This is a genomic window from Microbacterium sp. A93 (genome assembly GCF_051842835.1).
Genome location: NZ_JBPXMT010000008.1, coordinates 113258 through 228600 on the forward strand (window position 1 = coordinate 113258; position 115343 = coordinate 228600).

88 protein-coding genes, 1 tRNA gene and 1 pseudogene (1 of these 90 cut by a window edge) are annotated in these 115343 nt (G+C 69.8%); 38 read left to right on the top strand and 52 right to left on the bottom strand.

Going from position 1 to position 115343, the window contains the following annotated elements:
• Positions 1 to 233 precede the first annotated feature (233 nt).
• A pseudogene (gene ctaD / locus ACSU1G_RS19990) lies at positions 234 to 1945 on the top strand (aa3-type cytochrome oxidase subunit I).
• Positions 1946 to 2001: 56 nt separating this feature from the next.
• Here the strand turns inward: ctaD and mfd are convergent.
• On the bottom strand, positions 2002 to 5745 hold the full coding sequence (mfd, locus tag ACSU1G_RS19995; RefSeq protein WP_439281748.1) for a transcription-repair coupling factor: 3744 nt from the start codon (positions 5743 to 5745) through the stop codon (positions 2002 to 2004).
• A gap of 122 nt (positions 5746 to 5867) precedes the next feature.
• Here mfd and ACSU1G_RS20000 point away from each other — a divergent pair, with 122 nt between their 5' ends.
• Positions 5868 to 6377: a DUF2505 domain-containing protein gene (locus tag ACSU1G_RS20000; RefSeq protein WP_439281749.1), complete on the top strand. Its 510-nt coding sequence runs from the start codon at positions 5868 to 5870 to the stop codon at positions 6375 to 6377.
• A 66-nt stretch (positions 6378 to 6443) separates the two neighbouring features.
• Here the strand turns inward: ACSU1G_RS20000 and ACSU1G_RS20005 are convergent, their stop codons facing one another.
• Together ACSU1G_RS20005 and glmU are read right to left on the bottom strand one after the other, a co-directional pair.
• Complete coding sequence (locus tag ACSU1G_RS20005; protein WP_439281750.1) at positions 6444 to 7424, bottom strand: ribose-phosphate diphosphokinase; 981 nt, start codon at positions 7422 to 7424, stop codon at positions 6444 to 6446.
• A 72-nt stretch (positions 7425 to 7496) separates the two neighbouring features.
• A complete protein-coding gene (gene glmU, locus ACSU1G_RS20010; RefSeq protein ID WP_439281751.1) occupies positions 7497 to 9035 on the bottom strand; it encodes a bifunctional UDP-N-acetylglucosamine diphosphorylase/glucosamine-1-phosphate N-acetyltransferase GlmU in 1539 nt (512 codons plus the stop codon).
• Positions 9036 to 9273: 238 nt separating this feature from the next.
• Here glmU and ACSU1G_RS20015 point away from each other — a divergent pair, with 238 nt between their 5' ends.
• The gene (locus ACSU1G_RS20015; RefSeq protein WP_439281752.1) at positions 9274 to 13206 is read left to right on the top strand and encodes a N,N-dimethylformamidase beta subunit family domain-containing protein; all 3933 of its coding nucleotides are present in this window, start codon (positions 9274 to 9276) and stop codon (positions 13204 to 13206) included.
• A 751-nt stretch (positions 13207 to 13957) separates the two neighbouring features.
• On the opposite strand, the gene ACSU1G_RS20020 is transcribed toward ACSU1G_RS20015, so the two are convergent.
• From ACSU1G_RS20020 to ACSU1G_RS20030, 3 genes are all read right to left on the bottom strand, one after another.
• Positions 13958 to 14989 (bottom strand): hypothetical protein, encoded by a 1032-nt coding sequence (locus ACSU1G_RS20020; RefSeq protein ID WP_439281753.1) that lies wholly within the window; start codon positions 14987 to 14989, stop codon positions 13958 to 13960.
• Positions 14986 to 16338, bottom strand: a complete 1353-nt coding sequence (locus ACSU1G_RS20025) for an MFS transporter (protein WP_439281754.1) — start codon at positions 16336 to 16338, stop codon at positions 14986 to 14988. The genes ACSU1G_RS20020 and ACSU1G_RS20025 overlap by 4 nt, the downstream gene beginning before the upstream one ends.
• Positions 16339 to 16447: 109 nt before the next feature.
• On the bottom strand, positions 16448 to 17248 hold the full coding sequence (locus ACSU1G_RS20030) for a hypothetical protein (protein ID WP_439281756.1): 801 nt from the start codon (positions 17246 to 17248) through the stop codon (positions 16448 to 16450).
• Between the two features lie 549 nt (positions 17249 to 17797).
• Here ACSU1G_RS20030 and ACSU1G_RS20035 point away from each other — a divergent pair.
• The 3 genes from ACSU1G_RS20035 to ACSU1G_RS20045 all read left to right on the top strand — a co-directional run bounded on the left by ACSU1G_RS20035 (position 17798) and on the right by ACSU1G_RS20045 (position 21868).
• A complete protein-coding gene (locus tag ACSU1G_RS20035) occupies positions 17798 to 18313 on the top strand; it encodes a VanZ family protein (RefSeq protein WP_439281757.1) in 516 nt (171 codons plus the stop codon).
• Complete coding sequence (locus tag ACSU1G_RS20040) at positions 18310 to 21096, top strand: WecB/TagA/CpsF family glycosyltransferase (RefSeq protein WP_439281758.1); 2787 nt, start codon at positions 18310 to 18312, stop codon at positions 21094 to 21096. Before ACSU1G_RS20035 ends, ACSU1G_RS20040 begins: the two co-directional genes overlap by 4 nt.
• Positions 21097 to 21217: 121 nt before the next feature.
• A complete protein-coding gene (locus tag ACSU1G_RS20045) occupies positions 21218 to 21868 on the top strand; it encodes a hypothetical protein (RefSeq protein WP_439281759.1) in 651 nt (216 codons plus the stop codon).
• Positions 21869 to 21970: 102 nt separating this feature from the next.
• Here ACSU1G_RS20045 and ACSU1G_RS20050 read toward each other — a convergent pair whose 3' ends face one another.
• The 18 genes from ACSU1G_RS20050 to ACSU1G_RS20135 form a co-directional block, all read right to left on the bottom strand.
• On the bottom strand, positions 21971 to 23353 hold the full coding sequence (locus ACSU1G_RS20050) for a hypothetical protein (RefSeq protein WP_439281760.1): 1383 nt from the start codon (positions 23351 to 23353) through the stop codon (positions 21971 to 21973).
• Entirely contained in the window at positions 23319 to 24245 is a 927-nt protein-coding gene (locus tag ACSU1G_RS20055; protein ID WP_439281761.1) for a hypothetical protein, read from the bottom strand. The genes ACSU1G_RS20050 and ACSU1G_RS20055 overlap by 35 nt, the downstream gene beginning before the upstream one ends.
• 3 nt (positions 24246 to 24248) lie before the next feature.
• Positions 24249 to 25688 carry an O-antigen ligase family protein gene (locus ACSU1G_RS20060; RefSeq protein ID WP_439281762.1) on the bottom strand — a complete coding sequence of 480 codons (1440 nt, stop codon included), beginning with the start codon at positions 25686 to 25688 and terminating at the stop codon, positions 24249 to 24251.
• Positions 25685 to 26608, bottom strand: a complete 924-nt coding sequence (locus ACSU1G_RS20065; RefSeq protein ID WP_439281763.1) for a DUF6492 family protein — start codon at positions 26606 to 26608, stop codon at positions 25685 to 25687. Before ACSU1G_RS20065 ends, ACSU1G_RS20060 begins: the two co-directional genes overlap by 4 nt.
• Complete coding sequence (locus ACSU1G_RS20070; protein ID WP_439281764.1) at positions 26605 to 27951, bottom strand: glycosyltransferase family 1 protein; 1347 nt, start codon at positions 27949 to 27951, stop codon at positions 26605 to 26607. The genes ACSU1G_RS20065 and ACSU1G_RS20070 overlap by 4 nt, the downstream gene beginning before the upstream one ends.
• A gap of 1 nt (position 27952) precedes the next feature.
• Entirely contained in the window at positions 27953 to 29113 is a 1161-nt protein-coding gene (locus ACSU1G_RS20075) for a glycosyltransferase family 2 protein (protein ID WP_439281765.1), read from the bottom strand.
• Entirely contained in the window at positions 29110 to 30675 is a 1566-nt protein-coding gene (locus ACSU1G_RS20080; RefSeq protein WP_439281766.1) for an oligosaccharide flippase family protein, read from the bottom strand. Before ACSU1G_RS20080 ends, ACSU1G_RS20075 begins: the two co-directional genes overlap by 4 nt.
• Positions 30672 to 31841 carry a glycosyltransferase gene (locus ACSU1G_RS20085; RefSeq protein ID WP_439281767.1) on the bottom strand — a complete coding sequence of 390 codons (1170 nt, stop codon included), beginning with the start codon at positions 31839 to 31841 and terminating at the stop codon, positions 30672 to 30674. The genes ACSU1G_RS20080 and ACSU1G_RS20085 overlap by 4 nt, the downstream gene beginning before the upstream one ends.
• Positions 31838 to 33028, bottom strand: a complete 1191-nt coding sequence (locus ACSU1G_RS20090) for a DegT/DnrJ/EryC1/StrS family aminotransferase (protein ID WP_439281768.1) — start codon at positions 33026 to 33028, stop codon at positions 31838 to 31840. Before ACSU1G_RS20090 ends, ACSU1G_RS20085 begins: the two co-directional genes overlap by 4 nt.
• Positions 33025 to 34230 (bottom strand): glycosyltransferase family 4 protein, encoded by a 1206-nt coding sequence (locus tag ACSU1G_RS20095; protein WP_439281769.1) that lies wholly within the window; start codon positions 34228 to 34230, stop codon positions 33025 to 33027. The genes ACSU1G_RS20090 and ACSU1G_RS20095 overlap by 4 nt, the downstream gene beginning before the upstream one ends.
• Positions 34227 to 34967, bottom strand: coding sequence for an acetyltransferase (locus ACSU1G_RS20100; protein ID WP_439281770.1), 741 nt, complete (start codon positions 34965 to 34967; stop codon positions 34227 to 34229). The genes ACSU1G_RS20095 and ACSU1G_RS20100 overlap by 4 nt, the downstream gene beginning before the upstream one ends.
• Positions 34964 to 36145, bottom strand: coding sequence for a DegT/DnrJ/EryC1/StrS family aminotransferase (locus tag ACSU1G_RS20105; protein ID WP_439281771.1), 1182 nt, complete (start codon positions 36143 to 36145; stop codon positions 34964 to 34966). Before ACSU1G_RS20105 ends, ACSU1G_RS20100 begins: the two co-directional genes overlap by 4 nt.
• A gap of 31 nt (positions 36146 to 36176) precedes the next feature.
• On the bottom strand, positions 36177 to 37229 hold the full coding sequence (locus ACSU1G_RS20110; RefSeq protein ID WP_439281997.1) for an SDR family NAD(P)-dependent oxidoreductase: 1053 nt from the start codon (positions 37227 to 37229) through the stop codon (positions 36177 to 36179).
• Positions 37230 to 37258: 29 nt separating this feature from the next.
• Positions 37259 to 38383 (bottom strand): Gfo/Idh/MocA family protein, encoded by a 1125-nt coding sequence (locus tag ACSU1G_RS20115; protein ID WP_439281772.1) that lies wholly within the window; start codon positions 38381 to 38383, stop codon positions 37259 to 37261.
• Entirely contained in the window at positions 38383 to 39981 is a 1599-nt protein-coding gene (locus ACSU1G_RS20120; protein WP_439281773.1) for a sugar transferase, read from the bottom strand. Before ACSU1G_RS20120 ends, ACSU1G_RS20115 begins: the two co-directional genes overlap by 1 nt.
• 429 nt (positions 39982 to 40410) lie before the next feature.
• The gene (locus ACSU1G_RS20125; RefSeq protein ID WP_439281774.1) at positions 40411 to 43068 is read right to left on the bottom strand and encodes a helix-turn-helix transcriptional regulator; all 2658 of its coding nucleotides are present in this window, start codon (positions 43066 to 43068) and stop codon (positions 40411 to 40413) included.
• Positions 43065 to 45641, bottom strand: coding sequence for a helix-turn-helix transcriptional regulator (locus ACSU1G_RS20130; protein ID WP_439281775.1), 2577 nt, complete (start codon positions 45639 to 45641; stop codon positions 43065 to 43067). Before ACSU1G_RS20130 ends, ACSU1G_RS20125 begins: the two co-directional genes overlap by 4 nt.
• Before the next feature lie 327 nt (positions 45642 to 45968).
• Positions 45969 to 46040 (bottom strand) — tRNA-Gln (locus tag ACSU1G_RS20135).
• 204 nt (positions 46041 to 46244) lie between these two features.
• Between ACSU1G_RS20135 and ACSU1G_RS20140 the strand changes: the two genes are divergently transcribed.
• From ACSU1G_RS20140 to ACSU1G_RS20175, 8 genes are all read left to right on the top strand, one after another.
• A complete protein-coding gene (locus tag ACSU1G_RS20140; protein WP_439281776.1) occupies positions 46245 to 46862 on the top strand; it encodes a UGSC family (seleno)protein in 618 nt (205 codons plus the stop codon).
• Entirely contained in the window at positions 46859 to 47938 is a 1080-nt protein-coding gene (locus ACSU1G_RS20145; protein WP_439281777.1) for a hypothetical protein, read from the top strand. Before ACSU1G_RS20140 ends, ACSU1G_RS20145 begins: the two co-directional genes overlap by 4 nt.
• A 138-nt stretch (positions 47939 to 48076) precedes the next feature.
• Entirely contained in the window at positions 48077 to 48937 is an 861-nt protein-coding gene (locus ACSU1G_RS20150) for an IclR family transcriptional regulator (RefSeq protein ID WP_439281778.1), read from the top strand.
• Positions 48938 to 49071: 134 nt separating this feature from the next.
• A complete protein-coding gene (locus ACSU1G_RS20155; RefSeq protein WP_439281779.1) occupies positions 49072 to 50055 on the top strand; it encodes an ABC transporter permease in 984 nt (327 codons plus the stop codon).
• Positions 50052 to 51029, top strand: coding sequence for an ABC transporter permease (locus ACSU1G_RS20160; protein ID WP_439281780.1), 978 nt, complete (start codon positions 50052 to 50054; stop codon positions 51027 to 51029). Before ACSU1G_RS20155 ends, ACSU1G_RS20160 begins: the two co-directional genes overlap by 4 nt.
• The gene (locus ACSU1G_RS20165) at positions 51026 to 51973 is read left to right on the top strand and encodes an ABC transporter ATP-binding protein (protein ID WP_439281782.1); all 948 of its coding nucleotides are present in this window, start codon (positions 51026 to 51028) and stop codon (positions 51971 to 51973) included. Before ACSU1G_RS20160 ends, ACSU1G_RS20165 begins: the two co-directional genes overlap by 4 nt.
• Positions 51963 to 52739, top strand: a complete 777-nt coding sequence (locus tag ACSU1G_RS20170) for an ATP-binding cassette domain-containing protein (protein WP_439281783.1) — start codon at positions 51963 to 51965, stop codon at positions 52737 to 52739. Before ACSU1G_RS20165 ends, ACSU1G_RS20170 begins: the two co-directional genes overlap by 11 nt.
• A 77-nt stretch (positions 52740 to 52816) precedes the next feature.
• Positions 52817 to 54424 (top strand): ABC transporter substrate-binding protein, encoded by a 1608-nt coding sequence (locus ACSU1G_RS20175; protein WP_439281784.1) that lies wholly within the window; start codon positions 52817 to 52819, stop codon positions 54422 to 54424.
• Between the two features lie 6 nt (positions 54425 to 54430).
• Here the strand turns inward: ACSU1G_RS20175 and ACSU1G_RS20180 are convergent, their stop codons facing one another.
• The 5 genes from ACSU1G_RS20180 to ACSU1G_RS20200 form a co-directional block, all read right to left on the bottom strand.
• Positions 54431 to 56269: an ABC-F family ATP-binding cassette domain-containing protein gene (locus ACSU1G_RS20180; RefSeq protein WP_439281785.1), complete on the bottom strand. Its 1839-nt coding sequence runs from the start codon at positions 56267 to 56269 to the stop codon at positions 54431 to 54433.
• Positions 56270 to 57238, bottom strand: coding sequence for a 4-(cytidine 5'-diphospho)-2-C-methyl-D-erythritol kinase (locus tag ACSU1G_RS20185; RefSeq protein WP_439281786.1), 969 nt, complete (start codon positions 57236 to 57238; stop codon positions 56270 to 56272).
• Positions 57239 to 58147, bottom strand: a complete 909-nt coding sequence (gene rsmA, locus ACSU1G_RS20190; protein WP_439281787.1) for a 16S rRNA (adenine(1518)-N(6)/adenine(1519)-N(6))-dimethyltransferase RsmA — start codon at positions 58145 to 58147, stop codon at positions 57239 to 57241.
• Between the two features lie 101 nt (positions 58148 to 58248).
• The gene (locus tag ACSU1G_RS20195) at positions 58249 to 59271 is read right to left on the bottom strand and encodes a transglycosylase family protein (RefSeq protein ID WP_439281788.1); all 1023 of its coding nucleotides are present in this window, start codon (positions 59269 to 59271) and stop codon (positions 58249 to 58251) included.
• 195 nt (positions 59272 to 59466) lie between these two features.
• Positions 59467 to 60492, bottom strand: coding sequence for a TatD family hydrolase (locus tag ACSU1G_RS20200; RefSeq protein ID WP_439281789.1), 1026 nt, complete (start codon positions 60490 to 60492; stop codon positions 59467 to 59469).
• A 601-nt stretch (positions 60493 to 61093) separates the two neighbouring features.
• On the opposite strand from ACSU1G_RS20200, the gene ACSU1G_RS20205 reads away from it, so the two are divergent.
• Both ACSU1G_RS20205 and ACSU1G_RS20210 read left to right on the top strand, forming a co-directional pair.
• Positions 61094 to 61885, top strand: coding sequence for a hypothetical protein (locus ACSU1G_RS20205; protein ID WP_439281790.1), 792 nt, complete (start codon positions 61094 to 61096; stop codon positions 61883 to 61885).
• Between the two features lie 479 nt (positions 61886 to 62364).
• A complete protein-coding gene (locus ACSU1G_RS20210; protein ID WP_439281792.1) occupies positions 62365 to 62937 on the top strand; it encodes a hypothetical protein in 573 nt (190 codons plus the stop codon).
• A 592-nt stretch (positions 62938 to 63529) separates the two neighbouring features.
• Here the strand turns inward: ACSU1G_RS20210 and ACSU1G_RS20215 are convergent.
• Positions 63530 to 64267 (bottom strand): pentapeptide repeat-containing protein, encoded by a 738-nt coding sequence (locus ACSU1G_RS20215; protein ID WP_439281793.1) that lies wholly within the window; start codon positions 64265 to 64267, stop codon positions 63530 to 63532.
• 324 nt (positions 64268 to 64591) lie between these two features.
• Here ACSU1G_RS20215 and ACSU1G_RS20220 point away from each other — a divergent pair, with 324 nt between their 5' ends.
• The gene (locus tag ACSU1G_RS20220) at positions 64592 to 65668 is read left to right on the top strand and encodes a hypothetical protein (protein WP_439281794.1); all 1077 of its coding nucleotides are present in this window, start codon (positions 64592 to 64594) and stop codon (positions 65666 to 65668) included.
• A 514-nt stretch (positions 65669 to 66182) separates the two neighbouring features.
• Positions 66183 to 66800 (top strand): hypothetical protein, encoded by a 618-nt coding sequence (locus ACSU1G_RS20225; protein ID WP_439281795.1) that lies wholly within the window; start codon positions 66183 to 66185, stop codon positions 66798 to 66800.
• Between the two features lie 16 nt (positions 66801 to 66816).
• On the opposite strand, the gene pth is transcribed toward ACSU1G_RS20225, so the two are convergent.
• Both pth and ACSU1G_RS20235 read right to left on the bottom strand, forming a co-directional pair.
• On the bottom strand, positions 66817 to 67410 hold the full coding sequence (pth, locus tag ACSU1G_RS20230) for an aminoacyl-tRNA hydrolase (RefSeq protein ID WP_439281796.1): 594 nt from the start codon (positions 67408 to 67410) through the stop codon (positions 66817 to 66819).
• A gap of 8 nt (positions 67411 to 67418) precedes the next feature.
• Positions 67419 to 68048 carry a 50S ribosomal protein L25/general stress protein Ctc gene (locus tag ACSU1G_RS20235; RefSeq protein ID WP_439281797.1) on the bottom strand — a complete coding sequence of 210 codons (630 nt, stop codon included), beginning with the start codon at positions 68046 to 68048 and terminating at the stop codon, positions 67419 to 67421.
• A 227-nt stretch (positions 68049 to 68275) separates the two neighbouring features.
• Here ACSU1G_RS20235 and ACSU1G_RS20240 point away from each other — a divergent pair, with 227 nt between their 5' ends.
• The 3 genes from ACSU1G_RS20240 to ACSU1G_RS20250 all read left to right on the top strand — a co-directional run bounded on the left by ACSU1G_RS20240 (position 68276) and on the right by ACSU1G_RS20250 (position 72900).
• A complete protein-coding gene (locus ACSU1G_RS20240; protein WP_439281798.1) occupies positions 68276 to 69307 on the top strand; it encodes an AAA family ATPase in 1032 nt (343 codons plus the stop codon).
• Positions 69308 to 69313: 6 nt separating this feature from the next.
• Positions 69314 to 70507, top strand: a complete 1194-nt coding sequence (locus ACSU1G_RS20245) for a DUF58 domain-containing protein (RefSeq protein WP_439281799.1) — start codon at positions 69314 to 69316, stop codon at positions 70505 to 70507.
• Between the two features lie 83 nt (positions 70508 to 70590).
• Positions 70591 to 72900 (top strand): transglutaminase-like domain-containing protein, encoded by a 2310-nt coding sequence (locus ACSU1G_RS20250; RefSeq protein ID WP_439281800.1) that lies wholly within the window; start codon positions 70591 to 70593, stop codon positions 72898 to 72900.
• A 99-nt stretch (positions 72901 to 72999) separates the two neighbouring features.
• Here ACSU1G_RS20250 and ACSU1G_RS20255 read toward each other — a convergent pair whose 3' ends face one another.
• The 4 genes from ACSU1G_RS20255 to ACSU1G_RS20270 all read right to left on the bottom strand — a co-directional run bounded on the left by ACSU1G_RS20255 (position 73000) and on the right by ACSU1G_RS20270 (position 76625).
• Positions 73000 to 74493 (bottom strand): NAD-dependent succinate-semialdehyde dehydrogenase, encoded by a 1494-nt coding sequence (locus ACSU1G_RS20255; protein ID WP_439281801.1) that lies wholly within the window; start codon positions 74491 to 74493, stop codon positions 73000 to 73002.
• 141 nt (positions 74494 to 74634) lie between these two features.
• Positions 74635 to 75036, bottom strand: coding sequence for a VOC family protein (locus tag ACSU1G_RS20260; protein ID WP_439281802.1), 402 nt, complete (start codon positions 75034 to 75036; stop codon positions 74635 to 74637).
• A 46-nt stretch (positions 75037 to 75082) separates the two neighbouring features.
• Positions 75083 to 75937: a 16S rRNA (cytidine(1402)-2'-O)-methyltransferase gene (rsmI, locus tag ACSU1G_RS20265; RefSeq protein WP_439281804.1), complete on the bottom strand. Its 855-nt coding sequence runs from the start codon at positions 75935 to 75937 to the stop codon at positions 75083 to 75085.
• A 25-nt stretch (positions 75938 to 75962) separates the two neighbouring features.
• The gene (locus ACSU1G_RS20270) at positions 75963 to 76625 is read right to left on the bottom strand and encodes a histidine phosphatase family protein (protein WP_439281805.1); all 663 of its coding nucleotides are present in this window, start codon (positions 76623 to 76625) and stop codon (positions 75963 to 75965) included.
• Between the two features lie 93 nt (positions 76626 to 76718).
• Here ACSU1G_RS20270 and ACSU1G_RS20275 point away from each other — a divergent pair, with 93 nt between their 5' ends.
• Both ACSU1G_RS20275 and ACSU1G_RS20280 read left to right on the top strand, forming a co-directional pair.
• Positions 76719 to 78344, top strand: a complete 1626-nt coding sequence (locus ACSU1G_RS20275) for a dolichyl-phosphate-mannose--protein mannosyltransferase (protein ID WP_439281998.1) — start codon at positions 76719 to 76721, stop codon at positions 78342 to 78344.
• A 44-nt stretch (positions 78345 to 78388) separates the two neighbouring features.
• On the top strand, positions 78389 to 80203 hold the full coding sequence (locus ACSU1G_RS20280) for an AMP-dependent synthetase/ligase (protein WP_439281999.1): 1815 nt from the start codon (positions 78389 to 78391) through the stop codon (positions 80201 to 80203).
• A 130-nt stretch (positions 80204 to 80333) separates the two neighbouring features.
• On the opposite strand, the gene ACSU1G_RS20285 is transcribed toward ACSU1G_RS20280, so the two are convergent.
• Positions 80334 to 81863: a TIGR01906 family membrane protein gene (locus tag ACSU1G_RS20285; protein WP_439281807.1), complete on the bottom strand. Its 1530-nt coding sequence runs from the start codon at positions 81861 to 81863 to the stop codon at positions 80334 to 80336.
• A gap of 200 nt (positions 81864 to 82063) precedes the next feature.
• On the opposite strand from ACSU1G_RS20285, the gene ACSU1G_RS20290 reads away from it, so the two are divergent.
• Positions 82064 to 83662 (top strand): peptide chain release factor 3, encoded by a 1599-nt coding sequence (locus ACSU1G_RS20290; RefSeq protein ID WP_439281808.1) that lies wholly within the window; start codon positions 82064 to 82066, stop codon positions 83660 to 83662.
• Between the two features lie 51 nt (positions 83663 to 83713).
• Here ACSU1G_RS20290 and ACSU1G_RS20295 read toward each other — a convergent pair whose 3' ends face one another.
• Positions 83714 to 84706 carry a stage II sporulation protein M gene (locus ACSU1G_RS20295; RefSeq protein WP_439281810.1) on the bottom strand — a complete coding sequence of 331 codons (993 nt, stop codon included), beginning with the start codon at positions 84704 to 84706 and terminating at the stop codon, positions 83714 to 83716.
• Positions 84707 to 84736: 30 nt separating this feature from the next.
• Between ACSU1G_RS20295 and ACSU1G_RS20300 the strand changes: the two genes are divergently transcribed.
• Positions 84737 to 85540 (top strand): RDD family protein, encoded by an 804-nt coding sequence (locus tag ACSU1G_RS20300; protein WP_439281811.1) that lies wholly within the window; start codon positions 84737 to 84739, stop codon positions 85538 to 85540.
• Between the two features lie 118 nt (positions 85541 to 85658).
• On the opposite strand, the gene ahcY is transcribed toward ACSU1G_RS20300, so the two are convergent.
• Both ahcY and ACSU1G_RS20310 read right to left on the bottom strand, forming a co-directional pair.
• Positions 85659 to 87212 (bottom strand): adenosylhomocysteinase, encoded by a 1554-nt coding sequence (gene ahcY / locus ACSU1G_RS20305; RefSeq protein ID WP_439281812.1) that lies wholly within the window; start codon positions 87210 to 87212, stop codon positions 85659 to 85661.
• A 61-nt stretch (positions 87213 to 87273) separates the two neighbouring features.
• Positions 87274 to 87690, bottom strand: coding sequence for a DUF3499 family protein (locus ACSU1G_RS20310; protein WP_439281813.1), 417 nt, complete (start codon positions 87688 to 87690; stop codon positions 87274 to 87276).
• A gap of 151 nt (positions 87691 to 87841) precedes the next feature.
• On the opposite strand from ACSU1G_RS20310, the gene ACSU1G_RS20315 reads away from it, so the two are divergent.
• Positions 87842 to 88429: a metallopeptidase family protein gene (locus ACSU1G_RS20315; protein ID WP_439281814.1), complete on the top strand. Its 588-nt coding sequence runs from the start codon at positions 87842 to 87844 to the stop codon at positions 88427 to 88429.
• 90 nt (positions 88430 to 88519) lie between these two features.
• Here ACSU1G_RS20315 and ACSU1G_RS20320 read toward each other — a convergent pair whose 3' ends face one another.
• The 3 genes from ACSU1G_RS20320 to ACSU1G_RS20330 form a co-directional block, all read right to left on the bottom strand.
• Complete coding sequence (locus ACSU1G_RS20320; protein WP_439281815.1) at positions 88520 to 90274, bottom strand: DUF5719 family protein; 1755 nt, start codon at positions 90272 to 90274, stop codon at positions 88520 to 88522.
• Positions 90271 to 93747, bottom strand: coding sequence for a glycosyltransferase (locus tag ACSU1G_RS20325; RefSeq protein WP_439281817.1), 3477 nt, complete (start codon positions 93745 to 93747; stop codon positions 90271 to 90273). The genes ACSU1G_RS20320 and ACSU1G_RS20325 overlap by 4 nt, the downstream gene beginning before the upstream one ends.
• 74 nt (positions 93748 to 93821) lie before the next feature.
• Positions 93822 to 94421, bottom strand: a complete 600-nt coding sequence (locus ACSU1G_RS20330; protein ID WP_439281818.1) for a WhiB family transcriptional regulator — start codon at positions 94419 to 94421, stop codon at positions 93822 to 93824.
• A 375-nt stretch (positions 94422 to 94796) separates the two neighbouring features.
• Between ACSU1G_RS20330 and ACSU1G_RS20335 the strand changes: the two genes are divergently transcribed.
• Positions 94797 to 95630 carry a TIGR03089 family protein gene (locus tag ACSU1G_RS20335; protein WP_439281819.1) on the top strand — a complete coding sequence of 278 codons (834 nt, stop codon included), beginning with the start codon at positions 94797 to 94799 and terminating at the stop codon, positions 95628 to 95630.
• Here the strand turns inward: ACSU1G_RS20335 and ACSU1G_RS20340 are convergent.
• Positions 95627 to 96274 (bottom strand): GtrA family protein, encoded by a 648-nt coding sequence (locus ACSU1G_RS20340; protein ID WP_439281820.1) that lies wholly within the window; start codon positions 96272 to 96274, stop codon positions 95627 to 95629. The two genes, ACSU1G_RS20335 and ACSU1G_RS20340, sit on opposite strands and share 4 nt — an antisense overlap.
• Before the next feature lie 178 nt (positions 96275 to 96452).
• Between ACSU1G_RS20340 and ACSU1G_RS20345 the strand changes: the two genes are divergently transcribed.
• The 3 genes from ACSU1G_RS20345 (at position 96453) to ACSU1G_RS20355 (ending at position 99954) form a co-directional block, all read left to right on the top strand.
• Positions 96453 to 97655 (top strand): 5-(carboxyamino)imidazole ribonucleotide synthase, encoded by a 1203-nt coding sequence (locus ACSU1G_RS20345; RefSeq protein ID WP_439281821.1) that lies wholly within the window; start codon positions 96453 to 96455, stop codon positions 97653 to 97655.
• A gap of 158 nt (positions 97656 to 97813) precedes the next feature.
• Positions 97814 to 98317 carry a 5-(carboxyamino)imidazole ribonucleotide mutase gene (gene purE / locus ACSU1G_RS20350; RefSeq protein WP_439282000.1) on the top strand — a complete coding sequence of 168 codons (504 nt, stop codon included), beginning with the start codon at positions 97814 to 97816 and terminating at the stop codon, positions 98315 to 98317.
• On the top strand, positions 98317 to 99954 hold the full coding sequence (locus ACSU1G_RS20355; RefSeq protein WP_439282001.1) for an LCP family protein: 1638 nt from the start codon (positions 98317 to 98319) through the stop codon (positions 99952 to 99954). The genes purE and ACSU1G_RS20355 overlap by 1 nt, the downstream gene beginning before the upstream one ends.
• 63 nt (positions 99955 to 100017) lie before the next feature.
• Here the strand turns inward: ACSU1G_RS20355 and lhgO are convergent, their stop codons facing one another.
• The gene (lhgO, locus tag ACSU1G_RS20360; protein WP_439281822.1) at positions 100018 to 101244 is read right to left on the bottom strand and encodes an L-2-hydroxyglutarate oxidase; all 1227 of its coding nucleotides are present in this window, start codon (positions 101242 to 101244) and stop codon (positions 100018 to 100020) included.
• Between the two features lie 143 nt (positions 101245 to 101387).
• On the opposite strand from lhgO, the gene manA reads away from it, so the two are divergent.
• A complete protein-coding gene (manA, locus tag ACSU1G_RS20365; protein ID WP_439281823.1) occupies positions 101388 to 102722 on the top strand; it encodes a mannose-6-phosphate isomerase, class I in 1335 nt (444 codons plus the stop codon).
• A gap of 108 nt (positions 102723 to 102830) precedes the next feature.
• On the opposite strand, the gene glpX is transcribed toward manA, so the two are convergent.
• Complete coding sequence (gene glpX / locus ACSU1G_RS20370) at positions 102831 to 103796, bottom strand: class II fructose-bisphosphatase (RefSeq protein WP_439282002.1); 966 nt, start codon at positions 103794 to 103796, stop codon at positions 102831 to 102833.
• A gap of 198 nt (positions 103797 to 103994) precedes the next feature.
• Here glpX and ACSU1G_RS20375 point away from each other — a divergent pair, with 198 nt between their 5' ends.
• The 3 genes from ACSU1G_RS20375 to ACSU1G_RS20385 all read left to right on the top strand — a co-directional run bounded on the left by ACSU1G_RS20375 (position 103995) and on the right by ACSU1G_RS20385 (position 105537).
• Positions 103995 to 104597 (top strand): DUF4245 domain-containing protein, encoded by a 603-nt coding sequence (locus ACSU1G_RS20375; protein WP_439281824.1) that lies wholly within the window; start codon positions 103995 to 103997, stop codon positions 104595 to 104597.
• A 4-nt stretch (positions 104598 to 104601) separates the two neighbouring features.
• On the top strand, positions 104602 to 105273 hold the full coding sequence (locus ACSU1G_RS20380) for a carbonic anhydrase (RefSeq protein ID WP_439281825.1): 672 nt from the start codon (positions 104602 to 104604) through the stop codon (positions 105271 to 105273).
• Between the two features lie 198 nt (positions 105274 to 105471).
• Positions 105472 to 105537 carry a hypothetical protein gene (locus ACSU1G_RS20385; RefSeq protein ID WP_439282003.1) on the top strand — a complete coding sequence of 22 codons (66 nt, stop codon included), beginning with the start codon at positions 105472 to 105474 and terminating at the stop codon, positions 105535 to 105537.
• A gap of 44 nt (positions 105538 to 105581) precedes the next feature.
• On the opposite strand, the gene ACSU1G_RS20390 is transcribed toward ACSU1G_RS20385, so the two are convergent.
• Positions 105582 to 106232 carry a response regulator gene (locus tag ACSU1G_RS20390; RefSeq protein ID WP_439281826.1) on the bottom strand — a complete coding sequence of 217 codons (651 nt, stop codon included), beginning with the start codon at positions 106230 to 106232 and terminating at the stop codon, positions 105582 to 105584.
• Complete coding sequence (locus ACSU1G_RS20395) at positions 106225 to 107805, bottom strand: sensor histidine kinase (protein WP_439281827.1); 1581 nt, start codon at positions 107803 to 107805, stop codon at positions 106225 to 106227. Before ACSU1G_RS20395 ends, ACSU1G_RS20390 begins: the two co-directional genes overlap by 8 nt.
• A gap of 183 nt (positions 107806 to 107988) precedes the next feature.
• Here ACSU1G_RS20395 and ACSU1G_RS20400 point away from each other — a divergent pair, with 183 nt between their 5' ends.
• The 3 genes from ACSU1G_RS20400 to ACSU1G_RS20410 all read left to right on the top strand — a co-directional run bounded on the left by ACSU1G_RS20400 (position 107989) and on the right by ACSU1G_RS20410 (position 111357).
• A complete protein-coding gene (locus ACSU1G_RS20400) occupies positions 107989 to 109119 on the top strand; it encodes an ABC transporter permease (protein WP_439281828.1) in 1131 nt (376 codons plus the stop codon).
• Between the two features lie 104 nt (positions 109120 to 109223).
• Positions 109224 to 109904: an ABC transporter ATP-binding protein gene (locus tag ACSU1G_RS20405; protein WP_439281829.1), complete on the top strand. Its 681-nt coding sequence runs from the start codon at positions 109224 to 109226 to the stop codon at positions 109902 to 109904.
• A gap of 10 nt (positions 109905 to 109914) precedes the next feature.
• The gene (locus ACSU1G_RS20410) at positions 109915 to 111357 is read left to right on the top strand and encodes a class II fumarate hydratase (protein WP_439281830.1); all 1443 of its coding nucleotides are present in this window, start codon (positions 109915 to 109917) and stop codon (positions 111355 to 111357) included.
• Between the two features lie 82 nt (positions 111358 to 111439).
• On the opposite strand, the gene ACSU1G_RS20415 is transcribed toward ACSU1G_RS20410, so the two are convergent.
• Positions 111440 to 111934: an NUDIX hydrolase gene (locus ACSU1G_RS20415; protein ID WP_439281831.1), complete on the bottom strand. Its 495-nt coding sequence runs from the start codon at positions 111932 to 111934 to the stop codon at positions 111440 to 111442.
• A 23-nt stretch (positions 111935 to 111957) separates the two neighbouring features.
• Positions 111958 to 112464, bottom strand: coding sequence for a prepilin peptidase (locus ACSU1G_RS20420; protein ID WP_439281832.1), 507 nt, complete (start codon positions 112462 to 112464; stop codon positions 111958 to 111960).
• A 57-nt stretch (positions 112465 to 112521) separates the two neighbouring features.
• Here ACSU1G_RS20420 and ACSU1G_RS20425 point away from each other — a divergent pair, with 57 nt between their 5' ends.
• Positions 112522 to 113166 carry a rhomboid family intramembrane serine protease gene (locus ACSU1G_RS20425; RefSeq protein WP_439281834.1) on the top strand — a complete coding sequence of 215 codons (645 nt, stop codon included), beginning with the start codon at positions 112522 to 112524 and terminating at the stop codon, positions 113164 to 113166.
• 363 nt (positions 113167 to 113529) lie between these two features.
• On the opposite strand, the gene ACSU1G_RS20430 is transcribed toward ACSU1G_RS20425, so the two are convergent.
• Together ACSU1G_RS20430 and ACSU1G_RS20435 are read right to left on the bottom strand one after the other, a co-directional pair.
• Entirely contained in the window at positions 113530 to 114879 is a 1350-nt protein-coding gene (locus ACSU1G_RS20430; protein ID WP_439282004.1) for a PhoH family protein, read from the bottom strand.
• A gap of 366 nt (positions 114880 to 115245) precedes the next feature.
• Positions 115246 to 115343: the 3' end of an isoprenyl transferase gene (locus ACSU1G_RS20435; protein ID WP_439281835.1), read on the bottom strand. The gene runs 676 nt beyond the window's last position; only the last 98 of its 774 coding nucleotides appear in the window; its start codon lies beyond the right edge, outside the window; its stop codon occupies positions 115246 to 115248.

Sequence of the window (115343 nt, forward strand, 5' to 3'; positions counted from 1 at the left end):
TCACCCCGGTCGCCTACGATCCGTTGACATGCCCCCGCCTTCCTGCGCACGCTGGATGTCATCCCGCGCAAGACCTCCGGGTCCCGCGGAAGAACAGTCAGGACCAACCACCAACACTGTGAACCTGACGCCCCAGGGGTTGGCCTTCTTCATGGGCAGCCGCGCCGAGCTGTCTGGCGAGGATCCAGCAGAGCTGCTTTCACCGTTCATGTCGTGCCCGAGGGAGACGACGAATGACCACCTACGAATACGCCACGGATGACCCAGCCTCGGCCCAGCCACGGGTGGTGCCGGTCTCCAAGGGCAGGATCATCGTCAACTGGTTGACGAGTACGGACCACAAGACGATCGGGTACATGTACCTGATCGCCTCCTTCGTCTTCTTCTGTCTGGGCGGCGTCATGGCGCTGCTGATCCGCGCGGAGCTGTTCGAGCCCGGGATGCAGCTGCTGCAGACCAAGGAGCAGTACAACCAGCTGTTCACCATGCACGGCACCATCATGTTGCTGATGTTCGCCACCCCGCTGTTCATCGGGTTCGCCAACGTCATCATGCCGTTGCAGATCGGGGCACCGGATGTGTCCTTCCCGCGGCTGAACCTGCTGGCCTTCTGGTTCTTCCTGTTCGGCTCCATCATCGTGGTGTCCGGCTTCCTCACCCCCCCCAGGGTGCGGCCTCCTTCGGCTGGTTCGCCTACGCGCCGTTGTCCAACACCACGTACTCCCCGGGGGTGGGCGGGGACCTGTGGGTGTTCGGCCTGTTCCTGCAGGGCTTCGGCACCATCCTGGGCGCCGTCAACTTCATCACCACCATCCTCACGATGCGTGCACCGGGGATGACCATGTGGCGCATGCCGATCTTCACGTGGAACACGCTGATCACCGCCATCCTGATCCTGATGGCCTTCCCGCCGCTGGCCTCGGCCCTGGCGGCCCTGGGCCTGGACCGACGGTTCGGCGGACACGTGTTCGACCCCGAGAACGGTGGCGCCATCCTCTGGCATCACCTGTTCTGGTTCTTCGGTCACCCCGAGGTCTACATCATCGCCCTGCCGTTCTTCGGCATCGTCTCGGAGATCATCCCGGTCTTCAGCCGCAAGCCCATCTTCGGGTACAAGACGTTGGTCTTCGCCACCACCTCCATCGCCGCACTGTCTGCGAGCGTGTGGGCCCACCACATGTATGTCACCGGCTCCGTGCTGCTGCCGTTCTTCTCGCTGATGAGCATGTTGATCGCGGTCCCCACGGGCGTGAAGTTCGTCAACTGGATCGGCACCATGTGGCGGGGCTCCATCACCTTCGAGACCCCGATGCTGTGGAGCCTGGGCTTCATGGTCACCTTCCTGTTCGGTGGTCTGACCGGCGTCATCCTCGCCGCCCCGCCACTGGACTTCCACGTCTCCGACACCTACTTCGTGGTGGCGCACTTCCACTACGTGGTCTTCGGCACCGTGGTGTTCGCGATGTTCGCCGGCTTCTATTTCTGGTGGCCCAAGTTCACCGGCAAGATGCTCAACGAGCGGCTGGGCAAGATCCAGTTCTGGATGCTGTTCATCGGCTTCCACGGCACGTTCCTGATCCAGCACTGGCTGGGCGTGATGGGCATGCCCCGGCGCTACGCCGACTACATGGTGGAGGACGGCTTCACCCTGATGAACCAGTTCTCCACGCTCTTCTCACTCGTGCTGGGTGCCTCCGTGATCCCGTTCTTCTGGAACGTGTACATCACGGCGCGCAACGGCAGGAAGATCACCGTGGACGATCCCTGGGGCTTCGGTGGGTCCCTGGAGTGGGCGACCTCCTGCCCGCCGCCGCGCCACAACTTCCATTCCCTGCCGCGGATCCGCTCGGAACGTCCTGCCCTGGACCTGCACCACCCCGAGCTGATGCCCGCCTCCCCGCAGCATGAAGCCGAGGTCTTCGGAGAACAGGCGGCCGCCACCTGAGGACCACCGGGCCTGAGCGCTGAACTCCGTGTCAGGTCGGGGGTCAGGTCGGCGGGTCAGGCGGGCGGGTCCGGCAGGAAGATCGTCCTGAGCACCTGGGCCGCCCAGTCCAGCAGGGGCAGGTCCACCAGGTCCTTGCCGCCCACCGGCGCCGTCTTGGGCCGCGGGATCATCGCGGCCTTCAGCGCCGGCTTCACGGAGGCCCCCTTGTACATGCGCTTGAGCCGCATCTCCCGCGACTCGGGCAGATCCGCCGGTCCGAACTTCACGTTCGGACCCATCACCATCACCTCGGTGACACCGGCGGCACGGGCCGCGTTGCGGAACCGGGCCACGGCCACGAGGTTCGCGGCCGGTTCCGGCAGCTCACCGTAGCGGTCCTTGAGCTCCTCCACCACGGCGTCCACGGCCGCGTCGTCATTGGCCTGGGCCAGGTTCCGGTAGGCCTCCAGGCGTAGCCGCTCCCCCGGCACGTAGTCGTGCGGCAGGTGGGCGTTCACGGGCAGCTCCACCTTGACCTCGGCGGGCGCCGTGTCCGGATCGCCCTTGAAGTCCGCCACGGCCTCCCCCACCATGCGCAGGTACAGGTCGAAGCCCACACCCGCGATGTGCCCGGACTGTTCGCCGCCGAGCAGGTTACCGGCGCCGCGGATCTCCAGGTCCTTCATGGCCAGCTGCATCCCCGAGCCGAGCTCGTTGTGCGCGGCCACGGCCTTGAGCCGCTCCAGGGCGGTCTCGTTCAGCGACTTCTCCGGGTCGTACAGGAAGTAGGCGTAGGCCCGGTCCCGGCCACGGCCCACCCGCCCGCGCAGTTGGTGCAGCTGGCTCAGCCCGTAGGCATCGGCACGGTCGATGATCAGGGTGTTCGCGTTGGCGATGTCCAAGCCGGTCTCGATGATGGTGGTGGAGACCAGGACGTCGAACTTCCGCTCCCAGAAGTCCACCATGACCTGCTCCAGACGGGCCTCGCCCATCTTGCCGTGGGCCACCACCACGCGGGCCTCCGGCACGAGGTCACGGATCTCGGCCGCCACCTTGTCGATCGAGGAGACCCGGTTGTGCACGAAGAACACCTGGCCCTCACGCATCAGCTCGCGGCGCACAGCGGCGGTGATCTGCTGATTCGTCTTCGGCCCGACATAGGTCAGCACCGGATGCCGTTCCTCCGGCGCGGTGGCCAGGGTGGAGGTCTCGCGGATGCCGGTCAGGGACATCTCCAGGGTGCGCGGGATCGGGGTGGCGGACATGGAGAGCACGTCCACATTGGTACGCATGGTCTTCAGTACCTCCTTGTGCTCCACGCCGAAACGCTGCTCCTCATCCACGATCACCAGCCCGAGGTCCTTGAACTGGATCTCCTTGGACAGCAACCGGTGCGTGCCGATCACCACGTCCACGGAGCCGTCCGCCATGCCGTCCAGCGTCTCCTTGGACTCCTTGGGCTTCTGGAACCGGGACAGCGGCTTGACCCTCACGGGGAAGCCCGCGAACCGCTCGATGAAGGTCTCGGTGTGCTGGCGGGCCAGCAGCGTGGTGGGGACCAGGACGGCCACCTGCTTGCCGTCCTGCACGGCCTTGAACGCGGCCCGGACGGCCACCTCGGTCTTGCCGAAGCCCACATCCCCGGAGATCAGCCGGTCCATGGGCACGGCCGCCTCCATGTCCTGCTTGACCTCGTTGATGGTGGTCAGCTGGTCCGGCGTCTCGATGAACGGGAAGGATTCCTCCAGCTCACGCTGCCACGGGGTGTCCGGGGGGAAGGTGTGCCCGCGGGAGGCCATCCGCGCCGAGTACAGGCGGATCAGCTCACCGGCGATCTGTTTCGTGGCCTTCTTCGCCTTGGACTTGGTGGCGGACCAGTCCGAACCACCCATCTTGGACAGGCTCGGCGTCTCCCCGCCCACGTAGCGGGAGATCTGGTCCAACTGGTCCGTGGGCACGAACAGCCGGTCCCCCGGGGCGCCGCGCTTGGACGGGGCGTACTCCAGCACGAGGTACTCGCGGTAGGAGTCCGTTGCTGTGCCGCCCGCTCCGCCACCCGTGACGGATCCGGAGGCCACCTTGCGGCGCTGCAGCTCCACGAACCGCGCGATGCCGTGCTGGGTGTGGACCACGTGATCGCCCTCGGTCAGGGCCAGCGGATCCACGGCGTTGCGGCGCTTGCGCGCGAGCGTCTTGGTGGCGCCGCGGGCCCCGGCCGCCCGGTTGCGGCCGAACAGGTCCTGTTCGGTCAGCAGCGCCATCTTCGCGGCGGGCACGGTGAAACCGGAACCGGCGACGGCGGTCGTGATGGTCACCTGCCCGGGCTGCGGTTCGGCGCCCACGGAGTCCACCACGACGGCGGGTAGTCCGGCCTCCCCGAACAGCTCGGCCAGGCGGCGGGCCGGCCCCGCACCGTCGGTGGCGACGACGGCCTGCCAGCCGTCCCGGCACCGGCTGACGACATGGGCGGTCATGGCCTCCACGTCCCCGGCGAAGCCCTGGGGCTCGGCCAGGGCCGTGCGCAGGGCGCTGGCCTCCGGCAGCAGTTCGACGTCCGTGCCGAGACTGGTCAGCTGCCACCACCCCTGGAAGTGGCGTTGTGCGGCGGTGCGGGTCTCGGCAAGGGTGGCGAAGCCGCCGGCGCCGGCCTGGCCCTCCAGGCCGGTGGCCGACGCTGTCCCCGTGGCCGAGGCCAGGTCCACCGGGGCGGTACCCCCCATGGAGGCCGTGGCCCAGGCGGCCTGCAGGAACTCCTCGTTGGTGTTCAGCAGGTCGTCCGCGCGGTGGCGGATCTTCTCCGGCTCCACCAGCACGGTCAACGAACCGGCGGGCAGCAGGTCCACGAGGGGCACCATGCCGTCCGCCAGGACCGGGGCGAGGGACTCCATGCCCTCCACGGCCATGCCCTCGCTGACCCGTTCCAGCATGTCCACGGCGCCGGGCAGCGTGGGCATCAGCTCCTTGGCGCGGCGGCGCACGGAGTCGGTGAGCAGCAGTTCGCGGCACGGCGGGGCGTACAGGGTTCCCGGATGACCGGAACCGTCCGCCGAGGTGTCCTCCAAGGAGCGTTGGTCCGCCACCGAGAAGTAGCGCATCTGCTCCACCTCGTCCCCGAAGAACTCGATGCGCAGGGGATGGGACTCGGTGGGTGGGAAGACGTCCAGCAGGCCACCGCGCACGGCGTACTCACCGCGGCGGGAGACCATGTCTACGCGCGAGTAGGCGGCCTCGGACAGGGAGTGGACCACCGCGTCGAAGTCGTGTTCCTCCCCCACGGAGATCCGCACCGGCTCCAGGTCCCCGAGCCCGGCGACCATCGGCTGCAGCACGGACCGGACCGGTGCGGTCACCACCGCCAGTGGTGGCAGCCCGTCCTCACCCGGGTGGGTGAGCCGGCGCAGGATCGCCAGCCGGGTGCCCACGGTGTCCGAGCGGGGCGAGAGGCGCTCGTGCGGCAGGGTCTCCCAGGACGGGAAGTGGGCCACGGCCCCGGGGTCCATCCAGGCGGCCAGATCGGCGGCGAGGTCCTCGGACTCACGCGAGGTCGCAGTGACCACCAGCAGGGTGGCCGGACGGGTGAGGCCGGGGGCCGGCGTCGTGCCTTGGTCTTGTCCTTGGTCCGGTCCTTGGCCCCGGAGGTCCGCACCGGCCCCGGCGAGCAGGGCCACCAGGGGTGCCCTGGCGCCGTCCGGCAGGGAGATCTCCAGGTCTTCGGTGCGGTCCGCGCCGGTGCGCGCGGCAGAGGTGGTGGCGGCCGCGACGGCCTGGTCCTGGAGCAGGGCGCCGAACATTCCGGCCAGCGGGTGGGGACTCGTCATTCACCCCAGCATAGTTGCCCGTTATAGGCTCTTCGCGTGGTGTCCGCCACCGGCGGAGGCCACACCCGACCGACTGAACCACCCACCGAACCACAGGCGCAGCCTTGAAGGAGAATCCCACCATGGCGTTCAAGGAATCCACCACCATCGCCCATCCGCCGGCCGACGTGTTCGCGGCCCTCGTGGACGAGGCCTTCAACCGCAAGGTCACCGAAGGCCTCGGCGGCACGCTGGTCGCCTTCGAGCGTCAGGGTGAGCTGACCGGCCCCGTGTCCGTCACCATGGTGCGCTCCGTGCCCGTGGACCGGTTGCCGGAGGCCGTGCAGAAGTTCGCCGGCAAGTTCCTCGGAGACAAGCTGAGCCTGGAGCAGCAGGAGACCTGGTCCGCCCCGGGCGCGGACGGCTCCCGCACCGGCCAGCTGGTGATCACCGTGGCCGCCGCCAAGACCAACGCGACCGCGGAGCAGCTGCTGCTGCCCGTGGACGGCGGCAGCTCCGAGGTGCGCGTGACCGGAGCCGTGGAATGCAGGATCCCGATCGTGGGCAACAAGATCGCCCAGGCCGCCGAGCCCAGGGTCAGCAAGGTGCTGGGGCGACAGGCCCGCGAGGTGGCCGCCTGGCTGGCCCAGTAGACGTCACCGCCTGGTCCCGCCTGGTCCCGCCGGCCGGTCAGGGCCGGCGGGATCAGAGGTCAGCCGTCAGGCGTCGCCGTCGAACAGGCTGGTGACGGAGCCGTCCTCGAAGACCTCACGGATGGCGCGGGCCAGCAGCGGCGCGATGGACAGCACGGTCAGGCAGTCGAACTGCTTCTCCGGCGGGATCGGCAGGGTGTTGGTCACCACCACCTCACGCGCACCGGACTCGGCCAGACGCTGGGAGGCCGGGTCGGAGAGCACGGCGTGGGTGGCGGCGATGATGACGTCCTTGGCGCCGGCCTCCTTGAGCACGCGCACGGCTCCAGCGATGGTGCCGCCGGTGTCGATCATGTCATCGATCAGCACGCAGGTGCGGCCCTCGACCTCGCCGACGACCTGCTTGGACACGGCCTGGTTCGGCATGGTCAGGTCGCGGGACTTGTGCACGAAGGCCAGCGGGGCGCCGCCCAGACGCTCGGCCCACTGCTCGGCCACCCGCACGCGGCCGGTGTCCGGGGAGACCACCGTGAGGTCCTCCCCCTCGGTCTTGATGCGGATGTAGTCACTCAGCAGCGGCACGGCGAACAGGTGGTCCACCGGGCCGTCGAAGAAGCCCTGGATCTGGGCGGTGTGCAGGTCCACGCTCATGATGCGGTCGGCACCGGCGGTCCGGTACATATCCGCCACCAGACGGGCGGAGATGGGCTCACGGCCCCGGCCCTTCTTGTCCTGGCGGGCGTAGGGGTAGAACGGCGAGACCGCGGTGATCCGTTTGGCGGAGGCCCGCTTGAACGAGTCCAGCATGAGCATCTGCTCCATGAGGTGGTTGTTCAGCGGTGCCGGGTGGGACTGCAGCACGAAGATGTCCTTGCCGCGCACCGACTCGGCCGAGCGGACGTAGATCTCCCCATTCGCGAAGTCATAGGCGCTCATCGGCAGCAGCTCGGTGCCGAGCTCCTCGGCCACCTGTGCCGCCAGCTCGGGGTGGGCCCGGCCGGCGGCCAGAACAAGCTTCTTCTCGCTGTGCTGGGTGATCTCGTTCATGTGTACTTCCTGATTCTTCGTGGGGTGGCCGGCCGGGGGTGGGGAGAGCGACAGGTGAGGCGGGCGCCGGGCTCAGGCGCCGGCGTCGGGCTGGGGGGTGTTGGACAGGCGCGCCTGGGCGGCGGCCTCGGCTGCGGGGGAACCGGGGCGGCGCTCCTCGACCCAGCCCTCGGCGTTGCGCTGCGGCGCCACGGTGAGGGCCAGCGCGCCGGCCGGGACGTCCTTGCGGACCACGGCACCCGCGCCGGTGTAGGCCCCGTCCCCCACGCTGACCGGGGCGATGAACACGGTGTTGGAGGAGGTGCGCACGTGACTGCCGATCACGGTGCGGTGCTTGGCCACGCCGTCATAGTTGGCGGTGATGTTGCCGCAGCCGATGTTCGTGTACTCGCCGATCTCCGCGTCCCCGGCGTAGCCGAGGTGGGAGAGCTTGGAGCCGCGGCCGATCTGGACGTTCTTGGTCTCGTAGAACGCGCCGATCTTGCCCTGCTCGCCCAGTACGGTGCCCGGGCGGAGGTAGGTGAAGGGCCCGACGCCGGCCCGGTCGCCGATCACGGCCCCGCTGGCCTGGGTGCGGGTCACGGTGGCGCCGATGCCCACGCGCGTGTCCACCAGCGTGGTGTCCGGGCCGATCACGGCGTCCTCGCTGATGTGCGTGGAGCCCTGCAGGTGGGTGTTGGGCAGGATGGTGGTGTCCGGCTCCAAGGTCACGGTGGAGTCGATCCACGTGGTGGCCGGGTCCTGGATGGAGGTGCCCGCGCGCATGTGGCGCTGCAGGGTGCGGCGGTTCATCTCCGCGCCGAGCGCCTGCAACTGGACGCGGTCATTGGCGCCCTCCACCTGCCACTGGTCCGTGGTGGTGACGGCCGCGACGCGGCCACCGGCGGCACGGGCGATCTGCAGGACGTCGGTGAGGTACATCTCCCCCTGCGCGTTGTCCGTGGTGACCTGGGCCAGGGCGGTGCTCAGCACGGCGCCGTCGAAGGCGTAGATACCGGAGTTGACCTCGTTGACCTGCTTCTGGGCGTCCGTGGCGTCCTTGTGCTCCACGATCCCGGCCACGGAGCCGTCCGTGTCCCGCAGGATGCGGCCGTAGCCGGTGGGGTCCTCCAGCAGGGCGGTCAGCACGGTGACCGCGTTGGAGCCGGCCTCATGGGTCTGCACGAGTTCGGTCAGCAAGTCGGTGGTCAGTAGGGGGACGTCCCCGTAGGTGACCACCACGGTGCCGGACGGCGCGGCAGCTGCGGCGGGGCCGGCGTCGGGGGCTGCGGGGTGTGACAGGGCCTCGAGGCCGCACTGCACGGCCCGGCCGGTGCCCGGTACCTCGTCCTGGTCCGCGATGACCGGGGTGGTGCCGAGCCTCTCGGACAGGGACAGGATGTGGTCCGCCACCAGGTCCCGCTGGTGCCGGACCACGGCCACCAGCTCCCGCGGGTTCAGCCCCGCCGCGGCCGCGAGCGCGTGGCCGATCATGGACGCCCCGCCGATCGGGTGCAGGATCTTGGGGGTCTTGGACTTCATCCGGGTTCCCGCGCCTGCCGCCAGGACGATGACCGCTGCCGGCGCAGCCGGCCCTGCCGGCTGTGCGGGTGTCACGGGGGATTCGGTCAAGGATCTGCGCTCCTGCTTCGATAGTCCAGTGCTGGTTGACTGCCGCCGGTCAGTCTAGACCTTCGAGTGGGAGGGGTCCGAACCGGGGTGATCGCCTGGAGCGGAGCCCGGTGCTCAGCACGTGGGCTACTCGATTCTCCCGGGGTCCGGTTCCCTACTACGGAGGGCCATACCCGTTCACCGCGTGCTCGGTTCGGTCCCCATGTGCTGGGGGGCAGGGGGATCCTAGTCTGGGCCAATGCACCCAGTCTCGTCCGCATCCCCGCCACCGGTCACTGCCCACCGCCGCTACGCGCCACTGCGCCGTTGGTGGCCTGCCTTTGCCATCGTGTTCGTCGCCACGGTGTCCCTCATCCTGCCCTTCGGATGGGCGCCGATCGTGTCTGCCGCAGAGAACTGCGGGCCGGACGCCAACCGCATCGTCTGTGAGAACTCCAAGCCGGGCTCGTCGTACACCGAATGGGAGATCGAGGGCGCGGGCGACGAATCCATCCAGGGCTTCGCCACGGACATCAGCGTCAACGCGGGAAACCGGATCGATTTCAAGGTCGACACCGATGCCGCCGACTATGACATCGACATCTACCGGACCGGGTACTACCAGGGGCTGGGTGCACGCAAGGTGGCCTCCGTGGATCCGGGCGCCGCCCTGCCGCAGAAGCAGCCCGAGTGCCTCTGGGACGCCTCCACGGAAATGACCGACTGCGGTACCTGGGCCGTGTCCGCCGCCTGGGACGTGCCGGCCGATGCCGTCTCTGGCGTCTACCTGGCCAAGCTGACCCGCAAGGACACCGGCGGCGCCAGCCACATCACCTTCGTGGTGCGCAACGATGGCGTGAAGTCCGACGTCCTGTTCCAGACCTCCGACACCACGTGGCACGCCTACAACAACTACGGCGGCTCGAACTTCTATCAGGGCGGGGCCAATACCCGCGCCTACAAGATCAGCTACAACCGTCCGTTCGCCACCCGCGGCGGGATCGAGGCCCGGGACTTCTACTTCGGTGCCGAGTACCCGATGGTGCGCTTCATGGAGCGCAACGGCTACGACGTCACCTACTTCTCCAACATCGACACCGACCGCCACGGTGACCAGCTGACCGACCACAAGACCTTCCTCTCCGTCGGCCACGACGAATACTGGTCCGGCCAGCAGCGCGAGAATGTCGAAAAGGCACGCGACGCCGGCGTGAACCTCCAGTTCCTCACCGGCAACGAAGCCTATTGGCGCGTCCGTTACGAGAAGTCCCCGGCGGATCCCGCCGGCAACGACTACCGCACCCTGGTCAGCTACAAGGAGACCTGGTCCGACGGGAAGATCGACCCGGCCCCCGAGTGGACGGGCACGTGGCGTGACCCTCGCTTCGCCTCCCCGGCCGACGGCGGCGGCAAGCCGGAGAACGCACTGTCCGGAACCGCCTACGTGGTGAACTTCGGCGACCTTCCGGTGACGGTCAACGACCGTGAGGGCGATCTGAGGCTCTGGCGCGGCACCAACCTCACCAACCTGGCCGCCGGGGCCGATGAGCCCCTGGCCCCACACACGGTCGGCTACGAATCGAATGAGGACCTGGACAACGGCTTCCGCCCCGCGGGCCTGATCCACCTCTCCACCACCACGGGACAGGTGCCCGAATACCTGCAGGACTTCGGCAACGTGGTGACCCCGGGCGAGACGACCCACCATCTCACCCTGTACAAGGCCGCCAGTGGTGCGCTCGTGTTCTCCGCGGGCAGCATCCAGTGGACGTGGGGCCTCGATGACTGGCACGACGGTGACGGCGCAGCCCCGGACCCGCGCATGCAACAGGCCCAGGTCAACCTCTTCGCGGACATGGGCGTGCAGCCCGGCACGCTCCAGCCAGACCTGGTGGCCGCCCAAGCGTCTCAGGACTCCACCCCGCCCACCGTGAATATCACCTCCAAGCCCTCCGCTGCGGTCGCCCACGGCCAGAAGGTGACCATCAAGGGCACCGCCTCGGACGGTTCCGGTGCAACTGCCGGCAAGGTGGCCGGGGTCGAGTACTCCCTCGATGCCGGTGCGACCTGGAACCTGGCCGAGGGGACCACGAGCTGGTCCTTCACCTACGTCCAACAGGGCATGGGGCAGAACACCGTGCTGGTCCGGGGCATTGACGACAGCGCCAACTACCCCGCCTCCGGTACACCCATCACCGTGGACGTGACCGGTCCCTACAGCGTCTTCGGCACCAATACGCCGGGGACCGCCGACGCCGGGGACCCGGAATCGGTCGAACTGGGACTGCGGTTCACTCCCACCACGGACGGCCTGGTGACCGGCGCACGGTTCTACCTCGGCGGCGCCAACTCCGGCCCGCACACCGGATCCCTGTGGTCTTCGGACGGCACGCGACTGGCCACGGCTAGCTTCCCCAGCGGCGGCTCCGACGGCTGGCAGACCACGGAGTTCAATGAGCCCGTGGCGGTGGAGGCCGGCAACACCTACGTGGTGTCCTACTCCGCCCCGAACGGTCATTATGCCGCCGACCCGTACTACTTCTCCTACCGTGGCATCGCGGCTGCCCCGCTCACCGTCGCCGGTGGCTTCGGAGTCTCGCAGGGCGGTGTCTACGACACGAACGGCGGCTTCCCCGCCTCCAGTTACAACAGCACGAACTACTACGTGGATGCCGTGTTCGAGAGCGGTGGCGAGGCACCGTTGTCGGCAGGGACCCCCCGGCCGGCTCACACGGCCAACTCCGTGCCGGTCAACACCGCCGTCAGCGCGGTGTTGACCCGGGACGTCGTTCCCGACAGCGTCGCCATCACCGTCAAGGCCGGAACCGGCGACCGCGATCCGGGCGCACCGGCGGCTGGCACAGCCGTGCAGGGCACCACGTCCTACGATGTGGCCACACGGACGGCCACGTTCACCCCGGGCAAGCCTCTGGCGAACGGGACCCCCTACACCGTGACGCTGGCCGCCCGCGATGCGGCCGGCGAGGTGGTCACCCGTGGCAACACCTGGAACTTCAGGACGGTGTCCGCTGCATCGGAGAACGGCCCCTTCGGGTTGATCGCCGAAACCGTGGTCCCCACGACGGCCCTGGTGGACGATGGCGAGCCCGTGACCCTGGGCACGGCCTTCAGCACCACGGAGCCGGGCACGGTCACCGGACTCGAGTTCTACAAGGCCGCCGGAAACCCCGGTCCGCACGTCGGCGCCCTCCATACCTCGGACGGCACCCTGCTGGCCGAGGTCACCTTCGGCACCGCATCCGCCTCCGGGTGGCAGCACGCACCCCTGGGCACCCCGGTGAAACTGGAGACGGGCAAGGAGTATGTGGTGTCCTACCGGACCATCGAGTACTCGGCCGAGCTCGGCCAATGGGCGGAGCCAACGGCGTCTGGACCGCTGCGGACCCCGGCTGACGCGGGGCGGTTCGTCTACGGCGGGTCGTTCCCTGATGAGACGAGCACCACCAACTACCTGGTGGATGTCCGGTTCACCCCTGATGCGGTCGCGCCGGAGCCAACGCCGACCCCGGAGCCGACTCCCACCCCCGAGCCGACGCCCACCCCCGAGCCGACGCCGACGCCCACCCCCGAGCCGACGCCGACCCCCACCCCCGAGCCAACGCCGACCCCCACCCCCGAGCCAACGCCGACGACGTGTGACGCACGCGATTTCACGGACAACGCCATCGGGTCGCGCCTCTACGAACACGTCCGCTGGCTGCAGTGTGAGGCCATCACGAAGGGCTATGGGAACAACTACTACGGCAAGAACAAGGACATCTCCCGTGGTGAGTCCGTGGCCTTCATCTACCGGTACCTGGATGAGCCCTCCGCCGGAACCGATGAGGCGTTCCCTGACGTTCCGAGGAGTCACACGCACTTCGCCCCGATTTCCTGGGCCGTGAAGAGCGGGGTCACGACGGGTTACGCCGACAAATTGTTCAAGCCGGTCAAGGAAGTGACCCGTGGCGAGTTCGCGTCGTTCCTCTACCGGGCCATGAAACCCGCCCAGGAAGGGACGGTGACGTTCTCGGACGTGAAGGAGTCCAGCGCCCACTACCAGGCCATCTCGTGGATGGCTTCCGAGGAGATCTCCATCGGTTACAAGGACGACACCTTCAGGCCCGGCCGGCCCATCAGCCGTGGTGAGGTGGCCGCGTTCCTGCACCGCTACGACCTGACCTTGGATTGAACGGACAGCACGTCGCAGTAAAAGGGCGGCCGCCCCGATCCCCGTGGAATTCCACGGGGGCCGGGGCGGTTCCGTTGTTGTTCTGAACCGGTCATGGCCATGTCCGCGTCCTCACGCAAGGCCTACGTCGCCTGGGCGACACACAGCCAGGCTTCTCCACAGTCCGCCCAGGGTGGAACCGGCGTCGATGAAGGTCGCCGACCAGTCCCAGGCCGCAGCCTGGCGCGGGGCCCACGTACGAAGAGTCGTGGACTGGCTGTTGGACTCCCGCCCCGGATCACGGAGGACCCCCCGGCCGTTTACGACAACGCCTTCAGCTGGGCCGAGGAAACGGCATCCAGCAAGGCTGGGGCGGCCGAAACCGACCCTGACACACCCAGCCCGGACACACATTTCTTCCTGTGGCCCGATCAAGGGAACCGTGCTGCTCATTAAGCACCTGAGAGGCGGTGGCCTAGGCCACCGCCTCTCAGCAGATATTGGATTGGTGGGCCCGTATCCCCACGGGCTAGTTCCACCGTTCGATCCGTGTGCACCGTCTCATGGGGCCCTTCAAGGATAGGTTGTTGTCGACAGCGGCCGGTAGTGGACCTTTGTCCATACTTTCCTTCGCGGGGCGATCGAGGACATGACGCCGGGCAGTGGCGGTGACCAGTTTGCGGAGCAGGATCGTGGCCCTTCCACCGGCTGGTTCTCATCAGCCTCAGCGTGCCACACCCGGGTTGATTGATGGTTGGCAACGACCACGGGCTCAGTCGTCCACGACGGACGGCGACCAGGCGTGCTCGATGAACAGCTCGGGTTCGGCCGTGGCCTCGGCCTCCAACCGGAAGACGTCTGCATCCCAGTTGGCGTCCTCACGGGGCAGGCCGTACAGGAGCGTGTCCTCGTCCAACCATTCCAGTTGGTCGTCGATGCCCCGGTCGAGCTCGATGACGGTCCGCTCGCCGCTGGCCACGTCCATGAAGGCGACATCCCAGTGCACGCTGCTGGAACCGACCATGTCCCCGTCGTTCCCCCGGCGGACCTTGAAGGCCACTGTGCGCCCGTCCGGGGAGACTGAGGGGCACTCAGCGTTGATCGCCAACGACTCCATGGTCCGCTTCTCGAGGTCGCCCTCCACGAGCCACGTAGTCCCGCTCGAGGCCACGGTGGCGTAGAAGCGGTTGCCACCGGCGAAGGTCACGCCCCAGACATTGCGGTCGACGGCCACCAGCGCTCTACCGTCCACGGAGACGTCGAAATCCTGGAGGTTGCCGTAGTCCCGGCCGTCCGGGCCCTTGACGGTGGTCTCGGTGGAAAAGGAATCGGCCGCGTAGGAGTGCCCGGTGACGAACGCGGTCGTGGCGACCAGTCCGTCGTCGGAGACCCGGGTCCGGCTGGGGATTCCGGCGAGCGGCCACGTGGTGACCGGGTTGCCGTCCACGTCATAGACCTGCGTCTCGAAGGTGGTCGGGATGCCCCGCAGAGTGCGCAGGCAGGATAGGTAGTCTTCCGAGACGTCCACCCGATCGCAGGGCTGGCCGCTGACCTGGCGTGCCCCGTCCGGCTCGGCCAAGGCCACGGAGGACACCATGCCGTAACCCTCACCCGACGCGGTATTGCGGAAGACGATGTGCGGGCCGCTGGGCAGGTCGACCGAGATCTCGGCCGCCGAGGAACCGGTGGTCCGGTGCTCGTAATCCTGCAGGGCCCGGATCCCGTAGATGCCAGCCACTCCGATGGACACCGTGGCCACACCCGCCAGGACGAGCCACTTGGACCGAGAGGACAGTGCGCTCACCTCCGGACCACCAGCCACCAGGTCAACGGCAGAACCATGACGAGCACGACTGCGGCGCCCACCATGGTGGGAACGGCACCAAACAGCACCCACAGGCCGCCGAACGCTGTCGAGGCCACCAGCCGCGTCACCGCGACCACCGTCTGGGCCGCCCCGATGCCCGTGGCGGTGCGGCCCTGCGGGGATAGTTGGCCGGCAAGAGCGGCCAGGACGCCGTCCGTGGCGGCATAGAAGATGCCGAGCAGGAGCAGGCTCAGACCGAGGGCGGCCCAGTTCCCGCCCATGGCCGCGGCCAGGTAGGCCCCGGCCAGGAACAGGTGCCCGATGATCAGGACCGCGGCCCGGGACGTCCGGTCGGCGATCTTGCCCACGGGGATGGCCAGCAGCAGGAAGACGGCGTTGGTGCCGACGAAGAGCAGGGGGAACCACAGTGGATCGAGATGCCCGTGGGACATGATGGCCAGGTAGATGAACCCATCGCCCACGGTGAGCAGACCCAGGGCACCTGCGGCCAGCAGGAGCCGTTTGAGGGGGCCGTTGAATGAGCGCCAGTTCCGGCGCCGACCGGTGGTCTTCGATGCGGCACCGGCCGGCACCGTGGCAGGGTCGGCCGGCGCCGTGGCAGGGGCCTTGCCGAACCGGACGTCGGGGACGAACAGCAGGAGCACGGCCACGCCGACCAGTGCGGCCGCCAGGGACACAGCGAAGACAACGCGGTATCCTTCGGGCACGAGCAACAGGACGACGAAGGCCAGCAGCGGGCCGATGGTGGCCCCGACGGTATCCAGCATCCGGTGGACCCCGAACGACCGGGCGAGGTGCTCGGGTTGGGAGACCTCCTGGATCATGGCGTCACGCGGTGCCGTACGGATGCCTTTGCCGATCCGGTCAAGGCCGACCAGGACGGCGATCCCGAGGAATCCCTGCACGAACAGCAGGCCCACTCTCGTCAACATGGACAGCCCATAACCGGCGACCGCGATGGCCTTGGGCTTGTCCGTCCGGTCGGCCGCGTAACCCGCCGCGATGCGCACCACCGCGCTGACGCCCTGGTGCAGTCCCTCGAGGAAGCCGTAGGCCACCATGGACAGCCCGAGAGCACCCGTGACATAGAGGGGCAGGACTGCTGCCACGGACTCGGAGGAGACGTCGGTCAGCAGGCTGACCATGCCGAGGGCCACGACGGTGGGTGCGACCCGGAAGGCCACCTTTCGGCGGGTGGCGGGGTCCGACTGTCCGGTGCCCGATTCCGGCGGCAACGGTTCTTCGCTCGTGGCGCTCCCGGCGGCATCGACCCGGTCTGCCGGAGGCTGGTCGGGACCCCGGAATCCGGCCAGAGAAATGTACATTCCGTCCCCTCAGTTTCTGGTTCGTGGCGTTGTGGTGAGTGTCAGCGCCGGTGCTGGTGGACTTTGCGTGGGGTGGCCTGAGTCGGGTGGCCAGGTGGAAGCCACCCGACTATCGGACTTCGAAGGAGCCGGATACCGACAGGTCCACCCGGCCGGTTGACGACAACGATGCGGTGACGGTCAGCTCATCCGGGCCGAAGCCACATTGCACCTGAGGTGTTCCGTCATCCAACGTGGGACGGCTGGTCGGCCACGCGAGCGATTCGCAGTGCCGGACGTAGTAGTCGAGCAGAGCGTCCGGGTTGACGTCGCTGAGGGCGTTCACACCGACGAAGACGCGCTGGCCTTGGGTGGCCACGGAGGAAGACTGGATGTCGATGTCGTCGGGGACTGGAACTACGTGCTCGGGGAATCCTGCCACGAGTTCGTGTTCGGCCGCCGCGGCATCTGGGACCTCCGTCAGTGCCGGTTCCCGTTTCGCGGAATCCGGTAGCCGGTAGGGCTCGACCCCGAGGCCGTTGGGCACCTTGGGTTCCTGGTCCGCGCCCTCCGGGGCATCGGCCGCAGGGTTCCACGTGGGGCGGTCGCCAGGAGCGGCAGAATCCTCGGCCGCAGCATCCTGGGAGGCACTGGAGGAGGAATCTCCGGGGGCCGCGCTCCGGCCCGTGCCGGCTTCCGCCTCACCGTGGCCAGCCAATGCGTCCGCGCCGGTGCCGGTACTACCTGCGGCGCCGTCGGTTCCGGGGAGTGCCGTCGAGGTCTGCGTCGTCGGCGTCGACGACGCCGAATGTCCCTTGTAGTCGTCCGCCGCCACCGGTTGGGATGGACTGGCGACGTGGACGATCAGGACGGCCAGCATGGCCAGGACGACCAGGACGGCGGCGCCGGTGGCCCATCGGCGGACATTCATGGGGGCTCCTGGACGGTTGAGACGGACGGTTAAGCAGTGCCGTCCAGCCGGGATACTGTCACGTACCGGGGCTCGGAAGGCTTGGGGTTCCTGCTCTGATGCCAGACTAAGACGGGCCACCAAGCCTTCCCAGAGTGACGCGCCCCTACTGTGGCCTAGGGGCTGACCGGCAATCACGTGATCCGCACAACCCCCTACTCATGCCCCCACGTATGCGGTGTGCAGCGGTACTCGTTTTCCGCGCGGATCACCGTATCCGTGGTCCCACCCCGTTGCCTTCGTCCACCCGCCGTCCTACGTTGAGGTTCGCGGTCTACCCCGTTGACCCCCCTTCGAGGCATCCTGCCGCCTTCCTCATGTGCATGTCACCGTCGAAAGAACCATGACCACCATGAACCTGAAGCCACCTCCGTCGTCGGTTGTCCCCGCCCGCCGGGTGGGCTGGGTCGGTGAGGCCGGCCGTCCCCTGGAGGCTCACGGCCAGGACTGGCGTTGCCCGGCCACAGGACAGGTGTACCGGGAAACCGGATCCTGTTTGGAGTCGGCACCATGACCCTAGCAACACGGCAACCGGTCGATGCCCCGACCCGGACCCACTTGACCGGCAGGCAATGGTCGGGGTGGCTGCTCTTGGTCTACCTTCTCCCCCTGGCCATCCTGGTGCTGTCCGCACGCCTCGGGGACAACGGAATCCCGCAGGCCTTTCATGCGATCCAGCCGTGGCTCGGCGACGGCGGACAGATGCCCGGCCTGCGATACGGTCACCTGGAGGCAGCCGCCAACATCCTCCTGTTCGCCCCCATCGGATTCCTGGTCGCGGGGTCGGTCGCCCGCCGTGCCGGATCCCTCCGTGCCCTGCGGTATGGGATGCCCGACTGGGCTGTGTGGCTGCTGGCCACCTCGCTGTCAGCAGCCGTCGAGCTCGCCCAACTGTTCCTGCTCACGGAACGCTCCGGAACCCTCCGGGACTTGATCTGCAACTCCACCGGCGCACTGGCCGGGGTCCTCGCTTTCCGCATCGTCCAGTCCGCCCGTCACCGGGCCACCCGAAGGAAGATACCGTGAACGATTCGCATCCCCGTGTCGACTTGGCCGGCATCGTCGTCGACCTGATGGACGAGCCGACGGCGATCAACGCCCTGACCACGCGGTCACCCCGACAACCCCCGGTGGCCGTCATCTCGGCCAATCTGGACCACATCGTCCAGTTCGGACGAGAGGGCCGCTGGCGCCGGACCTTGGGGGACTCGCTCCGGCCCACCCACACCGCGGTGGACGGGCGGTCCCGCCAGCTGGAGTGGCTCACCCTGCTGGACGGTGCCCCCGTAGTGGCCCAGGCGGACCGCTTGACAGGCCGGTCTTGGCCGCGACTGGCCGGCAGCGACCTGATCGGCCCCCTATTGGACGCCGCCGAGAAGGCCGGACTCACGGTGGGTTTCCTGGGTGGTTCCTACCTGGTCCAACGGCTCCTGTCCCGCCAGCTGATCCGCACCCGTCCGGGGCTGGTCGTGGCCGGGATGTGGTCCCCGGATCGGTCCGAGCTCGCCCAGGAGGAGGCCTCCCTGCAACTGGCGGCCACCATCGCCGCCGCCGGCCCGGACCTCCTGATCGTGTGCCTGGGCAAGCCACGGCAGGAACTCTGGATCTCCACCTACGGGCCCGCCACCGGTGCCTCTGTCCTGCTGGCTTTCGGTGCCGTCGTCGACTTCCTGGCGGACGCCGTCCAACGCGCACCGGCCGTGGCCAGCGCCCACGGCCTCGAATGGGCCTGGCGGTTGGCCCGTGAACCCCGCCGCCTCGCCAAGCGATACTTGCTGGACGATCCGCCAGGGCTGGTCCAGATGCGGCGCCACAGCGCCCTGCTGCCGGCCGATCCGACCGAGGCGGCCGCCGTGTTCGCCCCGGACCGGACCTTCACGGCCGGAAGGCCGGCCGGGGTGCCCGCCGCCCCACCGTCATCCTCCGACCGTTCGAGAGTCGCCGGACAGTTCGTCCCCCCGGGTCGGCATGCCGATGTTGCGGTCCTGGTCGTCACCTTCAACAACGAGGACCATCTCGGTCGGCTGCTGGCCAGCCTGCGCCGAGAGGCAGAAGGGCTGCATATCCGGGTGGTGGTGGCGGACAACGACTCCACGGACGGTACGGTGGCTGAGCTCAACAGGTACCCTGATGTGGTCCAGGTCCAGACAGGTGGAAACCTCGGCTATGCGGCCGGTATCAATGCGGCCCGCCGCAAGTCCGGTGACGCTGAGGCCGTCCTGGTCCTCAACCCGGATCTGGAGGTGGTCCCCGGAGCGATCAACGAAATGCTCGCCGTGCTGCGGGCCGGGACGGCCCACGTGGTCGTGCCGCGCATCCTCGACACGAACGGGAACCTCACCACGTCCCTGCGCAGGGAACCGAGTCTGGCATCCGTCTTCGGCGACGCCCTGTTCGGAGGCCACTGGCCACAGCGGCCGTCGTTCTTGGCCGAGACCGATGCCGCCCCGGAGAGCTACCAGTTCGGCCACGAAGTCGACTGGGCCACGGGTGCGGCCGTCATGGTACGGTCCGACACCGAGCGGCTGGTCGGCGACTGGGATGAACGCTTCTTCCTGTATTCCGAGGAAACCGACTACTTTCGCCGTGCCCGGGACCTGGGTGCCCGGGTCTGGTTCGAACCGAACGCCACCATGGTGCATGCCGAGGGTGGATCCGGCAACTCCGTTCGGTTGCAGGCGCTGATGACCGTCAACCGCGTCCGCTACATCCGCAAGCACCACACCGAGACCGTCGCCGAGGCCTTCCGGGCCGGCGTGATCCTCCACGAGGCCTTGCGTTCCTACCAACGCCCCCATCGCCGCACACTGGCTATCGTGGCGGACGAGGCCCGGTGGGAAACGCTGCCCGGCCCCACGGCCACCCGCTATCCGGCCAAGGTCCTGGCCGGATTCCCTCGGGGCGCGGTCATCATCCCGGCACACAACGAGGCAGCCGTCATCACTCTCACGCTCCGGGCCCTGGAGCCGGTACTACGCACCGGCAGGGTAGAGGTCATCGTGGTGTGCAATGGTTGTACGGACAACACCGCCGAGCTGGCCGCCGCCGTGCCCGGAGTGCAGGTCTTGGACTGTCCACAGCCTTCCAAGACCGCCGCCATGAACCTCGGCGACGCCCACGCCACCCAGTGGCCGCGGGTGTACCTCGATGCGGACACCGTGATCACACCCATCACCCTGCGCCTCCTGCTGGAGAGGCTGCAGTCCACTGACAACCCGGTCCTGGCGGCTCGGCCGTCCTTCCGCTATGACGACGCCGGAGCGAACAGGGCCGTCCGCGCCTACTACCGGGCCCGGCGCCGGCTGCCGAGCACCAAGGAGCGCCTGTGGGGTGCGGGAGTGTTCGGGATGACCCGTGAGGGCCACGAGCGGTTCGGTGCCTTTCCGGACGTCACCGCAGACGACTACTACGTGGACCAGCAGTTCTTGGACCATGAGAAGGCCATCGTGCCCGCTCCCCCGGTCCCGGTGCGCACCCCGCAGGACATCCGTTCCCTGGCGAAGGTGCTCCGCCGCGGTCACCGTGGACCAGCCGAGCTGCGGGAGGCTCCGGCCGCAGCCGGCGTCCTGGTCTCGGGTCCCGACGTCGGCCAGTCCGCCCCGGCACCGATGACCAGCACCGCCTCCAGCACCACGTGGGAGCTGGTCCGCTCCGTGCGCGGTCCGTTCAGCATGGTCGACGCCCTGTCCTACTCATCGTTCGCGGCTGCTCCGCGGCTGTCCCGGCTCCGGCCGAACAGCACCACGGCGCGCGTCACGTGGGAGCGTGACGACAGCAGCCGCAACGGTGACCCGCTGCCGGGGCCCTGAACCTGAATCCACCGGTCCAGATGGGTGAGTCCTCGGCGGGCTAACCGGGAGATGCCGTCTGATCAGGGAAAACGATGTTTGTCGAGAACATCATCTCCGCTGCCAGAGGGGCACACCGTAGATGCAGGTTCTCCATACCCGGTCGGCGGTCTCCAGCGCCTTCGGTGGTCCGGATCTCGTGGCGGCGACCGGGCTGGTCCCGGCCATGGCCCTGGCGGCCGAGACCGTGCTGGTCAGGCTGGTCAGGCTGGTCAGGCTGGTCAGCGAACATCTACGGCTGCCGGGGTACTTCGGGGCGAATGCCGGAGCCAAGGTCTCCCTCACGGTTCGGATGGACCCGGCCGGCGAGGCCGCCATCGCCATCGTTGGCGACAACGCGTGGGAGACGGTCAAGTACACCAATGCCGTCTTCGATGTGGAGTCCAGCATCTGGCTCTCGGATGCCGAGGTTGGCGAGGTGCCCTTCCCCGCCTCCAGGTCCCGACAGAAGGGCGAGCGCATCACCGGACGGCTGGTGGCCCGCCGCATCCACGAGCTGAGCCCCAAGGACCTGGAGCAGCCGACCCCATTCGACACCCGCCGGGCGTTCTTCACCACCGTGGACGCCGCAGTGATGGCCCTCAACCTCACCCGGGCCGGGGGAACCCTTGCCGGCGGGACCTTCGCCAAGGCCGAGAGTGCGACCTTCCGCGCCAAACTGATCAACGTCCCGGCCCGGTCCAGCCGATATCGGCGCCATCAGGAACCCAGCAGTGGAACACCCGGGCAATGAGGTCCGTCAACCGTCCATGCCCCAACAGCGAGACCCCGCCGAACCCGAAACCACCTACACCTTCTGAACCGGGCTTCAGGCTGAAGGGCCGCACCGCCTCGCTCAGAGACCGCAGTCGTTGCCCTCCAGCCGGTACAGGTGCACCGAGGTGGAGGCCTCGAAGTCATCCGTGAACGCCCCGCCACTGACGGGGACGGTCCGGCCTTCCCCCAGCACCTCCGCGTCACCATCCCGCGCACAGTCGAGGCGGAAATCGATGCGGCCGGGGCGGGTGGCCGAGGCGGTGCTGAGCACATAGAGGTCTCCGTCATGGACTTTGACCGCAGCGTCCGCCGCCCCGGAGATCTCGAGTGCGTCGTCCAGCCACGGAGCATTGAGCACCGGTGCCAACCCGGCCACCTCCTGGTTGATCGCAGTGATGCCCGCGGCCAGGTCTGGACCACAGTCCCGCAGCACGTGGAACGTGGGGCAGGGGCCAGCGAAGCTGTGGCCGAAGTACACGACGCCGCGGGCGCCGTGCACGAGGCTGCTCCAGATCCCAGCACGGATCTCGGGCATCGTGGGCGGGTCCTCCGTGCCAACATCGAAGGGCTGGCCGACCTCCATGAAGGCCCAGACGGGCATGGCCCCGGACGGCTCGATCAGGGACCGGACCCGATCGATCGTCCACCCGTAGTTCGCCGGTAGCCGGCATTCCTCCTCGGTCAGCTCACGCGCTTCGTCCAGCAGCAGTCCGCCCTCGGTGGGCCCGCAGATGTATGGGTCGGTGAACCAATAGTTGTCAACGGAAACCACGTCCTGGGGTCCGCTGACAAACCGGGAGGCCTCGGCGTCGGTATTCCAAAAGGTGACACCCTTGCCGTAGTTCGCGTAGGTTAACCGGTCCGAGTCAACGGTCGCATGCAACCGTTCCTGCACGGTGTGCCCGCACCCGACATCGGGATCGGCACAGATCTCACCCTGCCCGGGGAAGTTTCCGGTCCAGTCGCCGGTCCCCGGACCAGCCCACATGTCCACCTCGTCACCCAGCACCGACCCTCGTGACCTGGGGTCGGCCCAAGAGGTCAGGGCGAACTGTTCCCCTTCGGCCAGGAAGTCCAGCCGCGAATCCGGCGTGAGGTCGACGTAGAGGTTCAGACCCAGGTCCAGCTCATGCGCGGCCTGAGATGGCTCCACGACAGAGCCGATCCACAGGCCCATCGGGAAGAACTCCTCGCTGGCCGGCAGGCCGTCCCGGAAGCGCCCGTAGTAGTCCGCGCCGCCGTCAGGTGCCCGGAGGGACCAGCCGGTCGGCTCGGCGGCCCCGGGGTCCTCCGGTGCCTGAAGAACTCCCGGCCGGCCGGTGGACGGCGTGTCGGCCGCTGGCTGGCCGGCCGGAACGCAGCCCGCGGTCGCCAGCAGGACGGCCCCGAGAAGGCCGGCCACAGCTGCCCGACGGCCGGCCCGCGACTCAGCGGTTCGCCGAGGCGTGAACGCGACGCGCATCCTGGGCACCCTGGTCGGCTCCGACCAGCGGGGCAGCGTCAGCGTTGGCACCCACAGACGCGCGGTTCACGTCTGTGGCACGAACGCCTCGCCCGTCACCGTCCGCCCCCACCTCAAAGTCAGCGGGGCCGTGGATCGGGAGCGGTTGCTTCGCCGTGACGCTTCCTTGGCTGGACGGCGTGCCGTTGTTGTCCAGCGTTCCGGCGTGCGCCGCCGAACGGGCGTCCCCCCGCTGTGTCCCCTTGGAGGGCTGGGACCGGCGCCGGACCCGGTCGATCGACTGGGCCAGGGATACCGCGCCCAGCAGCAGCACGACGCCGCCGGCCCCGAGGACGGCCGTGGACCTCAGTCGGCTGGAGAATACCTCTTCCGGCGGGGTGGGACCGCTCACCGGGATGGATTCGATCAGGTACGAGTCATCTGCGCCGTTGATCTTCTGCACGTCGTTCATGATCCGATCGAATTCCTCGCTGAGGATGACCGCGGCCATCGAGGCGGTTTCGGGACTCTCGGCCGTCACGGTCAGGTTCATCATCCCGGAACCCGTGCCGTCCGGGGGGACCAGGTCGTAGTCCGCGTCCAGCCCCTCCGCTTCGAGGCGGTCGGCGACCTCGACGGAGTGGACCCGGGCAATCACCACCTGGGCCAGCAGTGACGTGTCCCGCCACCGCAGATAGGGATTGTCTTGGTTGACGTCGGCCAGGTCCGGATCTGCCTCGATCTCCAGGTCCGTGGGGACTTTAGGCATGGCCAGCGCGAAGGTGGCCTTGGACTCATAGGTCCCGGGGGCCCAGAGCAGGCCGTAGGCGCAAGCCAGGACGGTCACGAGGACCATGGGAACGGAGACCCACTTGTAGCGCCACATCGTCTTGAGTACTGAAAGCGGATCCATCGTCTACCCCTGTGTCTGTGAGTTGGTCTGTGAGTCGGTCTGTGAGTCGGTCTGTGAGTCGGCCGGGACCGGTCGGGCCGGTGCTGGTCCGGTCTTCGGTGAGACCGTTTGCTTGATGAGCAGCCATGAGGTTCCGCCCAGCCCCACAAAGAAGGGCACCAACAGGGCGAACGTCTGGAACGAGAAGGAGTCGAAGGTGCCGGAGGCCACCACGGCCACGAACATCGCGGCAGCGCAGCTGGCGGCCAGCAACCGAAGCTCCGGGTCCTTGGCGTGCCGGGCGGCCAGTAGTGAGGTGAACGCGGGCACGAGAAGGTAGACGAGCAGGGCCAGGAGTCCGACCACGCCCATGGTGACGGCCGAGAACAGGTACTGGTTGTCGAAGATGTCGAAAGCGCTCCTTGGCATCCACGTCCCGGGTCCGTGTCCCAGCCATGGCCGTTGCACCAGAACGGTCCAGGCCAATGGGTAGTCATCGGTCCTCGCCGAGATCGACGGGTCGGCGTTGCCCGCCGTGGCCGCACCGAGGAGTGTCGAAACCATGCCGGGGATCGCCACGAACAGCCCCACCACGAAGACTGGGGCGATGACCAGCGCCCACCGTCGGGCCAGGACCGGCAGGTAGGGGATCATCACGATCGCCGCTACCACCAGCCCGATCATGGCCGAGCGAGAGACGGTGAACACGCTGCTGAACAGCAGCAGCATTGTCGGGGTCCACCGCAGCCACCTCCTGGACTGGGTGGAGAACAAGGCCCACCACACGGAGAGGGGCAGCAGCATGGATGACACGATCCCGAGCTCGATGGGGTGCATGGTGGTGCCGGCCACCCGAGGGAAGGCGCCCCGTTCCATGAACGGGGTGCCGGACCCGTTGTCCTCGAAGCCGGCCATGAAGGGTTCAAGTGTCTCCACCGGATTGGCCAGGGTCGTGAACTGGATCGTGGCGACGATCCCGCATACGGAAGCGCCAGCCAGGAGCCACCCCACGGCCCGGCGGACGTCCTCCTTGGTGAGCAGGCACTGGGTCACCGCGAGAGTGATCCCCACCCCGGCCAAGACGAGCAGCATCCAACGGTCGGCGGCCGACCGGTCTGCGACGGTGGAGGCCCCACTGAGGCCGGCGAAGAGTGCGGCGTAGCTCAGGCACGCTGCAACCACCCAGACCAACATGGCCACCCGGCCCGGGTGCCGGAACTGCCAGGCGTCGAACCGGCCGAACAGTGCGGCGGTCACCCACATCCCCAGGACGGCCAGTGCCAACAGTTGCGGCACTGCGCCCGAGGCCCCGGCAGGGACCAGCACCAGGTAGGAGGGGCAGGCCACCAGGGTGAACAGCTGCAGGCGCAGCAGGACGGGCACGCCGGGTGACCGACGGAGATCCTGGAGCGTCGGGCCGGGCACCGAGGTGGGTGCCGAGGTGACGGCCATGCGGGCGGTCATCGGAGCGCGTGCTTCTGAAGGCGGTCCAGGACCTCGTTGACCACCGCGTCGTCGGTGTCCGAGTTCGACTGGATGTGCACGGCGATGTGCTCATTTCCGAACGCACCGATGAATTCCTCGGCCTCCTCCGGTCCCATCGGGGTCGGTGACCAGTAGCTGTGGCACCGGGTGGTGCCACGTTGGAAGCTACGGTCCAGATCGGAGCCGAAGTGGCGGACGAAGGTTCCGTACAGGATGTCCTCGCTGAAGTGCAGGTGGTCCGCCACGGCCGCGGCCCAGGGCATTCCCGCAACCTCCTCGACGCGGGCCAGACACTGGCGCAACAGCTCGCCGTCCCAGGAGACGATCCCCGCCACGTGGTCCGGGTAGCTGTGTTGGCCCTGCCAGGGCAGCCCCAGCAGTTGGTGGGCCGTCTGGTGCCACCGGTAGTGGCGTTTCATGGTCCGGGGCACTGCGTCCTCCGCCGTGTAGAGGCGGATGGCACCGGCCCGGCGGCAGGATGCGGCCGTGAGGGGCCGCACCAGGACCACATCGGAGTCGATGTTCACGAAGATGTCCGCTTCGACGTGGTGCGCCATGCCCATCTTGACGATCTGCTGCAGGACCCAGCCACGGACGGGCTTCCACGGTCGACGCCAGCTCAGGGCGGCGCAGTTCAGCGACGATGGCAGTCCAGGGATCCTGCTCATGCGGGCCGCTGTGCGGTCGGTGGCGATCAGCCCTTGGGGAATGGCCTGCTGGTAAGTCCATACCCGCAGCCGGGGTGAGTCGATGGACCGGAACAGTTCCGCGTCGAGACCGGGGACGATCACGTGGTGCACGACGTCCTCCTCGGTGAAGCGCAGGACCGATTCATGGAGCCTGCGGAATCCCGGCAGGTCGGGTCGGTACGAGGGAGTCAGAATGGCGAGTGCGGTCATGGGTGTTCATCCTCCGCGGCGATGTGCGAGATGAGGTGCGGAGCGTTCGAGGTGGTGGGCGGACTGGTCCAGGGTGAGGTGTAGGACGCGCTTCCTGCACGGCGGTCCCGGGACACGGTTCCCCTCCGGACCCGGGCCTCGATGAAATCGGCTGTCATGGCCTGGGTTGCCGCCCAGGACGGCCGAGGGGCCGCCGCGATCCTCTGGGCACGCTCGGCGGCGGCGACGTCGCTGACCCCGACGACGTCGGCCAGTGCCGCTGCGAGCCCATCCGGGGTGCCCGGGGCCCACACGGCGTGCAGCGAGTCCAGGTCCAGCCGGGGGCCAGCCGCGTCGTTGAGGACGGGAACGTTCCCTGAGGCCAACAGTTCACCGGGCACGAGGGACACGTTGGTGAAGGACATCGCCAGGCCCGCTATGGTCCGGTTATAGAGCACGTTGAGCTGATCCGGGGGGACTGAGCCGTGCTGGACCACGGGGATAGTCCAGCCGTGCACGGTATCGCCGACGACGTGGACCGGCTGGTCGGGGCACAGCTCGTGGAAGCGCTCCAGTGCGGCCTTGGCCAAGAGATACCCGCGGCGGTCGACGGTCCTCTTGGCGTAGTAGACCACCCCCCGGCGCGGTGCCGACTGTCCCGCTGGTGCGGGGAGCAGACGGTAGGTCTCGGTGTCGCAGCCGAAGGGGACAACCAGGTCGGGGACCACCCCCACCTGCCGTGCCAACTCCGTTGCGACCATCCCGCCGAGGGCGATGTTCTGGAGCCCAGCGGAGTACGTCGACTCGGCCAGCCCGTAGAGATAACCCCGGGGGTAGAAGAACGGTTCGTAGTCCTGGATGAAATAGAAGGGCACCGCTGTGGTGTTCCGGGCGGCCACGACCTGGGCCGTGGGCCAGCTGCTGGCCACCACGGCGTCATAGCCACCGAACCCGTCGGCCGCGCTGGCCACCCTCGCCGTCAGCCCCGGCCAGGCGCGGCGGATGACCGGCTCGTGGCGGGACACGTCGTCACCATTGCGATCGTAGAGCACAAGGGTGCAGTCGTGCCCGCGGTCCGCCATCGCCTGCACCATCCGGAACAGTGTCGTGTGGCCGCCAGAGCCGGCGCTGGGCGGGAAGCACACCCATCCGATCCGCAACCGGCCCCGGTCGCGCCCCGGTATCGGCGGCAAGGCGGCCCCGGCACGGACGTCCTCCGATCGTAACGGCAGGGACGGTTCATCCCAGGCGCGGGCCTCGCCGAGGCGCTCGACTCCGCGCCGGGTCAGGTCCCGCATGGCGCCGCTCCAGCCAACACGCCTGATCCGGCCGGCCACGGCCAACACCTTGCTGGTCATCGACATCTCAGAACTCTCCGTTTCTATGCCAGTTCCGCCAGGCGGCGTTGTTCTTGAACCGTCCCCGAATGCGGCGGGCCAGTGAGGCGGATTTGTCCACCGGCCCTCGGGCGTCTTGTGCCCGCCGGAGGATCTTGTCCCGGCGCACGAGGTTCACCCGGGTCGGTTCCAGGTCTAGTTCCCGCAGTCGCCCGAACAGTGGCGACCGGCCCCCGTCCACGTCCACCTCGTGCTCGAGCAGGTCCAGGACTTCTCGGTCCAAGGCCCGGCGGACCCGGTCGCGGGCCGAGCGCGTCCATTCCAGGTCTCCGACCGGGCCGGAGAACAGGGTGTCAAAGGCCAACCGACGCTCCTCCAGGTCGACAACAACGTCCACCTTCCGGGCGGACAAGCTGGCGGGGTGGTCCCGGTGCCAGGCCTGGTCGGCCCCGTGGACATAGCCGACGTCGCTGAAGGACGCGAGCCGGAGCCACATCTCCATGTCGTGCGTGTGGGTGAGGTCCCGCTGCCCGCCCACGCGGTCCACCACAGAGCTGCGCATGACGACTTCGGCAGAGGTGATCACGTTGCGGGCGTCCATGCAGCGGGCCTGCACCCAGTCCGCGCCGGGCCACAGCGTCCATGCGGTGGCCTGCTCGCGGGCCGGCGGCAGTGCCTGGCCGTCAGTGAAATGGATGGGGTGCCCGTACACGAGACCCACGGAGGGGAACTCCTGCGCCAACTGCACGGCCCGCGCCAGGGAACCGGTTGTCAGGAGGTCGTCGGCATCCAGACGTACGAGGAACTCCCCCGTGGCTGCTTTGAGGCCCCGGTTGAAGGCCTCCACTGGCCCTCGGTTCACTTCATGACGGATCAGCTGGACCCGGGGATCGGCGGCGGCCAATCGGGAGGCGACCTCGGCGCTGTCATCGGTGGAGCAGTCGTCCACAATGACCACGTCGACATCAACGCCGGCCTGCTCTGTGGCGCTGGCCACCGCTCCCGGCAGGAACCGGCCGTAGTTGTAGCAGAGAATGACCACGGTGGCCGTGGCACCGGTTTCCGATCCAGTGCTCTGGCGCCCGCGGCCCTGTGAGGCGGCCACACCCGCAGCCGACGTGGCGTGGTCCGCGTGCGGTCTCATCAGAGGGATGCGCCGCCGATGGTTCAGGACGATCTCGAGACTCATGCCATGCCCTCCAGTGGTCCCGGGGACGGCCCGCCGGGCGCGGACCACGCCCCTGGGCCGTGGTCCGACGGGGTGTCGATCGGTTCGTCCGCCCCCAGTTGCCGCGCGGCCGCAAGGCGTGCGGACATCCAGTGCCAAATCGTTGCGGCATAGACCGTCGCCCCGGTCGCGCCACCGAGGAACAGGTCCACGAGTGGCTGTTCGCTCAGCTGGATGACCAGCCAGGTGGTTGCGGCTGCCGGGACGGCGGCGGCAAGCGGCGGCCAGAAAGCGGACCACGCCGCCCGGATATCCGCACCGACACGGTGCAGCGTGTGCGCATAGCACAGGAGCAGCACGATGCTCGTGACCAGTTGGACCAGGGCCGCGCCGTGACTGCCCATGTGACCGATGGCCCACACCAGCGCTGGCAGCAGCAGGATCATCCAGGCGATCTGGAGCCAGAAGACGCGGGCCGATTCACCGCGGGCCAGCAGGTAGGAGGTGGACAGGTCCAGAACGGTCCGGAGGGCGCCAAATCCGCCGAGCAGCATCAGCAGCGGGGCGGCGGCAAGCCAGCGTGATCCGTAGACGAGCTCGATGGTCGGCGCGGCCAGCAGGACGAGCATGAGCCCGGCCAGCACGGCCACCGCCCACACGGGTGCGAGGGCAGTGGCCAGCGAACGGTCGCGCGCTCCGACGGCCACCCGGGAGAAGGCCGGCAGGGAGACCGAACGGACCACTTGGCCCAGCGCGCTCATCGGCCAGTTGGAGATATTGAATGCCAGGAAGTAGAAGCCCAAGGCCGTGGCCCCGACCAACCCGGACACCAGAACCTTGTCCGCTCCCAGCAGTGCCCAGGACAGCAGGTTCGCTCCGGCCACCGGAAGCCCGAAGGCGATCGCCCCGCGCGCCACGGTCCGGTCCATCCCGAACCGGAGGCGTTCTCCCGCGAGAATGAACTGCAGGACCACAGCGACGAACTGGGCCACGACGCGGGACACGGCCAGCGCCATGACGCCCCATCCGGCCATGACAAGGACCACAACCAACACGGTGCCCACCACGAAGTCGGCCAATGCGATCAGGAACACCTGTTTCTGGTGGAAGCCGCGCTGCAACGCCGCATACGGTACGACACCAATGCCGGCGATGAGTAGCGTGACGGACATGACCGCCAGCACCGGCCCGGCCTCCGAGGCTCCCAGCAGGTCGGCGATGGTCTGCGACCCACCCATCATCAACAGGGTGAGGACGGCGGAAATCACCAGGGCAAAAGTTGCCACGGTGGGTGCCTTGTGGCGGTGGTCTGCGGACCGGATCAGGTCGGCGCTGAGCCCGAAGTCGGCCAAGGTCATCATGACCGTCTGCACCGTCAGCACCACGGCGAACAGTCCAAACTGCTCCGGCGTGAACATCCGGGCCAGGAAGATGCCAACGGCGAAAGTCCCGAGCCGTAGCAAGAGGCTGCTGATTCCGCTCCAAGCCAGTCCTCGGCGGATGCCGCCATTCACGCTGGCGTCATCCCGCGCCGCAGCATGGCGCGGGCGGGTGCCCATGGGACGTACGGATCGGATGGTCATGCCACGGCCGCCGGGTTCAGATACTGGCCGGCCACGTATGAGCTCAGTCCGGCGGCGGACCGAGCGAGCGAGACGGTCCGGCGGCCGAGTCCCCTTTGGCTCTCGTGGGCATTGCCGTAGATGTTGTCGAGCAGCAGAGCGGCACGGCGAAGGCTGTAATTCTCCTCCACGAGCTGACGGGACCACTCGCCCCGCCGGCGCCGCTCGGCGGGGTCCGCGGCGAGCTCCTCCAGCAGCGGCAGCAGGGGGTACTCCCCACCGTCGCCGGTACCGTAGAAACCCTGCCAGCTGAAGGTATCCATGGCCTGCGGGGTGGCCGGCGCGCAGAAGCCATCCGCACCGAGCACGATGCCCGGCTTGGCGTGGGCCATGCCGCGCAGCATCGAACTCCCCATGCCCAGCACCACGTCTGCCGCGGCATAGGCCGGGTTCGGGTCCTGAAGGTTGCCCGGCACGAGCACCACACGACGGCCGTGGCGGGCATTGACTCGTTTGGCAGCCGCCTGGATCCGGACGAACTCCGGTCCGCTGCCCACGGCCAACAGAACGACCGGCATCCTCCCCGCCAGACGATCCACGGAGGCAATGGCTGCCATGACGCCGGCGGCCTTGTCCAGGTCTCCAGTCATCCGGCCGACCACGGAGATCACCAGTTCTTCCGGGCCGATCCCGAAGGACCGGCGTGCGGGACCGGGGTCGGTGGGCGCGTTGGCCACCGTGTCGATGGGCGGCTCCATCAGGTGCCGGTAGGGGTGCGCGTCGGCCGCGGACCAGAGCTCGCGCGTGCCGACGATCAGGTCCAGGTGGCGCGGTAGGAACCGCGGGACCTCCATGGAGAGCACCGTCATGACCTGGGGAATCCCGAGCAGGCCGTGTGCACCGAAGGACGCGCCCATGGCCGGCGCCCATTCGTAGGTGTGGACGAGGTCCGCCCGCCACGACCGCACCAGCCGCATGAGGCCGGTTGCCCAGCCCGCTGAGAGGCGCAGCCCCGTGTTGGACAGGGTCAAGTCCAGGCCCAGCTCGTGGGCACGGTCCATCAGCGGGCCAGATGTGGCATAGAGCATGACCTGGTGGCCGCGGTTCTTGACCGCGGCCGCCAGGTCCAGGGCGTTGAGCTGGCTACCGCCTATACCCATATCGTGCGGGCACACGATGATCCTCATCGCCGGGCGACCTGGGGTCCGGGGGCGGTCAGCAGGCCCGTGAGTACGTCAACCACGCGATCCTGCTGCTCCGCCGTGATGTGCGGGAAGATCGGCAGGGACAGCAGACGGTCTGCCGCGGCCTCGGTCACGGGGAAGGAACCGCGTTCCAGCCCCAGGTGCTCGTAGGCCCCGGTCAGGTGTACGGGCACGGGGTAGTGCACCCCGGCCCCGATCCCGGCCGCATGGAGCTCTGACAGCACCCGATCCCGGTCGTCCACCTGGATCGTGTACAGGTGCCACACGTGGTAGTTGCCCTCCGCTTCCGACGGGAGCCAGACAGCCCCGGTCTCGGCCAGCGGTCCCAGCAGCTCGGCATAGCGGTCCGCAGCCGCTCGCCGCAGCCCGTTCCACTGCTCCAGCCGGGCCAGCTTGGCCCGCAGCACAACGGCCTGGACGGTGTCCAGCCGAGAGTTCATGCCCACCGTGCTGTGCCGGTACTTCGTCGGGCTGCCGTGCTCGCCGAGCACGCGCACCCGAGCCGCCAGGCCGGCGTCGTTGGTCACCACTGCACCCGCGTCCCCGGCCGCGCCGAGGTTCTTGCCCGGATAGAAGCTGGTCCCGGCGGCCAGGCCCAGGCTGCCGGCCATGCGGCCGTGCCGGAAGGCACCCTGGGACTGGGCCGCGTCCTCGATGATCACCACACCGGCGCGATCGGCCTCCGGACGGATCTGCTCCACGAAGGCGGTCTGACCGTAGAGGTGGACCGGCATGATGGCCTGCGTCCTCTCGGTGATGGCAGCGGCCGCGGCCTCCGGGTCAATCAGCAGGTACTGCGGATCCACGTCCACCAGGACCGGGACGGCACCGATCCTGCTGACCGCCTCGGCCGTGGCGATGAAGGTGTTCGCCGGCAGGATGACCTCTCCCCCGGCCCTCACGCCCGCGGCCCGCAGAGCCAGCTCAAGAGCATCCGTGCCGTTGCCGACGCCCACACAGTCCGAGACCTCGACGAACGAGGCGAACTCGCTCTCGAAGGCCTGCACATCCGGTCCACCGATGAAGGCGGTGGTCTCGAAGACGCGGCGCAGGCCGGCCTGGACCTCCTCATCGATCTCGCGTTGCTGCGCCCCGAGATCCACGAAGGGGATCGGGGTGGTGTCCACAGCTGGGTCGCTGATCGAATCGTTGATCTTGGTGAGTGTCATGCGATGGCTCCTTCTCGGGCCCATTGCTCCCGGGCCACCACGGACCCGAAGCGCATGGAGGTGAAGTATCTGGCGCTTCCTGCGGCGGACCGGGCCAGGGAGCGGACCATGGTGCTGCGGTCCACACGTTCCAGGGCGGTGTCCACGTAGATGGAGGCCAGCTGTTCGGCTGCGGTGTCCAGACCGTAGCGGCCGGTCACCAGGCGTTGTCCGTAGGCACCCAGGCGGCGACGCACGGCAGGGTCTGCGGCCAGGTGTTCCAGCGAACGGGCCAGATCGCCGATGCCTGCTCCCCCGCGGCCGTACCAGCCGGCGTCGAGGAATTCGGGCGCGGAGTCCTCATCCATGGTCTTCCAGAAGCCGGCCTCGCCGTGGACCACCAGCGGCTTGCCGTGGGCCATGCCCTTCAGTGCGGAGGAGCCCATGCCGAGCACGATGTCCGCGGCCTGGTAGACGGAGGAGGTGTCCAGCTGGAACCCCACGGGCTGCACCACGGTCCAGCCGTGGTGGGCGTTGACGGCCGCAGCCCGGCGCTGCACCGCCTCACTGCCTTCGCCGTCTCCGGCGATCAGCAGCCGGACAGGCCGGGTGGCCGCCATCCGGTCCGCCACGCGGATGGCCTCCAGGACCCCCTGCAGCTTCTCCAGCGCGGTGGTCAGCATCGTCACCGCGGAGATCACCAGGGCCCCGTCGGGGATGCCCCAGCGTTCCCGCGCCGCAGCCGTGGCGGCCGCCCCCGTGGACTGGTGCAGCCCGAGGTCCACCGGCGGCTCCACCAAATGGGCGTGACGGCCCTGAGCGAGCATCCTGCGTTGGAGCTCGGGGGTGCCCACCACGAGCGGCAGGTGGGTGGGCAGGAAGGGCGGCACGTCCATGGCCATCACGGACATCAGGGTGGGCAGGCGCCGCACCGAGCTGAAGGCCGCCTGCAGGCTGGGGCGCCACTCGTAGACGTGCAGCAGGTCCGCCCGCAGGTCCCGGGCGGTCTGTGCCAGCCCGCGGGACCAGGCCAGGGCGGGAGCATCCGGGGCCGGTGCCTGGACCCACTCGAGGTCCGTGTCCCGCAGGATCTCGGTCAACACTCCCGGGGCGGAGTACACCACCGGGTCGTGGCCGTATTTGCGGATGGCCGAGGCCATCTCGATGGCGTTGAGTTGACTGCCACCCATCCCCAGCTGGTGGGGGCACACAAGGACTCTCATGCTCGGCTACCTTTCATGGCGATCAGGCGGGTCAGGGCGCCCTCGGATGACGGCCCGACGTCGGCCGGTTCCGTCCCGCGCAGCGGTGCGGCGGGGGTGCCGGCCCAGGTCTGCCCGGTCGGCACGTCGTGCAGGACCACGGCGCCCATTCCGAGGACGGCGTCCGCTCCCACGTTCAGGTCCTGGCGCACGGAGCTCTGCTGGCCCAGATAGGCCCGTTCCCCCACGCTCACGCGCCCGGCGAGGGTGGTGCCGGCCGCGCAGGTCGTGTAGTCCCCCAGGACATCGTCATGGGTGAGCACGGTCCGGGGCATCAGGACCACGTGGCGGCCCAGCGTGACGTCACAGGTCAGCACGGAGCCGGCCAGGACGATGGAGCCCGGACCCAGGCTCGAGCCGTCACCGATCACCGCGGAGGGATGGATGTGGGTGGTGTATCGTCCCGCGTCCACGCCGAGTCCCGCCAGCCGCTCAACGATCGCCTGGCGTGCCCGGCCCGAGCCCGCGCACACCAACAGCTGCTCGGGGCGGGCGGCTGCGAGCTCGAGACCGCCGAGCACGGGCAGCCCGGCCACCGCGGTGCCGTGCAGCGAGATGTCATCGTCGAGGAAGCCCACCACCTCATCGGCTGCATCGGCTGCGGCGTGACGACCCACGGGGCCGGCGGAACGGATGGAGGCCAGGGTTTCCCGGGCCAGCCCGCTGGCCGCCAGGAGCAGGATCCGGGTCATGGTCATCCCCTCCCTGTGGCCGCGTGGTGTTCCCGCGTGTTGCGGGGGGACTCGGCGGCTGCGCGCAGGCTGTCCGTCACGCGCCGGTGCTCGTCCTCGGTCATGGTGTGGAAGATCGGCAGGATCAGGGTGTGGTCCGTGAGCCGTTCGGTCATGGGCAGGGGACGCACCAGGCCCGAGTGCCCCGAGTAGGCCCCCTGCCGGTGGGCGGCCATGATCCCGCGCCGGGCGGAGATCCCGTCCGTGGCCAGCCATTCGAGCAGCTCCTCGCGGTTCAGCGGGAAGTCCGGCAGGACCTCCACCCAGAAGGACTGGAAGTTGGAGGTGCCGTGCTCGGGGTCCACCGCGTAGCGCAGTCCCGGCAGGGTGGCGAGGACGGCCTGGTAGTCGTCCGCGAGCGCCCGGCGACGGCGGACCATCTCCGGCAGCTTGCCCAACTGGACCAGGCCCATGGCGGCCTGCAGGTCGGTCATCCGGTAGTTGTAGCCCACCTCGGGGTAGCCCTCCTGGACCGGCAGGACGGAGGTATGCCGTTCTGCGGCCGAGACGTCCATGGAGTGCTCCCGGAGCCGGCGCGCGCGGGCCGCCCACTCGGGGTTGTCCGTGGTGAGCATCCCGCCCTCGCCGGTGGTGAGCAGCTTGCGGGGATGGAAGGACCAGGCCGTGACGTCAGCGCCGGTTCCCACGGGCCGGTCCCGATACGTGGACCCGGCGCCGCAGGCGGCGTCCTCGATCAAGGCCAGGGAGTGGCGGTCGCAGAGCTCTCGGATGGGTTCCAGGTCCAGCGGCATGCCCCCTTGGTCCACGGCGATCACGGCCGTGGTCCGGGGCGTCAGGACGGCGTCCAGGGTCTCGGCCGTCACATTGCCGGTCACCAGATCCACGTCCGCGAACACGGGGCGGGCCCCCACATAGGTCACCACGTTGGCCGTGGCGATGAAGGACAGGGAGGGGACGATCACATCATCGCCGGCCTGCACGCCGGCCACCAGCAGGGCCAGGTGCAGGGCGGTGGTGCAGGAGGAGGTGGCCACCCCGTGGGACACCCCGTTCGCGGCGCTGAAGGCCCGCTCGAACTCGACCGTCCGGGGCCCCTGGGCCACCCATCCGGTGGCGATGACCTGGGAGACCGCCTCGGCCTCTTCCGCGCCCAGCCAGGGTTTCATCACGCTGATTCTGCTCATGGTCGGTTGTCTCGATCTCTTCTCGGCAAGGTCAGGTGGTGGCCGGGGCGGCGGCGATGAGGGAGCGGCCGGCGGCCACTTCATCGCGGAGGGGGCGCCACCACTCGACGAGCTGGCGCAGGCCCTCGTCGAGTCCGATGGTGGCGTGGAAGCCGAGGTCGCGTGCGGCGGCGGAGGTATCGGCCAGGCGGCGGACCACGGAGTTCACGGCCCGCTCGGGCCCGTACTCGATCGGCAGGTCCGAGCCCATGACCCGCAGCAGCGCCTCGGCGAGCTCCTGCAGGGACGTCTCGGTACCGGAAGCCACGTTGTAGACGCCTTCGGAGACCGGGCTGGCGGCGGCCAGCAGGTTGGCCCGTGCGATGTCCTCGGCGATCACGAAGTCCATGGTCTGGCTGCCATCGCCGAAGATCAGTGGCGGCAGGCCGTCGTCGATCCTCTCCATCCAGCGGACCAGGACCTCGGTGTACTTGCCGTGCACGTCCATCCTGGGCCCGTAGACGTTGAAGTAGCGCAACATCACGTAGTCGAGGCCGTACATGGCCCGGAAGCTGGCCAGCATGCCCTCGTTGAAGGTCTTGGCCGCGCCGTAGATCGTGTCGTTGTTGTACGGATGGTGCCGTTCCGTCGTCGGGAAGGCCTCCGCCATGCCGTACACGGACGCGCTGGAAGCCGCCACCACCTTGGGTGTCCGGTTTCCCCGGGCCTCGGAGGCGGCGGATTTCCCGACGCCGGCCACCGCCTCGAGCACGTTGAAGGTTCCGTTGACCATGACGTCCACGGCCAGCCGGGGGTCCTCGGCGCACTGGGTGATCCGGATGGCGGCCTGGTGGAACACAGCATCCAGTCCGTCTGGCCCGTCCACCAGCTCACGGACCAGGTCACGGTCGAGGATGTCGCCCTCCACCAGTTCCACCCGGCCCGAGTCCAGGGCGGCCGCGATGTTGGACCGGCGGCCGCGCACCAGGTTGTCCAGCACGGTCACGCGCTGGGCGCCGGCGGCCACCAGCTGGTCCACGATCCCCGAGCCGATGGTCCCGGCTCCACCGGTGACGAGGTAGCGCCCGCCCTGCAGGGAGGAGATACCGGAGTTGGTGATGGTCTGGTCGGTGCTCATCGGGTGGCCTCCAAGGTGCGGGTGGGGTCGGTGTTCTCGGACGGGATGGTGGTGTTGCCCACGGGGACCTTCGCGCCGCCGGCGGCAAGTGATTCACTGGCGGCCTCCAGGACGGCGAGCACCCGCAGGGCGGAGCTGCCGTCCGTGGGGGCCGGCTGCTTGCTGCGGATGGCCTCAGCGAAGGAGGACACCATCAGCCCGAGGGGCTCGAACTCGGACAGTGCCGGGGACCAGGTGTCGCCGAGCCGGTAGGAGACGGCCGCTCCCTTGCGGGAGGCGGCGTCTTCGAGGACCTGTTCCTGACGGCCCAGGTCCACACCGCGGTCGAAGATGCTCAGGCGCTGCTGCGGGTTCAGGTCGTCCCAGACGAGGGTCTTCTTGGACCCGCCGATCACCATCTGCCGGATCTTGGTCGGGGAGAGCCAGTTGACGTGGACATGGGCCAGGGCGCCGTTGGCCAGGGGCAGGGCCAGGTAGCCCACGCAGGACTTCCCCGAGCGCAGCGGGTCGGCTCCTTGGGCGGACACGGCCAGCGGCTGCAGGCCACCCGGCAGGATGAAGTCCAGGATGGACAGGTCGTGGGGGGCGAGGTCCCAGAACACGTCCACATCCGGCTGGACCAGACCCAGGTTGATGCGCACGGAGTCCACGTAGAGGATCTCCCCCAGCTCGCCGGCCTCGATGAGTTCCCGGATCTTCAGCACGGCCGGCGTGTAGCAGTAGGTGTGGTCCGCCATCAGGACGGTGCCGGCCTCGCGGGCGGCAGCCACCATCTGGCGTCCGCGTTCAGTGGTGTCCGCCAGCGGCTTCTCCACCACCACGTGCTTGCCTGCGGCGATCGCCTGCAGGGCGATCGCATGGTGGGTCCGGGCCGGTGTGGCGATGGCAACCGCATCCACGTCATGGCGGGCCAGCAGCTCGTCCACCGAGGTGACCACAGCCGGATTCCCGGTCTTGCGGGAGAGCTCCTCCGCCCGCACGGCGTCCATGTCACAGATGGCCACGAGGTCCCAGTCCGTGCTCATGGCGAAGTTGCGGGCCAGGTTGGGACCCCAATAACCGGCGCCGATGACGGCGACGCGGAGCGCGGGATGGACGGTGGAATCAGCGGCGATACTCATCAGTACGCTCCTTCGGGCTGGATCATGACTTTGAAGGTGCGCCACATGATCTGAAGATCACCTGTGACGGACCAGTTCTCGACGTAGTAGAGATCGAGGCGGACACTTTCGTCCCACCCCAGATTGGAGCGGCCGTTGATCTGCCACAGGCCGGTGAGGCCCGGCTTGATGAAGAGCCGGCGCCCCTCGTGGCCGGCATAGCCAGCCACCTCGTCCGGCAGTGGGGGCCGGGGACCCACCAGGGACATCTCCCCCTTCAGCACGTTCCAGAACTGGGGCAGCTCATCCAGGGAGTGGTGGCGCAGGAACGTCCCGATGCGGGTGACCCTGGGGTCATCCTTGAGCTTGAACAGTGGCCCGGCGCCCTCGTTGGCGGCCACGAGCGCGGCCTTCTCCTGCTCGGCGGAGGCCCGCATGGTGCGGAACTTGTGCATCTGGAACGGGGCACCGCGGCGGCCGGTGCGGGTCTGGGAGAAGAACACCCCACCCTCCGAGTCACGCCGGATGAGCACGGCCAGCACCCCGAAGAGCGGCAGCAGCACCAGCAGGGTCAGCGCGGAGACGATGATGTCCATGGTGCGCTTGAGGAGGTGGCGCCCTCCGTCGAAGGTGGGCTGCTCCACGTGCATCAGCGGCAGTCCCTCCACGGGCCGCACGCTGATCCGCGGTCCGGCCACGTTGGTCAGGGAGGACACCAGGATGATCTCGGTGCGGGATTCCTCGAGGGACCAGCCGAGATCCCGGATGGTCTGGTTCCCGCCGGGCAGCGGCCCCGCCACAATCACGGCGTCGGCGCGCAGCCGGCTGACGGCCGAGAGGACCTGGTGGGTTCCCACGAAGCTGGGGACATGGTGCGAGGCGGTGGAGACCGCCGTCTCATCTTCTGCTGTGACGGAGCCGTCCAGGACCACGCCCACGGCCCGGTAGGCGGCCCCGGACTTCTTCTCGATTTGGCGGAGCACGTACTGCACGTCGGCGGGCTGGCCCACCACCACCACGTCAGAGAGGGCGAATCCGTGGACCCGGCGCCGGTGCAGCCAGACCCGCCAGAGCCAACGGCTCGCCAGCAGGCCGGCCAGACCGGTGGGGAAGCCGATCAGCAGGAAGTAGCGGCCGCCGGTTCCGTTCACCAGCAGGGCGACGATGGCGAAGAGCCCCGCCGTGGTGGCGGTGGCGTCCAGGATCCGCTTGTATTCCGTGGCCCCCACTGCCATGCCGCGGGCCGAGCGGGTGCGGAACACCTGGAGCATGCCGATCCACAGCAATCCGACGACCGCAGCCACCACGGCCGGAGGGCGGGTGGGGTCTGTGAAACTCACCGCGGAGACCTGACTGGCCAGTGCCACGGACAGGCCGACCACGCCCACGTCTGTCATCAGGACGTTGCGCAGGTACCGATTCCGCCAACGCACGGCGGTGGTGGGTAGTCCTGCCTGACGGGTCCCTGTGGCCGCCACCGAACCGCTGCGTGCGGCCGGTTGATGTCCGCCCCCGGTGAACCCATGGGACGGTACGGCGCCGGAACGCCGCCGGGAGCGGCGCGTGGTGGGGACCGTTCCGAGGTGCGGGATGATCACCCGGTCAGTGGTCTGGGACATGGTCAGAGACCGGCCCCATCAGGGCGCGCATCGTTGAAGTAGAACGGCATGTCAATCTCCCACCTCTGCTGGCGGAGGACCGGCCCATGAGAGTGCTGGTCCCCGACCTGGGCCACCGGGGGTGGTGGCCTGTTCGGACACTCCGAGCCTAGGTTTGGGGTGACCTGTTCCACACCCGTATGCGGCTACTCGAATACCCCACGTGGTCCGCGTGCCGGGTACCTACCACTCCCCTACGGGCACCCGCCGCCTACGCGGAATGGCGCAGGCGACACTGGTGCGGTGTCCACTCCGGGGGACGCCGGGGTCTGAGGGGACCACCATTGGGCGACAGGTACCAGGGATAAGCATCACGGCACCTGCCCCACGTGGAGCAGGTGCCGTGATGTCGTGGTCAGTACCGCGGAGGTTGAGCGGACCTGCCGGTGTTCAGAACTGCACGTCCCGCAGTTCGGACCGTTCGGTGATCCCGAGCTTCGTGAAGACCCGGTACAGGTGGCCCTCCACCGTGCGCTGTGAGACGAAGAGCTGCTCCGCCACCTCGGCGTTACTCAGACCCTGGGCTGCGAGTTCCACGATCTCCCGCTCGCGCGCCGTCAGCTCGCCGAGGGCCTGGGCGCCGGCGATGTAGGGCGGGAACGTCACCCCGGCCCGCAGCTGCAGCCGCTTGAGGTGGCGCAGTGCCTCACCCCGGCGGCGCAGGTCACCCGAGTGGTGGTGGAGCAGCACCACTTGGGCCCAGGCGAACGCCGCGGCGAGGATTTCCCCGGCCGTGGCCGACTTTCCGGCGGCCTCCGCCAGGCCCCGGTGGTCCTGTGCGAGAACCGGGTCCAGCACGCGGGCGAAGCCCGCAGACCGGGGGCCGGCCGTGGCGGTGACCACGCCGCGGAACTCCCGCAGCAGTTCCTCTTCCACGTCCGCCGGGTCGCGCCGCATGATCAGGGACAGTAGGATCTCGCGGCGCACCACGGGACTGCCCTGCAACCGTGGATCGTCCAGGACACGGCGCCACAGTGGACGGCTCGCGCCCCCGAGATCAGGGTTCCGGTCCTCGGCGATGCTGAACAGGGCCAGGGACATCAGCCACCAGGATTCCGGGCCGGAGACGGCCCCTGCCGCCCGTTCATCGGCGGTGGGGCTCGGCATCCCGACCGTGACGCTGGCCCGCCGGGGAGCCAGCATGGCCTCGGCCAGCGGCAACAGCTGTAGGGGATCCTGCTGACGCAATTCCACCACGGCGTCCTCGATCCACGGGTAGGCACCCTCCGGGGCGCCGTCCGCGTTCTCCACCATGTGCCGCAAAGCCAAGGCGGTGCCCGATCTCTGATGCCACTGCCGCGGCTCCAGCGTCAGCTGCTCCTCGAGGAGTTCCCGCGCCCGGTCCGCGTACCCGGCGGTGACGTGGGCGAACACGAGGACGGCCAGGCATTGGAGACCGAAGCGCGTGGAGAAGGCGGGAAACCTCTGAGCCATCTCATGGGCGCGCTCGGCGGCCTGGACAGCCGCATCCGGGTCCCCCGCCATGGTCAGCGCCTCGGCTTGGACGAGCAACATGGTCGCGCGCGTGAAGTCCTGGGTGAGCGGGTCTTCGATCACCCGTTGCAGCTGCTCAAGGACCTCCGGTCGGTGCAGTTCAGCGGCGCCGCTGCTGATCAGCTCGACCAAGCTCAACAGCACGGGGGGCGAGTTCGTCGGCTCCGGCCGGCGCTCCCGGAAACGGGACAACAACGGCGGCAGGGCCGCCCAGACATTGGGGGCCTCGCCTGCGCTCACCAGACTGACGGCCAGCAGGGACAGGGCCTCCGTGCGCAGACTCTGATCCGAGGTCTGGACGGCGAGGTCCTCCAACTCCTTGCGGGCCGCCCAGGTCCGGCCGCTCAGGAGCATCAGCTCCGAGGACAGCAGTGCTGCCCGCGGTTCCCGGGACCCGGCCAGGTGGGGCGCCAGGGCCCGGGCGGTCGGCCAGTCCTTGACCTGCAGCGCCTCAAAGCTCGCGTCCATGAGTTGGTTGACCGGCACGTTCTGTCCGCATTCCAGGGCCCAGAGCACGCTGCGAGCTGTCCGGCCCTGTTCGGTGTCACCGCCCGCGGCCACCCACCTCTTGTACAGCTCGAAACTCCGCCCCGGGGCGATGTGGGCCCGCAACACCTCGGCGTGGATCGCCGCGGCCAGGTCCACGCTGTCGCCGGGGCCCGCCTCCCGGAGCAATCCGGCCTCGAGCAGGTCGTGGACGTGCTCCCCGGCGAGGGCCCGCAACAGTGACCGCGGTACGCCTCCGGCCAGGGCGGCCAACTCCAGCGTCTCGCGCTCGCCGGGGATCAGCGCGTCCTGCATCGTCTCCACGGTGTCGATGAGACGCCCGTCCGGTTCCGGGGCGGGACGCAACAGGACCCACGGGGCGGGACGCCCCGGCATGGGCGCACCGCCCGGTGCCCGGACCAGCACCCCCTGGTCCCGAGCGGAGGCGAGATACGCGTTGATCAGCCGTGGATTACCGCCGGTCATCCCGCGGATGGTCCGTGCCGTCCCCAACGTCATGGGTCCGTCCAACACATGCTCGCACTGACGCCGCACGCGGTCCACGTCGGCCGGTTCGAGATGGATGGTCTGCAGCACCCCGGTGTCCGCCAGGGCAGCCAGACCGGACGCCCGGTCGAGGGGGCCGGTCCCCAAGGCCAAGAGGGTCGCCGCCTGGTTCTGGACCAGCTGGGCCAGGACGAAGGCGCTGGCAGCATCCAGGTGTTGCACATCGACCACCACCATCACCGGCGCCGTGTGGCCCTGCTGCAGGGCGCGCAGGACCTCCACCGGGGTCTCCAACCGGTGCAAGCCGATCAGCAGGGGGGACAGTGCCCCGTAGGGCACCTCGCGCAGGCTCGGACTGCATTGGATGGTCTGCACGTCCCCGAGGCGGCCAGACGCCTTCAGCGACTGTTGGACCAGCGATGACTTGCCCATGCCCGGCCCGCCGAGGATCACCGCCCCGGCGGTCCGATTCCCCCGCAGCACGTCCACGAGGGTATCCAGGTGGGCGCCGCGACCGGTCCGGACTGACGGCGGCTGGCGTCCGGTCTGCGGTACGGTCACGGCCGGTGCCGTTGCGGGGTATGGGCGGCAGCCAGGCGGGCCAGGTCGGCACGGCCCTTGAGCTGCAGCTTCGCGTAGATCTGGTAGAGGTGGCCCTCCACCGTCCGGATGGAGATCCCACTGATCCGGGCGATCATGGCGTTCGTCTTGCCAACCACCACGAGCCGGGCGATCTCCTTCTCGCGGCGGGTCAACTCCACCATCCAGGCCGGTTCACCGCCCGGCTCCTCCGGTTCCGGGCCGCTCCGGCGGCCGGCGCCGGCCGCCTCCGTCAGCCGCCGGAGTTGGGGAGCCGTCAGGTCCCGCACCAGCGGAAGGTTGCTCTGTTCAACGTGACCCGCGTATCCCGCGAAGGCCAACAGCTCCAAGGCCTGGAACAACCGCTCCGAATCGTCCTCCAGTACCGAGTGGGCCAGCATCAGGTGCGGCGCCGAGGCGACGGTCTGGGTGCTGGCGGCAGCCTCTGCAAGACGGGGGGCAAGCCACGTCTCGCCGAGGTGGAAGGCCCCGGACACCGCGGCGAACTCCACCGCGTAGAGCCCCTCGGCGGCGGCACGGTCGGCAAGGGCCACCAGCCGCGCCGTACGGGCCTGGGGAGAGTGGATCCGGCCCATGGACCAGGCCAGCAGGAGTTCCGCCATCCACCCGAGACGTCCGAGCGGCTGGCCCTCGTGACCTCGGCGGGACTCCTGGGCGTAGGACTCCATCACCCGGGAGGAGTCCACGCCCTCGGTCTCCCGCGGTCCGTGTTGCCCCTCCGGGAGTTCGGCGCAGACGGCCTTGACCGCCAAAGCCGTCTCCAGGTCCTGCGGACGGCCCAGGCGCTCCAACTGTGCCACCGCCGTGGCGGCTCGCTGACCGGCCCGATCAGGGTGACCGCCCAGGACGTCCAGGACGGCCAGGACCAGATCGGCGTACTGCACCGCATAGGGGTTCCCGTGCCGCCCGGCGAGGACCGCCTCGGCAAGATCCCGGCAGCGGTCCAGCTGCCCGCAGGTGGCCAGCACGGTCAACATGGATTCGGCCAGCAGGGCCCGCTCGAAGGGACCCATCAGGTCGTTGATGATGCCCAGATTCCTGAACCCGGCGAGCTCACGGTCCAACTCGATCACGATCTCAAGGGCACCGGCCTGGTCGTCGGAGAGGGCCAGGGCTTCAGCCCGGATGGCCCGGGCCCGGCACCGGATGGATTCGCGCGTGAAGATGGCGCCATCGTCAGTCTGCGGGTCTGGTTGGTGGTCGTCTGGGAGGGAGTCCAGCAGGTCGAGGACTCGGCGCGCATCTCCGCGCACTGCGGCCAACGCGGCGGCCTGCACGATGAGCGCGGCGGTGCCGCGTTCCGGGGAGTTCTTCAGGACCTCCTCCGCACCCTCCAGGTCGCCCACCATGAACCGTGCCCGGGTCTCGGCCCACGCCAGGTGCATCCTGCCGATCACCGAGGCCGCCCGCACCGGCTGGGCGGTGCCGAGGCCGTAGTCGGAGAACAGGGCCACGGCTTCGGTCGAGTTGCCGATGGCCACGAAGTCCTGTGCCGCCCGGAGCACGCTGAGGTATCCCGGATCCAACATCTCCAGGGTCGCCGACAGTTCACGCTGGCGGTCCGGCTCGATCGCCGCCATGGTCTCCGCGGACTGCACGGCACTCATCTGGGCCACCCGACCGCTGTGTTCACTGCGGATCTCCAAGGCGCCGGACTCCTCCAACTCGTCGAGTTCCGCGGCGTAGCCGGTGTGGATGAGGTCTCCCACCCGCATGGGCCCGCAGATGGTGAGCATCTCCAGGAGGGCGCGTTGGCGCACGGGAAGGCCCCGCAGCATGGCGGAGGGATCCCCGCCGTTGGTCGGGCGCGGCAGCGGTCCAGCGTCGAGGACCCAGTCGGGCCCGCTGCGCCGCAGCTTTCCGGAGGATATACAGTCCCGCGTCAGCTGCCGCAGCCGCTGGATGGAACCGCCGCTGTGCTGCCACAGGACCGTCGCGGCGAATCGCGTCACGGGTCCTCCGGCCACCTCCTCCACCAGGCTCTGGCTGGCCGCCGGCGTCAGCGGCCAGACGGTGATCCCGGTCAGGGTCCCGAGTCGTCGAAGCGCGGCCAGGTCGATCGGCACATCGGTGGAGCGCTCGCAATGGACCACCAGCGTGATGTGGTGGATCTGCGCCAGTTGGGCCAAGACGGTGTTGGTGCCCGCATCGATCTGGTCCGGCTGGGACACGATCACGATGGCCGGCTCGGCGCCGGGAGGGCAGAGGAAATCAGACAGCACCCGCATCATTCCGTGGGGGTGGGTCGGCGGGGCTTCCTGGAGCCCCGAGAGCAGGATGGCCAAGGCGCCGTAGGGCGTGGCGGAGGCAAAGGAGCTGCCGTGCAGACGGAACACAGCGCGGTCCGCCGGCACGGAGGCCAGAGCGGCCTCGATGGTCTCGCGGCGATCGCCGAGTTCTCCGGTCAGGATGGCACCGCCGGGCCCGTCACCCCCGAAGATCGATTCCAAGGCCCGGACCGCTTCGTCCGGGGAGTCCATCCACCGCCCGTTGGCACCGGATTCCAGCCAGGACAGGTCCAGTGCGGGGATCACCGGAACGGACAGCGGTTCATGGCTTGTAGGACCTGACGGGTCATCCGCGCGTGGGGGGCCTGACAGGCCGGGGAGGACCTGGTGGACGGCGGTCGGATCACTTGAGGTGAGCGGGATGGAATGTTGAGGTGCAGCTTGAGACGGAGACGGTTGCATACCCTTTGCCCTTGATATCGACTGTGGCCTCACAGGTGGGGGAAGGTCCTGTCAGGTCACGGTGTGCGAACAGATCAAAAAAGGGAGGGGATTCCCTAAATACGAGATCTTACGGACAGGAATGCCTCAGCGGAAGGGCTGTCGACTGCTTTGACCCAATGTTAAGTCGAGTTCCGCCCATAGGATTCGAACCTATACCACACAGCTCCAAAGGCTGGCGTGCTGCCATTACACCAGGGCGGACCGGACGGCAAGGGGGACCGTCGGGTGGACCGGCACCCTATTCTTCCACAGTGTCCGGCCCCCTACCGAACCTCGCGGAGGGTGCGGACCAGCCACCCTCAGGTGCCGCCATTCCATCGCGTGGAAGCCCTCCCACCCCGTGTTCCGGGCCCGGTCATAGTGGCCGAACAGGCGCGAGATGTGCCGCACGGACGGAGGAATGCCATGTCGGCAGGGATACTCGACCCCACCATCAGCAGGAGCAGCAGGGCCCACGGCAAGACCACGACGCAGCAACGGCCACCCACCGAGGCGCCGGGCTCCGGGCCGCCCCGGGTGGCCGATCTCAGCGGCCTCCGCGTGGGCCTGCTCGAGAACACCAAGCGCCATGCGGCCGAGCTGCTGGACGCGGTGGGCGCTGCCCTGGCCGCGCGCCGGCCTGATCAGCAGCCACTCACGTTGATCCGTCACACCAAGGAGAACTTCGCGATGCCCCTGACCGAGGACCTGGTGGAACAACTGGTCCGGGATTGTGACGTGGTGGTGATCGGAGTCGGCGACTGCGGCTCCTGCAGCGCGGCGGCCGTGGCGGACGGCATCGCCCTGGAAGATCGCGGCCTGCCCGTGGCCGTGGTGTGCACCGAGGCCTTCGACGTCACCTCCCGGGCGATGGCCCGGTTGAAGGGACAGCCCGACTTCCCCTACCTGCTGATGCCGCATCCGATCGCCAACCTGACCCCGGACGGCATCACCGAACGCGGCCGGGATCTCGCGGCCCGGATCAGCGCGCACCTGACGGGCGCGCACCTGACCGGCACGCCCCTGACCGGCACGGCCGCATGAGCACGGACCAGACAGACGCGCAGGCCACCGGGGCAGACGGCACCTCCGTCCCGGAGTCCCTGCTGGACCCGGCGGCCGCGCGGGCCATGGCCGAGTACCTCTTCGAGCGCGGGTGGTCCGATGGCCTGCCCGTGCTCCCGGCCACCACTGAGGTGGTGGCAGACTTCCTGCGGCACACCGACCGTGACCCGGACGCGGTCCTGGCGGAACTCCCCCAGGTGGACCGCCAGGCCACCGTCCGGGACGTGGCCCTGCACGCCGCCATGGCCGGCTGCCGGCCGGAGTACCTGCCCGTGGTGCTCACCGCGTGGGAGGCGCTCTCCCTCGAGCGCGCCGCCCGCGGTGGCGGCTGGCAGTCCACCAGCGGGCCGTCCCCCCTGGTGATCGTCAACGGCCCGGTGCGGCACCGGTTGGGCATCAACTCCGCGGGAGGGGTCTTCGGGCCGGGCTTCCGCGCCAACATGACCATCCCCCGCGCGCTCGGCCTGACGGTCCGCAACGGGTTCGGGATCATCCCCCAGGAACTGGAACAGGCCACCCAGGGCGTCCCGGGGCGCTGGACCCAGTGCATCGGCGAGGACGAGGAGTCCTCCCCCTGGGAGCCCCACAGCGTGGAGGCCGGAGTCCCCGCCGGCCAGGATGCCGCCAGCGTGGTGTTGGTCCGCACCAGCGAGTTCGTGGACAATCGGTCCTTCCGCGGCGCCGAGGAGCTCCTGACGGACTTCGCCGACACCCTGCAACGCATGGGTCCCTGGATCTTCCGCAGCGGGGCGGCCGTGCTCGTCATGAACCCCGCCCACGCCCACGCCCTGGCCGAGGCGGGGATGTCCAGGCAGGACGTGCGCCAGTGGCTCGCCGAGCGGGCCGGGCACACGGAGGCCGAACTGACGCGGGCCGGGAAGGGACTGCGGGACCGCCCCTTCGGACCGTTCGCACCGGATCATTTCCACCCGGCGCTCACCGATGCCAGCCCCGCCACCCTGCCGATCGTGGTGGCCGGCTCCCCGAACGCCGCCATCTCCATGGTGGTGCGCACCTTCAGCACCTGGTCCGGCCGGGCGCTGCCGATCCACTGACGCCGGCGTCGGATCGGCGGTAGGGTCCGGTGCGCTTTCATGGGACGGAAACCCCGGCCCCGGCACGACGACGGCCGGTAACCTTGGCGCACCCGCCGGCGGTTCGATGCCCGGCGGCCACCGGAGGAATGACCCGCGATGAACCAGACTCCACCCGTCGACATCCACAGCGTCCGAAGCAGGCTGCAGGACACCGAGCCCAGATCCGCCAAGCGCACCGCGGCCGCCCGGGTCCTGTCCCTGCTGGATGCCTTCGCCCAGCGCGGGGAGCCCCTGACCCTGACGGAGATGGCCCGGCGTGCCGATCTCAGCCTGACCACCACCCACCGGCTGGCCCATGAGGTCCTGGACTGGGGCGGGTTGGAGATGGACGAGGAGGGTCGATACCGCCTCAGCCGCAAGATCCTGAAGCTGGCGAGCGCCTCCACGGAGGACCTGCGCATCCGTGAGCTGGCCCTGCCCCACCTCGTGGACCTGCAGCGCCGGATCGGGCTGACCGTCAACCTCTCCGTGCGGGAGGGGGACGAGGTGATGTACCTGGAGGCGCTGCGGGCCCACCCGAACTACACGGGTCAGAACCGGATGGGCGGCCGGCTGCCCCTGCACGTGACGGCCACGGGCCAGCTGCTCCTGGCCCATGCGGAGGAATCCTTCCAGGAGGACTACCTGTCCCGTCCCCTGAAGCGGTACACCGAGTCCACCCCGGCTCGCCCCGAGGAGATCCGCCAGGCGATGGCCGAGGCCCGGCGGGAGGGGTTCCTGCGCCTCGACGGCGCCCTGGCCCCGGGGGCCGGCTCCGTGGCCGCCCCCGTCCCGGACGCACTGGGCTGCGTGGACGTCGCCGTGGGCGCCATCTACGCCCGCACCCATCCAGAGCCGCACGGCCTGAAGGATCTGCTGCGGGTGACCGCCCGCCGGATCGCCCGGGCGCGGGTGGAACGGCCGGCGTTGGACCCCCGGACCATCGAGTTCAACCGCGGTCAGGCCGGCCTGATCTAGCCACCTCCACGCACCGGACGAGCCCACAGATCGCGCTTTCCAAGGCGTGGAAGATCCAGTGTGGGCCACCTCACACCCCAGCAGACTGTGGGAGTCCCCACACTGCCGAGGAGGTGCCGGTGAAGGCTCGCGTGATGCACTACGGAAGACTGTTGCTGTCTTCCCTGATCTTGTTCATCGCCGTGATCACGGTGTTGTTCTTCCTGCTGGAGCTGGCCCCGGGTGACCCGGTCCAGACCCTGGTGGGAGATGTCCCCCTGTCCGAGGCCTTCCGGGCCCAGATCACGGCCGCCTACGGCCTCGACAAGCCGGTCTGGGAACGCTATGTGCTCTATCTGGGCAACGTGTTCACCGGGAACCTGGGATTCTCCTTCGGCACCAACAACGAACCGGTCCTGGACCTGATCCTCAGCCGGGCCGGCAACACGCTGGCCCTGGCGGTCCCCGCCTTCGTGCTCTCCACGCTGGGCGGCCTGATCCTCGGCTCGATCGCCGCGCGGACCCGCAAGCGGTGGCTGGACGGTGGGATCTCCGGCGGTGCCGTGGCCCTGTTCTCCGTCCCCAACTTCTGGTTCGGCATGCTGCTGATCCTGGTCTTCTCCATCTGGCTCGGCTGGTTCCCCACCCAGGGCAAGAGCCCCTACGGCCAACCAGGGATCGGGCTGGAGTACCTGGTGTTGCCGGTGATCACCATGGCCACCAGCGAGCTGGCCTACAAGACCCGCATCATGCGCTCGTCCATGATCGAGTCCCTCGGGCAGGACTTCGTGGACACGGCCCGGTCCAAAGGCCTGTCCTCCTCCCACGTGTTGTGGCGGCACGCCCTGCCCAACGCCCTGCTGCCCATGGTCACGGTCTCCGGCTACAGCCTCGGCTACATCCTGGCCGGCTCGGTCCTGGTGGAGCGGGTCTTCGGCTGGCCCGGGATGGGGTTGCTGTTCATCGACGCGATCAACCGGCAGAACAACATGGTGATCCTAGGCGTGGTGATCGTCCTGACGGTCGTCATCATCACCGTCAACATCCTGACGGACGTGGTGTACGGCCTGGTGGATCCGCGTCTACGCGCCCAGTTCTCCCCCGCACGGCACCGCCCCTCCCAGGAGGTCACCGCATGACCCAGCAAGAGATCCCCCTGGCCCCCACCGCGGGGCCGCCCGAGCCGATCCCGGAGCCTCAGCCGGCCGGGGCCGGGACCCTCCCACCGCCCTCGGCGACAGCGCCCGGGAAGCCGGCCGGCCGGCGTCGTCCCCCCGGTGGAGCCGAACGCTCCGCCTGGCGCGTGTTCCTGCGCAAGCCGAGCACCCGGGTGTTCATCCCCCTGCTGGGGGTGTTCGTCCTGATGGCCGTCCTGGGCCCGCTCTTCGTGGGCGACCCCGCCGCCACCGGAGCCCCCGAGCTGCTGGCCCCCAGCCCCGCGCATCCCCTCGGCACGGACCACCTGGGCCGGGACTACCTGGCCCGGCTGGTCAACGGCAGCCAGGTCTCCCTGCTGGTGGGCTTCAGCGTGGCCGTGCTGTGCATGAGCATCGGACTGGTGGTGGGCGGGCTGGCCGGCTACCACGGCGGCTGGATGGACACCGTGATGGTCAAGCTGGCCGAGTTCTTCCAGGTGCTGCCCGGGATCGTGCTGGCCCTCGTGGCGGCGGCGCTGCTCGGGGCCAACGTCTTCATCATCGTGGCCATCCTCTCCGTCACCATGTGGCCGGCGGTGGCCAGGATCGTCCGGGCGGAGGCCATGCGGATCTCCCAGCTCGGCTACGTGGAATCGGCGCGGGCCGCCGGGTTCCCCAGCCTGCGCATCATCATCTCGGACGTCCTGCCCAATGCCATGCCGCCGGTGCTGGTGGCCACGTCCATGACGGTGGGGCGGGCCATCCTCATCGAGTCGGGGCTGGCCTACCTGGGCATCGGGGACCCCTCCCACCCGTCCTGGGGCGCGCTGCTGAACTCCGCCCAGGCCTATATGCGGGACGGTTGGTGGCTGGCCGTGGCCCCGGGCCTGTGCATCTTCCTGGTGGTGCTGGCCGTGAACATGCTCGGCGACGCCCTCAACGACGCCTACAACCCCACCGTCGGGAGGGTCAAATGAGAACCACAGACACAGGAGCAGACGGAGCCGTGCCCCTGATCGAACTGTCCGGGCTGAACGTGGTGCTGCCGACCGGCGAGCGCAGTGAGGTCCAGGCCGTGCGCTCCGTGGACCTGGTGGTCCATGACGGCGAGCGCGTGGGCCTGGTCGGCGAGTCCGGGTCCGGCAAGTCCGTGACCGGCCGCTCGATCGCCGGGCTGCTGCCCACCTCCCCCCGCGTGCGGGTCAGCGGGTCCATCCGGATCCGGGGCCGCGAGATGGTGGGCGCCGCCGAGAGGACCTGGGACGAGGTGCGGCAGCGGACGGTCGGGATGATCTTCCAGGATCCGCTGACCTTCCTGAACCCCACCATGAGGATCGGGCGCCAGGTGGCCGAGTCGCTCTCGACCCGGCGCGGTTCCGGCGGGAGCGGTTCCAGCGGGAGCGGTTCCAGCAGGAGCGGCTCCAACCGGCGGGCGATCCGGGAGGAGTCCGTGCAACGGTTCCTGCGCCAGGCCGGGCTGCCGGACCCCGCCCAGGTGGCCGCATCCTTCCCGCACGAGCTCTCCGGCGGGATGCGCCAACGTGTGCTCATCGCCATCGCGATCGCCAAGGAACCCTCCCTGGTGCTGGCCGATGAGCCCACCACGGCCCTGGACGCCACGGTGCAGCAGCACGTGCTGCGCACCCTGGACGAGACGGTGGCCGAGCTGGGGACCTCCCTGCTGCTGATCTCCCACGACCTCGCGGTGGTGGCCGGGATGACGGACCGGGTCTACGTCATGTACGCCGGGCGGATTGTGGAGGAGGGACCCACGGACCGCGTCCTGGCCGATCCACAGCACGAGTACACCCGCGCCCTGCTCCGCAGCGTCCGCAGCCTCACCGAGGCCGACACGGAGCTGTATTCCATCCCGCTGCAGACCCGCCAGCGCTTCGCCCAGGAGGCATCCCGTGCAACTTGAGGCCCTCGATGTCTCCAAGACCTTCCGTTCCAGGCGCACCTCGGCACCGGTCCATGCCGTGCAGAACGCCACCCTGACGGCCCGGCCCGGCCAGTTCGTGGCGATTGTGGGAGAGTCAGGATCCGGCAAGTCCACACTGGCCCGGCTCCTGCTGGACCTGTTGGAGCCCACGGAGGGCTCGGTGCGCCTGGACGGCCGCGAGGTCGGTTCCATGGACCGCACCGAGAAACGGGCCTACCGCCGCAGCGTCCAGGCGGTGCTGCAGGACCCGGCCGGCTCACTGAACCCGCGCAAGCGCGTCTCCCGGGCCATCGGCGAGGTGATCCGCCTGCACGGGATGGCCCGGACCGCAGCCGAGACCCGCCGGCGCGTCACCGAAGTCCTGGAGCTGGTGGGGATGGCGCCCGCCGCGGACTACCTGGACCGCTATCCACACGAGCTCTCCGGCGGCCAACGGCAGCGCGTGCTGATCGCCCGCGCCATCGCCCTGGACCCCCGCATCATCGTGGCCGATGAGGCCGTCTCCGCCCTGGACGCCTCCGTGAAGGCCGGGGTGCTCGCCGTGATGGCGGACCTCAAGGACCGCCTGGGCGTGGGCTACGTCTTCATCACCCACGACCTGCCCGTAGTGCGCAAGGTGGCCGACTACGTGTACGTGATGCGCCACGGACAGATCGTGGAACACGGCCCGAAGGATCAGATCTTCGCCGACCCCTCCCACCCCTACACCCGGGAGCTGCTGGCAGCCGCCCCGGCCCTGCCCTGACTGCCCCGACCCACCCACGTCCGAACCACCCACGTCCGACCCACCCACGTCCGACCACCGTTGAAAGGCAACACACCATGCGAACATCATCCAAGCGAACCACCGGCCTGTGGGCCGTGCTCGCCGCCGGGGCCCTCGCCCTGAGCGCGTGCGGCGGAGGCGCGGCCGAGACAGCGGGAGGCGGCGGAGGCGACGGCGGAGACCGCGTCTACGTCCAAGCGATCGCCGATGATCCCATGGGCCTGAACGCCCAGCTGATCAGCGGCGCCACCCCCTCCATGTTCAGCGCCCAGATCCTGGATCCACTGATCTTCCTCTCCCAGGACTTCGAGATGACCCCGGGCCTGGCGGAGAGCTGGGAGTTGAGCGAGGACGGCCTGGACCTCACCCTGGACATCCGCCAGGGCGTCACCTGGCATGACGGCGAGCCGTTCACCGCCGAGGACGTCGCCTTCAACTTCGAGGAGATCGTGCCCCTGCAGTCCTTCGGGGCGCAGATCGGCGAGCGGCTGGACTCGGCCGAGGTGGTGGACGAGCACACCGTCATCCTGCACCTGAGCGAGCCCTTCGGCCCCATCCTGGAGACGGTGGCCGCCCAGTTCATGGTCCCGAAGCACGTCTACGAGGGCACGGACTACGTGACCAACCAGGCCAACATGGAACCCGTCGGCACCGGCCCCATGGTGTTCGACTCCTACAGCTCAGGCGAGCAGGTGACCCTGACCGCCAATCCGGACTACTGGGGCGGGGAGGTCCAGGTGGACCGCGCCGTCTACCCGATCATGACGGACCCCAACGCCCGCGCCGAGGCCCTGTTCGCCGGTGAGGTGGACCAGGCCTCCGTGGACGTGTCCCAGCAGGACCGGGTCAGCGATGACCCGAACACCCTGCTGATGGAGGAGAGCAACTTCCCCCAGCTCGTCACCGTGATGTTCAACGCCCAGAGCGAGTACCTCGAGGACCCGGAGGTCCGCGCCGCGGTCTTCTCAGCACTGGACCGAGAGGCGATCGTGGACACCGCGCTCAGCGGGATCGGGACCCCGGCCAACGGGTTCTTCCCCGAGACCCTGGACTGGGCCGTGAGCCCGAACGTGGACTTCTCCCAGGACTTCCCGCGGGACGTGGACGCCATCAACAAGACCCTGGACGAGGCCGGCTTCGAGCGCGGGGCGGACGGGATGCGCTTCACCCTGAACGTGCGCTACATCAGCGAGCTCTCGGATGTGGCCGCCACGGTGGAGATGGCCCAGTCCATGCTGGAGGAGGTCGGCATCGGCATCGAGATGCAGGGCACCTCGGGCGCCGTGTTCACGGAGAAGGTCTACACGGAGAGCGACTTCGACGTGGCGTTCCTCCGCTCCACCGTGGGGGCGGACCCCTCCATCGGGATCGTGCGCTGGTACGAGTGCAATGACCAGCGGGCGGCCGCGGCCAATCCCTCCGGTCTCTGCGACCCCCAGATCGACGAGGCCGCCGCCCAGGCCCTGGCCGTGACCGACCAGGCCGAGCGCGGGACGGCGCTCACCGCCCTGCAGGACCGCGCCAACGAGCTGATGTACTACGCGCCGGTGGCCTGGTTCAACGGGGCCTTCCCCACCATCAACACCACGCGCTGGCAGGGCCAGGAGGAGCCCACGGAGATGACCAACCGGATGCCGTGGACCACCATGACCCTGCAGCAGTAAGTCCGCTCAGCCCTCAGCGACCTCCCCGGCCTCGAGCCAGGCCATCTCGGCCTGATCCTTGCGGTCGTGGAGGTCGTTGAGCGTTGCGGTGGCCGTGGCCACGGCCTCGAAGTCGCCGGCCTCGGAGAGCGCCGCCAGCTGCTCGTGCAGGGCCTTCTCCTGCCGGTCCATGGTGGCCAGCTGCTTCTCCAGCTTGGCGGCCTCCTTGCGGGCGGCCCGCTTCTCGGCCGCACTCGGCCCGGTGCCGGAATCCACCCCGGCCGAGCCCTGCCCCGTCCCGGCCCCGCCGGTGCCCGTCCCGCCGAACCCGGCCCCGTCGTCCTGGCCGGCGCGCAGGCGCAGGTACTGCTCCACACCACCGGGCAGGTCCCGGATCTGGCCGTCGCCCAGCAGGGCCAGCTGGTGGTCGGTGACGCGTTCGAGCAGGTAGCGGTCGTGGGAGACCACCACGAGGGTGCCGGGCCAGCCGTCCAGCATGTCCTCCACCGCGGCCAGGGTGTCCGTGTCCAGGTCGTTGGTGGGCTCATCCAGCATGAGCACGTTGGGCGAACCGACCATCAGGCGCAGCAGCTGCAGCCGGCGGCGTTCACCCCCCGAGAGATCGGCCACGGGCGTCCACTGGCGGGAGGTGCCGAAGCCCAGCTGCTCCAGCAGCTGCCCCGGGGAGACGTCCTTGCCGCCCACCTGGAAGGCGTTGCCCTCCCGGGCCATCACCTCGGCCACCCGCAGGTGCGAGACCTCGTCCAGTTCGGTGACGTCCTGGGTGAGGATGGCGGTCTGGACGGTCTTGCCCCGCCGCACCTTGCCGGCATCCGGGGTGAGCTGTCCGTCGAGCAGCTGCATCAGGGTGGACTTGCCGGCGCCGTTGACGCCCACGATCCCCACGCGTTCGCCGGGGGCCAGCCGGAGCGTGACGTCGTCGAACAGCGTGCGCCTGCCGCCGCCGTCGGGCAACGGGACGGAGAAGGTGACGGACTCCAGGTCCAGCACGTCCTTGCCGAGCCGCGCGGTGGCCATCTTCGCCAGGGACACCGAGTCCCGGGGTTCGGGGACGTCCGCGATCACCGCGTTGGCGGCCTCGATCCGGAACTTGGGCTTGGCGGTGCGGGCCGGGGCGCCGCGGCGCAGCCAGGCCAGCTCCTTCTTCACAAGCTGCTGGCGTTTGCCCTCGATCACGGCGTCGGAGCGGTCCCGCTCGGCGCGGGCGAGCATCCAGGCCGCGTAGCCGCCGTCGAAGGGCTCCACCATGGCGTCGTGGACCTCCCACGTGCGGGTGCAGACCTCGTCCAGGAACCAGCGGTCGTGGGTGACCACCACCAGCCCGCCGTCCGTGGCCCGCCAGCGGGACTTGAGGTGCTCGGCCAGCCAGGCCACGCCCTCCACGTCCAGGTGGTTGGTGGGCTCGTCCAGGAAGATCAGGTCGTCGCTGCCGGCCAGCAGCCGGGCCAGGGCGGTGCGGCGGCGCTGGCCGCCGGAGAGGGTGCCCACGGTGCGGGACCAGTCGAGCCCGCCGAGCAGCCCGCCCATCACGTCCCGGATCTTGGGGTCCGAGGCCCAGACGTGGTCCTCCACGTCCCCCACCACGGCGTGCTGGACCGTGTCCTCCGGGTCCAGATCGTCCCGCTGGTCCAACACCCCCAAGGTGGTGCCGCCGCGGCGGGTGACGCGGCCGGCGTCGGGCGTCTGCTGCCCCGCCAGGATCCGCATCAGGGTGGATTTGCCGTCACCGTTGCGGCCCACGAGGCCGATCCGGTCCCCCTCGTCCACGCCGAGGGAGACGGCGTCCAGAACGGTACGCGTGCCAAAGGAGATGCCGATGTTCTCGGCGCCGAGCAGATGAGCCATTCACAACACCCTAGCCCCGTGGACCGGTCCGTGGACGGCCACGGCGGCCACCCCCGTGCGGTCCTCGATCCGGGCGGCGAGTTGGAACGACTCCTCCGCGGAGCGGGCCAGGAACATCACGGTCGGCCCGGACCCCGAGACCTGCCCGGATAGCGCGCCCTCCTCCAGGCCCACGTCCAGCATCTCGGACAGTTCGGGCACCAGGGTGGCGGCCGGCACCTGCAGGTCATTGGCCAGCCGCAGGGCCAGCTCCTCGGCGTCCCCGGTGGTCAGGGCTTGGACGAGTTCCTGGTCCACCTCCGGCGCCCCCTCGGGCACCGGCAGCACCCCCTCGTCCCGCAGCTGGTCCAGCAGGGCGTAGACCTGCGGGGTGGACAGCCCCGTGGTGGCGGGGATCAGGACCAGGTAGACAGGATGGCGGGCCAGCAGCGGCGTGAGCTCATCCCCCACCCCGAGCCCGACGGCGGCCCCGCCCATCACCGCGAAGGGGACGTCCGCGCCCAACGGCGCGGCGATCTCCGCCAGCGCCTGGCGGGACAGGCCCGCCTCCCACAGGGAGGCGCACGCCAACAGCGCTGCGGCGGCATCCGCGGAGCCGCCACCCATGCCACCGGCCACGGGAACCTGCTTGGTGATCTCCAGGTGCACGCCGTGGCTCTGGGCGTCCCGTCCGAGGTGCTCGCGCAGGCGAAGTGCGGCGCGTACCGCCAGGTTGGTGGAGTCCGCCGGGATCACCGCCGGGTCCACGAAGGCACTGGAGGACTCGGAGAGGGACACCGTGATCTCACCGTCCTGGCGGGGCGTGGCGGTGACCTCCTCCAGCAGGGACACTGCCAGGTAGACGCTGGCCACCGGGTGGTAGCCGTCTGCCCGGGGGGTCCCCACGCGCAGCGAGAGGTTGACCTTGCCGGGGGCCTGCGCCGTGACGTGGCTGAAGAGCCGGGTGGTGGAGGGTACGGGCAGAGACACTCAGGTTCCTTCGGTGGGGGCGGGCCGGTGCGCGGCGATGCGGGCGAAGTCCTCGATGCCGAGCACCTCACCACGGGCCTGGGGGTCCACGCCGGCGGCACGCAGGGCGGTCTCGGCCGCGGCCGGGGAGCCGGCCCATCCGGCCAGGGCGGCCCGCAGGGTCTTGCGGCGCTGCGCGAAGGCGGCATCCACCGCCGTGAAGACCTCCTGACGGCTCGCCGTGGTCTCCGGGGGCTGGCGTCGGGTGAAGGCGACCAGCCCGGACTGGATCTTGGGGGCCGGCCAGAACACGTTCTTGCCGATGGTGCCGGCCTTGCGCACCGAGGCGTACCAGGCACCCTTGGCCGAGGGCACCCCGTAGGTCTTGGATCCCGGAGGGGCGGCCAGCCGGTCGGCGACCTCCTCCTGGACCATGACGAGGCCGTGTTCCAGGGAAGGCAGCTCGGCCAGCAGGTGCAGCAGCACGGGGACGGCCACGTTGTAGGGCAGGTTGGCCACCAGCGCGGTGGGCGGGCCGGGCGCGGCCTCGGGCCTCAGGGCGTCGAGCTCGGCGGCACTGACCTGCAGGGCGTCCGCCAGCACCACGGAGAGCCGGTGCTGCGTGCCGGGGCGGTACTCCTCGGCCGTGCGGGCCAGGCGGCCGGCGGGGACGGGATCGATCTCCACGGCGGTGACGGCCGCGGCGGCGTCCAGCAGCCCCAGGGTCAGCGAGCCGAGCCCGGGGCCGACCTCCAGGACGTGTTCGGTGGCCCCGGTCCCGGAGGCCGCCGTGATCCGCCGGATGGTGTTGGGATCGATCACGAAGTTCTGACCCAGCATCTTGGTGGGCCGCAGCTCCAGTTCCGAGGCCAGCCGCCGGATGTCGGCGGCGGAGAGCAGGGGGTTCTCGGGTGCGGTCACGCGCTCCATCCTACGGTGAGGTCAGACGCCAAGGGCCCGCCGAGGCGGGCCCTTGGGGATAAACACGGCCGTGCGGCCGCTGTACTCCAGGCGCGAGGCCGGGGTGGTGTCTAGCGCAGGCCGAGCTGCGAGGAGCAGGCGGGCCAGTGGCCCCAGCCGCCGTTGGCGCGCAGCACCTCAGCGGTGGCGATCTGCTGGGCCGGGGTGGCCTGGTGCGGCAGCGGTGCGTACTGGGTGCCGCCGGCACCGGCCCAGGAGGAGGCCGAGAACTGCAGGCCGCCGTAGTAGCCGTTGCCGGTGTTGATGGACCAGTTCCCGCCGGACTCGCACTGGGCCAGGGCCTGCCACGCGCCGGAGGTGGGGGCGGAGGCCTGGGAGGCCTTCGAGGGCTTGGCGGAGGGGGACGGCGTTGAAGAGGAGGACGTGGAGGAAGTGGAGGACTTCGCGCTGGACTGTGCGGCGCTGCGGCTCGGCGTGGGGGCCGGCGTGGGCTCGGGCTTCTTGGTGCCCACCGCCACTCGGCGCTCCACCGGCTCGCGCACGGTCTCGGTGGCGGTCGCCTCGCGATCGGTCTCCTCGCCGTCCACGGTGGTGACGGTCCAGGTGGTGGACTGCTCGCCGGTGCGGCCCTCGGCCAGCACGGAGGTCTTGCCTTCAGCCAGGTCGTGGTCCTCCACCTTCACGGTCTCGAACGGCAGTTCCTTCGTGGTGGTCTCGGTGGCGGTGTCCACGCGCTGGACGGTCACGTCCACGTCCGCGGTGATCGCGGCGTCGCGGGCCGGGGAGATCGTGTCGTTGTCGTCGAACTGCACCCCACCCTCGCGCAGGGCCTGCTCAATGTTCACGGCCTGGGTGGCGAAGGAGCGGGTGTACGGACCGGAGGTCACGGTGACCACCTTCGGCAACTCCACGGTCACCTGGGAGGCCCGCTCCAGCTGGAGCACGGAGCTGCCCAGATCGGCTCCCGGGCCGGCGGTCTCCCCGGCGGTGACCTCGCTCGCGGCCGGTGCGGAGGCGGTGGCCTCGGCGCCGCGTTGGGTGACCACGAAGGCCATCAGTCCACCGACCACGAGGGCCAGCGCCAATACCTGGGCGATTCCCTTGGCCAGACGGCCCTTCATCACTCGTGCCATGATCTTCCAGACGTCGTCATCTCCGGGCACGGGGGTTCAGGGCCGAAAGCGCAGGCACTGGTTGGCCCGATCCGGCCATTTGAAGGTCAACGATAACGGCTGGATAACGAAGATCTCAAATTGATCACGGTGCGGCGCGTCGATCCCGCCTTGCGGCACTCTTCTGACCCGAGGGAACCGGCTGGTCAGAGGTGTTCAGAAGTAGCCGTACACCCGCCGTGTGTTCTCCGCCACAGCAGCAGCGAGGGCGTCCGCCTCCGCGCCCCGGGTCTCGGCCATGCCACGCAGGGTCAGGGGCACCAGGTAGGGGGCGTTCGGCCGGCCCCGCCAGGGGTGCGGGGTCAGGAACGGGGCGTCGGTCTCCACCAGGAGCAGTTCCTCGCGGGCCTCGGCCAGGGCGCCGCGCAGCTCCTCGTTGGCCTTGAAGGTCACGGGCCCGGCGAAGGACATGTACCAGCCCTGCTCATTGCAGATCCGGGCCAGCTCGGCATCCCCGGAGAAGCAGTGGAAGACCACACGCTCCGGACGGTTCGGGGTGTCCAGCAGGATCCGCACCACGTCCTCGTGGGCGTCCCGGTCGTGGATCTGCACGGCCTTGCCGAGCCGGTGGGCCAGCTCCAGGTGCCAGCGGAAGGCCTCCTGTTGGTCCCCCACCCCCTCGGGCCCGGTCCGGTAGTAGTCCAGGCCCGTCTCCCCCACGGCCCGCACCCGGGGGTGTGCGGCCAGGGTCTCGATCTCGGCCAGCGCGGCGTCCAGGTGCCCGCGCTCGGCCAGCCGGGCGGCGTCGTTGGGATGGATGGCCACCGCACCCAGCAGGCGGGATTCGGCCTCAATCGCCTCGATGGTGAACCGGGCGGACTCCACGTCACAGCCCACCTGGATGGCCCCCACCACGCCCACGGCCTCGGCCGCGTCCATGGCCTGGTGCACGTCCACCGAGACCAACCCGTCCCGGAAGTCCAGGTGCGTGTGGTTGTCCACGACCGGCACCCCCAGTGGCTCGGGGGCCGGCGGGTACTCCAGGCGGCGCTGGCGCTTGGTCTTCTCCTCCGTCGGGGCCCGACGCCGGCCACCAGCCGAGCCGTTCGCCTCGCCCGCAACGGTGGCCGGGTCGGCAGGTTGGTCAGCAGCCGGGGCCGGCCGGTAGGCCTCGGGGACGAGAGGACCGGGATCGGTGTCACGTGCGGCGTCGGTGGACTTCGCGGATACTTCAGGGGCCATGTCCACCATGCTGGCACATGGGGAGATTCGGCCGGATGCCGCCGTCAGCCTGCCGGCTGTGATTAATCTGCCGGGCGTTCCGGAAACCGATCCCCTTACGGCGCAGCGTCGACGTCACCTAGCCGACCAGTGAAGACCGCTTCTGACATCAGTGCCGTCGACTTCTGAAAGCGACACCGCGTGTCAAAAAAATGCGTCGACAAACGGTCGTTTCTGGACTCCATATATTTACAGATGACACCATGGCCCTCCGCGTCCGAATCGGACGAAATTACAAACTCCTCATCTGGAACTGGCTTGAGTCCTGTCCGAGTTGCGTGATGCCCCTCGAAACGTTCGCTGGCGTTTCGAGGCGTTATCAGTGCGGAAGCGAGCCGAAGGCCATCATGCGCGAATGCCTGACCCATTTCGCCCGCGAATGCCGCCGAATCTTCTGAGAAAACTGACCATTGACATGGAATGATTTGATGCCAATGATGGTGTCAACAAACCGTGGAGCGAGTCGAAGAACAACCCTCTGCGAGTTGTCTGACGGCACTGGTCGGCGCGTTGTGATGTCAGTAAAGCAACCCCTTGTACAATCCAATATCGGAGTCAAGAGATGCTCAAATCACTGTCCGCGTCCCTCGCCGCACTTGCGCTCGTTACAACGAGCGTCGTGCCTCCAAGCGCAACGGCGACAGCGGCCCCTGCCGAGGATCCAGCCTTCACCATCGTTGGTGAAGGCGAGATTCCGAAGATCGATGACGAGCATGTGCTTACGGATCTACAAGCTCACGCGGAACTCTCCGATACTACAGAAGAAGCCCTAGTTGACCATCAGACAGGGATCGACCCTTTCAAAGAATTAGCTGATCAAGCCGCTTCAGCACCGTCCTACGTGCATGCAGAGTGGAGACCCAAAGACAGTGATGCACACGCACTGTTGGTCTTCAACGACGACGTGCCAGAATCCATCATTGAAGCGACCAAAGCCACCGGGCTTGTGGTTGAGTTTCGCATAACGGACGCGCCTTCGGCCTCGACACAGCCAGACCTCATCGCCCTGGTCTACAACGAGCTCTACGGACACCCGGAGATTGACGAGGTGTCAGTCTCTATGGAACCGGTCCATGGTGTTATTGAAGTCGAGGCAGCCACAGGGCTCGCGCCAGAAGCAGTGAGTTCAATTGCCGCGCAAGCGCTTGGATCTGCTGCAGCAAGAAACTTGAACGATTCGCTCTCCGGCCAGAAGAGCCCGGAGGTCGCGGTTACTGTGCAAGATGACCTCGATCAGGAGCCGGAGTATATCGGCGGCAAGAATTTTTTGGCAGCGGTTGCACTGCTGGTTTCGTCGTCAGTAATGGCAGCGCCTATGGCATCAGCACGGCACGTCACTGTACTCAGGCCGTAACTTCATATGATGGCGGAACATTCACCCACCACACTCGCATGGACACATCACAGGGTGACGCGAGATGGCTCCGTTCAACATCGGGCGTCCCCAGCCCTCAGTTTCAGATCCGTGCCGGCCACCCACGTGTCGTCTCCGGCTGGAGGACGCCGATCGTCGGAGAATCCGTGTGCAAATATGGAAAGACCACCGGCAGGACATGCGCGTTCGTGTACCGAAACTCGATATGCTCCATTGGCTACTGCGGCCTCACAGCAGCCGACCAGTACATTTCCGACATTGGCGATAGCGGTGGTCCTTGGCATAACGGCGCCAGCGCCCGAGGAGTCCATCACGGAAAAGCACCAATCAACGGAATCACCAGAAGTCTATTCTCGCCCGTATCTTCATTCTCCAAAATGGGTGCATATGTCCACTTCTGAGATTCCTTACGTACGCATTAAGTCGGGATAAGAAACCGGGCCGAGGGGATGCTAGGAATGAAACAAGTCAAACGCAACTTATTAACCAAGAGGTTGGTGTTTCCCCTCCTCGGTTTGTGGTGTGCCACCTCGCTTCTGGCAGCGTGCACAACACCCGATGTCCAATCGGAGGACCAGCCCGTCGACCAGTCGGAAGGCCAGCCCAACGACCCGTCGGACGATGCCCCCACCGACATTCTGACCTTCGATGGAAATCCGCCGTTTTCAGGTGGAACCTATTCCCCTCTTGGCGGATCACTAGACATCCTCCGCCAAGGCACACTCGAGACAGACAGCGATGGCTGCTTGATGCTAAACGACGGCGACATGGGCGTTCATCCGGTACTGTTCCCCCGCGGAACGTTCGTGGAGGAAGACGGCACGATCCAGGTGCCAGGGGAGTTCGTGGTTCGACCTGAAGGGCAAGATGACCAGAGTGGCCAATCCATTCGGTATCGCGTCGGCTCGGAGATCCGCGGAGGCGGCCCCGAAATCAGCCCCGAGCAGGCCCGTGATGGGGTCGAAGGGGTCGTCCTGCCCGAGGGATGCTACGGCACTGTGGAGACCTCTTTCTATCTCTTAGATCCATAGCCGCAAGCTCGCGGCCTGCTTTGTTGACGGCAGTTCGTAGGGGTGCCGGGTCCTCTGAAGGGGCTGGCACCCCTATTTGCTGTGCTGGACAAAATCTTGCTTCGACGACCCGTCGCAGTATCCGGATGGCTCGACTCTTAGACTTGGCTCTCGGGCCACGGGTACAGCGTGGCCCGGCGGCTAATTCCGCGGGGTGTGCCGTCCTCGTTGAAATCGATGCCGCCGGGCCTTCCAACAGCGAGGCCGCGATGCGCACCATGTGCCGCTCACCTCCTGACCAGGCCCCTGACGCACGCAGCAGCTCTTTAACATCGATCCAGGCGATATCCCCGTCTCGGGTGATCCACGGCGCTCCCTCGTAGACGGAAGGGCCAGATCGGATCAGAAGCTCGACGCCGGCTTCAGTGGGGTAGATGCCACGCGCCCAAGCTCGTAGCGCTTCATTATGGGTCGTTTTTGAAAAGGCCTCTACCCGATTCAGAAGTCGACGGCACGGATGTCAGGAAGGGCCAGCAAGAACCGTCAGAGCGACCCCAGCACTGTCCATTTGGGGATCCTCCAGAGGGACTCGCTGAGGTACGGCCAGTTGTAGCTACGACGGATCGCATGCCGCGGACTTGTCCGCAATCCTCGGCCAGTTCCGTGCCCGCTCGGTAGCGGCCTCGTTCACCTCCACACCGGATACGGCAGCCCCTTCGAAGTCCGCATCAGTCAGGTCGGCACCTCGTAAGTCGGCCCCGTTGAGGCATGCATCGCGGAGATCGGCGCCACGCAAGTTGGCCCCTCGTAAGTCGCTGTTTGCCAAGTCAGCGCCCCGCAGTTGTGCACCACCCAAGTCTGGGCCCCCATCGCTCGCTGACGTGCCTACGTTAACGACGGAAAACACGGCGGCCGCCGATAGTGCCGTGACCGCTGTTGCCCCGACCGCAAGTCGCCATGATCCAATCACCGCGCCGACCGCGCCGGACACGACACCAACAGCGAGGGTTGCAACCACTAGCGCCCACGCAGGTCCGAGCAATGCTCCAGCCGCCGCCACGCCGAGCACGCAACCGGCCGGCCACCACCAGATGGCGGCACCGAGCCAGGTGGCGAGCCGGCCCGTCTGGCGCTGGAAGGGCCCGGCACTCTCACCGTGCGGCGCGGCATGCCGCGGTTGATCCGGGTCGTCAGGCGAGGGCTCAGCACGTCTAACCCGATCAGGCGGTGACGGGTCGGCGGCCCGCCCGCTCTCCGTACGTTCGCCCACGACCACTTCTCTACCACGGCGCGCTCGGCCTCCCCGGTTCCCACGCCCACGGATAAGCGATACGCTCACATCACCCTTCATGACCCCGGGAGAACCGCGATGACCTGGTTGAGACACGGCGGTGCGCCACTGCTGCGGCCCGCACTGGTCCTTATCGCGTTCGGAATGCAGGGAGGTCGCCGAGACCCTCGCGGAACCGGGTTACCAGCCAAGATCGTGACGTGGAAGTGCAAACAGCACCGCGTCGAGGTCTACGGAACCAACGGTCAGTTCCATTGCACGGACAGCGCCGAGCCCCGTGACAATCACTACCTCTGCGCCGCCTGCGGTCATAACATTGGCGATAGTGCCCGCGGGATCTGCGCGAATCCTGAGTGCCCCCTAGGCAAGTGACGTGATCCACCCATGGCGACTGCTCCTGACTTCACCAGCGCGGCCGTCAGCGCGGGCACCGCAGTCGGTCGAGCGTTCGGTGTCGTAACCCTCCTGCCAGCACTCTTCTTCGTCGGCGTAATCTGGGCGCTATTCGCGGCCGAAGCCTTCAGTGGCAGCCCCAATCCCGAGGCGTTCGTTCAAAGCATCGAACAACTCTCCCTCGGCGGCGCGGCACTGCTCCTGTTGACGGCGTTCGCATTTGGATTCGCACTCCACCCGGTTCAGTACTCGCTGACGCAACTGCTTGAGGGATACTGGGGGACGACGTCCGCGGCGCTGACATTCATGCATTGGCGGGTACGTGCATACCGCCGTCACCAGAGACAGTTGATCGAGCGTCTCCAGGCAGCCGAACACAAACTCCGTGACGTGGAAGGCATGGATTTCGGCTCGGAGAAGGCAGACGACATTGCCGTGCCCCATCTGCTCCGCCAGCAGCAGGTCGACAAGGCCCTCCGCCAACTGCCGATCGAAGCGGAGCGCGTAATGCCGACCCGGCTCGGCAACATCCTTCGCCGCCACGAAGACCTCATCGGGCAGCCGTACGGTCTGCCAGGCGTAGCGGTCATTGCGCCGCTCACACTCGTGGCCCGTCCGGAGGCGAATCGATACCTCTCAGACTCCGCCGAGCAGCTCGACGCTGCGGTCAGCGTGTGCGCGGTGACGGCGGCGTCGACCGTACTCGTCGTCGCCGCCACGCTAACGGACGGCTGGTGGCTTCTGACCGCACTTCTTCCTTACTCGCTGTGCTGCATTGCGTATCGCGGCGCAATGAGTGCCGCCACTGGATACGGGATAGCGATGCGACACCTGGTTGACTTGGACCGGTTCGCGCTCTACAGAGAACTGCATCTCAACGACCCAAAGACCCTTGGCGAGGAGCAGCAGGCGGCAGCCCAGGTGAGCCTCCTCTTAGAACCACCTCCCGGTCTGAGACTAAACCGTTCTGGCCACCCAGTACTACCAGGAGGCGAAATCGTGGAACTGAACTTCGAATCGCGGGCGCCAGACGCTGGCTCCGCTTCAGCGGACGGTCCACAGGCCTGAGCAGACCATGCTGGGCTTGATCGTATTCGTGCCGCTAGCTCGCGAGGCGGCGCGCCAGGGCTTCTGCTGGGAGCGGCTCCTTGGTTCATGGTCCAAGCATGAGTGGCTGCCTCGTGGCCATGCCGCTGGCTCGTCACACGCTCATGCCGCAATCCGAGTGCTGGCAGTGGACGACCATCTCCGGCTGGCCCGATAGCCGAACCCATACTGGACACGCCCGATCTTGACCTGGAAGAGCAGGATCAGGCTCAAGGCAGTGTCCATTAGACCCGTCCGGTGAGGTTCCCGGTGACGGGGAGCTATCCGACGAACTCCCCCACCGTCTCTGCGTTGATGACACCATGGACGGATACCGCACCCCTCAACGGGAGCACGGCCCTCAGAAACGGTGAGGGGCCATGGGTTTCAGGCCGATGGAGCCGTTGGATGCCCATCCTCCGCCCGTTCACTACCATGGACAGTCGGTGCTCGTCCTCCACGATCCACCCATCTCCGGCGAAAGGCCACCTTGAGAATGACCGACCAGCAAGCCACGGTGCTCTTCGTGTGCACGGGCAACATCTGCCGTTCCGCCTACGGGCACCACCTGCTGGCCCAGCAGCTGGAGCAGCAGGCCCCCGGCCGTTACCGGGTCGTCTCGGCCGGCACGCAGGTCAATCCCCGCCTCACGGTGCCGGCCCAGATCCACAGGCTGCAGGGTGCCGCGGCGCTGCAGACCCTCGGCTCCCACTCCCCCACGGCGCTCAACGCGCGCACGGTGCAGCAGGCGGACCTCATCCTCGCGGCCACCGAGGAGCACATCGCCCAGATCCTGCGGGACACTCCGGGCGCACTGAACCGGACCTTCACCATGACCGAGTTCGGTGCGGCCGCCGAGGCCCTGCAGAACGGGACCCTGCCGGCCTGGGGCGGACCGTCGTCGGGCCCTGGATCGACGGAGTCCCTGCCCGAGCGGGTCCGGTCCCTGGCGCGGCACCTGGCCCGGCACCGGCCGGTGGTCCGCGGCTCGCTGGACTCGATCGACCTGCCGGACCCGTACGGCCGTGAGGATGCCGCCTACCCGGCCATGGCCGAGGTGCTGGAGCCGGCGGTCGGGCACATGACTCAGTTGCTGGCGGGCCTCGCCCGCTGACGCCGGGTGCGCTGACTCAGCGCGTCGGGGCGGGGTGGAACCGTTGCTGGGCCTGCTCCAGCGTGCCCTCGGCGAGGGCCTCGACGGCATCGGCCGCGCGGTCCAGGTGCAGGGGCAGCAACTCGCGCTCGGCGGCGGCGAAGGGTTTGAGCACGTAGTCGGCGGCGTCCTGACGCCCCGGCGGCCGGCCGACGCCCACACGCACGCGCAGGTAGTCCTTGGTGCCGAGCACCTGGGAGATGGACTTCAGCCCGTTGTGGCCGCCCTCGGAGCCGCCGATCTTCAGCTTCAGGGCGTCGAAGGGGATATCGAGCTCATCATGGATCACGATCAGGTGCGCCGGATCCACGGAGTAGAACCGCGCCAGGGCGCCCACCGGGCGCCCTGACACGTTCATGTAGCTGGCCGGCTTGGCCAGCAGCAGCTTCGGGCCGCCGGGGCGCACATGGGCGGTCCCGACGGCGGCGCCCGCCTTGTGCGAGGACAGGCGGGTGCCGAAGCGTTCGGCCAATTCGTCGATGACCATCTGGCCGATGTTGTGGCGGGTACGGGCATAGTCGGGCCCGGGGTTGCCGAGCCCGACCACAAGCCACGTATCCTGCGATGCCACGGGGAGGATCAGCCCTCGGAGTCTTCCTCGGCTGCAGCCCCGCCCTTGGCGCCCACCACTGCGGGCTCCTCGGTCTCCTCGACCTCGCCGAGGTCCTGCTCGATGGTCTCGGCGATGGTGGCGATGACGTAGTCGTCCTCGAGCTCGATGATGGAGCCGGCAGGCACCTGCACGTCCTTGGCGTAGACGTGCTCACCGGCCACGCGGCCCTCGATGTTGATGGTGACGCTCTCCGGCAGGGCCGTGGCATCTGCCAGCACCGGCACGGAGGCCTCCTCGAGGTTGAAGGTGGTGCCCGGTGCGGCCTCGCCTTCCACATGGACCCACACGTCCACGACGACCTTCTCGCCCTTGCGGACGGTGATGAAGTCGATGTGGGCCACGGTCTGGGAGATGAAGTTGCGCTGGATGTCCTTCGGCAGCACCAGGTGCTCCTCGCCGTTGGAGACCAGGGTCAGCAGGGCGTTGGGGTTACGGACGGCCAGGGTGGTCTGCTGGGTCGGCAGCAGCAGGTGCACGGGATCGCCGCCGTGCCCGTAGACCACAGCGGGGATCTTGCCGTCACGGCGGGCCTGGCGGGATGCGCCCTTGCCGAAGTCCTCGCGACGCTCGACCTGGATCTTGATCTGATCACTCATGGGTTGTTCCTCCTGTACTACTCTTCCGCGGCCACGGTGGTGGCGGCGGGCCTTCCAGGAATGAAACGTTAAGAAAACGCCGTGGTGGGAATCCAGCAGAATCTGCGCGGAAACTGTCACGGCGGCCTTGTCGATCACGGAGCGGAACGCTCCCTCGCCTGGGCAACGCCGATCATCCTACCAGTAGGCTGGGCGTCCGAGGGGCTCGCACCATCGCAGGAGGATCCGTGGAACCGTCACCGTCCAGGCAGGTTCTCGATGAGGCAGATAAGGCAGATGCGGCAGAGGCAGCATGGGAGGCCGGCGGCGAACGTCTCACCGCCACCACCCGATCCATGCTGGCCGCCATGGACTCCGTGGTGGACGGCAAGCACGGAGCCGTCCGCACCACCCTGCTGGTCCTGCTGGCCGGCGGACACCTGCTGGTGGAGGACGTGCCCGGCGTGGGCAAGACCCTGCTGGCACGGGCCCTGGCGCGGACCGTGGGAGGCACCGTCAAACGCATCCAGTTCACCCCGGACCTGTTGCCCGGGGACGTCACCGGGGTGTCCGTGTTCAACCAGGACCGCCACACCTTCGAGTTCCGTCCCGGCGCGGTGTTCGCGAACGTGGTCATCGGGGACGAGATCAACCGGGCCTCGGCCAAGACGCAGTCCGCGTTGCTGGAATGCATGGAGGAACACCAGGTGACGGTGGACGGGACCACCCACCGGTTGGATGAACCGTTCATGGTGGTGGCCACCCAGAACCCCGTGGAGTCCGAGGGCACCTATCCGTTGCCGGAGGCCCAGCGGGACCGGTTCATGGCCCGCATCACCATGGGATACCCGGATGCCGATGCCGAGCTGCGGATGCTGCGCACACACCAGAACCCCCTGCCCTCCGCCGCCCCCGTGAACCAGCTGCAACAGGTCGCCACCACCGAGCAGGTGCTGCGGATGATCGAGGCCGTGGCGCAGGTGCACGTCGCCGAGCCGGTGGCCCGCTACGTGGTGGACCTGGGCCGGGCCAGCCGCGAACACCCCGAGGTGCTCGTCGGGGCAAGCCCCCGCTCCCTGCTACAGCTGCTGCGGGCGGGCAAGGCGGAGGCGGCGATCAGCGGACGCGCCTTCGTCACCCCGCAGGACGTGGCCGCCGTGGTGCCCCTGGTCTTCCCCCACCGGCTGATGCTGCGCCGCCGGTCCACGGACGAGGCCGCCCAGGCGGATGCCGTTACCCAGCGGATCCTGCACTCGGTCCCCGTTCCCGCCGGGCCGTGAGAGCCCATGGCTGCCCCTGACGGCCCGCGGCCGGCCCCCTCCGGCCTCCGTCCCACGGCCCGCGGCCTGGCCCTGCTGGTCTCCGCCGCCGTGCTGGTGCTGGGCGGGCTGGCCCTGGGCCGGCGGGAGGCCATCGCCCTCGGGATCTTCCTGGCGGTGACCGTGGGTGCCTCCGCCGGGGTGCTCGCCGCACGGACCGTGCTGGCCCGCCGCCTCCACGTCCAGCGCACCGTCACCCCGGGCACGGTCCAGGAAGGCGGCTCCGTGCTCGTCTCGTTCGAGGCCTCCGGCCCTGCACGCACCACACGCGCCACAGCCGCCAGTGGCACCACAGGCACCCACCAGGCCCCGCCGCTGGGTCTCGTCGATGCCGTGCCCGGCCATGGCCCGGTGCCGGTGAGGGCCCCCCGTCACGAGTACCGGTGGCAGGCCCCGGCGCGCGGGGCCTACCTCCTCGGGCCGGCCCTGGTCCGGTTGCACGGGCCCTTCGGCCTGTTCTCGGCGCACGCCCAGGTGGCGGGGACGTCACGGCTCGAGGTCCTGCCCGAACCGCTGGAGGACGATGAGCTCGACCGGGTGATGCGGGTTGGGATCGGTGAGCGTGATGCCGCCGACCTGCTCGGCAGCCACGCCGCTCCGGATGACCTGCTGGTGCGCGAGCACCGGGACGGAGATTCCCTGACCCGCGTGCACTGGGGCGCCACCGCCCGGACGGGCCGGCTGATGATGCGCCAGGAGGAATGGGCCCATGATCCCTGGGCCGTGGTGGTCCTGGACTGCCGGGCCGAGTCCTTTGCCACCGGCCGGTACGAGGTGGCCGGCGGACCCGGCCTGACGTGGCACACCTCACCGGGATTCGAACAGGCCGTGCAGGCCGCCGCGGCACTGTGCCTGCGACTCCAGGGCGCAGGGCACCAGGTGCTGCTGATGGACCAGGACGGGCAGTCGTTGGACCCCCACCTGGCCTCGGCCGTGCTCGGGGCGTCCCCGCGCGAGGCCACGTGGCCGGCGGCGCTGCCCGCCGAGGCTGCGGCCGTCGTCGTGCTGCTCGGCGCCGCCGTGGGCCGGGACCTGCCGGTGTTGGCCACCGTGCCGCACCACCTGCAGCGGGTCGCCGTGTTGTTCGGTGCCCCCGGAGTCCAGGACGCCGCACCCCGGCTTGAGGCCGGAGGCTGGCTCGTGGCGGAGCCGGGACGGTGAGCCGGGCCCCAGCTCCACCACCGGCACGGAGCGCCCGTTCCCGCCTCAGGACGCTCTGGTGGCCGGCACTGCTGGTGGCGGTGATGGTCCTGGCCACCGCCGTCTCCCTGGACGCGGCCTTCCGGGACCCGCTGGCCGGGTGGCTGGTCCCCGCCGCCTGGCCCGCCCTGGGCGGGCTCACCGTGGCCGCGGCGGTACGCAGCCTGGGCACCCGGATGCTGCGTCCCCTCGCGGCGGGCCTGCTGGTCGCGGGGTGGATCTGGTGCCGGCAGTGGTGGCCGGAGACCCTGATGGCCGGGCTCGTGCCGCAGCGGGCCACCCTCGAGGCGATGGCCGGATCCGCCACCGACCTGCGGGAGAGCATCTGGACCGACATCATCCCGGTGGCCTCCACAGACCCGCTGCTGGCCGGTCTCGGGGCGCTGTTCGCCGTCACCGCCCTGGTCACGGATGCCGTCGCCACCGGCCTGCGCTCCCCCGCCCTCGCCGGGTTGGTCCCGCTGGCCCTGCTGGGCGGGGCGGCCGCCCTCACGGCGGCTACCGCGCCCTGGCCCGCGCTCGCGGTGGCGGCGGCGGCCTGGTTGGCACTGCTGGCCCTCGACCCCGGCCAGGGCATCGGCCCCACCACCCGCCGGCGAGCGGGCTGGACGGCGGGCCTGGGCACCGTGGCCGCGGCCGCCGTCGGGCTCCTGGCCCTGTCCGCCGCCGTGGCCGGACTGCCGGTCCTGACCGCGGGGGCCGCGCCGGAGGGACAACGGATCGTGCTGGGCCCGGGGGCCGGCCCCGTGAATCCCGCGGCGGACCTCGGCCAGCAACTGCGCAGCGGGAGCGGTTATGCGGGCATCAGCTACCAGACGGAGGACGGGCAGGGCCGCTACCTGCGCACCGCCGTGGTGGATGACGTGATGGCCTCCCCCTGGGATGCGAACCCGCCGCAGTATGCCGGCGGTCCGACCACCACCGAGCTGTACCCGGCCGCGGCCCACCTGAACCCCGACGACCTCAGCGCCGCGGGCCCCGGCGATCCGCCCTGGGACCTGGTGTCCATCACCCTCGAGGGCTGGCGCGGGCACTGGGCGCCCCTGCCGGACCAGACGCTGGCCCTGGAACCGGTGGTCGGCGAGTGGGGCTGGCAGGTGGACGCCGCCACCTCCACGGCCTACCGCCAGGAGACCACGCCGGTGGATGTGTCCTACCAGGCCGCCATCTACCCCCTGGACCTGAGGATGGAGGAGCTGGCGGACCGGGCCGGTGCCCTCGCCCCGCAGGGGGTCTTCAACCGGTGGGGCGCCGCCGCGGAGCTGGAGGGCTCCGGCGTGCAGGAGCTCGCCGAGGAACTCACCGCCGGCATGGACAACCCCGTGGAGCAGGCGGTGGCGATCCAGGACCATCTGATCTCCGATGACTTCACGTACTCGGAGACGGCTCCCGCTGAGCAGGGCTATGACGGCTCAGGGCTTGAGCTGACCGAGCAGTTCTTGGCCGCCGGCGCCGGGTACTGCATCCACTTCGCCTCGGCCATGGTGATGATGGCCCAGTCCGTGGATATCCCGGCGCGCGTGGTGGTGGGCTACGCCCCCGTGGCAGCCACCGCGGGCGAACACCGGGTGACCGCGGACCGTGCCCATTCCTGGCCGGAGCTGTACATCGACGAGGTCGGCTGGGTCCCCTTCGAACCCACCCCGACCGTGGGCCGCACTCCCAGTTACGCCCAGCAGGACCCCACGACGGACCCCACCCCCGCCGCTGATCCCACCGCGGGTGCGGACGCCGACCCGTCACCCACCTCCTCCGCGGACGCGCAGTCCCCCTCCCACGACGCCGGCCCGGGCGCCGAGGACGGCTCCGGCACCTCGGGTGCCCCGGAAGTGCCGATCACCACCGTGCTCACGGTGGCCGGGGTGCTGGTGCTGGTGGCGCTGATGCTGATGCTCCCGGCCTGGCTGCGGCACCGCCGGCGGGTCCGGCGGCTGGCGACGGGGTCCGCCGCGGGTTCGGGGTCCACCGCTGGCGCTGGGCCGGCCACTGATTCGGGAGCCGCCGCCAGCTCGAGATCAGTGTTGGACGCCGCACCCGGATTCTGGGACGAGTTGGAGGACACCGCCGTGGACCTGGGGATCGGCCGGGCCCCGCACGAGTCGGAACAGGTCTTCGCGGCCCGTCTCGGAGCACACCCCGCCCTGGCGGAGGCGATGCTTCGGGTCCGTTACGCCCCCGCGGGGACGGGGCCGCCGCCGGGGCCGATGGACGCACCGCGGGTGACGGACGCACGGGAGTTGGCCGTCTCCGTCCGGGCGACCCTCGCGGCACTGGAGGCAGACGCGGAACCGGCCGTCCGGCGTCGTGCCCGGTGGTTCCCGCGGTCCCTGGTGCCGGAGTCCCTCCGCCGCTGACCGTCACCTAGAAACACAGTGATCCTGCCGCTCCACAGCCATCATCGCTGTGGTGCGGCAGGATCAGTGTGACCCGGGCGGGAGGCCCGTACTGCGGGACTACCGCTTGGCGGCGTAGGGGTCGGCGATGCCGATGTACTGCACCGTGGTGTACTCCTCGATGCCCTCGGCGCCACCCTCGCGGCCCAGACCGGACTGCTTGACGCCGCCGAAGGGGGCGGAGGCGTTGGAGATGACGCCCGCGTTGAAGCCGACCAGGCCGAACTCGATCTGCTCCGAGACGCGGAACATCTTGTTGACGTCCTTCGTGTAGAGGTACGAGGCCAGGCCGTACTGGGAGGCGTTGGCCAGCTCGATGGCCTCCTCCTCCGTGGCGAAGGTGGTCACGGGGGCCACCGGGCCGAAGATCTCCTGGGAGAGGATCGGGTTGTCGTTGCCCACCGAGAGCAGGGTGGGGATGTAGAAGTACCCGTCCCCGTCCTTCGGCTTGCCGCCGGTGACGATCTCGCCACCGGCCGCCACGGAATCCGTCACCAGCTGGTGGATGTCATCGCGGGCGCCGGAGTCGATGATCGGCCCCACGGTGGAGTCCGCCTCGGTGCCACGCGCCGGGTTCAGCTTGCCCAACGCGGCGGCGAACTTGGCCTTGAACTCCTCGGCGACGTCCTGGTGGACCAGGAAACGGTTGGCGGCGGTGCAGGCCTCGCCCATGTTGCGCATCTTGGCGGCCATGGCCCCCTCGACGGCCGCATCCAGGTCGGCGTCCTCGAACACCAGGAACGGCGCGTTGCCGCCGAGCTCCATGGAGGTGCGCAGCACGTTCTCGGCCGCGTCCTTCATCAGGCGCACGCCCACCGGGGTGGAGCCGGTGAAGGAGACCTTGCGCAGGCGGGAGTCCTTCATCAGCGGAGCGGAGATGGCGGAGGCGGAGGAACCGGCGACGACATTGAGCACGCCCGCGGGCAGGCCGGCCTCCTGCATCACCTGGGCGAAGAGCATGGAGGTCAGCGGGGTCAGCTTGGCCGGCTTGAGCACCATGGTGCAGCCGGCCGCGATGGCGGGGGCGACCTTGCGGGTGGCCATCGCCAGCGGGAAGTTCCACGGGGTGATCAGCAGGGACGGGCCCACCGGCTTGTGCGTGACGATCATCTTGTTCTTGCCCTCGGGCGAGGTGAAGTACCGCCCGTAGTGGCGCACCGTCTCCTCGGAGAACCAGCGCAGGAACTCGGCGCCGTAGGTGACCTCACCCCGGGACTCGGCCAGCGGCTTGCCCATCTCCAGGGTCATCAGCAGGGCGAAGTCCTCGGCCCGCTCAGTTACTAGGTCGAAGCCGCGGCGCAGGATCTCGGCACGCTCACGCGGGGCGGTCAGCGCCCACTCGGCCTGCACGGCGGCTGCGGCGTCCAGCGCGGCCATCGCGTCGTCGGAGTTGCCGTCCTGGATGGAGACCAGGACCTTGCCGGTAGCCGGGTCGTGGACGTCCAGGGTCTTGCCGGAGGAGGCGTCGCGCCACTGTCCGTTGATCAGCAGCCCGGTGGGGACGGACTGCAGCAGTTCCTGCTCGCGTTCGGCGGTCACAGTGGTTCCGGTCATGGATGGCCTCTTTCCGGTCGGTCGGTTCGTGGGGCCGGCGGCAGCGCGGAGGGGCGCCGTACGGCCGGCACGATCGTACTCAGCCTACTGGCCGGCGCCGTCCCGTGACGTGATCAGGTCACGGTGCGACTGCTTCCGGGGTCAGGCGCCCTCCGGCGTCCGTTCCGAGTCTTGGGCCCGGCAGAGGCAGAAGGGGTGGCCGGAGGGGTCGAGGAAGACCCGGAAGGAGCCTCCCGGCTGGTCCGCGGTCTTCGTGACCCCGAGCTTGAGCACGGCCCGCTCCCCCGCGTCCAGGTCCCGGACCTGCACATCCAGGTGCATCTGCTGCGGACGGTCCTGTCCGGGCCAGTCCGGTGCCCGGTAGTCCTCGACCCGCTGGAAGGAGATGCAGTGGCTCCCGTCCGCGGGCTGCAGGTCCACCCACTGGTCCCGCTCCCCCGTGGTGCCCTGCACCTCCCAGCCGAGGATCTCGCCGTAGAATCCCGCGAGGGCCTGCGGGTCGGGACAGTCGATGACGAAGCTCGGAAAGCGTGCGATGGCCATGGCGCCACGATACCTCCGCCGCGGCTCCTCCGGCTCCTCCGGTGGCTCAGGCCCGGGCGGCCAGCACCGCCTCGTAGAGTTCGCGTTTGGGCACCCCGCGGGCCGCGGCCACCGTGTTGACGGCCTCCTTGAGCCGGGTGCCGGAGGCCACCAGGACCTCGACGTCGGCCACCTGGCCGGCCGTGTCCGTGTCCGGTGCGGCGGTGGCGCCGCCGGTGACGATGACGATCTCGCCCCTGATCTCCTTCGAGCCGGCCCACTCCACCAGGTCTCCGAGGGGCCCGCGGGCGATCTCCTCGTGCAGCTTGGTCAGCTCGCGGGCCACACAGGCCGGACGGTCGGCCCCGAAGGCCTCCCGCAGCGAGGTCAGCGAGGTCTCCACGCGGCGGGGTGACTCGAAGAACACCAGCGTGCGGGCATCCCGGGCCAGCTCGCCCAGCAACCGGGCCCGTTCCCCCTCCTTGCGGGGCAGGAACCCCTCGAAGGCGAAGCGGTCCGTGGGCAGGCCGGACAGCGCGAGCGCGGTGGTCACGGCGCTGGGCCCCGGCGCGCAGGTCACCTCCACGCCCTCCGCCGCCGCGGTGGAGACGAGCCGGTAGCCGGGGTCCGAGACCAGCGGCATCCCGGCATCGGTCATCACGGCGACGACGGCCCCGTCCCGGGCCGCGGCCAGCAGCTCGGTGGTGGACTCCCGCTCGTTGTGCTCATGGTGGCTGACCACCTTTCCGGTGATCTTCACCCCCAGTCCGTGGGCCAGGTGGTGGGCGCGGCGGGTGTCCTCGGCGGCGACGATGTCCGCGCTCGCCAGCAGATCCTTGAGGCGCTGGGAGGCGTCGGAGAGGTTGCCGATCGGGGTGGCCGCCAGCACGATCTGCCCGCCGTGGTTCAGTTCATCCGCCATGGCTCGAGTCAAGCACAGCTCGTTCTCAGAGCTGCACCGTGTCCGCGGCGGGACCGTCCGCCTGTTCGTCGGTGAGCTCCGGGCCGCCCAGTGCATGCTCCTGCCAGCGCTCGGCGCGCCACCGGCCCGGTTCGCCGGTCATCAGGACGGCACCGGTGTTCGAGAGCGGGTGCTGCGCCGCGAAATCGGGCGTGATGTTCTCGGCACGGGAGGCGGCCCAGACACGGATCATCGAACCGTGGCTGATGATGGCCGCCACCCCGACCCCCGTCCCGGCGATCTCCTCGACGACCTCGTCGAAGGCGCGGAGCACCGAGTAGCCGTCCTGCGTGGTTCCCGGCACCACGCGCTGAGGGGCATCAGCCGCCCAGCCGAGGACCACCGAGAGATAGGTCTGGATGGAGGTCTCGTCATTCGCCATCTCCAGGGACCCTGCGGGGATCTCCCGCAGGTCGCGGCGGATCTGGACCTCAAGACCCAGCGCACGGGCCAACGGTGCGGCCGTCTGCTGCGTGCGGAGCAGGGTGGACGCATAGATCGCCTCGATCCCCTCCCCGCCCAGTGTCTCCGGCAGGGCCAGGGCCTGTTCCCGGCCCAGCCCGGTCAGGCCCGGGCCCGGCTCATCGGTGTCGAGATGGTAGGTGATGTTGGAGGGGATCTGTCCGTGGCGGACCAGGAGGAGGCGCATGCCCCCAGTATCCCGCCCGGCCGCCCCGGTGGGCTCCACCGCACCACCGCAGGCGCCACGTACGATGGCAAGGTGCTCCAGTCCACCTCCACCGTGCCCGCGGCGCAGTCGGCTCCCCCGGCCCGGGCGAACCGGTGGCTGAGCACCCCCGAAGACGCCTACACGGAGGTCGCGGTGCGGCTGCGCCTGCTCGGCGGGCGCTTCCACCCGGGGCGCTGGGGCTGGATCATCCCGCTGGCGGTCACGGTGCTGGCCGGGTTGCTGCGCCTGCTGAACCTGGACCACCCGCACCAGCTGATCTTCGACGAGACCTATTACGTCAAGGACGCCTTCACCCTGCTGCAGTCGGGCGTGGAGATGAACTGGCCGGACGACCACAACGAACAGTTCGTGGCCGGCAACCCCCAACCGCAGGACACAGCCGAGTACGTGGTGCACCCACCGCTGGGCAAGTGGCTGATCGCCCTGGGGATGGCCCTGTTCGGCGCGGAGACCGGCACCGGTTGGCGGTTCTCCGCCGCCGTGGCCGGCACCCTGTCCGTGCTGCTGACCGCACTGATCGCCCAACGGCTGTTCCGCTCGGTGTTCCTGGGCGGGGTCGCCGGGCTGCTGCTGGCCGTGGAAGGCCATCACCTGGTGATGTCACGCACGGGGCTGCTGGACATCTTCCTCTCCTTCTTCGTCCTGGCCGCCTTCGGGGCCCTGTTGCTGGACCGCGTGGACGGGCGGCGCCGGCTCGCCCAGAGGATCGGTGCCGCGGCCGCACGGAATGGTGGGGCGCCGCCGTCGTGGTTCATGTCCTACGGGCCGTGGCTGGGCTGGCGCCCCTGGCGCCTGGTGGCCGGGATCCTGCTGGGTGCCGCCTGCGGCGTGAAGCTCTCCGGGCTGGCGTTCATGGCCGTCCTCGGGCTGATGACGGTGCTGTGGGACGCCCAGGCCCGGCGCGTGGCCGGCGTGCGCCACTGGCTGCGGGCCGGGATCACCCATGACGGGCTGTACGCATTCGTGGCCGTGGTCGGCGCGGGCGCAGCCACCTACCTGGCCACCTGGACCGGTTGGCTCGTGACCGCCACCGGCTACAACCGCCAGTGGCACCAGGCCCATCCCCCGGAGTCCTGGTGGCAGCACCTGGTCCCGGGCCCCCTCCGCTCCCTGGCCGACTACCACCGGCAGTCCACCGAGTTCCACTCCGGACTGGCCTCCGGGCACGACTATGCCTCCAACCCGTGGACGTGGCCGTTCATGGGCCGGCCCACGTCCTTCTACTACAAGGGGTACGAGGACGGCGCGAACGGCTGCCCCGTGGACACCTGCTCGGCGGCTGTCACCGACCTGGCGAACCCGGTGATCTGGTGGGCCGGCCTCCTGGCCATCCTCGCGCTCGTGCTGATCTGGCTGGGCCGCCGGGACTGGCGCGCCGGGGCGATCCTGGGCGTCTACGCCGCCGGCCAGCTCGTGTGGTTCCTCTGGCCGGAGCGGACCATGTTCTTCTTCTACACGATCGCCTACACCCCCTTCCTGATCCTGGCGATCACGCTGTGCCTCGGGGCGTTGATGCGCTTCGGCGGGCCGGCCAACCGGCGCCGCAACACCGTGCTGGTCCTGGCCTTCGTGGTGCTGGCCGTGGCCGTGAGCGCGTTCTTCATGCCCGTGTGGACCGGGGAGATGATCCCCTATGAGCAGTGGCGGGCCCGGATGTGGATGAGCAGCTGGATCTGAGTCACGTCCGTCCCAGGACCCCACCCGATAGGCTGAGTCGCATGATGCAGGAAGCCCAGACGGACCAGGTAGCCGACCTCCCCACCGAGACGAACGCGACGGACCGGTTCCTCGCCGTGGCCGCCGAGCACCCCCACGCTCCCGCCTACGCGGTGCGCAACGGATCCGGTGGGTGGCTGGACGTGTCCTACGCGTCGTTCCTGACGCAGGTGCGCTCCGCGGCCAAGGGGCTGATCGCCCTCGGGGTGACACCGCGGTCCATGGTGGGCATCATGGCCCCGACCTCCTACGAGTGGGCCGTGATGGACCAGGCCATCTGGTTCGCCGGCGCCGTCTCGGTCCCGGTCTATGAGACCTCCTCCCCCTCCCAGGTGGAACACATCCTCGCCGACTCCGGGGCGCGGCTCGTGTTCACCGCCGCCGAGAACCACCGCGCCGCCGTGGCGCGCGCCGCCGAGCAGGGCGGCTTCGAGGTCTCCTCCATCCCGTTGGACGCCTCCGGACTGGCCGAGCTGGACCGGGCCGGACGGGACGTCACGGACGAGGCGCTCGAGGCGGCCCGCACCACGAACTCGCTGGCCGACGTCGCCTCCCTGGTGTACACCTCCGGCACCACCGGCAAGCCCAAGGGCGCCCGGATCACGCACGCGAACTTCGCCGTGGGGGCGGTCAACATCCTGCCCTTCGCCCGCGAGATCGTCGGCGGCGGCGAGCAGCGCACCCTGATGTTCCTGCCGCTGGCCCACGTGCTCGCCCACGCGGTGCAGTACATCTGCCTGGTGGGCGGCATCCAGATCGCCCACGCCTCGGACCTGAAGACGCTGACCGCGGACCTGGCCTCCTTCCACCCCACCTGGCTGCTCGCCGTACCGCGGGTGTTCGAGAAGCTCGACGCCGGCGCTGCCGCCGCCGCCCGCTCGGGTGGCACCGAGAGGATCTTCACGGCCGCCCGGTCCACCGCGATCGCGTACTCCGAGGCCTTGGACGCCGCCGACCGCGGCGAGGGATCCGGCCCCGGCGCGCTGCTGAAGGCACGGCACGCCCTCTTCGACCGGCTGGTCTACCCGAAGATCCGCACGATCCTCGGCGGTGCCGCGAAGTACACCGTCTCCGGGGCGAGCGCCCTGAACCCGGAGCTGGCCCACTTCTTCCGCGGCGCGGGGCTGGGGATGCAGGAGGGCTACGGCCTGACCGAGTCCACCGCCCCCGTCACCCTGAACATCCCGGGCCACACCCGGGTGGGCTCCGTGGGCCTGCCGGTGCCGGGCAGCACCGTGCGGATCGCCGAGGACCAGGAGATCCTGATCCGCGGCACCATCGTCTTCGACGGCTACCACGGCCAGCCGGAGGCCAGTGCGGCGTCCTTCGACGAGCAGGGGTTCTTCCGCACCGGGGACATCGGCCGGCTGGATGATGACGGGTTCCTCTACGTCACCGGACGGAAGAAGGAGATCATCGTCACCGCCGGCGGCAAGAACGTCTATCCGACCCCGCTCGAGGAGGCCGTCCGGTCCGCCGGCGTGGTGGCCCAGGTGGTGGTGGTCGGCGAGGGCCGCCCCTTCGTGGGTGCGCTCGTCTCCTTGGATCCGGACGGGCTGGCCCAGTGGTCCGAGGCGGCCGGGATCGGCGAGATGTCACTGTCCCAGGCGAGCCGCGACGAGCGGGTGCGCGCCGCCGTGCAGCAGGCCGTGGACCTGGCCAATGAGTCCGTCTCCCAGGCCGAGTCCATCCGCAGGTTCACCATCCTGGACACCGAACTCACCGAGGAGTCCGGACACGTGACGCCCTCTCAGAAGTTGCAGCGTAAGGCGGTCATCCAGGACTTCGCGGAGTCCATCGAGGGGTTGTACCGCAAGTAGACCCTCACCGAACAGCCGAACAACCGAATAACCGAACACGAGAGCGGTAACTGTCGAGACTCACCGGTGGAGTCGACAGTTACCGCTCTCGTGTTGTGGGGTTCAGGTTGTGGGGTTCAGGTTGTGGGGCTCAGGCGTCCTGGACGTCGTACCAGTCGTTGCGGCGGCGGATGAGGTCCGCCTGGGCCAGCCGGGAGTCCTGCCGGCGCCGGCGCGTTGGCCAGGTGCAGACCAGGGTGACGATCAGCGTCACCAGCGTCAGTGCCGCGATGCCGATCCCCGCGTCCATCCAGAACTGGTTCGGGTAGAGCCGGATCAGGGCATCAGTGGCCTGGAAGGTCCAGGTGCCGTCCGCGAAGAACAGGCTGTGGAAGCCCGCGAAGAACGTCTCCCAGCCCAGCACCGCCAGCACGGCCACGGCGATCAGCACCACGAGCATCCACAGGGAGCCGGCGAACAGCGAGCGGCGGATGCCGCCCTTGGCGGTGCGGGCCAGGGCCACCATGAACACGATGCACACCAGGGCCAACAGCACCCCCACTGCCATCGTGATGAGCATGACGAGCTTGACGTCCGCCATGTGGGAGACCTCGGTGTCCGTGAACAGCTGGTTGCCCTGGTGCTGCAGATCGGACAGATACCGGACCGGGGCGGCGTTGAACAGGTAGTCCATGCCCGCCGAGCCATAGGTCAGCCGGTCCTCGGTGGTGAATCCGAGTTCATCGGCCGGGAAGCCGGGGCGGTGGTACTCGATCCACAGGAAGACCGGTGAGGCCACGGCCCGCACGGCGGCGATCAGCACGACGATCGGGAAGAACACCGCCAGCAGTACCTGCATCACCTTGGGCCCGGCTGAGGGGCCTTCCAGTGCCTCGTCGCGGGCCAGGGCACGCGCCTCGGCATCACGCAGGTCCCGACGACGGTCCTCGGCGTCCCCGGTCTGGGCGCCGGTGGAGAAGCCCCGGTAGTCGTCCGGTCCGGCGCCGGCTCCCGCGGCGCCGACTCCGGCACCCATCCCAGCACCCGCTCCAACGGCTGCGCCGGTCGCGGCGGCCGGGCCGGGCTCCCACAGGGTGGCGGGGCCGTCATCCGGCGTCTGCTGATCCGGTGTGGCCGTGGCGGTGACGGCCGCCGGCTCGGTGCCAACCCGCTCCCCTCGGGCCCGGGCTGCCGGGCGGTCCTGGGCAGCGGTGCGGTCCCCGGCAGCGGCGGCGTCTCCGGCGGCCCAAGCGTCCAGCTCGGCGCGGTCGATGGACTGGGTGGACTGGGTGCCGTCATCGCCGCCGAACTCGGCGCGGTCGATGGACTCGGTGGCCTGGGCATCGTGGTGATCGCTGCCGTGGGCGCCGTCGGTGCCGTGGGTGTCGTCGGTGCCGTCCAGGGCATCCGAGGTCACGGGGTCCACGGTGGGTCCGGTGCGGTGCGAACCCACCGATTCCGGGATCTCATCCGTGGCCTGGGTGGGTGCCGACGCGTCCACGCCGGGCTCGTCCACGTCGGTGTCGTCCTCGTCGATGAAGGCACCGTAGTCTAGGCCACTCTCGAATTCGCTGGCCTCGCTGGCCTCGCTGGCCTCGCTGGTCTCGGCGCGACGGTCTGCGTCCCGGGTGCCGCCCAGGGGTTCGTCTGCTCCGTCGTGGGGGAAGTCCTTGCCAGCCATCGTCCTGCCTTCTGCTCGCGCGTGGTTCGCCGTGTCTGTCTCCGAGACTAGTGCCGCTGGCCGCCCCGACAGCGGGGGCACACCGGCCGGGTGCGCGAAGTCGCGGACGTGACCGCACCGCTGGTCCGCGCACCGCACTCGGCACAATCGGCTGACTCAGCAGTACCGTGACATCACGGTAGGGTCTGGGGGTGGCACCCATGACTCCTCTCTCCGCGTCCGATTCGACTCTGGTGCGCGCCGAGGCCGACCGCCGCCGCACCTTCGCGGTGATCTCCCACCCGGATGCCGGGAAGTCCACCCTGACGGAGGCGATGGCGCTCCATGCGCGCCTACTGGACCAGGCCGGGGCGACCCATGGCAAGGCCAGCCGAGCTGCAAGCCTCTCGGACTGGGGCGAGTTGGAACGGGAGCGGGGCATCTCGATCAGCTCCACCGCCCTGCGATTCGGCTACGGGGATGCGATCTTCAACCTCTTGGACACCCCGGGTCACGCGGACTTCTCCGAAGACACCTACCGGGTGCTCACGGCGGTGGACTTCGCGGTGATGCTGTTGGACGCAGCCAAAGGCATGGAGACACAGACCAGGAAACTCTTCGACGCGTGCCGTCGGCTGGGATTGCCGGTGGTGACGGTCGTGAACAAGTGGGACCGTCCCGGGCAAGGCGCGTTGGAACTATTCGACGCGGTCCAGGAAGCCACCGGCCGGGTGCCCGTCGCGGTGAACTGGCCGGTCGGGGAATCCGGACGCTTCGAAGGACTGCTCACGCCCGGTGAATCCACCTACCTGCGGCACGAAGCCGTGGATTCCGGGGCACACCTCGCCCACGAAGAACACCGTGAGGGAGTCACGGATGCACACCTGGATCCAGGGGTCTGGAAAGCCGCCGTGGAGGGTGCTTCGATCGCCACTGAACTCAACGGGGTCTTCGACAGGACAGCGTTCCTGGCAGGGACGCAGACCCCCGTCATGTTCACCGCCGCAGCCGGCAACCTCGGGGTCCGCGCACTGTTGGACTTCCTGCTGAACCAGGCCCCCGCCCCCACCGGCAGGACCGATGTGCACGGACAGATCCGGACGGTGGATGCCGAGTTCTCCGGGTACGTGTTCAAGGTCCAGGCCGGGATGAACCCGGCGCACCGGGACCAGATCGCCTTCGTGCGGGTGAACTCCGGGACCTTCGAACGCGGCATGGACCTGCGCCACGCCCAGAGTGGACGGCCCGTGCTGTCAAAGTACGCCCACCACCTGGTGGGCCGCGGACGCCAGACCGCCAACGAATCCCGTCCCGGTGACGTGGTCGGCATCGTCAACGCGACCGGGCTGGGGGTCGGTGACACCATCCACGCCGGCCCGCCCGTGGTCTTCCCGGGAATGCCCCGGTTCAACCCAGAACGGTTCCGCGTGGTGCGCAACCGGGACGCGGCACGCCACAAGGGCTTCGCCAAGGGCCTGGCCCAGCTCGAGAGCGAAGGCGCCATCCAGGTGCTGCGCGATGCCGAGGGCAGCCCCGGCGGGCCCGTGCTGGCCGCCGTCGGAGACCTGCAGTTCGAGGTGGCCACCGAACGACTGCACCGGGAGTTCGGCGCCGAAGTCGCCCTGGATGCGCCCCTGTCCTACGACCGGGCCCGCCCCATCCCCGCGCACGGCGTTCAGGAGCTGAAGGCGGTGACCGGGTTGCGGATCCTCTACCGCCCCGACGGCGAGGCTCTGGTCCTGTTCCCCGACCGCTGGAAACTCGAGCGCACCGTAGGCCAGTTCCCCGCCCTCTTTCCCGAAGAGGGCCTGGCTGGCTGAGCCTGACCGGCTGAGCCTTTCCGGCTCAGGCGAGGGGCACCCGGGGTGAGCTCACGCGGTCAGCTGGCGGGCGCCGGCGTCGTGCGCCTCGAGGTCTCCCGTGGCACCCCGGGCCGCGGCACGCCGGCCCAACACGAGCGTGTAGGCCCAGTAACCGGCCAGCACCAGCAGGCCGATGCCGAGCCGGAGCCAGTGCGGCAGGCCCGAGGGGGTGACGAAGCCCTCCACCACACCGGAGACGGCGAGCACGAGGACCAGACCGAAGGCCACGGTGAAGAGCGAGCGGCCCTCCGAGGCCAGGGAGTCCAGCCGCGTGCGCTGGCCGGGGGCCACCCAGGCCCAGAAGATCCGCAGGCCTGCGGCACCGGCGATGAAGATGGCGGTCAACTCCATGAAGCCGTGCGGCAGGATGTACAGGAAGAACGTGTCCAGCTCGCCGTGGGCCGCCATGACGCCGCCGGAGATCCCCACGCCCTGGGCGTTGGCGAACAGGACATAGGGCACGAAGTAGCCGGTGATCCCGAACGCCACCTCCTGGGCGGCGATCCACGCGTTGTTGGTCCACACCTGGCCGGCGAAGGAGGCCGCGGGGTTCTCGGAGTAGTAGCCGGTGAACTGCTCCTGCGCGTACTCGCGCATCTGCTCCTCGGTGCCCAGCGAGGCCAGCACCTGCGGCTCGCCGTTGACCCAGAAGCCGAACCAGACCGCCACCAGGCAGAAGGCCGCCCCGAGGATCACGGTGAGCCAGCGGATCCGGTAGAACGCGGCGGGGAGCTGTTCCAGGAAGAAGCGGGAGAAACCGGCGGTGGCGCTGGACGGGGCGCCCGTGATCCGGCTCCGCGCCCGGGCCAGGACCATGGACAGCCCGGCGGCCTGCGGCCCGTCCGGATCGTGGGCCTGCACCATGGACAGGTGGGTGGAGGCCCGCCCGTAGAGCTCGAGCAGCTCGTCCGCCTGACCGGCGTCCAGACGGCGCGTGCGCGCCAAGGAGTCCAGCCGCTCCCAGGTGGGGCGGTGCACGGCGGTATAGGCGTCCAGGTCCACGGGATTCAGGCTACCGGTAGGCTCGGGGTCATGAGCACAACGGTGGTGACCGGTGAGGCCGTGGTGCTGCAATTGCGGCCGGCCTCCTTCGTGATCCGGGCCGCCGGCGCCCTGATCGACGGGATCGCCCTGGTACTGGTCTTCCTCGGTGTCCTGTGGGTGTTGGGACAGACCATCCTCGAGGAACTGGACCCGGCGGCCGTGCAGGCCACCATCCTGTCCCTGGTGGTCGGGCTGGTGGTCGGCGTCCCACTGGCGGTGGAGACCCTGAGCCGCGGCCGCTCGCTGGGCAAGCTGGTGTTCGGGGTGCGCGTGGTGCGGGACGACGGCGGCGCCATCCGTCTGCGCCACAGTCTCGTCCGCGTGCTGCTGGGGATCTTCGAGTTGTGGATGTCCTTCGGATCCGTGGCGCTGATCGCCTCCATGCTGAACGAGCGCGGCAAGCGTCTGGCGGACATGGTCGCCGGCACGCAGGTGGTCATCGAGCGGCAGAAGAAGGTCCCGCCACCGCTACCGGGAGTCCCGGAGTCGATGCGTTCCTGGGCCGAGGTCTCGGACGTCGGCCGCCTGCCGGACGCACTCGTGGCCTCCGTGACGCAGTTCCTCCGGCACGCCCGCTCTGTCCCGCCCGCCGTCCGCGCGCAGACCGCGGGGCGGCTGGCGGGGCAGGTGGCCCCGTTCGTGGCCCCCGGCCCGCCGGTCGGGGCGAGCATGGAGGACTTCCTGCTGGGCGTGGTGGCGGAGCGGCGCAACCGGGACTACCGGATGCTGGCCGGCCGCCAGGAGCGGTCCGCGGCCTCAGCTGAACGCCTGCACGCCCTGCCGTTCTCCTGACCCTCAGACTGACCCTCCGACTTTTCACAGCTGGGTGGTCTTTTCACCCCGGGGTTCCGGGGTGAAAAGACCATCGCGGTGTGAAAGGTCCGGCGGGGTGAAAAGTCCAGCAGTGGACTCAGTAGCGGTAGTGATCCGACTTGTAGGGGCCTGCCACGTCCACACCGAGGTATTCGGCCTGCTCCTTGGACAGCTCCGTCAGGTTCGCGTTCAGGGCGTCGAGGTGCAGCCGGGCGACCTTCTCGTCCAGAACCTTGGGCAGCACGTAGACCTGCTTGCCGTACTCCTCCCCCGTGATGGACCCGTGGCGGGCGAAGAGCTCCATCTGGGCCATCACCTGGTTGGTGAAGGAGGCGCTCATCACGAAGGACGGGTGCCCGGTGGCGTTGCCCAGGTTCAGCAGGCGTCCCTCCGAGAGCACGATGATCGAGCGCTCGTTCTGCCGTCCGGAGTCGAAGGTCCACTCGTGCACCTGGGGCTTGATCTCGGTCTTCACCACGCCGTGGACCTGGGCCAGCCCGGCCATGTCCAGCTCGTTGTCGAAGTGGCCCACGTTGCCCACGATCGCCTTGTCCTTCATCTTGACCATGTCCTCGGCCATGATGATGTCCTTGCCGCCGGTGGTGGTGATGAAGATGTCACCGGAATCGATCACCTCGTCCAGACGCACCACCTGGAAGCCGTCCATGGCCGCCTGCAGGGCGTTGATCGGGTCCACCTCGGTGACCACCACGCGGGCACCCTGGCCGCGGAACGACTCGGCAGCGCCCTTGCCCACATCGCCGTAGCCGCAGACCACGGCCGTCTTGCCGCCGATCAGCACGTCCGTGCCGCGCATGATGCCGTCCGGCAGGGAGTGGCGGATGCCGTACTTGTTGTCGAACTTCGACTTGGTCACGGAGTCGTTGACGTTGATGGCGGGGAACATGAGCTGTCCGGTCTCGGCCAGCTGGTAGAGCCGGAGCACGCCCGTGGTGGTCTCCTCGGTCACCCCGCGGAGCTCCCCGGCGATGCGCGTCCAGCGCTGCGGGTCCGTGGCCAGCGAGGCACGGAGGGTCTCCAGGACGACCTGGTACTCCTCGGGGTCATCTGCCGTGGGGCTCGGCACGGCGCCGGCGGACTCGAACTCCACGCCCTTGTGCACCAGCATCGTGGCGTCGCCGCCGTCATCCAGGATCATGTTCGCCCCGAGGGACGGGTCCTTCTCCGCGCCGGGCCAGTTCAGGATCTGGGAGGCGGTCCACCAGTAGTCGTTCAGCGTCTCGTTCTTCCAGGCGAACACGGGTACGCCCGCCGGCTCCTGCGGGGTGCCGCGGCCCACCACGATGGCGGCGGCCGCCTCGTCCTGCGTGGAGAAGATGTTGCAGGACGCCCAGCGCACCTCCGCGCCGAGAGCCAGCAGGGTCTCGATCAGCACGGCCGTCTGCACGGTCATATGCAGCGATCCGGCGATCCGGGCGCCGGCCAGCGGCTGGGACTCGCCGAACTCCTCGCGCAGGGACATCAGCCCGGGCATCTCGTGCTCGGCCAGGCGGATCTGGTGGCGGCCGGCCTCTGCGAGGGAGAGATCCCGCACGGCGAAGTCGAAGGTGGCGCCGGGAACGGTGACGCGGTTGGCGTACGCCGGATCGGTGGCTGGGCTCGCGGAACTGACGGCAGGTTTTTCGGTCATGTACCCCAGCCTAGATCAGGCGGGCTGCACCGCACGGGGCATTCGTCAGGTGGCGAAATCCTCAGCGGTCGTCGGTGTCCCGCAGCACGCGCAGGCTGGGGCGCCCGGGGCGGGCCGGGGCCTCGCCGTTGATGGAGCCGGCGGAGTCCGGCCGGGGTCCGGCGTCCGGTGTGGTCCCGCGGCGGCCGGTGGTGGGCGGTGCGGGTCGGGATCCGGTGCCCGACGCCGGCCGGTCGGCTCCGGTGCGCCGAGCCGGCTCGCGCACGGCGTGGGCCAGGGCCAGCAGGTCATCGGGTTCGGGGCGTTCGGGCGGGGCCGAGCTCTCGGGGGGTGCGATCCGCAGCAGTTCCCAGCCCTTGGGGGCGGTCATGTTGCGGGTGTGTTTGCCGCACAGGTCATAGGTGTGCGGTTCAGCCAACCGGGACATGGGGCCGAGCACCACCGTGGAGTCGGCATAGTTGTACGTCAGAGTTGCCACTGCCGCACTCTGGCAGCTGGTCTTGGAGCACTGTCGCATCGATCCCACGGCAGACCACCCTACCGCTCCGCACCGTGCTTCGGCGTGCAGCACCCGCCGAAGCACCCGTGTCCGGTACCCACCCGCACCGGCTGCGACTACCATTTCAGTCATGACTTCCTTCGATCCCCTGACGGTGGAACACGGCGTGGGACACGGCGGGACACGGGGCGGGACACCGGGCGGGTCGCAGAACCCTGCGGGCGGATCGCAGAACCCAGCGCAGACCCCAGCGCAGGACCCAGCCAGTCCAGCCGGAGTGCGGAGCACCCGCTCGGTGCGGCGGGACCGCCGTGGACGCGGGCTGCGGGGGCCGCTGCTGCCCCCCGGACTGCCCCGAGCACGCACCCGCAACGAGGCTTTCACCGACTACCTGGACGCTGCGGTCTCGCGGCTGTCCGAGGTCTGCGGCCCCGCCGTGGAGCAGGCCCGGTTCCAGGCGACCATGGTTCCGGAGGACCTGGAGAACCGGCTGGAGCTGGTGCGTGCCTGGGGCGCCGACATGGTGGATGACCCCACCGGGTCCACCCGGCGGGACGCCCGGGGCACGGCGGTCATCACCATCCACCGGCGTCCGATCGAGGCGCGTTGTCCGGTCCCCTCGCTGCTCCCCGACCTGGTGTACGGGGCCGTGGTGGAGCAGTGGGCCGAGCTGACCGGACTGGCGCCGGAGGCGGTGGACCCGGACTACCACTGGTAGCACCGGGGCCCGGTCAGACCACCTCGCGTCGGATCACACCGCGCCAGGTCACCCCGCGCCGGATCACCTCACGCTCGGAACCCTCCGGGCTCAGTACCCCACCCGGACGGGGACTCCGGAGACCTGTTGCTGCTGTGGCACCACGGGGTAGGCGGAGATCCCCTGCCCGCCGCGGACGTCCACCCCGGCGTGCACCTGCCCCTGGGCGGTCTCCAGTACAGCCCCCGAGACCTGCGTGCCGTCCCCGTCCACCAGGTCGTCGAAGGCCAGGGCGCGGGTGGATTCCGGTCCGAGTTCCCGCACCAGGGGTTCCGCCAGGCTGCCGTCGCGGAGCACGGGGGTGATCTCCACGGCCCCGCCTGCGCCCGAGTACAGCACCAGGTTCGCCTCGGCCTCGGTGGGCCGGGCCACCAGCCGCTCCAGCCCGAGGGGGCCCACGGCGGAGACACTGGAGAAGTCGATCGGTCCCTCGGCCTGGCCGGAGAGCCCGCGGGCGCTGGCCACGAGGGGCGCGTCCGCGGTCACGGTGACCGTGTAGATGTCGTGGTCCATACCGTCCAGGGGGAAGCGTGCGGTGGCGCCGGCAGCCACCTGGACCACGCCGCCCCCGGGAAGCTCCACGGGCCCGTCCGGGCCGCTCACGGTGATCTCGGCCGTGGCCCCGGCGGCCGGGGCGGCCAGCAGCACGGCAGGCCCCGCCTGCTCGTAGCCGTCCTGACCGGTGACCGCCTCGCCGCTGGCCTGGGAGGGGACCACCAGGCCGGGCAGCACGGCGGACCGGGCCGGGGCGGCGGTCGGCTGGATGATCTCCACTCCCCCGGCGGTGATGCCGAACAGCCGATGCTGCTGCACCGTGGCACCCACCGCCCCGCCCTGGGCGGTGACGTGGACGGCCAGGTGCTCCTCGTCCGGGGCCAGCCCGCCGAGCACGATCGAGCGGGACTGCCCCGGCCCCAGCACGACCCCCGAGGTCCCCGGCGCCTCGACGGGACCCGACTGGCCGTACAGGGACAGGTCTATGGTGCTGGCCGAGGCCGAGGGGTTCGAGAGCACCAGTACGGCCGTGGAACCCACCGTCGTGGTGACACCGGCCAGCCAGTGGTCGTGGGCCGGGGCCGTGCAGGAGCTGGCCTCCGTGCCGGCCAGGTCACCGTCCGCGGCCGCATACAGGGACACCGCGTCGGAACCGGTGGCCTGCCCGCCGACGGGTTCGACCGTCACCGCGGTGGCGTCCCCGGCCTCCCCGCCGGGGGACTCGATGTCCGCCACGGCGGCGCTCCTGGCCGGGACGCCGTCCTCGCCGGAGGTGGCCGGTACGCCCTGCTGGACGTCCTCGGGCTGCGAATCCGTCAGCTGCTCCGCTTCAGCGCCACCGCCGTCGCCCGTGTCACCTGCCGACTCGGCCGGCTCGGCCGACGGCAGGGTGGTCAGGCTGCTCCCCGGGGACCGGCCGGCCAGATCGGAGAGCAGCACCGAGGTGACACTGGAGACGGCCGAGGTGGAGACCGGGCTGAACTGGGTGTCGGTGCTGTCCTCCGCCCCGGCGGGCAGTCGCGGCGGTCCCGCGCACACCGACTGGGTGGGCACGGCGTTCAGGGCGGCGGGGACCGCGGCGCCGTCCACCTCCGGTGCGGACGGTGGGACGAGGGTCCCGGCGGTCACGGCGGCCGCCACCAGGGCCACGACGCCGGCCCCGGCCAGTCCCGCCGTCACGGGCGCCTTGAGGACCAGGCCCCGTCGGTGGGCCTCCAGCGCGGCCTGGCGCTTCTTGTCCCGCGCCTCGGCGGCCCGTTGGCCCTTGCGCTGGCCCCGGGATGTGGGCTGCTGATCCTGATGCTGGCTCATCGTTCCTCCGTCCACGCGGCGTCGTCGAAGTCCTCGGCGTCCAGATCCGGGTATCCGGGGGTCAGGCCGGTCGAGGCGGCGGCCCGCGTCCGGTGATCCGTCCGGCGGGTCGGCGAGGGGATCGCCAGCAGGACGGCCAGCACGAGCAGGATGCCGGGCAGCCACCAGGCCCAGGATGCGGCCGGGGAGGAATGCCAGACCCGTAGCTCGCCCCCGTGCTCCGGCAGCTCGAACGACTGGTTCCAGGCGGCACCTTCCACTGGCACGGCTGCGAGGGGTTCACCGTCCAGGGTGGCCTGCCAGCCGGAGTCGGCCCGCTCGGCCAGGACCAGCCGACGGTCCTGGCCGCCTCCCTCCTCGTCATCGGAACGGTCCTCGGTGGGAAGCTCGGTGTCCACGGTGGCACCGGACCGGGCCACCAGGTGGGTGGTCTCGCCGGTGCCGTCCACGATCCGCACCCGGGAGGCTGCGAAGCCCATCCGGTCTTCGAGGTCGTGGGGGCCCACCACGGGGATACCGCCGTCATCCTCGGGGACCACGCGCCACAGCCAGCCCGAGTCGGTCAGCCCCACGGGGGCCAGGCCCGGAACAGCATCGATGGAGGCAGCCGTCCCCAGCTCCCCACCGTTCGGGTCGCGTAGCACCACGAACCCGGCACCGAAGTCCTCGAGGGCCGGACGCGGATCCGCGTTGGCGCCGGAGACCAGCTGGGCGGCCAGGCTGCGCAACTGTTCGTCCGCGCGGTCCGGGGCGGCCGCCGTCGGGCCCGTCAGGGGTCCGGTGAGGGAGCGGGCGGTCCACCCGGCGCTGAGCCGGTCCAGGGTGGGGCCCGTCCCGGTGGCGAGGCTGACCTGGAGTTCGTCCGCGCGGCGTTCCATCACGACCGTCCGGGTGGCCAGGGCGCTGGTCCCCTGGTCCGCCGCGGTGGCCGGAAGGAGTCGGGCGGGGCTGGAGTCCAGCACGGAATCGGTCCCCAGGGTGGACAGGACCGGCTCCGCCTCGCCGTCCGCCGTCCGGGAGTCCAGTGCGCCACCGGCGGCGGGGTCCAGGGTGGAACCGGGCAGCAGGCGCGGGATCGCCCACACGGTGGCGGTGAGGGCGAGGGAGCAGACGGCCAGGCCGGCCAGGACCACCACGCCGGTGCGGCGCAGCGGGCCGATCCGGCGGCGGACGGCACCGGGAGAGCGGTGCGGCCCCAGCACCCCGTTCAGGCCGGCCACGGCCGCCACCAGCACACCGAGCAGCACGGTGGAGGTGAACGGCCCGGTGAACACCGTCACGAGCTGACCGCGGTCATCCAGGGAGGTGGCCAGCCGGGGGGCCAGCGCCGATCCGACCAGGCCGAGCAACGAGAACCCGAGTCCGATCCGCGCCTGCACCCCGATCCTGCCGGTCATGAACGCCCCCGTGAAAGCTGACAGCAGCACCGGGACCCCGATGACGAGTGCGGCCACCAGGGCCCAGGGGAATCCGGCGCCGCCCGGCACTGCCGAGTCCAGCCAGGGCAGGGCCTGCAGTCCGGAGTCGGAGGCGAAGGCCTCCGGGAAACCGAGGATCTGCTGCCAGAGCGGGGCGGGATCAAAGGCCTGGGGCACGCCGGGATCGCCGAGCACGGCCCGCGGCTCCGTCCAGTGCGAGAGCACGGCGGGCAGGTACAGGGCCAGCGCGGGCAACGGGGTCCACCACAGGGCCCGTCCGCGCCGCCGGAGCAGCGCCGCCAGGGCCAGGACACCCGGCACCAGGAAGAGCAGCAGCACCGGGGCCGCCGCGCCGAGACCGGCCAACAGCAGCGCCGTCCAGCCCGAGGCCGTCCAGGACACCACACCTCGGTGACCGGGACGCACCCTGACGCCGGGCAGGTCCTCTGACACGCCCTCCGGATCGGGGCGTCGCAGCGCTGCGGAGCCGGTGGCGCGGATCAGGGCGAGCGCCAGCCAGGGCAGGGCGAGGTGCACCAGGAGCGCGCCCGGCCGTCCTGAGCCGGCAGCCGTCAGCAGCGCCGGGGACAGCCCCCACAGCAGGGCCGCCAGCAGACGGATCGCACGGCCTCGGGCCACGGCTCCCGCGGCCAGCCAGGCGCCGGTGGCGGCCAGCGGCATCGCCAGGATGGTCAGCCACACCAGTGCCAGTGATCCCTGTCCGGTGACCCCCAACACGGTCAGCGCCAGGCCGAAGGGCCCGGGCTGGACGGGGGCTCCGGCCCCGGCGGGGGCCCAGCTCCCGGTGGCGTGCTGCCAGAGGTCTGCGAGGGAGCCGGACACGGGCAGCAGCGACCCGCCGGCCAGTGCCGGTGCGGCGAGCAGATCACGCAGGCCCACGAGGGACAGTCCGCCCAGGAACAGCAGGGCGATCATCAGCCCGGTGCCGACCCAGTTGCGTTCCGGGGTGGCCAAAGCCGCGAAGTCGTCATGGCCGCCGGTGGCCTCGCTGGGGGCCAGGGTGGATCCGGTGCCGTCCCCGATGACCTCGTCCGGGGATTCCAGGTCCACCACGCTGCGCCGGTAGCTGCGCACCTCGGAGCGGGAGGCCTTGAGCGGGGCGACGATCGAGCGGGGCGAGGACTGCGTCCTCCGCGCCAGGCGGCGGGATCCCGCCAGGGGCACCACGCGGACGAGGGTACGCAGCGAACCGGCCAGGTGGGCACCGCCGCGGCCGGGTTCCTTGGCCAGCAGGGACGCGGCGAAGCCACCGAAGGCTGTGATCAATCCCCAGATCCACAGCAGCGGCACGGCCCAGGGGCGGGCATACTTCAGCCGCAGCCACAGGGAGGCCTCCCGGGTGGCCGAGGTCCCGGCATAGAGGCCCTCCCCGCGGCCGTCGTGTTCGATCAGGGCCCCGGGCACCACCACCACGCGGTGTCCGGCCAGCCGGTTCCGCCAACACAGGTCCACGGCGGCGGCGGGCCGTGGCCCCGAGGGATCGATCCCACCCAGCCGGGTCCAGACATCCGCGCGGATGAGCAACCCGGGGCTCGAGACCGCGAAGACGTCCGTGCGGGCGTCGTACTGTCCCTGATCCAGCTCTCCCGGCTCCACGAGGCTGAGGGGTTCGGCCTCCCCGGACACGGTCAGGCCCACGTCCAGCAGGTGCCGGGGGCGCCCCCACTCGACCTGCTTGCACCCGGCGATGGTCACGGACGGGGAGGTCTCGACGACCGCCATCAGGCGCTGCAGAGCCTGGGGCTCCGGACGCGAGTCGTCATGGATCCACCACAGCCAGCCCGAGCCGTCGCCGGCCGGGATCTGGATCTCGTGGAGGGCGGCCCTCTGCGCCTCGAAGGGCAGGTCCGCATCATCCACGAGTGCCGCCAGGCGCTGCAGGAGGTCTGCGAATGCGTCACCGGTGGTGGCGTCCTCGGCTTCGTCGGGATCCGGGATCCCGGTGGCGCAGGCCGCGAGGATGCGGTCCGGGAGCCGTTCCTGTCCGAGGATGGCCTGCAGGGCGTCAACGGCCAGGTCAGGCCGTTCGTTCACCACGAGAACGGCAGTGACGCCCGGGACCATATGGTCCGGGGCGTCGGGGGCGGGCAGGGTGGCCGGAGCTGAGATCAGACCGACCGCTTCCGGAGCCGGCGCCTCTCACGCTCGGACAGGCCGCCCCAGATGCCGAACCGCTCGTCATTGCCGAGGGCGTACTCCAGGCATTCGCTGCGCACGGTGCACGAGGAGCAGACCTTCTTGGCGTCACGCGTGGATCCGCCCTTCTCGGGGAAGAAGGCCTCGGGATCCGTCTGCGCGCAGAGGGCATCGACCTGCCAGGCCAACTCCCCCTCCACGTCCATCGGGTCAGCCAGGCCGGGCAGGCCCAGCCACACTGAGGCCTGGGCGGCCGATTCGGCCGCCCGCTCGTCCGCCTGACGCCGGGGGTCCGAGGTCCCGGGGTGCAGGGCCGTGACCGTGGCGTCGGTGAGGGCGGAGGCGGCGGAGTCCTCGTCGTTGTCATGTCCGGCGAGGAAGGCGGTGGCCTGATCCTCGAGGGAGGTGCCGGCCTCCAGCCGGCGGGCTGCATCTGGATCGGCGGGATCCAGGAACCAGTCTGCGGGCACACTGCGGCCCGGATGGGTCGCATCCGTCAGTGGCCGGCCGGCCGCACCGTTCCGGTGGGCGTTGGTCTCGTGGACCTCGTCGAGGCGCTGGGCGTTCTCCATGTGATTCCTCCCCGTTCTCACGCTGGTCATCCCGTCACCGGTGGTTCCGGTGTCTGCGGATCGGGCAGGGCTCCTGACACGCCTTCCGACCACACCCCGCGGTGCCGGGCGCGCCCGGACCAACTGACCGCCGGACAGCCGGCGGTAGCGGGGAAACTGTGGTGGGCGGTGGGAAGCGCCGTGGTAACCATGACCGTTCCACGGTGAATTACACCGGTGTAACTCGCTGTTAGTCAAGCCGGGACTGCACAATAGAGGGGCGGGAACGGCTCCGTGCCTACCGACACGCCGCCGTGCCGACACGCCGGAAACGGCGTGCGGACCGGCCCCGTCACCGCGGTCTACCCTGCGGCAGCCACTGGCGAAAGGACTTTCATGGTCACCCTCGGCACCAACCTACCCGGCGGCAGCGCTGGCCGGAGCACTGGAAGAACGGACTGGTTCGCCGCTCTGGCGGCCTCACCGCGGCCCGCCGTGGTGGACTACGCCACGGGCGGCGAGAGGGTGGAACTCTCCGGACGGGTGCTGGCCAATTGGGGAACCAAGACCGCCAACCTGGTCGATGCCGAAGGCCACGGCCCTGACGCCACGGTGCTGGTGGACCTGCCACTGGACTGGATGTCCCTGGCCGTGCTGCTGGGTCTCGCGCGGGCCGGCGTCGCGGTGGTCTTCGCCGGACCGGCCACCGGCACCTCCGGCGGTGCAGAGGGCACCCGGCCGGCCGGACAGCACGCCGACCTCATCCTGACCGGGACACCAGAGGACTGGGCCGATCATCCCGCCGATCTGTGGACCGTGACCTCGGATCCGGACTCAGGTTCCGACGCTGGTGTCGATGCTCCCGCGCACGCCATGGACTTCATCACCGAGGTGCGCATGCAGGCTGACCAGTGCCACCTGCCGCTGCCCGGCGGCCCGGCGGGGCTCCCGGCGCTCACAGCGGCCTGGGAACAGCTCTCCGTCCCGGCCTCCGCCCCGGAGGGCGCAACCCCGGAGGGCGCCGACCCCGCGGTGTCCCGCCTGTCGGCCAGGGAGCGCGGGCTGGTGGTGGCCGCCGCCGGTGCACGCCTGGACCTGGCGGTGGCCCGCGCGGCGGCGGGGACGTGGGACCGGGGTCTGCCGGTGATGCTCGCCCCGGATTCCTCCGCCCCGTTCAGTGCGGAGACCGCCCGGCAGGTGGCGGCCGAGGGGCTCGGAGCCCCGGCCTAGCGGGGTTCGGCCGGGGTGCGCGCCGAGGGCGCGGAGGGCGCGGAGGAGCCCAGCACCACGGCTCCGGTGGCGGCCGGTGCCGTCCCGGCACCCGTCCCGGCAGCCGTCCTGCGGTGCCGGCGAGGGGTGTCCGCCGTGCGGATGACCGGTAATTCCCCGGTGAGGCGTTCCCGGTCGTCCTTGAACTTCGGGTCCGCATCCAGTTCCTCGGTGAACACCCAGAAGCGGTAGGCGAAGAAGCGGAAGATGGTGCCCAGGATCAGGCCGACCACGCTGCCGGCGATGAAGATCCCGGTGGTGGACGTCACGCCCAGCCAGTACTGCGCCACGAAGACGCAGGCGGCGGCGATCCCCATGCCGATGACATTCATCACGACGAACAGCACGAACTCGCGCATGAGGTTGCTCTGGCGGCGGTGCCGGAACGTCCAGAACCGGTTGGCCACGTAGGAGAAGATCGTGGCCACGGCACTGGCCACCACCTTGGACTTCACGTTGCTGCCCTCCATCGGCCCGTGCATGAGCCAGATGAAGATGCCGGAGTCCACCACGAAGGCGGCCGCCCCGACCACACCGAACTTGGCGACCTCTCGCCAGAGCATGGCCACCAGGGCCATGCACCGATGCCACAGGTTGCTGATCATGGGCGTTGCTGGACTCCTTGTCCGGGCCGGGGACGGATGAATGGCTGAAGGGAAACAGCGCATCAATCGGAAAATGTCTTTGCATACTGTAGACCGGATTTCTGCCCGTTTCCTGACAACTGAGCGGTCCCGGGCGGTTCTGCGGGGACCCGGCCGCTGGGCTGGTTACCCTTGGTCCGTGACTTTTCCTGTGATCGGTGTAGTTGGTGGCGGACAGTTGGCGCGCATGATGGCCCCCGCGGCCACGGCTCTCGGGGTCCGTTTGGAGGTACTGGCCGAAGGCCCGGACGTCTCGGCCACCACGGCGGCCCCGCACACGGTGGGCGACTACCGTGACCTCGAGACCTTGCGCTCCTTCGCCGCCGGGGTGGACGTGGTCACCTTCGACCACGAGCACGTCCCCGCAGCGCATCTGGCGGAGCTGCTGGCGGCCGGCGTCAACCTGCAGCCGGGGCCGGATGCCCTGCAGTACGCGCAGGACAAGCTGTTGATGCGTGCCGCCTGCGAGCGGCTCGGGCTGCCCAATCCGGCCTGGGCGGCCGTGTCCACCGTGGCCGAGCTAATCGAGTTCGGTGAGCGGCTGGGATGGCCCGTGGTGCTCAAGACCCCGCGGGGCGGTTATGACGGCAAGGGGGTGCGCGTGGTGCGCTCGGCCGCCGAGGCGGAGTCCTGCGCCGACTGGTTCGAGTTGGTCTCCCCCACCGGGTTCGAGGCGCTGCTGGCGGAGGAGATGGTGGACTTCTCCCGGGAGCTCTCCGCCCAGGTGGCCCGCACCCCCTCCGGCCAGACGGCCGCCTACCCCGTGGTCGAGTCGATCCAGACGGACGGCGTGTGCGACGTGGTCACCGCTCCCGCCCCGGGCCTCGACGCCGGGACCGCACGGGCTGCCCAGGCTGCCGCCGTCGCCCTGGCCGAAGGCCTCGGGGTGACCGGGATGCTCGCGGTGGAGTTGTTCGAGACCCCGGGGACGGGCCCCGGGTTCATGGTCAACGAGCTCGCCATGCGCCCACACAACTCGGGCCACTGGTCCATGGACGGCGCCGTCACCGGCCAGTTCGAACAACACCTGCGCGCGGTGCTGGACCTGCCCCTGGGGTCCACGGAACCCCACGGCGCCTACACCGTGATGAAGAACTACCTCGGTGGGGCCAACCAGGACCTGTACGCCGCCTTCCCGGCCGCCATGGCCGCCCACCCCGAGGCCAAGATCCACGCCTACGGCAAGTCCGTGCGCCCGGGCCGGAAGATCGGCCACGTCAACGTCACCGCGGCCCGCCCCGAGGACCTCGACTCGGCTCGCCGGGCAGCCGAGGGCGCCGCCGCCATCATCAGTGAAGGCTCGCAGAGCCAGCAGGACCAGGGCCACCAGGAGCAGTCATGACCCCCAGCATGTCCCCCCACCAGCCTTCAGGGCACGACGCCGGCCCGGAGACTCCCGGAGGCCCGGGACCTTCATCGGCCGGCACCACCGGTACCACCGGCACAGCCGCCGGCACCGACACCGCCGCCGGCACCGACGCCGCGCGCGTGGCCGTGGTCATGGGTTCGGACTCGGACTGGCCCGTCATGGAGGCGGCCGCCGCGGCGCTGGAGGAATTCGGCATCCCGTACGAGGCCGACGTCGTCTCCGCCCACCGCATGCCGCACGAGATGGTGGCCTTCGGCACCCAGGCCCACGAGCGCGGGATCCAGGTGATCATCGCCGGGGCCGGCGGGGCCGCGCACCTGCCGGGCATGATCGCCTCCACCACCCCCCTGCCCGTCATCGGCGTGCCCGTCCCGCTGAAGACCCTCGACGGCATGGACTCACTGCTCTCGATCGCCCAGATGCCGGCCGGCGTGCCGGTGGCCACCGTCTCCATCGGCGGGGCCCGCAACGCCGGCCTGCTGGCCGTGCGCATCCTGGCGGCGGGAGCCGGTCCGGAGGCGGCCCGGCTGCGGGCCGGACTCGTGGAGTTCGCCGCGCAGCTGCGGGACACCGCGAGCGCCAAGGGCACCCGGCTGCGCGAGTCCTTGGTGGGCCGGCCCGGATACCGCCCGTGATGGCAGCACGTTCCTCCCGGTTGAACCCCGGTGCCGCGTCCGGGGTGGACCCGGTGCGCCATCCTGAGGCCATGGGGGCGCCCCAGCGGACCAAGCGCGGCTGGATCCTGTTGCTGCTCACGCTGGTGATCCCCGGTGGCGCGCAAGTGGTGGCCGGGAACCGCGGACTGGGCCGGGCCGCCCTGCGCGTCACCCTCACCGTGTGGGCGCTCGTGGTCGTGGCGCTCGTGCTGCTGGTGGTCCGGCGCCAGCTGTTGGTGCAGGTGTTGGCCAACTCGTGGGTCCAGCTGGCCGGCATCGTGGTGCTGGCGGCGTTGGCCCTGGGCTGGCTGGTGTTGTGGATCGATACGTTCCGGCTGTTGCGGCTGCGCCTCGTGGCGCCCGGGATGAAGCCGTTGCTGGCCTTCTCCACGGTGCTGCTGCTCGTGGTGACCTCCGGCGCCCTGGGCTACGGCTCCTATGCGGTCAATGCCGGGCGGAACGCGCTGAACGAGATCTTCCCGTCCGGTCCGGCGATCGCTCCGGTGGCCGGGCGCTACAACTTCCTGCTGATGGGCGGGGACGCCGGCGAGGGGCGCATCGGTCTGCGTCCCGATTCGATCCATGTGGCCTCCGTGAACGCCAGCACCGGCAGCACCATCCTGTTCTCCATCCCCCGCAACGTCCAGAACGCGCAGTTCACGCCGGACTCCCCCTTGTGGCAGGCCTACCCCGAGGGCTTCAACTGCGGCGACGAGTGCATCATCAACCACCTCTACGTGGACGTCATGCGCAACCACCAGGACCTCTACCCCGGTGCCGCCGACCCCGGGGCCGAGGCCATGATGGACGCCGCTGGCGGCATCCTGGGTCTGCAGATCCAGTCCTACGCCATGGTGGACATGGGCGGGTTCTCCCAGCTGATCGATTCCATGGGTGGAGTCACCGTCACCTCGGGCGGCTGGACCACCTACCGCGGCACCCGGCCGGACGGGGAGTGGGGCAACGCCTGGTGGGGTCCCGGCACCTATGACTTCGACGGCGAGCAGGCCCTGGCCTTCGCCCGTTCCCGTCACTTCTCCACCGACTATTCACGCATCCGCCGCCAGCAGTGCATCCAGGCCGCCATGCTGGCCCAGTTCAACCCGCAGACCCTGGTCACCCGGTTCCAGGGCATCCTGGATGCCGGCGAGCAGATCGTGGAGACGGACCTGCCCGGTCAGCAGCTGGGCACGTTCGTCGGGCTCGCGGCCCAGGGGCAGTCCCACGGCATGGAGCGGCTGACCATCGGACCCCCGGACTTCCAGGGCGAGGACGGCCGGTTCACCACCTACCCGGACTTCGACGAGATCCACTCCCGCGTGGCCGGGATGCTCGCCGAGGACGGCACACCGCAGGCCGCCGGGTCCTCCCCCGCGCCCCTGCTGTTCGTGGATGCCACGGCCGGTTTCCTGTCCGCGTCCGCGTCCGCACCCACGGCCTCCGAGGGGCCCACCGAGGACGGCGACAACCCGGACGACTGGCCGGCCCCGCCGCTCCAGCCGGACGGGGACGAGATCAACGAAGAGTGGCTGATGTATCTGGAGGACACGGGCCAGGACGGCCTGTTGGAGGATGCCGCCTCCACCAACCACCTGTGCGTGGCGGGCGACGGCTGACCGCTTCGAGGTCGAGGGCTACGAGGTCGAGGGCTACGAGGTCGAGGGCTACAAGGTCGAGGCCTACGACGTCGAGGGCGCCGCGGAGCGCAACCCGTGTCCGGCGATCAGCCGGTCCACGAGGTGTTCGGCGATCGCCAGTGATGACGTGGCCCCCGGGGAGGGCGCGTTGCGCACCAGGGTGGCGCGGCCGATGTCCTCGATGACGAAGTCGTCCACGAGCCGCCCGGCGCGGTCCATGGCCTGGGCGCGGATGCCGCGGGTGATGGGCGTGGAGTCGGCACCGGTCAGGGCGGGCACGTAGTCGGCGGCCTGGGCCAGGAACCGCTTCCGGGACACGACGGCGGCGAACTCGCGTGCGGCCGCCCGAGAGTTGCGGGAGGCGAACCGCCAGAACGACCCGGAGGCGGCCACCTCCAGGCTGTCCCGCACCCCGATCCGGCGTCCCGAGTAGTTCTCCCGTCCCAGGGAGAGGAAGGCGTTGGGGCCCACGAGCATCTCCCCGTCCACCCGCTTGGTCAGGTGCACCCCCAGGAAGGGGTAGGCCGGGTCGGGCACCGGATAGACCAGTCCGTTGAGGATGTCCCGGTGTTCCGGCGCCAGCTTCGAGTACTGCCCGAAGAACGGGACGATCCGGGGGTAGGCGGCGCCGCCGGCCATCCGGGCGAGGCGGTCCGATTGGAGCCCGCCGCAGACGATGACGGCGTCGAAGCCCTGCGTGCCGTGCTCCTCCGTGGTGACGGAGCACTGCTCCGCCCCGTTGGCGATCGCCGTCACCTCGGTGCCCAGGCGCACGGTGCCGCCGGAGGCCCGGACGTCGGCGAGCAGCGCCCGGGTGAGCGCCGGATAGTCGATGATCGCGGTGCGCGGGGAGTGCAGTGCGAGCCGTCCGATGGCCTCGGGCTCGATCTCCCGGATCCGTTCCGGCCCGATCAGCTCGGCCCCGGGCACCCCGTTGGCCACCGCGCGCTCGTGGATGGCGCGCAGCCGGCCCTCCTCCTCCGGGCGCAGGGCCACCACCAGCTTGCCGCACTCCTGGTACGGCACGCTGTGCGCCCCGGCGTAGTCCCGCAGCAGGTCCACCCCGCGGCGGCACAGCCGCGCCTTCAGTCCCCCGGGCTCGTAGTAGAGGCCGGCGTGCACCACCCCGGAGTTGTGTCCGGACTGGTGGGCGGCGGCGTCCTCGGCCTTGTCGAAGACCGTGACGTGGTCGGCCGGGAAGCGCCGGGTGAGCTCCCGGGCCGCGGCGGCCCCGAGGATGCCCGCCCCGATGACGGCGAAGGATCTCATGTCACCAACGTACTGGGACCTGCCCCGGCGGCGCCGCGTGGGGAGCACCCGATCACCTCGTGCTGCGCCGCACCTGCCACACCGTGAGCCGCACCGTGAGGGTCCCCGGACGGGAGCTGCGCGGATCTCGATAGGCTGGACCCATGTACCTCTTGCGCGCCCCCCTCCGTGACTACGCATGGGGTTCGGCCACCCTGCTCGCCGAGCTACAGGGGCGGGTGCCCACCGGCCGCCCGGAGGCGGAGTTGTGGATGGGGGCCCACCCCGGCGCCCCGGCCGGCGCCGTCCCCGCCGCCGACCCGCAGGCCGAGGAGGTCCCGCTCCACGAGCTGCTCGCCACCGATCCCGATCGTCTCCTGGGCGAGGCGGCACGCTTCGGACGCCTGCCCTACCTCGTGAAGCTGCTGGCCGCCGGACGCCCGCTGTCCATCCAGGCCCACCCCACCCTGGACCAGGCCCGGGCCGGTTTCGCCGCCGAGGAGGCGGCGGGGGTCCCCGCCTCGGCTCCACACCGCAATTACAAGGATGACAACCACAAGCCCGAGATGGTCGTGGCCCTGACCCCGTTCGCGGCCCTGTGCGGGTTCCGCTCCGCCGTGGACACCGCCACCTCGTTCTCCCGGCTCGCCGCGGTGCTGGCGGAGAACCCGGTGCTGGTCGAGGACCCGGTGCCGGCGGAGGCCCCGGTGTTGGCGGAGGACATCGGGCACGACGACGGCGCCGCCGGTTCCGCAGAGACCCTGGCCGGCGCGGTCGCCGGGTTCGCCGAGCGGCTCCTGCGTTCCGGGGACGGCGACGACCCCGCCGCAGAGTCAGCCGCGATCGAGTCCGTCTTCTGCGGCCTGCTGGACCCGGACGGCCCCTGGGCCTCGGGCACCTGGGTGGGGGCCGCCGTCGCCGCCTTGGCCAAGGCCCCGCGGGTGCTGGACGAGGACCTGAACCTGGCCACCGCCGTGGGGATCGCCGAGCACTACCCGCGGGACCCGGGGGTGCTGGTCTCCGTGCTGCTGCACCGGTTGGACCTCGCCCCCGGCCAGGCCATCCACCTGCCCGCCGGGAACGTGCACGCCTACCTGTACGGGCTGGGCGTGGAGGTCATGGCCGCCTCGGACAACGTGCTGCGCGGGGGGCTCACGCCCAAGCACGTGGACATTCCGGAGCTGCGGAGGGTCGTGGCGTTCGAATCGGTGCCCGTGCCCTACTCCACGCCCACCTCGCACGGCCCGGGACACCTGGTGTTCCGCCCGCCCTTCGAGGAGTTCCAGGTGGAGCGGCTGGACCTGCCCGCCGCGGACGGAAGCACACTGACCGCCCGCGGCCCGGTCATCGCGGTCTGCACGGCCGGCCGGGTGCGGGTCTCCGCCGGAGCCGACACCGCCGAGCTCTCGCCCGGCGAGTCGGTGTTCCTGGGCGCCGACGAGCCCGCCGCCACCGTGCACGGCAGCGACGGGACCCTCTTCGCCGTGACCCTCCCCTGAATCCACCCCCCGAACGCCGAACTGGCGGTCGAATCCGGCCCATTCTGAGGGGTTACCCGTCAGTAGATGGTCCGGATCCGACCGCCAGTTGCAGTGGGGTGGGAGAGGTCAGCGGATCGGGGTGGCCTCCGGGCCGATCCAGGGCTCCCACTTGCGGGCCTGGTGCTCGGCCTCGATCACGCGGACGGTGCCGGACTTCGAGCGCATCACCATGGACTGGGTGGTCACGCGGTTGTTGTAGTAGCGCACGCCCCGCAACAGATCGCCGTCCGTGATGCCGGTGGCAGCGAAGTAGGCGTTGTCCGTCTTGACCAGGTCGTCGGTGGTCAGGACCGCGTCCAGGTCGTGGCCGGCGTCGATGGCCTTCTGCCGCTCTGCGTCGTCGATCGGGGCCAGACGGCCCTGGATGACGCCGCCGATGGCCTTGATGGCGCAGGCGGTGATGATGCCCTCAGGGGTGCCGCCGATGCCCAGCAGCATGTCCACGTCCGTGTCATGCCGGGCCGCGGCGATGCCACCGGCCACGTCGCCGTCCATGATGAACTTCACCCGGGCTCCGGCGTCCCGGATCTCCTGGACGAGCTTGTCGTGGCGCGGGCGGTCCAACACGCAGATGTTCAGCTGGCTGACGGGCTTGCCCAGGGCTTTGGCCACGAGGTGGATGTTCTGCTTGATCGGCAGGCGCAGGTCCACGTATTCGGCGGCCTCCGGCCCCACCACGAGCTTGTCCATGTAGAACACGGCGGAGGGGTCGAACATGGCTCCGCGCTCGGCCACCGCGAACACGGACAGCGCGTTGGGGTAGCCCATCGCGGTCAGGCGGGTGCCATCGATCGGATCCACGGCCACGTCCACCTCCGGGCCGGTGCCGTCTCCCACATGCTCGCCGTTGAACAGCATGGGGGCCTCGTCCTTCTCGCCCTCACCGATCACCACCACGCCGTTCATGGCCACGGTGTCCATGAAGGCACGCATGGCGTCCACGGCCGCGCCGTCCGCGGTGTTCTTGTCTCCGTAGCCCACCCAGTGGCCGGCGGCGATGGCGGCCGCCTCGGTCACCCGGACCAGCTCCATGGCCAGGTTGCGGTCCGGCTTGGTGCCGGAGACCGCCAGGCTCGGGCTCAGGATGTTGCGATCGGCGAAGTTCGACCCCGCCGGCTGGGTCGGAACGTCGTTGTTCACGGGCTGGTCAGTGGTCACCGAAATACTCCGTCTGTGGGGGATCTTCTCCATGAACCATCCTAGTGTCCCGGTGAATGGCAGAATGGTCCGGTGACTTCCCCCCAGCCCACGGCGGATCCGGCCGGTTCTCCCGCCCCCAAACCCCGCCTGACCCAGAGCCAGGCCAAGCGGGCCGGCCAGTCGTCCCGGGCCATGGTGCTGTCCGTGCTGGCCACCCTCGCGATCGCGCTGATGGTGGTGTTGCTGAATCCCCGGAACGCCGACGAGCCGTACGACCCCAACGTGGACGTGGCGGTCATCGCCGAGCAGGCCACCGCCACTGCTGAATTCACCGCCACCGCCCCCGCGGTCCCCGAGGACTGGACGGCCAACTTCGCCCGCTGGAACGGGGCCGGCACGGACCAGGTGGAGTTCTGGGAGGCCGGCTACCTGACCGCCGATCAGGACTTCGCGGGGTTCAAGCAGACCACCCAGGCCAATCCGACCTGGCTCTCCCAGCAGATGGACAACGCGCCGGCCACCGGGTCGCGGTCCGTGGACGGAACCCAGTGGGACCTCTTCGAGCCGACTGATGGCGACCGCCATCTGGTGGGCGAGGTGGACGGGGCTACCATCGTGATCAGCAGTTCGGGTGATCTGGGCGATCTGGACACCTTGGCCTCGGCCATCCAGCAGAACCTTGAGGAAGGCTGATCCCATGACCGACCGCACCGACCTGACCGCCGCCACCTCCCCGGATGGCGCGCCCCTGACCCCGGCTGCGGCCTGGGAGCTGCTGCGGGACGGCAACGCCCGCTTCACGGGCGGCACCTCCAACCACCCGAACCAGGATGCGGCGCGCCGCACCTCCCTGGCCAACGAGCAGCACCCGATCGCCGTGATCTTCGGGTGCTCGGACTCCCGGCTCGCCGCCGAGATCATCTTCGATGTGGGCCTGGGTGACGTGTTCGTGGTCCGTACCGCCGGCCAGGTGATCGACGACGCCGTCCTGGGATCCCTCGAGTACTCCGTGGACATCCTCGACATCCCGCTGATCGTGGTCTTGGGCCATGACAGCTGCGGCGCCGTGACCGCGGCCGTGGAGTCCTACGTCTCCGGTCAGATGCCCCCGGGCTTCATCCGCTCTCTCGTGGAGCGGATCATCCCCTCCGTGATCTCCGCCCGCCGGGCCGGGGTCAAGGACGTCAACGGCACGGTGGCGGAGAACGTGCGCCAGATCAGCTCCCGTCTCATGGAGTCCTCCATGTCCGTGGCGAAGGCCGTGGACGAGGGACGCACCGCCATCATCGGCGTCACCTACTCGCTGGACAACGGCACCGCCAACCCCGTCCGGATCATCGGGAACCTGGACCCTGACGAAGTCGGCTGACACAATCGGCTGACGCCGCCAGCTGAGACGGCCGGCTGAGCCTCTACTCGGCTGCAGCCCGGCCCTGCATGGCGGAGCTGCCGAGATCGCTCTGCGGCAGGGCGGTGCCGTCGGCTACGGCGGACGCTGCCGGCCTCGTTGGCCAGGTGGACGGCACCGGTGGCGTCGGAGAGCATCTCCACGGTCTGGAACGGCTATATGGACGGAGCGATCCGTTCAGGCCGCCGAGCGGCGGATGAGGTGCTCCACGCCACCGTGAACTGACCGGATCAGGAGCACGACGCCGGCCGGCCGGTCCCGCGTGGGTCTCACCCCCTGATGAGGTGCCGGGCCCGGGCCACCGTCACAGCCTCGGTGCGGTTGCCCACCCCGAGCTTGCCGAAGATGTGGTTCAGGTGCGTCTTGACGGTGGCCTGGGAGATGAACAGTCCGGCCGCGATCTGCTGGTTGGTCCGTCCCAGCGCGAGTTCCTCGAGGATGTCGATCTCCCGCGGGCTGAGCGCCGGCTCTGCCCCGGCCCCACCACCCAGCACACGCCGGGCCAGCTGCGCCGGCAGGATCAGACTCCCGGCGGCGGCCTGGGCGACGCCGTCACGCAACTCCTGGGCGGAGGCGTCCTTGAGCAGGTAGCCCAGTGCCCCGGCGGAGACCGCCGCCTGCACATCAGAGACCGCCCCGTAGGTGGAGACGATGAGCACGGGCACCTGTGGGTGGGATCGACCCAGCTGCTCGGTGGCCTCGATCCCGCTGGGACCCGGCCCCAGCTCGATGTCCATCACCACCACGTCCGGGCCTTCACCCAGGTTCTGGAGTCGTTCTACGGCGGCCTGCGCCTCGGCGGCCGTGGAGGCCTCCGCCACCACCGTCAGCCGCCCCGCGGACTCCAGCACGGCCCGCAGTCCGGCCCGGACCACCGGATGGTCGTCCACCAGCAGGATCCTCAGTTGCGTCTCATCCATCCCGGCTCCCCGCCTCCGTGGTCTGCTCTGTTGCCGACTCCGTGGCCCGCGGCCCCCAGCGCGGCAGGCTCAGCGCCACCACCGTACCGGTCCGCCCGCCGGCGCCCCGGGGGCCGGGAGGGTCGGAGGCCGGCTCGAAGGCGTCCTCCACCGTGAGGGTCCCGCCGGCGCGGGCCGCGCGGTCCCGCATGGTGGCGATCCCGAAACCCTCGGGCCTGCCGCCCCGTCCTGAGCCGTCGTCGAACACGTCCAGGGTCACCTCGTCCCGGTGGACGGCGAAGCTGACCACGCAGCGCCCCGCCCCCGCGTGCTGCAGCACGTTGGCCAGCGCGGATTGGGCCACCCGCAGCACGATCGTGGCCGCCTCGGCCGCCATCACCGGGTTGCCGCTGCCCGCACCGGAACCACCCGCACCGGAACCACCCAGACCAGAACCACCCGGACCGGAACGAGTCTGGCCGGAACCGGATCCGGCGACCGGGCCGGCGTCGGGCATCACCTCCGGGCCGCGCAACTCGACCGTGAGCGCGGCGCCCGCCGAGCGCGCGGTGTCCTGGGTGCTGCGGCAGACGGCGGCCAGCTCCGCGGTCAGGCCGGCCCCGGGGCTGCGCTGCTCCACGAGGGCCCGTGCCTGGGCCAGGTTCTCCACGGCGGAGCGCTCGATCTGCCGCAGCTGACCGGCCAGGGGCTCGGCGGGCTGCTGTTCCTGGGCGGCACGGGAGAGCAGCACCACGGAGGCCAGGCCCTGGGCCAGGGTGTCATGCAGGTCCTGGGCCCAACGCTCGCGTTCCCGCATGGCCCCGGCGTGGCGTTCTGAACGGGCCAGATCGTCCCGGGTGGCCTGAAGCTGGGCCGCGATGCGCCGCTGGGTGCGGGCCTCGGCGTAGAACAGCGAATAGGCGGCGGACATGGCCACCGCCACCACGGCCCCGATGACCGGCCCCACCACGGCCCCGATGCCCAGGGTGCCCTCGTGCCACCAGAACCCCACCAGGACCACCGCCGTCAGTGCCACCACCAGGGTCACCGCCAGCAGGACGGAGCGCGCGCCCACGGTGTGCAGGTGCAGGAAGAACAGCGGGAACACCAGCCAGGCGAAGTCCAGGTGCACCGCCATCAGACCCAGCCACGTCAGCGTCACAGCGGCCAGCCAGAGGAATTGGCCGCGCACCACGATCCGTCCGGCGGCGGCGCCCTCGGTGCGGTCCCTGTTGTGGCCCTCGGTGCGGTCCCTGTTGTGGCCCTCGCTGCGACGCTTCTCCACCACCGTCCCGGCCAGGTAGATGGCGGCGAACACCGCGGCGAGCAGGCCGATCTGCCAGATCAGGCCGTGGTCGCCCGCGCGGACGGCTGGGGTCAGGGAGCGCACCAGGCCGATGACCAGCAGACCCGCCACGGAGACGTGCAGCAGGATGCGCATGGCCGCGAGCAGGGCCGGGATGCGGGTGTCCTCCGCCGGATTCGGCAGGGGCCTGGACGGGCGGCCGGCCAGCGGGCCGGCCGACAGCCCTGCCGACAGCCCTGCCGGCAGCCCTGCCGGCGGGGGCGGCGGAGACAAACGTGCGGAACCCATGGGTGCAGGGTAGCGCGGTCGGCGCACGCCCACGGCGCGGGGAATCAACCGAAGGGTTGATCCAACAGTGGCCGGGTGGTCGATGTGTGTGGACGCTGCGCACGGAAGGCTGGATATCAGCCGCACCGGAGGGCCACCAACCCTCCGAGACCACCCACCCGCTTCACCCCGAGGAGTCCACCCGTGTCATCTCCCACGTTCCTGTCCCTGAGAGACGTCCGTTTCTCTGCCGGACGCTTCACCCTGATGGGTGCGGTCGTCGGATTGATCGCCCTGCTGCTGGTCTTCCTGACCGCACTCACCAACGGCCTGGGCCACCAGAACATCTCCGCCGTCACGGCCTGGGACGAGGCCGCCACCGGCGCGGACCACAGCGAGGTCACCGTGGTCTTCGGCGCGGCCCACGCGGAGAGCACCGAGGAGGTGGAATCGGATTTCACGGCGTCCTCGGTGACCGCCGAACAGCTCGAGGGCTGGCAGCAGGACCCGCAGGTCTCCTGGGCCGAGCCCGTGGGCGTGGGCCAGGCCCGTGCCGATTCGGGCTCCGCCGTGGCCGCCGTGACCCTGATGGGCCTGCAGGACGGCAGCCGCCTGGCGCCCGGCGCCCCGGAGGGGGCCACCGTGGCTGACGGGGCCCTGATCAGTCAGACCGCCGCTGATCAGCTCGGCGTGGGCGCCGGCGACGAGGTGTCCATCAACGGCCGCACCGTGCCGGTCGGCGAGATCATCGAGGACAGCTGGTACTCCCACACCCCCGTGCTCTACCTGCCCCTGGACACCTGGGCCACCGTGACGCATGCCGCCGAGGACACCTCCACGGTGCTGGTCGCCGGCACCGATCACGACGCCGGCCACGCACCGGCCGCGGCCGGTGAGACCACCACGGTGGCCACGCACGTGGACGGCGCCCTGAGCGCGCTGCCCGCCTACTCCTCGGAGAACGGCTCACTCGTGATGATGCAGGCCTTCCTCTACGGCATCTCCGCCCTCGTGATCGCCGCCTTCATGGCCGTGTTCACGCTGCAGCGCACCCGGGACATCGCCGTGCTCAAGGCCTTGGGCGCCACCACCGGGTGGGTGGTGGCCGATGCCCTCACCCAGGCCGGGATCGTCCTGCTGGTCGGCGCCGCCCTCGGCGGGGCCCTCGGTCTGGGCGGGATCTCGCTGGCCGCCGGTGTGGTGCCCGTCCAGGTGGACGCGGCCGCCGTGGCCATCCCGGTGGCCGTCACCGTGGTGCTCGGCATGCTCGCCTCGGTGGCCGCCGTCTGGCGCACCTGCCGCGTGGACCCGCTCGTGGCGCTCGGCGGTAGCTGAGCCCCGGACCGCTCCCAGCTCCCTCCTCCCTCCTTCCGAACCGCCCCCGATCCTCCCGACCAGCCCCCGCACAGCTTCCGACTCAAACACCGAAGGAATCCCCCATGCTGAACCTGTCCAACGTCACCCTGACCTACCCCGACGGCGAGAACGGCACCCTCAACGCCCTGGACCGCGTGGACCTGAGTGTCCCGGCCGGCCAGATGCTCGCCCTCGTGGGTCCCTCCGGCTCCGGCAAGTCCTCGCTGCTGGCCGTGGCCGGCGCCCTGGTGACCCCCACCTCCGGCACCGTGCACATCGGTTCCACGGAGATCACGGGGGCCAGCCAGTCCGAGCGGGCCCGGCTGCGCCTGGAGCACATCGGGCTCGTGTTCCAGCAGCCCCAGCTGATGGCCTCCCTGACCGCCCTCGAACAGCTCCAGCTGGTCGGGGTGCTGCGCGGGTCCAAGCCCCGTGCGCTCCGGGACGCGGCCCTGCAGGCCCTGGCCGCCGTCGGGATGGAGTCCGCGGCGAAAAGGCGGCCCCACCAACTCTCCGGGGGCCAGCGGCAGCGGGTGAACATCGCCCGCGCGCTGATGGGAACGCCCTCCGTGCTGTCTGTGGACGAGCCGACCTCAGCCCTGGACCAACACCGTTCGGAGGAGGTCATGGACCTGATCGCCACCTTGACCCGCGAGTTGAACACGGCCACCGTGGTGGTCACCCATGATCTGGAGTTCGTGGACGTGGCCGACCGGGCGGTCACCCTGCGTGACGGACGGCTCGCGGAGCACGCCACCGTCTAAAGTGGGATGTATGACCGAATCTTCACAGCAGCCCACCGGGCAGCAGACTGAGCAGCAGTTCCGCATCGAGCACGACACCATGGGTGAGGTGAAGGTGCCGATCGACGCCCTGTACCGCGCTCAGACCCAGCGTGCCGTTCAGAACTTCCCGATCTCCGGCAAGCCCCTGGAGCCGGCCCACATCCACGCCCTGGCCCAGGTCAAGAAGGCCGCCGCGAAGGCCAACGCCGAGCTCGGCGTCATCTCCGCCGAGCGCCGTGATGCGATCGTGGCCGCCGCGGACGAGGTCATCTCCGGCGTGCATGACGACCAGTTCCCGATCGACGTGTTCCAGACCGGCTCCGGCACCTCCTCGAACATGAACACCAACGAGGTGCTCGCCAACCTGGCCACGCAGTCCCTGAAGGCCTCCGGCTCGGCGGACGAGGTCCACCCGAACGACCACGTCAACGCCTCCCAGTCCTCCAACGACGTGTTCCCCACCTCGGTGCACGTCGCCGTGACCGGGGCCCTGATCAACAACCTGAAGCCGGCCCTGGAGCACCTCGCCGTCTCCCTGGAGAAGAAGGCCGAGGAGTTCGCCTCCGTCGTCAAGTCCGGGCGCACCCACCTGATGGACGCCACCCCGGTCACCCTGGGCCAGGAGTTCGGCGGCTACGCCGCACAGATCCGCTACGGCATCGAGCGCGTGGAGGCCTCCCTGCCCCGCGTGGCCGAGGTCCCGTTGGGCGGCACCGCGGTCGGCACCGGCATCAACACCCCGAAGGGCTTCTCCGCCCGGGTCATCCAGCTGCTGGCCGAGGAGACCGGCCTGCCGATCACCGAGGCCCGCAACCACTTCGAGGCCCAGGCCAACCGTGACGGCCTGGTGGAGGCCTCCGGCCAGCTGCGCACCATCGCCTACTCGATGATGAAGATCAACAACGACCTGCGCTGGATGGGTTCCGGGCCGAACACCGGCCTGGGCGAGATCTCGATCCCCGACCTGCAGCCGGGCTCCTCGATCATGCCGGGCAAGGTCAACCCCGTGATCTGTGAGGCCGCCATCATGGTCTGCGCCCAGGTCATCGGCAATGACACCACCGTGTCCCTGTCCTCCACCAACGGCGCCTTCGAGCTGAACGTCGGCATCCCGGTGATGGCCGCCAACCTGCTGGAGTCCATCCGCCTGCTGGCCAACACCTCCCGCGTGATGGCGGACAAGATGATCGACGGCATCGAGGCCAATGTGGAGCGCGCCGCGTTCCTGGCCGGCGCCTCCCCCTCGATCGTCACCCCGCTGAACAAGGTCATCGGCTACGAGGCCGCCGCGGAGATCGCCAAGCACTCCGTGGCCCAGAAGATGACCGTCCGCGAGGCCGTCGTCGACCTCGGCTACGTGTCGCGGGGCGAGGTCACCGAGGAGCAGTTGGACGCAGCCCTGGACACCATGTCCATGACGCGTCCGGCCTGATCCCCTCCCCCTTCGCTTCGAGCCTCGCTTCGAGGGCGATCCCCATCGGTGGGGTCGCCCTCGAAGCGCGTCTACGGGGCGGTCAGCTGACGAACCGCGCGCCGTCGGACTCCTCGAGGCCCCAGGCCAGGGCGCGCGCGTGCAGCTCCGGCAGCTCGGGCAGCGCGTCCAGGGTGAACCAGCCGACGGCCGTGTTCTCGTCATCGTTGACCCCCGCCTCGCCGCTGACATAGTCCATCACCATGACCACATCCAGGTAGTGCGCCCGGTCCCCGTTCGGATAGGTCACCTCACCGGTGGTCCCGACGCCGGCCAGCCGCCTCGGCGCGCACCTCACGTTGGTCTCCTCCAGGGTCTCCCGCACGGCGGTCGAGGCCGGCTCCTCACCCGGTTCGATGATCCCGGCCGGCAGCGTCCAGTGGCCGTTGTCCGCCCGGCGGACCAGCAGCACCTCCCGCCCTTCCGGTGCACTGACACCGGAACCATCACGCAGGACGACCGCCTTGCACCCCGACAACCACAGGGGAGCCGAGCCGACCTTCTCGCGCAGGGACAGGACGAACTCGGGGGTGGTCATGCCACCCACGCTAACCGCTCGGGTCAGAGCATGAGCGCCACGGCGGTCCCGGCGAGCAGGGCCGGGCCGAAGGGCAGATGCGTGGAGCCGGTGGCACGGCGGGTCAGGACCAGGGCCAGGGCCACCAGTCCCCCGGCCACGAAGCCCAGGACGATGGCCGCCAGCAGGTGGTCCCAGCCGAGCCATCCCGCATAGAGCCCCAGCCCGCCGGCCAGCTTGACGTCCCCCATCCCCATGCCGGTACGGCTGATCAGGTGCAACACCAGCATAAGCGCCAGGTAGGCCGCACCCCCGCCGAGCATGGACCAGAACCGGGACCAGCCGACGTCGTCCGCCAGACAACCCAGCCCGAGCGTGATCCCGCCGCCGGCCGCCAGGGCGCCGGTCCACCGGTTGGGCAGCCGATGCTCGCGCAGGTCCGTGACGGTCAGCCTCACGGCACACCCGGCGAAGACCAGCAGCCCGGCCACCAGCGCGGCCAGCTGCAACCAGTTCCCCTCACGGACGGCTTCGGCCAGGATCGTCGGCATGCCCCCAGCCTAGATCGGCGTGCCGTGTTGCGGGACGCGGTTCACTAGGCTGTGGACATGTCCCCCGCCGACCCCGTCCGACGCCCGTCCTCCCGCCGCCAGCTGACCGACCGGCTGCGCTCCTACCCCGGCTGGATCCAGCGGGCCCTGCCCGTGCTCGGCCTCGCGGTGCTGATGTGGGTCCTGGAGGTCATCGACCTCTTCGCCGGCGGACGGCTCAACCAGTTCGGGATCCAACCCCTGGACCCCTCGGGCCTGCCCGGCATCCTCTTCGCACCCCTGCTGCATTCGGGGTTCGGCCACCTGATCTCCAACACGGTGCCCCTGGTGGTGATGGGCGCCATGATCGCCTGGCTGACCCGCAGGTGGTGGCTGATCACCGCCGGCATCTGGCTGCTGGGCGGGCTCGGCACCTGGCTGATCGGCGGGATCGGGACCAACCACATCGGCGCCTCGGTGATCGTCTACGGCTACGCCACGTTCCTGGTGGCCTACGGGATCCTCGCCCGCCGGTTCACCGCGATCCTGGCGGCCGTGGCCGTGGTGCTGCTCTACGGGGGGATCGTCTGGGGGTTCCTCCCGGTGAATCCGCGCATCTCCTGGCAGGGACACCTCGCCGGAGCGGCGGCCGGCGTGCTGGTGGCGTTCGCGGACACCCGTCAGGCCAGGCGGGACTGGCGCGATCGCCGCGAGGCCCTCTGAAACCGGCGACCGAGGCACGATCCGGCTGGCCAAAGGTCCCGCGATCCTGCTGGCCAAAGGTCCCGCCAAGACTGACCAAAAGTCGAATGGTGTGACTTTCCACTAAATGGTAGGCAACAGGGGCGTCTCGGAGTATGCTGAAATCGCTTCCATCCGTGCGACACCGACTCATCTCCGTGAACCGTCAGTGGAAGCAACCAGGCTCCATGGCCTCCATCCCGTTTCAAGGGGCCATGGTTGCGGTGGATCATCCCCCGGTCCCCCTCATCCCCCCTCCGCGGGGGGCCGGACGGACTTCACCCACTAGGGACCGTTGCACCTCGGTGCAGCGGTCCCTAGTTTTTTCTGCCCCGGTGCCACCGGTCAGATGCTGGCGTCCTCCAGCAGCTCCGTGACGAGCGCGGCGATCGGCGAGCGCTCCGAACGGTTCAGCGTGATATGACCGAACAGCGGGTGGCCCTTGAGCGTCTCCACCACGGCGGCGATGCCGTCATGCCGGCCCACCCGCAGGTTGTCCCGCTGGGCGACATCATGGGTCAGGATGATCTTGGAGTTCTGACCCATCCGGCTCATCACGGTCAGCAGCACGTTCTTCTCCAGGGACTGCGCCTCGTCCACGATCACCCAGGAGTCATGCAGGGACCGGCCGCGGATATGGGTCAGCGGCAGCACCTCGAGCATCCCCCGGTCCACCACCTCGTCCAGCACCTCGGTGGACACCAGGGCGCCGAGGGTGTCATACACGGCCTGGCCCCAGGGGTTCATCTTCTCGTTCTCGGAGCCCGGCAGGTATCCCAGCTCCTGGCCGCCGACGGCATACAGGGGGCGGAACACCACCACCTTGCGGTGCTCCTGACGCTCCATCACCGCCTCCAGACCGGCGCACAGGGCCAGGGCTGACTTGCCGGTGCCGGCGCGGCCGCCGAGGGAGACGATCCCGACGTCCGGGTCCAGCAGCAGGTCGATGGCCAGCCGCTGTTCGGCCGAGCGCCCGTGCAGGCCGAAGACGTCCCGATCACCGCGCACCACCCGGGTGGTGCCGTGCTGGTCCACGCGGCCGAGGGCGGAGCCACGGGGCGAGGTGATGACCAGTCCGGTGTTCACGGGCAGGCCCCGGGTCTCGGCCAGGGCCACCGGCTGGTCGTCATACAGCGCGTTGATCTCCTCCTCGCCGGCCGTGATCTCGGCCGTGCCGGACCAGCCGGTGTCCTTGACCAGGTCGTTGCGGTACTCGTCCGCCTGCAGTCCCATGGCGGAGGCCTTCACGCGCATCGGCAGGTCCTTGGAGACCACCGTGACGTCCCGGCCCTCGTCCGCGAAGTTCTTGGCGACAGCGAGGATCCGCGAGTCGTTGTCCGAGGTGCGGAAACCGTAGGGCAGCACGTCCACGGAGATGTGGTTGAGCTCCACGCGCAAGGTCCCGCCCTGCGTGCCCAGGGGGATCGTCCGGTTCAGGGATCCGTGCTCCAGGCGCAGCTCGTCCAGCAGGCGCAGGGCTTTGCGGGCGTAGAAGCCCAGGTCCGGATCGTCCCGCTTCCTCTCCAACTCGGAGATGACCACGATCGGCAGGATGACCTCGTGCTCGGCGAAGCGCAGGAGGGCCCGCGGATCGGACAGTAGGACGGAGGTGTCCAGCAGGTAGGACTTCTCACCGACGCTGATCCGCTCGGCGGTCTGGGCCGCTGCGGGGGTGTCAGGGGCCAGGGTACTCATCAGGTGCTCCACGGAGGACTCCAGACCGGGGCACACGCCCCGATGATCGAGGGTGGGTGGGGCGGACCGGCCGGGGCCGGTGCGGCCCACCGTTTCGACGCTGTCTGGGGTGACGGCATACGGCTTGGCCTTTCCGATCAATCCGCGGTGCGGATCCGAGACCAGGTGGCCCCGGCCGTTCCCGCCGGTGACTGATGATCCCACCGTAGGACCGCCGGCAGGGGTTTTGTGTGAGGCGCCCACTGCGTCGCGATGAACTGTGGATGAACCTCGCTTTGAGGGCAGAACGAACCGGTTCGTTCTGCCCTCAAAGTCAGGGGCACGACGACGGCCGCGCACCCGGGGTGACCGGGCCGCCGTCGCGCTTCAGGAACCGAAGCGCCGCTGCCGGGACGAGAAGTCCCGCAGGGCCCGGACGAAGTCCACGCGGCGGAAGTCCGGCCACAGGGCCTCGCAGAAGTAGA

Excerpts from the sequence above, each read along its gene's own strand:
- ACSU1G_RS20405 (WP_439281829.1), top strand. The coding sequence starts at position 109,224 with ATGCTGAACCTGTCCAACGTCACCCTGACCTACCCCGACGGCGAGAAC.
- ACSU1G_RS20035 (WP_439281757.1), top strand. The coding sequence starts at position 17,798 with ATGACCCTAGCAACACGGCAACCGGTCGATGCCCCGACCCGGACCCAC.
- ACSU1G_RS20285 (WP_439281807.1), bottom strand. The coding sequence starts at position 81,863 with ATGGCTGGCAAGGACTTCCCCCACGACGGAGCAGACGAACCCCTGGGC.
- ACSU1G_RS20070 (WP_439281764.1), bottom strand. The coding sequence starts at position 27,951 with ATGTCGATGACCAGCAAGGTGTTGGCCGTGGCCGGCCGGATCAGGCGT.
- mfd (WP_439281748.1), bottom strand. The coding sequence starts at position 5,745 with ATGACGAGTCCCCACCCGCTGGCCGGAATGTTCGGCGCCCTGCTCCAG.
- ACSU1G_RS20420 (WP_439281832.1), bottom strand. The coding sequence starts at position 112,464 with ATGCCGACGATCCTGGCCGAAGCCGTCCGTGAGGGGAACTGGTTGCAG.
- glpX (WP_439282002.1), bottom strand. The coding sequence starts at position 103,796 with ATGGAGCTGGTCCGGGTGACCGAGGCGGCCGCCATCGCCGCCGGCCAC.
- rsmI (WP_439281804.1), bottom strand. The coding sequence starts at position 75,937 with ATGGCGGATGAACTGAACCACGGCGGGCAGATCGTGCTGGCGGCCACC.
- ACSU1G_RS20340 (WP_439281820.1), bottom strand. The coding sequence starts at position 96,274 with ATGATCAGCAACCTGTGGCATCGGTGCATGGCCCTGGTGGCCATGCTC.
- ACSU1G_RS20290 (WP_439281808.1), top strand. The coding sequence starts at position 82,064 with ATGACTCCTCTCTCCGCGTCCGATTCGACTCTGGTGCGCGCCGAGGCC.
- ACSU1G_RS20030 (WP_439281756.1), bottom strand. The coding sequence starts at position 17,248 with ATGAATGTCCGCCGATGGGCCACCGGCGCCGCCGTCCTGGTCGTCCTG.
- ACSU1G_RS20065 (WP_439281763.1), bottom strand. The coding sequence starts at position 26,608 with ATGACCGCACTCGCCATTCTGACTCCCTCGTACCGACCCGACCTGCCG.
- ACSU1G_RS20250 (WP_439281800.1), top strand. The coding sequence starts at position 70,591 with ATGGTCCTGGCCACCGCCGTCTCCCTGGACGCGGCCTTCCGGGACCCG.
- ACSU1G_RS20180 (WP_439281785.1), bottom strand. The coding sequence starts at position 56,269 with ATGGCTCATCTGCTCGGCGCCGAGAACATCGGCATCTCCTTTGGCACG.
- ACSU1G_RS20270 (WP_439281805.1), bottom strand. The coding sequence starts at position 76,625 with ATGCGCCTCCTCCTGGTCCGCCACGGACAGATCCCCTCCAACATCACC.
- ACSU1G_RS20155 (WP_439281779.1), top strand. The coding sequence starts at position 49,072 with ATGCACTACGGAAGACTGTTGCTGTCTTCCCTGATCTTGTTCATCGCC.
- ACSU1G_RS20380 (WP_439281825.1), top strand. The coding sequence starts at position 104,602 with ATGACCGACCGCACCGACCTGACCGCCGCCACCTCCCCGGATGGCGCG.
- ACSU1G_RS20280 (WP_439281999.1), top strand. The coding sequence starts at position 78,389 with ATGCAGGAAGCCCAGACGGACCAGGTAGCCGACCTCCCCACCGAGACG.
- ACSU1G_RS20100 (WP_439281770.1), bottom strand. The coding sequence starts at position 34,967 with ATGACCATGACCCGGATCCTGCTCCTGGCGGCCAGCGGGCTGGCCCGG.
- ACSU1G_RS20195 (WP_439281788.1), bottom strand. The coding sequence starts at position 59,271 with ATGGCACGAGTGATGAAGGGCCGTCTGGCCAAGGGAATCGCCCAGGTA.
- ACSU1G_RS20395 (WP_439281827.1), bottom strand. The coding sequence starts at position 107,805 with ATGGGTTCCGCACGTTTGTCTCCGCCGCCCCCGCCGGCAGGGCTGCCG.
- ACSU1G_RS20225 (WP_439281795.1), top strand. The coding sequence starts at position 66,183 with ATGACCGACCAGCAAGCCACGGTGCTCTTCGTGTGCACGGGCAACATC.
- ACSU1G_RS20175 (WP_439281784.1), top strand. The coding sequence starts at position 52,817 with ATGCGAACATCATCCAAGCGAACCACCGGCCTGTGGGCCGTGCTCGCC.
- ACSU1G_RS20160 (WP_439281780.1), top strand. The coding sequence starts at position 50,052 with ATGACCCAGCAAGAGATCCCCCTGGCCCCCACCGCGGGGCCGCCCGAG.
- ACSU1G_RS20150 (WP_439281778.1), top strand. The coding sequence starts at position 48,077 with ATGAACCAGACTCCACCCGTCGACATCCACAGCGTCCGAAGCAGGCTG.
- ACSU1G_RS20120 (WP_439281773.1), bottom strand. The coding sequence starts at position 39,981 with ATGTCCCAGACCACTGACCGGGTGATCATCCCGCACCTCGGAACGGTC.
- ACSU1G_RS20315 (WP_439281814.1), top strand. The coding sequence starts at position 87,842 with ATGACTTCCTTCGATCCCCTGACGGTGGAACACGGCGTGGGACACGGC.
- ACSU1G_RS20060 (WP_439281762.1), bottom strand. The coding sequence starts at position 25,688 with ATGACCGCCCGCATGGCCGTCACCTCGGCACCCACCTCGGTGCCCGGC.
- ACSU1G_RS20165 (WP_439281782.1), top strand. The coding sequence starts at position 51,026 with ATGAGAACCACAGACACAGGAGCAGACGGAGCCGTGCCCCTGATCGAA.
- rsmA (WP_439281787.1), bottom strand. The coding sequence starts at position 58,147 with ATGGAGCGCGTGACCGCACCCGAGAACCCCCTGCTCTCCGCCGCCGAC.
- ACSU1G_RS20095 (WP_439281769.1), bottom strand. The coding sequence starts at position 34,230 with ATGAGAGTCCTTGTGTGCCCCCACCAGCTGGGGATGGGTGGCAGTCAA.
- ACSU1G_RS20050 (WP_439281760.1), bottom strand. The coding sequence starts at position 23,353 with ATGCGCGTCGCGTTCACGCCTCGGCGAACCGCTGAGTCGCGGGCCGGC.
- ACSU1G_RS20430 (WP_439282004.1), bottom strand. The coding sequence starts at position 114,879 with ATGAGTACCCTGGCCCCTGACACCCCCGCAGCGGCCCAGACCGCCGAG.
- lhgO (WP_439281822.1), bottom strand. The coding sequence starts at position 101,244 with ATGAGATCCTTCGCCGTCATCGGGGCGGGCATCCTCGGGGCCGCCGCG.
- ACSU1G_RS20005 (WP_439281750.1), bottom strand. The coding sequence starts at position 7,424 with ATGAACGAGATCACCCAGCACAGCGAGAAGAAGCTTGTTCTGGCCGCC.
- ACSU1G_RS20210 (WP_439281792.1), top strand. The coding sequence starts at position 62,365 with ATGAAACAAGTCAAACGCAACTTATTAACCAAGAGGTTGGTGTTTCCC.
- ACSU1G_RS20260 (WP_439281802.1), bottom strand. The coding sequence starts at position 75,036 with ATGGCCATCGCACGCTTTCCGAGCTTCGTCATCGACTGTCCCGACCCG.
- ACSU1G_RS20205 (WP_439281790.1), top strand. The coding sequence starts at position 61,094 with ATGCTCAAATCACTGTCCGCGTCCCTCGCCGCACTTGCGCTCGTTACA.
- ahcY (WP_439281812.1), bottom strand. The coding sequence starts at position 87,212 with ATGACCGAAAAACCTGCCGTCAGTTCCGCGAGCCCAGCCACCGATCCG.
- ACSU1G_RS20075 (WP_439281765.1), bottom strand. The coding sequence starts at position 29,113 with ATGAGTCTCGAGATCGTCCTGAACCATCGGCGGCGCATCCCTCTGATG.
- ACSU1G_RS20200 (WP_439281789.1), bottom strand. The coding sequence starts at position 60,492 with ATGGCCCCTGAAGTATCCGCGAAGTCCACCGACGCCGCACGTGACACC.
- ACSU1G_RS20055 (WP_439281761.1), bottom strand. The coding sequence starts at position 24,245 with ATGGATCCGCTTTCAGTACTCAAGACGATGTGGCGCTACAAGTGGGTC.
- ACSU1G_RS20390 (WP_439281826.1), bottom strand. The coding sequence starts at position 106,232 with ATGGATGAGACGCAACTGAGGATCCTGCTGGTGGACGACCATCCGGTG.
- ACSU1G_RS20115 (WP_439281772.1), bottom strand. The coding sequence starts at position 38,383 with ATGAGTATCGCCGCTGATTCCACCGTCCATCCCGCGCTCCGCGTCGCC.
- manA (WP_439281823.1), top strand. The coding sequence starts at position 101,388 with ATGTACCTCTTGCGCGCCCCCCTCCGTGACTACGCATGGGGTTCGGCC.
- ACSU1G_RS20025 (WP_439281754.1), bottom strand. The coding sequence starts at position 16,338 with ATGTACATTTCTCTGGCCGGATTCCGGGGTCCCGACCAGCCTCCGGCA.
- ACSU1G_RS20355 (WP_439282001.1), top strand. The coding sequence starts at position 98,317 with ATGGCAGCACGTTCCTCCCGGTTGAACCCCGGTGCCGCGTCCGGGGTG.
- ACSU1G_RS20415 (WP_439281831.1), bottom strand. The coding sequence starts at position 111,934 with ATGACCACCCCCGAGTTCGTCCTGTCCCTGCGCGAGAAGGTCGGCTCG.
- ACSU1G_RS20410 (WP_439281830.1), top strand. The coding sequence starts at position 109,915 with ATGACCGAATCTTCACAGCAGCCCACCGGGCAGCAGACTGAGCAGCAG.
- ACSU1G_RS20085 (WP_439281767.1), bottom strand. The coding sequence starts at position 31,841 with ATGAGGATCATCGTGTGCCCGCACGATATGGGTATAGGCGGTAGCCAG.
- ACSU1G_RS20255 (WP_439281801.1), bottom strand. The coding sequence starts at position 74,493 with ATGACCGGAACCACTGTGACCGCCGAACGCGAGCAGGAACTGCTGCAG.
- ACSU1G_RS20335 (WP_439281819.1), top strand. The coding sequence starts at position 94,797 with ATGGTCACCCTCGGCACCAACCTACCCGGCGGCAGCGCTGGCCGGAGC.
- ACSU1G_RS20320 (WP_439281815.1), bottom strand. The coding sequence starts at position 90,274 with ATGAGCCAGCATCAGGATCAGCAGCCCACATCCCGGGGCCAGCGCAAG.
- ACSU1G_RS20215 (WP_439281793.1), bottom strand. The coding sequence starts at position 64,267 with ATGAAGGGTGATGTGAGCGTATCGCTTATCCGTGGGCGTGGGAACCGG.
- ACSU1G_RS20090 (WP_439281768.1), bottom strand. The coding sequence starts at position 33,028 with ATGACACTCACCAAGATCAACGATTCGATCAGCGACCCAGCTGTGGAC.
- ACSU1G_RS20045 (WP_439281759.1), top strand. The coding sequence starts at position 21,218 with ATGCAGGTTCTCCATACCCGGTCGGCGGTCTCCAGCGCCTTCGGTGGT.
- ACSU1G_RS20235 (WP_439281797.1), bottom strand. The coding sequence starts at position 68,048 with ATGAGTGATCAGATCAAGATCCAGGTCGAGCGTCGCGAGGACTTCGGC.
- ACSU1G_RS20425 (WP_439281834.1), top strand. The coding sequence starts at position 112,522 with ATGTCCCCCGCCGACCCCGTCCGACGCCCGTCCTCCCGCCGCCAGCTG.
- ACSU1G_RS20220 (WP_439281794.1), top strand. The coding sequence starts at position 64,592 with ATGGCGACTGCTCCTGACTTCACCAGCGCGGCCGTCAGCGCGGGCACC.
- ACSU1G_RS20015 (WP_439281752.1), top strand. The coding sequence starts at position 9,274 with ATGCACCCAGTCTCGTCCGCATCCCCGCCACCGGTCACTGCCCACCGC.
- ACSU1G_RS20245 (WP_439281799.1), top strand. The coding sequence starts at position 69,314 with ATGGCTGCCCCTGACGGCCCGCGGCCGGCCCCCTCCGGCCTCCGTCCC.
- ACSU1G_RS20330 (WP_439281818.1), bottom strand. The coding sequence starts at position 94,421 with ATGGAGAACGCCCAGCGCCTCGACGAGGTCCACGAGACCAACGCCCAC.
- ACSU1G_RS20080 (WP_439281766.1), bottom strand. The coding sequence starts at position 30,675 with ATGACCATCCGATCCGTACGTCCCATGGGCACCCGCCCGCGCCATGCT.
- ACSU1G_RS20300 (WP_439281811.1), top strand. The coding sequence starts at position 84,737 with ATGAGCACAACGGTGGTGACCGGTGAGGCCGTGGTGCTGCAATTGCGG.
- ACSU1G_RS20000 (WP_439281749.1), top strand. The coding sequence starts at position 5,868 with ATGGCGTTCAAGGAATCCACCACCATCGCCCATCCGCCGGCCGACGTG.
- ACSU1G_RS20105 (WP_439281771.1), bottom strand. The coding sequence starts at position 36,145 with ATGAGCAGAATCAGCGTGATGAAACCCTGGCTGGGCGCGGAAGAGGCC.
- ACSU1G_RS20145 (WP_439281777.1), top strand. The coding sequence starts at position 46,859 with ATGAGCACGGACCAGACAGACGCGCAGGCCACCGGGGCAGACGGCACC.
- purE (WP_439282000.1), top strand. The coding sequence starts at position 97,814 with ATGGGTTCGGACTCGGACTGGCCCGTCATGGAGGCGGCCGCCGCGGCG.
- ACSU1G_RS20140 (WP_439281776.1), top strand. The coding sequence starts at position 46,245 with ATGTCGGCAGGGATACTCGACCCCACCATCAGCAGGAGCAGCAGGGCC.